Below are 115,343 nucleotides of genomic sequence, written 5' to 3'. Positions count from 1 at the left end.
CCGAACAGAGTGGAATAGACGAACTTCTCGTACTTCGCCGAAGTATGGGTATGCTCGTTAGTCGCGAGATGTCCGGCATTGAACGCTGCGACATGATCTCCGCTTGCGCTTTCCGCCGCTTTCGCGCCGTCCGTACCGCCTCCCCCCTCCGCCCCTTCTCCCGGCCGCCTCACGACCACAAGGCACGGATGGCGCTGCTCGCCGAAAGCCGGAAGCGGCGGGAGCGGAAGCTCCTCCGCCGCCCAGAAGGGGTGATCCTCGGGCAGGGCGAGCGGAAGGAACGTCTTCATCGCCCAATACGGAGAGCCGGGAGAATTGTAGTTCTCCGACATGAGCGGGTTCACGTAGGCGTAGCCGATGCCGAGCGCCCCGTCGGGGCGAAAAATCGGCTGGCGAACCCACCATCGCAGATTGCGCAGCACGATTCCTTTCGCGACCCCCGGCGTCACGGCGTCGTCCCAGGCGTCAGCGTAGGCGAGCGCGCTCCAGAAGGCCGATTGGGCGAACCGATAGGCCAGGCTTCTGCCGTAAGGCAGCGCCGGACCGTCCGCCGAAAACCAGCGCATGAAGTCCCGCGCGAACCGCAAAGCGTCCGCCTTGTACCGTCGGCTGCGCCCGGGATCCTCCGTCTCCATCAGCCTCGCGTACAGCAGTCGGTAGTAGTGGATCGCGAACGGCGTATAGTAATCGCTGTGGCCGCCGACTCCGTCCTCGAACCAGCCTCCATCCAAAGCAAACTCGTCGATGCGCCGCAAATTCCTCTCCATGCCCTCCGCGTCGAAGGGGAGGCTCAGCTTGGAGAAGCCTACGTTGACGAGAATCGGAAAGAACAGCCAGTTGCAGTCGTATACGGGATGCCGGTTGATCGCTCCGAGCCACTCGCGGAGACGGAGCCGCTGCGGCTCGTCCAGCGGCGCCCAGATTCGCCCGGGGATCGCCGCCATCGCAAAGCCGAATACGGCCATCTCCACGAATCGCTGATCGTAATCGCCTGGCTCCCCCCAATACTCCTCGTGCGAAGGATCGGTCCCGTTCGCGATGCCTCGCAGCGCCGCGTCCCACAGCGGATCCTCTCCCCCTCCGGCAAGCAGCGGCGTCAGCCCCCACAGCACCCGGGAGAAGCCCTCCATCTCGGCGATCGATGCCGAATAGCTCGTTCCGCTGTCGCCCAGCCGCAGCCGCGCTCCCCCTTTGCTGTAATAGGGAGCCAGCGGCTTGTACAGGCTTCGAAGCAGATTTCGCATATCCGCCTTCGTACGCAGGCCCGAATCGTCTATCGTCGTCATACCGACTCTCCCCTATTCCCAGAATATCGTTCCGCCGCCGCGCAGCCTCGCCAAGCCCTCGACAAAAAAGAAGTCGCCGTAGATGAGCGGAACGCCGACGTTTTTTCCTTCCGGATAATGGCTCGTTCCCTCGACGACAAGCCCTTCCTCGTCCGGACGATCCCAAGCCCCGTACGACCGGTACAGCGACTCGAGCATGCGAACGGCGGGCTCCCGGTACGTCTGCGCCTCCAGCGGTTCGACCAGGCCCGCCAGCAGCAGCAGCCCGCTGGCGGCAATCGCGGCGGCGGACGAATCCCGATGCCGCTTCTCCTCAGGGGGCAGGCGAAAATCCCAATAAGGCACATCGTCCTCCGGCAGGTTGGACAGGAAGAAATGGGCAACGCGCTTCGAGGCGTTCGCATATTCGGCATGGCCGGTGTGATGATAGGACAGCGCCAGACCGTACAGCGCCCAGGCCGCTCCGCGCGACCAGGCGGACTCCGCAGACCAGCCTTGGCCGCCTCTCGCCCGCAGCCGCTGGCCGGTCTGCGGATCGAACTCGACGATATGATAGACGGAGCCGTCCGGGCGGACGAAATGCTCCAGCACGGTGTTCATATGCGCTTCGGCGATGTGGCGGTACCGCGGATCCCCGCTTTCCCGCGACGCCCAGTACAGCAGAGGGGCGTTCATCGCGCAGTCGATGATGGCCCAGCCCGCATTGTCGTCTCCCTCGAACCACGGGTTCCAGGCGCGGATATAACGTCCGCGCAAGTTAAAGCGAGCCGCGAGATAATTGGCCGCCTTCAGCGCCCGTATTCGCGAATGATCGTCTCCGAGGAGCTTATAGGAAGCCACGCTCGTCAGCGTCCACATGAAGCCGAGATCGTGGTCGAGACGAGCGTACCCGTCCAGCACGGCATCCAATCTCGCTTCGCAGCCGGAGGCAGCCTCCCGCAATCTCTCGTCGCCGCTTTCCTCGTAGAGCAGCCAGAGCAATCCCGGCCAGAAGCCGGCGGTCCACCAATGCGGCTTCTCGAGCGCGTACCGCCCGCCTACGCTCGCATGCGGGAAGCCGTCGCCGATTCTGGCCAGGTTTCGCAGCGTCTTCTCCTTCGTCCTGCTCCACGCCTCTTCCGCCCAAGCGGTTCGACTCGTTTCCGTTTTCGCCATAGGGCTACCCCTCGCTTTCCAATTCAAAAATCAGCTCGATCCGATTCGTCCTTTCCGGCCTCCGCACCTTCCAATCGATCGCAAACCATTCCTTCCCGGCCCCGTCATGGTCCGAGTAGACGCGGCGCTCGGCGGTCGCCTCCAGCCCGTCGCGGTCGTACCGGATCAGCGCCGTCAGCCCGCTGCCGGCAGCCAGCCGGACAACGCCCTCGTTCTTCAGATCGGGGCGGACGAAGGTGACGACCCTCTCCGTCAAGCTGACCGGTTCGCCGTCAAACACGACCTCGTCCGTCAGCGTCAGCCGACAACGGCCGGTCTTGTTCCAGCTGAGCTCGCGAACGAGCGACTTCAGCCCGGGCGCCCGGTACGCCCGGCCGATCTCCAGGCGCAGCCGATCCTCCCGCTCGTCCGCCGACGCCGCGAGCACGATCGCGGCGCGATCGCGCCCCTCCGTCTGCCCGCAGCCGTTCACGATCGGCACCGAATGACCTTGTGAGCCGTTGCAGTCGTATTCGTACCGGCCCTCGCCGAAATACGCCGCCGTATACTCCCCGCTGCCCAGATCCGCCGCGAAGGCCGTCCCGTCGACCGTCCAGATAAACTGTCCGACGTCGTTGTGGTTGTGCGGCTCGGCGTTATGCCCGCCCTTGGCCGCGAAGCCGAAGCACCTTCCCGCTTCCGTCCGGTGCCGGGAGAGCAGCCACTGCGCATTCGGAAAATAGCGCGACGACGGCCGAAGACCGACCTTCTCCGGCCGCGGCGTCCGCCAGATCCAGTCCCGGAAGACCGGCGCCCACCGGTGGCAGTGGTCATCGGCGAAGCCTGCCCCGTAACGCTCGTCGGGCACCTCTATCTCCGGATAGAGCCGCGCCAGATAGCGGGTCAGCCCCACGCGAAACGGAAGCGTCTGCGGGGAATCGGAGAAGCAGGCGACCCGGTTCCCGCACAAATACGCCGCCTGCTGGAACAGCGCGATGCTTCTGATCTTCGGCTTCGAGAGCAGATCGATCCGGCCGCCCGTACGCTTGCGCAGCAGGTCGGCGAACATCACGTAATAGCCGAAGCCGTAGTTCCAGTAGCCTAATCCCTCGGGACAAGCTCCGTCCTCTCCGAAGCCCTCCAGGTAACGGTCCAGCGCCGGCAGCGCTTTGGCCAGCACGGCATTCAGCGTCTTCTCGTCCTTCGTTCGCAGCAAGGCTGCGGCTCCGATCGACCCGGCGCATACGGAAGCCCAGTTATGCCGCGCCGTCTCCCAGTGGTGCGGGCCGTGCCGCAGCAGCGGCTCGATCAGCCGTTCCGACACGGCGCGATCGATCGCCTCCGTCAGCTCCGGCGGAAGCCGATCTCCCAGCAGGCACGCGATCTCGCTCAGCGTAAACCCGGTCTCCGAAGAGAACAGATCAATCGTCTTCGCGGCGTCCGCTCCCATCACGTGAGCGGGCAAACACCAGGTCCGCTCGTCGAGGACGGCGCGGATCGTCTCCAGCAGCTTGTCGCCATAGCGCTGCTCGTCCGGCTCCAGCAGGCTCAGCAGCGCGAAGGCGTTCAGCCGGCGACGCCGCTGGAAATACGCCCGCTCGTATTCGAGACGGGAGCCCGTTCTCGCGAAGATCGCGAACAGCTCCTCCGTCAGCTTCGGGATCGGCTCTCCGCACAGCCGCTCGCCTTCCGCGCGCACCTCCGCCGCCAGTCCGGCGAACTCCGGCGCATTCGCCGCTCTCGCCCAGAACTGGTCCGCGCTCTCGCCCGCCGGATAATACAGCTCCTCCGCGCTCCGTTCGATCCAGTTCACCGCCGTGTCCCTCCTGTTCCGGGCGCTCTATTTCCGGTACTCCATCGGCGTTACGCCCGCGTGTGCCTTGAACGTTTTAATAAAGTAGCTCTGATTGTCGTAGCCCAGCAACTCCGCAATTTCCCCTACCGTACGGGACGTTTGGTCCAGCAGCTCCTTGGCCCGATCCATCTTCATTCGCGTCACGTATTCGATGAACGTCTCGCCCGTCACCTTCTTGAACATCCGGCTGAAGTAGCTGGCGTTCAGATGGAGCATGTCGGCGACCTCCTCCAGTCCGATTCTCCGGTGCAGGTTCAGCGAGACGTACTTGCACGCCTCCCTCACCTCGGGCCGCTTGTTGATCGAAGCCGCCCGCTCCCCTTCCTCCGAAGCCGCCAGCTGTTCCTTCAGCCATTCGCGAAGCTCGCCGATCGAATCGATCGCCGAGATTTCCTTATGCAGCGTGTCCGCGGAATAGCCCGAGCGGACGTACTGCAGCGTGCGCAGCTTCAGCTTCAGGTCCAGCAGCAGCTTCAGCACCCAATCCTTCACCGCAGACGGAGGATACCTCTTGCGGCGAATGCGCTCGATCCAGGCATCCGCCAACCGGCAGGCGTCGGCGTTCCTCCCGTCGATCAGCGCCTCCCGCAGCTCGGAGCTGGCTGCATCGTAATGGACAAACAAGTCCTCCTCGCACAGCTCCTCCTTCCGATGCTTCGCGACGGCGCAGCATTCCAGATAAAACCTCTGGTCCTCGTCCGCGACCAGCTCGTGCAGCTGGCGCTTGAGCGCCTGCGTCGACCCGCACTCCGTTCCGAGCACGAAGGACATGCGGATCTTCAACACGCTCCACATCGCCTGCTGGACGCTCCGGCATTGCTCCGCCGCCCGGTCGTAAACGTTCGTTTTCAGGCTGGGCTTATAGGAGAACAGGAGCAGATGCTTCCTTTCGCTGTAGGCGACGTGAAGCGCCCGCAGCTCCAATTCGTCCAAAACCTCCGCCATCACGTTGGCAATGGCGAAGCGGAGCGTCTGCTCCGAGGCGAAGCGATGCTTGGCGCGCGCATACTCGTCGACGCAGCCGATCGCGGGAATGCACCATTCCTCGCCGACGAACAAGCCGAAGCCGTTCGCTTCCCGTATCCAGTGATCCGCCGACAGAAGCGGCTGGTGAATGAAATTTTTGAACGCCTGTTCCTTCCGCAGCTCCCGCGCATCGTTCGCCAGCGCATGAAGCCGGAGCCGCTCTCCGCTCATCTGCCGGTCTGCGTCCAGATCCTCCTTGAAGCGCCTGAGCATAGGGACGAGATCTTCCGGCTGCAGCGTCTCCTTCAGCATATATTCCTGAACGCTAAGTCTCATCGCCTGCTGGGCGTAAGCGAATTCGTTATGGCAGGACAGGATGACGATCCGCGTCTCCGGCTTCCGCTCCTTCACCTTGGCGCACAGCTCCAGACCGTTCATCTTGGGCATGCCGATATCGGTGATGAGCACGTCGGGCATTTCTTGCTGGGCGTGCTCCCAGGCGACCGCCCCGTTCTCGAACGCGCCGAGGAGCCGGAAGCCCTGGCTTTCCCAATCGATCGATTCCGACAGCAGCTCCAGAACGGGATAATCGTCGTCAACCAGCATCAGGTTATACATGGCCATCCGTCCTCTCGTAAGCGATCGTCACCCGAATCCACGTTCCGACTTGCGCGCGGCTTTCCACCGAGATGGAAAACCGGTCTCCGCACAGCAGCCTCATCCTCTCGACGACATTCGCGAGCCCCATCCCCGAGAAGGCCGCTCCCGCCCCGACTCCTGCAGCCGCCGGCTCCGGCCTGTCGCCCCGGTCGTCCTTCGCCGTATGCAGCTTGCGGTTGAGCGCCTCGACGGCTTCTTCGTCCATGCCGACGCCGTTATCCTCGACCGTCAGATCCAGCGTCCGCTCCTGCATGCGCGCGCGGATCCGAATTCGTCCCGCCTTCTGGTTCAAGCCGTGAATCAGCGCGTTCTCCACGATGGGCTGAAGGAAGAAGCGCGGCACGCGCACGAGCATCGCCTCCGAGGCGATATCGAGCGCCAGGTCGACCTTGTCCTTCTGGCGCAGATTCATCAGCTCGACGTAATGAACGAGCAGCTCCAACTCCTCGTGCAGACTGATCTCTTCGGCGTCGCTGTTGATCGTCATCCGCAGCAGCGTCGACAGCGAGCCGATCATCTTCGCGCTTTCGGCGTCGCCGCCGCGCATCACTTTCATGCGGATCGAATTCAGGACGTTAAACAGGAAGTGGGGATGGATCTGGGCCTGCAGCATCTTCAGCTCCGCCTTGCGCTTGCGCGCCTGGGTATCGGAAATTTCCGAGATCATCTCCTGGATTCGCTCCAGCATCTGATCGAACAGAAAGCCCAGCCGGCCGATCTCGTCCGTCCCTCTGACGCCCGATCTGACGCTCAGATTCCCTCTCTGCACGCTGGAGCTCGTTCTGCCGAGCTGCACAAGCGGCTTCGTGAAGGTTCGGAGCAAGGCGAGAAGGATCAGCAGAAACGCGACGAAGGAGGTGAATTGAACGATGAACACCCGATTGAAAATCGAGCTGATATCGACGATCGCCTCGCGGTAGCGCTGCATGGACACGAGCCGCCAATCGTTAAACGAGAAAGGCTTCTCCGTAATCAGGTAGGAATCGCCGCCGATCTTTCGGATCGAGGTATGCAGACCGCCGGTCGACTCGCCGGCGTCGTCGAACGTCCGTCCGATCTGCGAGATGTCGCCGGCGGATAAAATCCGGTTGTTCTCGTCCAGCAGCATCACCTCCTGATCCGAGCTGAGCCTCTCGAACAGGCGTCTGACCTGCTTCTCCATGACGGTGACGACGACGTATCCGTATATTCGCGAATCGTCAAGCCGCAGCGTCCGCGCGAGCGACAGCTGATACGGGCTTTCCTCCGACATGTAGGCGAACACGGTAGGCGTCGTACCGATCCAGTGGGAGCTCGGCCATTTCAGACCGCCCAGCCTCTCGAACCAGGGCTCTTCGGTCAGCCATTGGGGATTGTAGTCGCTTGTCGAATAATTGGTGAAGGACGTTCCGTCTGTAAGCAGGACGGTAATATAGCTTTTTTCGCTGACGGTCAGACTGTCGAGCTGCTCGAGAATTCTTTTCTGATCCGTGAAATTGGAGTAGGCGTCGCGGCTCCGGGCGTTGCCCGAGACGACGAGCTTGAAATAGCTGGTCATGTCCGCGTTCGTCTGAATATAGTTCGCCATGTTCAGCATGCCGACAAGCAGATTCGATACCGAGCTCTCGACGAGCAGCAAGGAATCCTGGGCGTTGGAGACCGCCTGGCGCTGCACGGCGTCCTGGGTCAAGGAGGTATAGATAAACTGCGTCAGCACTGCGGGAATCAAAATGCAAGCGATTGCAGCAAGCATCAGCTTATGCCGTATGGACTGCAGCCCCAACCATTTGTTCATCCGCAGCATGAAGGCTCCCCCTGTCTGATCGGGCCGTTCGCCGCATGTCCGGCTCCCGGCGCCGGGAAGATCAGGAAGCCGGGGAACGAGGAACGGAACGGCGGAAGCCGCCAAGGCTCCGGCCAAGCTCCGGAGCTCGCTTCTCCGCCGACCTCGCGATCCGAACGTTCTTCGGCGTACGTCCTCTGCAAGCCTAAACGGCCTACGCCGTCCTTAGAATCGGCGGCATGACGTTTAAGTCGGAGGTGATTCAGAGCCGGATACGAACTTCAAACCTTCTGAATCACTAACAAAGGGAGACAGCGACTCGGCTGTCCCCGCAAAACCAGTATATCACGTTATTTTTTGTTCGCTTCGATGATTTGCTGCGTGCGCTCCAGACTGTTGTTCACCGTCGCGTCGATATCCTGCTGTCCAAGAATAAGCTTCTCGTATTCCTCGTTGACCGCTTTGTACACCTCGGCTTGGTAAGAAGCCGCCGGGATCATCTCCGAAGCCTTGGAGATGAGCAGCGTCTGGATCAGGGAGTCTTTGTCTACCAGCTCCGGACTGGTCGTTCCGGCCAGAATCGAATCGATAATCGGCGTCAGCTGATCGTTGGACACCTTGCTCCAGGAAGGCACGTTTTTCGCCTGCACGAGCTGTCCTTCCGTCGTATACCAGCGCACGAACTTGTAGGCCTCCTCCTTGTTCTTGGAGGTGGAGGACACCGCCGTATAGTCGGTCGTCACCGGCGCGTAGCCGATCGGATCTCCGGGGTTGTTTTTCGGGAACGGCGCGACGGCGACGCGGAACGTAAGCGGCACGCTCTCGGTTCCGCCGATCTCCGTATTCATCCAGCTTCCGATCGTGAGCATGCTGGCCGATTGATTAAAGAACTGATTCCGGTAAGCCAGCTTTTGCGAAATAATGTCCGTGTACGGAACGGAGGATTGATCCTCCTTCTCCATCTTCACGCGCAGCTCCAGCGTCGACCGGAAGTTCGGATCGTCCAGATTGGACGAGCCGTCGGCTTTCAGGAAGTCGGAATTGGTCGGCTGGTTCATCATTTTCAGCTTGAGGAACTCCATCCAGCCGCCGCCCTGAGGCCCGTGGAAGTAAGTGCCGTAACGCTTCGAGTTGCCCTCGCCCTTCGTCAGCTGCTTCGCATAGCTCGCGTACTCGTCCCAGGTCCAGTCGGTCGGCACCTCCAGCCCGGCCTCGTCCAGATGATCCTTGTTCAGCAGAACGTACCACGGGTTGAACTTGCCCGGCAGCGCATACACTTTGCCGTTCAGCGTCGTATCGACCTTGTACTCCTCCGACACCTTGTACCCGCCGTCCTGGGCGATGAAGTCGTCCAGAGGCTCCGCCATGCCGAGAGATACGCGCTGCGCATACCCGGCAGGATCGCTGAACATCAGGATGTCGATCTCCTCCTTGGAGGCGAACGCCAGATCGAGCTTCTTCATCGCTTCCTGCGTGTCGCCTTTATCGCTTAAGACGACCGCTTCCACCTTGACGCCGGGGTTCGCTTCCTCATAGGCCTTTAACGTCTGCGACCAGTTGTACGTCGCCTCCGGCCCGAACGTATACAGCCGCAGGCTGACGTTCTTGGCCGGCTCGGTCGACGGCGCGGAAGACGATGCGGAAGGCGATTCGGCGCTCGGGGTTGCGCTCGGACCGGACGCCGATCCTTCGTTCTTGTTTCCGCCGCAGCCCGCGAGCAGCCCTACCAGCATCACTCCGGCAGCCATACCGTAAAGCCACTTCTGTCTCCTCATCGTGACACCCTCCTGTTTTGGATAACGATTGGTTAGCTATTCGGGTCGAACATCCACATTATAATGGCGTCTTCCTCCGTCAAAATGTAACTATATTTACCTATAATGTAATATTTTTGATTAGTTAGCCTTTTACCCCGCCCAGCGCAATCCCCTCGATTACGCTCTTCTGCCCGATGATAAACACGATGAGAAGCGGCACGATCGCCGAGACGGCTCCCGCCATAATGAGCGAATAGAACTCCCCGCTCATGGACGTAAATTTCTGCATCGCGAGCGGTATCGTATACAGGCTGTCCGTGCGCAGGAAAATAAGCGGGTTCTGATAGTCGTTCCACGTCCAGATAAAGCGCAGAATCGCATAGGTGGCCACAGCCGGCTTCACGAGCGGCAGCGCGATCGACCAGAACGTCCGGAAGTGTCCGGCCCCGTCGATTTTCGCCGATTCGATGAACTCCTGGTTCACACCCATGAAAAACTGCCGCAGCATGAACGTTCCCAGCACGCTGAAGCTGCTCAGCACGATCAGGCCGAAATGGCTGTCGAACAGGCCGATGTTGCGGTACAGAATGAACTGCGGGACGAGAATCGCCTGACTGGGAATCATGTAGGTGGCCAGCACGATGACGAACAGCCACTTGCCCGCTTTGAACCTCACCTTGGAAAAGCCGTAAGCCGCCAGGCTGGAGGTCGCGCACGAGATCAGCACTGTAATGACGCTGACCTTAATCGAGTTCAAATAATAAATATAAAAAGGATATCGGCCGAACCACACCTCCTTGTAATTGGCGATCGCATTCCACTGCCTCGGAATCCACTCGATCGGATAGACGAACACGTCCTTCTCCAGCTTGAAGGAGGTCGTCAGCATCCAGAGGAACGGCAGCAGAAACAGCACGCTGAAGGCGAACAGGACGGCGGTCGTCACCGCTTTGCGCCAGTCCAATCGATGCAGGGTTGCCATGATTCTCTCCTTCCGGTCAGTAGTTGACCCATTTTTTCTGTGCGATCCATTGGCCTGCCGTTATCGCGAATACGAACAAGAACAGGATGACGGCGACGGACGACGCGTATCCGATCTTCAGATTGTTGAACGCCTGGTCGTACAAATACCAGACCATCAGGCTCGTCGATCCGATCGGCCCGCCCTGCGTCATGACTGCGATAATGTCGAACACCTTGAAGGAAGAAATAATTCCGGTGACGAGCAGGAAGAACGAGGTCGGAGACAGCAGCGGGAACGTAATCCGAACGAACTTGACCAGGGCGCTGGCCCCGTCGATGTCCGCCGCCTCGTACAGATCCCGAGGAATCGACTGGAGACCGGCGATATAAATAATCAGGTTAAACCCGATCGAGATCCATGTCGTAATCATCATGATGGAGTAGAGCCCGAACTTCGGATCGGCGATCCACTTGGGCGGATTGGAGAACCCGAGCGCCTGCAGCGTCTCGTTGATCGGACCGTACGACGGATGGAACAGCACCTGCCAGACGACGGCGACGGCGACGATGTTGGAAATATACGGCATGAAATAGGCGACCTTGAAAAAGCCTTTGGCGTACACGTACCGGTCGATCAGAACGGCCAACACCATCGAGATCATCATGTAGACGGGAACCGCGAGCAGAAAAATGAAGTTGTTGCGGATTGATCGGACGAAGGCCGGGTCGTCCCAAAGCTTGCGGAAATTATCGAATCCGATCCACGCAATGCCGTCCCACCCCTGAACGAAGTTCCAGTCCGCCAGGCTGAGCACGAGCGTCGCGACGATCGGGAGCAGGACAAGCACGGTCACCCCGACCAGCATCGGGCTGACGAACAGAAATCCGGCCAGCGTCTCTCCGGCGTTAAGGGACAGGCGGCTGCGGCGCACGGGCTTGGCCTCTGCGGGAGTCGCGGCAGATTGAATCATGTTGAACACCTCGGCTTTGGAAATCTGGATAGGGGTTGAACCAATAGCAGGGAAGCCGTTCCATTCCGAAAGGGATGACTTTGCAGGCTTCAGACAGGTTGTTTCGAGTTTGCCGTGACAGACCGCTTCCTGAGCTCATTTTTTACGATTTTTCGTACAAAGCCGCCGCCACCGGCCGCCTCGCGAGCTCACTTGTACGATTTTTTATACAAAACCGCGGCAAAGCGCATTCCCTTTCTTCATTGCACTCCGCCTTACCCCGCTGCTTCTTGGGTTCAACTTAACGTCATCATGCAGTCATTATATAAAAAAAATACCGTCTCGCTTTGACGGTATTTTGATCTCGTACGCGAATTATTTGACTTTTTCCTACTCTCTCTCCGGCAAGCCGCCTGGGGCCGGAACGCGACAAGCGCCCGGCGTTCGGACGAGCCGTCTGTTCGGGCGCTTCTGGCTGGATGGCTATACTAATGCGACCTCCCGGATTTGAACGCTCCTGTCCCTGGCCAGGTCGATAAATTGCTCGCCCGCCTTCACCAGCGGGGACTCCATATTATGAGGATTCAGATAAACGACCTCGGCCGCCCTTCCGTCCGTCAGCACGACTTGCCGGCCGAGCAGCTTCTTCATCAGGTTGTCCAGGAACAGCGACACGATCTGCGGATTCAGCTCGCCGAACTTCCCCTGCCTCATCTGGCTGACGATCTCGTGGAACGGAGTCGCCTTGCGGTAAGGGCGCTCGGAAGACATCGCATGGAAGATGTCGGCCACCGCCACGATCGAGCTGAATAGATCGATTTCGCTCTTGTCTAGACCGTGCGGATAACCCCGACCGTCTTCGCGCTCGTGGTGCTGCAGCGCAACCAGCGCTACCCGGGGACTGACGCCCGGAGCGTCCTTCAGCAGCTCGTAGCCGTACACCGTATGCAGCTTGACCTTCTCGTACTCCTCTTCCGTCAACGGGCCGGGCTTGTTCAGAATCGACTCCGGGACGTTCACCTTGCCGATGTCGTGCAGCGTGGCTGCCAGAGACAGCGTGGACAGCTCCTCCTCGTTCAGGTCCATCCATCTGCCGATTAACGTCGCCAGAATGCCGACGCCGATGTTGTGCTCGTACGTGTAGTCGTCCTTCGCCTTGACGATCTCGAACAGCTCGAACAAATCCGGGTGGTCGGACAACTCGTGCACGGCCGGCAGAACCTCTTCGCGTATGTCCGCCAGAGGAATTTCCCCGGAGGCGGCGACGGAGAGGATCAGTTCCTTCGCCCTCGTCACTGTCTGCCGCAGCTGCTGGCGGTGCGGCGGCGTATCGCCCGCAGGCTCGGAGACTCGTTCCAGCGACAGAGAGAATTCGTCGATCTTGTGATTCAGCAAGAGCTTGACGGATTCATGGTTGAGCACCGTCTGCGCCGGGATAATCGTGACCCCGTAACGATTCACCACGTCCGTTAATACCTTCTGTCCGATTAGATGATCCATGTATACGCTCCCATTTGGCATTTCTTAGGATACATCATATCACAAAGCGCGCCTGAAATAGGAGAAAAAAGAGCGCCAATTATTATATTATGTCGTGAATATGGTAAAATTCTTGTTAATCCAACAAGAAGGAGCTAGCTATGTTTATCCTCATCGGACTGTTGTTCCTGGCCTTGTACGGCATTCTCGTTTTCTATATCGGCTGGAGCGGCTGGAAGTGGATGAAGCCGATGGTCTCCGCCAGATTCAAATGGCTGTATGCCGCCGCGCTCGTCTTCCTGGCCTCCTCGTTCATCCTGGGGCGGTTCGTCGGCAGCGTTCCCGCATTAAGCGTTCTGGGCTCGTACTGGCTGGCGGCCTTCTCCCTGCTGCTGATGCTGCTGCCGATCGTTCATATCGGATTATGGCTGTTCAAGCTTACAAAGCTTCCCTATCATCGCGTACAGAAGTGGGCCGGCTCCGTGACCCTTCTCATTCTCGTATCGCTGCTGTCCTACGGAACCTATAACGCGTACAGCCCGGTCGTCCGCAGCTACGAGATCCGTATCGACAAGCCGGCGGGCGAGCTTCGGGAGCTGAACGTCGTCATGGCGGCGGACATGCATTTCGGCCTGCTGTCCGGGAAAGCGCACGCCAAGCGCATGGTCGAGGAGATCAACGCGCTGAAGCCCGATCTCGTGCTGTATCCGGGCGACATCATCGACGACGATCTGGACGTCTACCTCGACCAAGGCATCGGCGAGATCCTCTCCGGCGTACAGGCGACTTACGGCGTGTACGCTTCGCTTGGCAACCACGACAAGTACAAGGGCCGGATGGAAGAGCTGATCGACGCCCTTGAGCGTAGCGGGATGGACGTACTGTACGACGAGGCTTTGTCGCTGGAAGGCAAGCTGACGCTGATCGGCCGCAAGGACAAAACGGAGAGCGACCGGGCTGCGCTTGAGACGCTAATGGCCGAGGTGCCGCGCGATCGACCGATCGTGCTCATCGATCATCAGCCTTACGGTCTCGATATCGCCGCCGAAAACGGAGTCGACTTGATGGTGTCCGGACATACGCACCGCGGCCAGATCGCCCCGGCCCATCTGATCACGAGAGCCATCTACGAGAACGATTGGGGTCATCTGCAGAAGGGCGAGTTTCATTCCATCGTCACGTCAGGCTACGGCTTCTGGGGACCTCCGATTCGATTGGGCAGCCGCTCGGAAATCGTGCAGATCCACCTTTCTTTCGGAGAGGGGTAACGTTCCGGCTTCTGAAGGAGGGGTCTGCGAAATCAGCCGACCTCGTTCTCCGGAGGAAAGATCCCGTCCAGCGTTAAGCTGAGGCAGGGTACGGTGGGCGAGGTCAGCGTCTCCTCTTCCGTCAGCGCCGCCAAGGCCGCGTATTTCCCGTCGACGAGCACGAACTGCTCCACAAGCCGGTAGACAGGGTCTACCAGCCAATATTCACGCACGCCGAATTTCTCGTATCCGGCTTTCTTGATCGTCTTATCCCGGCGTCCCGTACTGGAGGATAAAACTTCTACGACCAGATCAGGCGCGCCGTAGATGTAGCCGTCCCGGATAATGCCTCGATTCGCATGGGAAATATAGATCAAATCCGGCTGAAAAATGTTGTCCTCGTCGAAATGGACATCGAGTGGCGCGAACAGCACCTCTCCGTCCGCCGCACAGTCTTTGTGGAAAGCAAGATATAACTCTCCAAGCACCCGCTGATGAGCGTAGACCGGGGACGACAGGAAATCGTACCGCACCCCTTCGATAATTTCATACCTCTCGTCGATCAGGTAATTTTCAGGAGTTTCCTTGACCTTCCCTTGCCCGACTTTCTCCTGCTTGTCCTTGGCCTGGCTTCCGTCGTTTCGCTTGTTTGCCAATTCCTTTGACCTCCTTTGAATGCGTTGTTCAAAAACATCAATTGTTGATCAACGATCATCCGGCGTCTTTCAGTTCAGCTCCAGCAGCCTCCGGACCAGTTCGTCCTTAAACAGCTCGCCGACCGGGAACGAGACGCAGGGCAGCTTGTCCGACGCCGAATAAAGTAATCGGAGCTGCAGCTCTGCACGAGAAGGTGCAAGGACGAGCCGATCGCCTGATGAACGGTAGACGGGGCCGGGGACATTAGCTCCAGTTCCCCGTCGAGCACCTCGTAACGCTGTCCGTCGTCCGGCATTTCCGCATAAGCCTCGTACGTCACCGGATGTTCCATCATTCGATCCTTATTCGTTTTTTTCCTGACCATTCAGCCCCGTCCTCTCCGCTTCAATAATAAAAGCACCCCGACAAAGCAACACGTCCCGTGTCCGGCTTTGGCGAGGTGCTTCCTCGTTCCGTTCTCTTATATTACCAATTATGCCATTCCGAATAGAATCATGTCAACGATTGTCGGATTCGTTCCGCACGAGCGCGGCGAAGCGGCGGTATAACCCCATCCGGCGGCGTCGCCCTTGCGGAACGAGATTCCCCCGAATTCGGACAAATGGACGGGCTCCGCCGCCGTACGCATAGCCCGGCGACAGCGGCAGGCCGCGAACGGCACAGGCTCTTCCGTTCGTTTCGCGGCCTGCTTCTTTTATCCCCCGATCATGCGAAAATCGATCGGCTCCGGCGGCGGGAACTTCTCCTTCGCCTCGGCGAGAAGCGCGTCGGACAGCTCCGTCTTCCGCTCCCTCGCCAGCTTCATCGCCTGATACTTGTACCACAGGTCGATGATCAGCGTCTCTCCCTCGCGGATCACCGCGAACTCGGTCTCGAACAGCTCCCGCATATACTCGTCCTTGCCCAGCTCGAGCGCCGCCGCCCCCACGACGATCCGAATCCGATCGCCTCCGGCCAGCTCGGCCGGGAGCGATTCGTACAGCCGCCACGCCCGTTCGAACTCTTCGCGCCGTACGAGCAGCTGCAAATATTCCTCCGCGAAGGCGCGATCCGGAAAACTGTTCGATACGAGGTAGGCTAGCTCGTAGCAGGCCGTCGCCCGCGCCTCGTCCTCTTGGCGCAGAGCCAGGCGGGCCAAGTTCCGGTAAGCCCATGCGGAAGGCTTCAAGCGAATCGACGTCTCCCACGCTTCCTTCGCCTCGTCCTCCCGGCCGCCCTCCAGCAGCATGACTCCGTCATGCAAATAAGCCGTCCAGCTTCGGCTATCCCTGCGGGCCAGACTCGCTTCCAGCAGGCCGCGCCACTCGTCCTGCACCATCCATGACGCCGGCACGTCCTCGATCGCCGTCTCCGGCAGCCGACCCTCTCGCAGCAGAGCCAGCCAGGCATGCTGCGGCTCGCCGAGCGTGCTGTCCGGGAACGCGAAACCTCGCGGAACGGAGCGCCCTTCCCGTTCGGCCCGGCGCAGCCTCTCCAGCGCCCCCCAGCCCGAACCGGCGTGCAGCGGCTCCCCCGCCTCCAGCTCCGCGTGCTCCCGAAGCCGCTCGTGAACGGCGTATACTTGCTCCTCGTCCAGAAGCGCGTCTACCGTTCTCTCCACGACCGACCGCGCCTCGTGCCAATTCGCCGCCTGAGCCGCTTCCGGATTCACGCTGCCTATGCCGATCAGCTGCGTGAAATCCCATACCGTCTTCCCCGGCATCTTCAGGCCGTGCAGCTGCGTCGGGGCGAAGCCGCCCTGCACTTCCACGTAGCCGCCCTCTCCCGGCTTCGCCAGAAAATCGCGCCATCGCCGGCCGCCCGCGTGACGGCCCCAGCAGAACATTTTGCGGTAGCGCAGCCGCGCCGTGGAGCGCTCGTAGAACAGCCGGCCGTCCTCATAGGCGACCGCTTCCCACGGAGAGCGGCATTCCTCCGGCGTCAGAAAGAAGTATTCGCTGGAAAAAGGAAAGTCCATCGGATAGGAGGCGTCTCCGTCCGGCAGCGAGGGCAGGCTCGGCAGCTCCCCGACGCCGTGTCCGTCCAGGTTCGGGGAGATGTAGACCGCCTTCCCCGTCGCCGCGAATACCCGGCAGCGCTCCGTCTCCTCCACCGCGATGTTCGTCCACCAGTACATCGGCACGGTCCGCTCGTTGTCGTTGACGATGCGAACGTAGATTTGCAGCTCCTTCGCGTCCGGCGGCAGATGGCAGTCGATCTGCCAGAAGACGTTCCGGCAGCGCTCGTATTCGTACATTCGCACGAACTCGCTGCCGTCGCGATCCCGCAGCTTGACCGCGTGAACGGGGGAGCAAGTCCCGAACGTATGGCCGATCTGGCCGATGTTCCACTCGGCGCCTCCCGAGAACCAGGCGTTCAAGATCGCCAGATTCGCAGGCTGAAACACCGGATTGCGGTACAGAATGTCCCGGCCCGTCCGGCGATCCTTCAGCGCGTACAGCCTGCCGCCGTAGTCCGGCAGAAAGACCGCCTGCAGCCGCTCGTTCTCCAGCACGATCGTTTTCAGAGCCAGCGAAGTCCGCTTCCGCGTATAACGATCCTGCATCCGGTAGGGCAAATAGCGCTCCCCCGTGTCGTCGCCGAACCCTTCCCGCAGCTCGGGCGTAAAGCTGCCGTCCTCCGTCACCTCCCGATGCGGATTGCGGCTCGCGAACATCGGCAGCGGATTCTCTCCCTCCAGCCGCGCTCCTTCCAGCTCGACCGTCGATAGGTACACCTTCATCCTGATGCTCCTCCCTCATTAAGGGGTCGTCTAGCCTTTAACCGACCCGATCGTAATACCGGCGATGATTCGTTTGGATACGAACAGATAAACGATAAAGCTGGGCAGGAACACGACCATGCACGCCGCGAAAATACCGCCGTAATTTCCTGTGTTGGAGTAGCCGTAGACGATCGACTGGAGCGCCAGCGCAAGCGTTCGCGTTTTTTCGTCGTTGGCGAAGATGAGCGCGTAGAAATACTCGTTCCAGACGCCCAGGAAGTTGAAGATCGTCAGCGTTACGATGCCCGGCTGCGCAACCGGCAATATGACCTTCACGAACGCCTTGACCGGGCCGCAGCCGTCCATCGCCGCCGACTCCTCGAACTCCTTCGGAATCGACGAGAAAAACCCGGTCAGGAAAAACACGCCGAACGGCACGTTCGTGCAGATGTAGATCAGCACCAGCGTCGCGATTGAGCCGGTCAGCTTCATCCCGACGACCAGCGAAAACAGCGGAATCGAGATCAGAATGCCCGGAATCGACATCGCGGACACGAACAGGAGATGGATGAGGCCCGAGCCTCTGAACTTGACCCTTCCCAGAATATACGCGGCGGGAGCGGCGACCAGTACGATGCCCGCGCACGAAGCGGCGGTATAGACGACACTGTTCAAGAAGTACCGTCCCATCTCCTGCTGTTTGAACAAATCGGTGTAATTGGACAGTTGAATGCCGCTTCCGAGCAGCGAATGGGTGAAAATGTCCTTCGTCGTGCTGAGCGACGCCAGAACCACCCAGCCGAACAGCACGACGGAGAACGCCAGCCAAGCCGCCAGCGGCACGTAGGCCGGCAGCAGCCTCAGCCCTTTTCTGCGCAACGGAATCGCCTCCTCGCTTAATATTCCAGCCGGTCTTTAGGAAACAGCCGGCCGATCAGGACGGCGGCGGCGATCGTCGCGACCGTAATGAGAATGCCGACGCCCGCGCCAGCCCCGACATTGAACGACTCCTCCAGGTAGACGCTGCCGCCCTTGCCGAACACCTTCTGGTACATGTAATAGCCGGGAGTCACCGTATGAGGATCGTCGAGCCCGAACGTCGCCGACCAGACGAAGAAGTTAAACGCCGTAATCGTCCACAGCACGAGCGTCGTCCGGAACACGTCGCGCAGCAGCGGCATCGTAATCCGGATAAATTTCGTCCAGACGCTCGCTCCGTCCAGCGTCGCCGCCTCGTAATAGTCGGTCGGAATTCTCCCGATGCCCGCGTTCAGAATGAGCATGAAGTAGCCGATCGAGCCGAAGCTGAAGGCCATGATCATCGAGTAGTAAATATGCTCGTTATCGGTCCATTGGATGTCCGCCAGCGCCGTCAGTCCCAGCTTCCTGAACAGCGTCGTCAGCAGTCCGTAGCTGGAATTGAAGACGTACTGCAGCCAGACGACGGACAGGACGACGGCCGACACCGTGTTCGGCAGGAAAATGAGCGACCGCCAGAACCCTTTTCCTCTTACGTCCGAAGTCAGAATGACCGCGAACAGAAAAGCGAACGTAAAGATAAGCGCGCCCCCGATTGCCCATATGCCCAGTACGTTCTTCACGGAATCCAGGAAGTACGGGCTGCGGGACAGCGTCTCGTAATTGTCCCAGCCGATGAACGTCCACTCCGCCGTCTTGCTGGACAGCGAAGGAATATCGTAAAAGCTCATCGCGAACGTTCGCAGCGTAGGGTACAGGAAAATGACGAGGTAGATCGCGACGGCCGGCAGCAAAAACAAGGCGATGACCGATTTCTTAAGTCTCATGAAGCACCTCCCGTTCGAAACCTGCGCCCGCAGACGGCCGGGGCGGAGGCCGAGCGCTGCCGCGCCCGGCGCCCGCTAGCCGCCCGCCGAATTACCCGCCGTAAAACTTCTTCGCCGCTTCGCTCATTTTGGCGACGTATTCGTCCGGGCTCAGCTTGCCCGTGACCAGCTCCATGAACACGGGGAGAACCGTGCCCGTGGAGAAATCTCCGCCGTTGTCGATGCCGTTGCCCCAAGGCATGTTGACCTTGGCGTTGGCGAACGCAGTCGCGGCTTCCGCCAGCGGAGCCGGCCACTCGGTATCGAGGGTCGCCGGAATGGCCAGCGCCTGATCCGACATCGCCTGCTGCGCCTTTTTGCCGACCAGATACTTGACCAGCTCGAAAGCCGCCGGAACGTTCTGGCTATTTTTGTTCAGCAGCAAGCCCTGCGCGCCGAAGGTCAGCCCCTCCAGCCCGCCTTGGCCGTTGCCGTTAGGCACGACCGGGAACTGGAACGCCCCCCAGCGGAAATCCGGTCCGGCCGTGGCGGACACCTCGTTCGGCAGCCAGGTGCCGTTCAAGTACATGGCGGCATTGCCGAGGGCCAGATCCTGCTGTCCGGCGGGATACTTGTTGCCGGCGATTTTCTTGGAGAGGTAGCCCTTCTCCCGCAGCAGCTGCATATCTTCGGCGAATTGCTTCACGATCGGGTCCTTCCACATCTCTCCGGTTTTGTCCTTCACTAGGCCGTCCGTCCAGTCGCTGCCCATCGCGCTGCCGAAGTAGCCGCCGATGAACAGGTCGCGATAGGCGTCGTCGAACGTGATCGGCTCGACGCCCGCCTGCTTGAGCGCCTCGCACGCCGCCAGAAACTCCTCCCAGCTCGTCGGGACGGCCGTAATGCCGGCTTTCTCGAACAGCGCCTTGTTGTAGAAAAACAGCACCGCGTACGGCTGCTGCGGAATGGCGTAATAGCCTTCCTCCAGCCCGGCCTCCGGCGACAGCGACTTCACCCACTCGATCAGCGAAGGAATAAGCGAGTCCTTGACCGACTTGCCGTCGCTTCCGATGGCCGGCTGCTCCAGCAGATCGTCCAGCTTCAGCACGTGATCCTTCAGATTGGCCAGCGCCGCGCCGGGATCCTGCTCGAAAATGTCGATCTGCTGGCCGCTCTCCAGCGCGGGCTTGATCAGCTTGTTGATGTCCCGGCCGTTGAACTTCAGCTCGACCTCGACCCCGGGATGGTTCGCCTTGAATTCCGCGACCGCCTCCTCGATCACCTTCGCCTGCGGCTCCGTATTGCTCCACATCGACCAGAATACGACTTTGCCTTTCAGCTCCGAAGCGGACGGACTCTCCTCCGCCGGAGCGGATTCCGAGGCCGAAGCGGACGGAGGCGCGCTGGACGACGCCGCTGGCGCGTCCGAATTCCCGCAGCCTGCCAGCATTGCGATCGCCAAAATAAACGAAAGCCATGAGAATAGTCCGGTCTTCCCGATCTTGTGCACGTTCGATTCCCCCTGTAGAAATAGTTAATAGCGCTTACAATTGCGATTATAGGGCGAACGGACCGGCCAAAGTATAGCCCGGACTTAGATTAAAATGGACGACGGTTAGCCAACGTCTCGGCAAAGTATGTCTTCTCGTTAGATAAACATGGACTCCAGTTAGAAGTCGGCTTGGCCTTCGTCTCTATAGGAAGCAGAAATGATATAATCGGGGTACATGGAGCGGAAAGGGTGACCTCGTGGGCGTATTGAAAAAGCTGAAGATCAAGACGCAAATTATGATAGCGGTTGCATGCGTGCTGGCCGTCATGCTTCTGATCATCTACTCGCTGTACGAGCAGACCTCGCGAATCGTCATCCGCAACGACAGCCAATACACGGAGGACCTCGTCCGCAAGTTTAAGCTCGGCATGTCCCAAAAGGTCGACGAGGTCGGACAGATCATGCTGAATCTCGGCTTTGACCCGTTCCTCCAGCAGTATTTGACGCAGGTCAATCCGAGCCTGCTGTACGAGATGAGCAAGGAGCTGGACCGCAAGATCATCTCCCTGAAGGCGGGGCGGCAAGGCATAGAGGACATCGTCCTGATCGGCTCGCTCGGCACGAAGTACAGTCTGAACGGCGGCATCGAGTACGTGCGCGGGCTGGAGCCGGAAATCTTGGGCAGCGACGGCGTCTACGTGAGCGGACTGCAGCAGTTCAGCTATAGCGGCACGCTCCAGAACGCCGTCGTATTCGCCCAAAATATTTACGCCGACGGCACGACCGGCTCCGCGCAGAAGCGAATCGGCTATATCGCGGTCATCGCCAATGTGGAGACGATGTTTTTCGACACCGATCCGCCGCGGTCCGAGCCGGGAGCGGGCTTCTATCTGATCGACCGATACGGCCGAACCTTCCCGGAGACGCACGATTCCGACATTGCCCGCAACGTCGCGGCGCTAAGCGGCATGTCCGGGGAGCAGCCCGCGATCAGAGACTCCATCGGCGGCATCCGGGGAACGGTCCAGCTTCATCCGCTCCCCGACATCCGCTCCTCCCTTCTCAGCTTCATTCCGGAGGAGACGCTTCTGGCGGAGCTGAATAAAGTGCGCACGCAGAGCGTTCTCATCGTCCTGTTCGCGCTCGCTCTGATGGCTCTTCCCTTCGCGATGATTATCAACAACATCGTCCATCCGATCCAGGTGCTGGTCAAGTTCATTAACAGCACGAAATCGGGAGGAGCGATCCGCGAGACGAAGAACGATCTGAGGCTGGAAGGCAATCTGGAGATGAAGGTTGTGGCCGAGAAGCTGAACGGGATGCTGGACGAACTGAACAGCCTCGCCCGCAAGCTCGTCGAGACGAAGACCCATCTGCTGGAGGCCGAGATCGAGAAGGAGAAGGCGGCGTCCGCTTATTTGCGCAGTCAGATCAATCCCCATTTTCTGTACAATACGCTGGAATCGATCAAGGGCGTGGCGCTGGAGCTCGGAGCGGACCGCGTCGTCGAGATGGCCAAGGCGCTCGGCAAGCTGTTCCATTACAGCATCAAGGGGCCGGGCTGGGTGACGCTCGACCGGGAGCTGAACGCCGTTCAATCTTACGTCTTCCTGCAGTCGATCCGATTCGAGGACCGCTTCGAGGTGAACTACGAGTTTACCGAGGAGGCCTTGAAAGCGCCGGTGATGAAAATGATACTGCAGCCGCTCGTCGAAAACGCCATCTTCCACGGGCTGGAGCCGAAGACGACGCCCGGCCGGCTGCTCATCTCCGGCCGAGTGGACGACGGCGTCCTCGTCCTTGGCGTCGTCGACGACGGCGTCGGCGTAGAGGACGAGAAGCTGACGGAAATCCGGCGGAGATTGGCGGAGCGCCCGTCGACTCTCGGCCGCGAAGGACCGGAGCCGGCCGCTCCGGCGGAAGGGCTTGGCGTCCTGAACGTGCACAACCGGCTCCGGCTGGCCTATGGAGAAGACGGCAGACTCATCTTCGACAGCGAAGCCGGGCGGGGAACCCGGATCTTCCTGCACATTCCTTTGCACGCAGCGCAACCGGGAGGAGATACGGATGTATAAAGCGCTTCTCGTCGACGACGAAAATCTGGTGCTCAAAAGCCTCGAAGCCGGAATCGATTGGCGCAAATCGGGCTTTGCCGTCGCCGGCAAGGCGAACAACGGAGCCAAGGCGCTTCAGCTGGTCCGGGAGCTGAAGCCCCACATCGTGTTCACGGACATTCGCATGCCGGGGCTGTCCGGGCTGGAGCTGATTAAACGAATCAAGGAGACGGACGCCGACGTCCAGATCGTCGTTATCAGCGGCTACGCCGAGTTCGCCTACGTGCAGAAGTCGCTGAGCTACGGCGTGCTGGGCTACTGCCTGAAGCCGTTCGACGACCATGAGATCGACAGCCTGCTCCGAACGGCGGCCAAGGCGATCGAGGACATTCGGCTGAAGCGCGAGAACGAGCTGCTGGAGCTGATCGAGGAGCCGGACGGAGAGCAAGCCGACGCCGCGTTCGACCGGATTCTGCGGGCCAACGGCCTCGACGGGGACCGGCTGTACGCGCTGGTTTCGCTCGGCAGAGGCCGACTCAGCTTCCAGGAGGGCGTGAGCGCCGTCTCGATCCATCTGGGCGGCTTGCGGACCGGTTACTTCGTGCAGTGCGCGGAAGCGGAGCGGCTCCGCAGCTTGATCCGGGGGCCGATGCCGCCGGACATTCTGGGCGTCGGGGCGGCGCCCGCGGGACGCGAGCTGCGCAGCGCCATGAAAGGGCTGGACGAGGCGGCCGGGAACGCTTGGGACTTCTTCGTCCGCGGGCGGGACGCGATCCATCTCCGCGAGGAGGCGCCCGGCGAGACGGAGGCCGGCCGCTTGGTCCGGCAGCTCGAGCGGAGCGCGGCGAACAAGGATACCGCCGCGATGCGGCAGATGCTCGCTGCGATGGCGCTGCCCGGGAACAAGCGCGGCATGACCATCGTACACGCGCTGATCGTCTACAACCTCGTTTCGTTTCACGCCTCCTCCGATCTGTCGGCCGCGCCCGAGGAGGACTACATTTTCAGCAGGGATCAGCTTTATCACTTGTACCGCAGCTTCGACGCGATGATCGACAGTCTGCTGGAGGAGCTTCGGGAGCCGGGTCCTGGGTCCGGCGGAGGAGCGGAGCGAAAGACGGCACACGCCAACCTGAAGGAAATCGTGAAGCATATTAACGAGAACTATCGGAAGGACATTTCCATTCAGAGCATCGCGAGAAGCTTCTACATGAATCCCAACTACTTGAGCCAGCTGTTCAAACGGGAGCTTAACGTGACGTTTACCGAATATTTAACCCGGACGCGTCTGCGGCAGGCCCGGCTGCTGCTGGAGACGACCGGCCTTTCGATCGGGGAGATCGCGGAGAGCGTCGGGTTTCGGGACTACTTCTACTTCATCCGGATTTTCAAGAAGCGGGAGAAAATAACGCCCCGGCAGTATCGCCTGCAAGCCGGAGCGAACCGGGAGGAGAAAGCATGAACCGTCCGTGCCGCGCCGCCGCTTGGCTGCTCGCCGCCCTGCTTGCCGCCGTCCCGTTCGCCGGATGCGCCGCCCCGTCTTCCGGAGGCAAGCCCCCCTCCGCGCGCTCCGAGCCGATGGAGATTTCCGTCGCCTTCTGGGATCTCGCCGAGAACATGATGCAGGACGATCCGGCCCTCCGGCTGCTGGAGCAAAGGCTGAACATCTCGATCAAGCCGATCCCGATCAAAATCGAAAACTACATGCAGCAGATCCAGATGTGGGCTTCGACCGGCCAGCTGCCGGACGTCTTCTCCGTCGACGCGGTGAACTCCCAGTATTACAGAAGCTGGCGGGATCGCGGCGTCATCAAGCCGATTCCGGACGATCTGTCGGCTTATCCCCATCTGCAGCAGTATTTGAGCCTGCCGGGGGTCGACGGCCTGAAGGACGACGGCAGGCTGTATTTTATTCCGCGCCAGACGTACGACAGCACCGACTACAACGTTCTGGACCGCATCGTCGTCTACCGCTGGGACCTTGCCCGGCAAGCCGGCATCGACAAGGAGCCCGAGACGTGGGAGGAGTTCCGGACGATGCTCAAGGCGATCGTCGACCGCGATCCCGAGAACAAAAACGTTCAAGGGTTGACCGCAATCGGCAACCTGCTGATCGGCGGCCTGTTCTGGCTGTACAGCTCGCCCGCCGCCACCAGCGACGGCAGCGGCAGCGACTTCAAGTGGATCAAGGAAGACGGCCGCTACATTCCCGCCGTATTCTCCAAGCATTCCATCGAATCGCTCAAGCTGCTGCGGGAATTTTACGATTCCGGCCTGATCGATCCCGACCTGCCGGTCACCCGGGGCGAGATGGCCCGCGACAAGTTCGCCGAAGGCAAGGCGGCCGCGCTGATTCTGGCCGGCGGAGCGCAAAACCTCGACGTAAGCATCTACAAGGAAAGATGGCTGAAGCTTCATCCCGAAGACACGGACACGGACTTCTACAATAAGGTCAAGCTGCTCAAGCCGCTCCCCGCGATAGACGGCAACCGATACCACGCCGTGTTTAAGACTTTCTGGTCGGAAAGCTACGTTTCCGCGAAGGTGGACGACCGGAAGATGGCTCGTATTCTCGAACTGTTCGACTACATGAACTCGGACGAGTTTAAGGAGATGAGGCGCTTCGGCCTGGAAAACGTGGATTACGTCAAGGAGAACGGCCGCATTAAGCCGCTCGATCCGTCAGCCAGCGTCATGACGAAATACAAAGCGTTCTCGACGTTCGCCAGCTTGCTCGACTGGGACGGCATGTACAAGCTGGACCCGGACTATGTCGGCATCTCCCCCGAGGCCAAGGAGGCGCAGCGGGAGCTGATCGATTATTCGATGCGCATGACCCGCAAGCAGATTTACGAGCCGAGGCTGACGCAGCTCTCCACCCCGACGAAAGACGGCTTTACGATCTTCGACAGCGACGATATGATTCGCGTCATGATCAGCGACCTGCCCGTCGAGGCCGCGTGGCAGACGATTATCGACGGGTATAAAGAAAAAGGCCTCGACCGGATGGTCGAGGAGGTGAATGTCCGAGCCCGCGAGCTCGGCATTGAATAAGCTATTTCGCGTACCGGTGGCTGCCGATCGTCTCGACGGTCTCCAGGCCGGACCAGAAAGGGCCCTTGGTCACCCGGGGATTGTAGAAATAAACGGCGTCCTTCACGTTGTTCTTGCCGTTCAGCGCGTCCTTGGCGGCGCGCAGAACGGTCGCGTTCGGCTTGCTCTTGTCGAGCAGCCCGTTGTGCGCGGGAGGAAACTGCTTGCCCGAGTAGATGACGTCCCGAATCGTATTCGGGAAGCGCGGATCCGCCACGCGGTTAAGCACGACGTTCGCCACGGCCAGATGCGCCTCGTACGTCTCGTACCCGACTTCGACCTGGACGAGCTTGGCCAGCAAACGGTAATCCTCTTCGGTATAGGGCTTCGCCTCGTTCTCGAAAACTGAAGGAACGACGACCTGCAGCTTCGTTCCGACCTCTACCTCGTCGGCCTGTTCGAGCCCGTTGCGCTTCAGCAGCGCGGCTCTGCTGACGCCGTGCTCCTCGGCAATCTCCTTCAAGCCGTAATCCTCCGCCACGACCGCGGGCTCGACCGATTCGATCTCGGCGAGCAGCGCGTCCGGATCCCATTGGATCTTCGCATGCAGCAGCTCGGCGACGTAACGGACCGGAATATAGATTCTTCCGTCCGCCACGTACGGCGCGACTTCCATCACATAGCGCGAATCGTTGAAATAGACGACGGGCACTCCGTTGGCCAGCACGATCTTGTCTTTGTAGGCGGTATGGATGGTCACCGCTTCATTCTCCTGGTCCCATTCGGCTTTCGCGTTCAGAAGACCGGTCAGGCTTGCGATCGGCAGGAATAGCCGTCCTCCGAGCAGCTGAGCCGGTTCGGTCAGTTGGACCGCCTTTCCGTTGACCTTGATCTTGATCTCGTCCTCTCCCGCCGCCGATGCCGTCGGCCACCCGACGCCAAGCACCAGCAGCGCGGCGAGCGCCGCGAACAGAATCTCTCGAACGGTTTTGCTTCTTTCGAGCATGAGAACCTCCCGAAGGTACAATGTGTATCGCCTGCGTGATCCTGCTACTGCAAAAATATATCACAATGCGAAGGTCTGCAGGATTAACGTTTTCACACAAATGGAAAAATACAGCGGTCCGGCCCGCCTGAATCTCATTAAAAAGGAGCCGCTGGCTCGCGCCCGGCCCCTCTGTCGGATGGCGATCATGACGACCGATAACGATCTTTAGCCCTTGGAGCGTACGAGAAGATAAAGGAAATACGGAGCGCCGATCACGGCGACGACGATGCCGGCCGGAACTTCCGACGGCTGAAAAATCCATCTGCCCAGCGTGTCCGCGACCAGGACGAGCAGGGAGCCGGTCAAGACGGTCGTCGGCAGCAAAATCTGGTACCGCTGCCCGACGAGACGCTTGGCCAGATGAGGCGCGATCAGGCCGACGAAGCCGATGCTTCCGCTGACCGCCACGCACGAGCCCGCAAGGCCGACGGCCGCGCCCAGCAGCAAAAGCTGCTCCCGGCTGACGGCGGCGCCGAGGTTGGTCGCCAGCGAATCTCCCAGAGCCAGCACGTTGACGGTCTGCGACTTCAGATAGACGTAGGGCAGCAGGAGGCATATGAACGGCAGCAGAGCCATTACGAATTTCCAGTCCTTGCCCCATATGCTGCCCGCCATCCAGGTCGCCACGAACTGATACTGCTCCGGACTGATTCGCAGCGTGACGACGATCGTCAAAGCCGAAATTCCCGAATTCAACGCGATTCCGTTCAGAATCAGCCGGTTGGACGACAGTCCTTTATGCCTGCGATAGGACATCGCGAAGACGAGCAGCGCCGCAACGCCACCTCCCGCCCACGCGAGCACGGGCAGCGCGAATGCCGAAGCCGCCGTAATCGTCGGAAAAAAAGCTACGTACATCAAAATCATGAATCCGGCTCCCGAGTTAATCCCGATAATGCCGGCGTCCGCCAGCGCATTGCGCGAGATCGACTGCAGAATGCAGCCGGACAGCGCCAGTCCGGCTCCGATCAGAATGGAGATGACGATACGAGGCAGCCGAAAATCGAAAAGAATCAAGTTTTGTTGTTCCGTTCCCTGACCGAACAGCGTGCGCAGCAGATCGGCGGGAGACAAGCGGATATAGCCGGTATTCATGCTCAGGATAAAGGCTCCGACGATCCCAGCGGACAATATCGTCAGCACGACGGCGTTTCGTCTGCGCTTGGCGATCTCTTCTGGTGACTTTAATCTGACGTATTCGCCCATCTTTACAGCGTCCTCCTTTCCTTATTGGCGAGATAAAGGAAGAAGGGGACGCCGATGAGGGCAATCAATGCGCCGATAGGCGTTTCGAACCCCGGTCGAACCGTTCTGGCGGCCAAGTCCGCAAGCACGACAAGCAGCGCTCCGAGCACCGCCGAAGTCGGAATGATCCAGCGGTAATCGACGCCGACGAGCTTGCGCGCGAAGTGCGGAACGAGCAGGCCGACGAACGAGACCGCCCCAACCGCCGACACGGCCGAGCCTGCGAGCACGATGACGATTACCGTTCCCATCAGCTTGGTGAATCCCGAGCGCAGGCCCAGCCCCTTGGCCACATCCTCGCCGAGGCTGAGCAGCGTGATCGATCTCGACAATGCAATCGCTCCGGCGATCGCCACGGCAATCCACGGAAACATAATCTTCAGGTGGAACCATCTCGTTCCGGCCACGCCCCCGGCATACCAGAACGCCAGATCCTGTCCGATGCGAAAATGCAGCGCGATCCCCTCGCTCAGCGCAGTCAGCAGGGCGGACAGAGCGGCGCCCGCCAGTACGAGACGAACCGGCGTGAGCCCCCCCTTCGCAATCGAGCCCAGGGCAAAGACGAACATCGCGCTCAGCGCGGCGCCGATGAAACAGATCAGAACCAGGTACGAGTAAGACAGACCCGGAAAAAAAGCGAAACAGATCGCCAAAGCGAATCCCGCTCCGGCATTCAGCCCCAGCAACCCGGAATCGGCCAACGGATTGCGCATCATGCCTTGCAGAATCGCGCCCGCTACCGCAAAGCTGCTCCCGACGAGCACGCAGCCCAATACCCTGGGCAGTCGAAGCTCCTGAATGACCTGGTGATCGGTCAAATCGGGATTGAACCGGAAGACCGCGAGCCACACCTCTTGGAACTGAATATCTCTTGCGCCGAACGTCACCGACACTCCGATTCCGAAGATGAGCGCGACAATGCCGCCCAGAATGATCAGCACGGCCACACTCGGGCGGGAATGAATGCGTTTGAACGCTTCGGACGCCTTCGCCGCCTCGGCGGACGTCAACGCCCCGGGCTCCGAGGAGAACGGTCCGGAGTTACGGGTTTCTCGATTTCTTGCTGCCACAGTTCCTCTTCCCCAGTCTAGTAGATTTGCATGCGGTCCACATCCGAATCACCGTCGTTAATAATGATAAAGATTATCATTATCATAACTGGCTGTCAATGTTTCCCGCTTAAACTTCGTTCGGGGAAGACCGGCGGGCCCAAATATGATTTAATAGGACTATAGTTCGAAACAACAAGGAGGAACATACCCGATGGAAATCAGCTCTTTTTTGCTGCCGAAGGATAAAGTCGCTTACTTGACGACCGCGCAGTCCATGAAGGAGGCGCTGGAGCTGCTGGAGACCTCCCAGTATTCCGCCGTGCCCGTTATCGACGAGAACGGAAAATATATCGGCACGTTATCCGAAGGGGATCTGCTCTGGAAGCTGAAATGCACGCCGGAGCTGAACTTCGACAATATGGCCGACATTCCCGTCTCCGGAATCAAGAAGCGCATCTACAACGAGTGCGTCGCGATCAGCGCGCATATGGAAGACATGCTGACTCTGGCTGCGGATCAAAACTTCGTTCCGGTCGTCGACGACGACCGCGTCTTCCTCGGCATTATCAGACGCAAGGACATCATAGAGTACTACACGCGAAACATTACGGATTAACCGCGGAATCGGCCTCGTCCGCCGCCGGCCAATCGCGCACCCGCCTTAAATACGCCGTCACGCCCTCGTCCTCCTCCCGGGAATACTCGCAGTTCAGACGTCTCGCCACCTCGTGGGCGGTTCTTCGGAACAGCTCCGTCATTTCGAACAAGGCCGCCCATACGCTTTCGACATCGCCGCGCGGATAGGTCGCCAGCAGCTGCCGCCAATCGCGCTCCGACAAGTATGGCTCCAAATATTTCCCGCACTTGCCGATGCTCACCGAAAAGCCGGTGTCGAAGCCGACCCGCCATTCGATCATCTTCAGCAGCATCGGTCTCATGATCGAATGCAGATGCTCCTGGGCAAACAGGATTTCCTTCCTCCACAGGCCTTTGGCCACGTAGGTGGAGACCATCCAGAACTCGTTGCAGCAATCCGCGTAGAACTCCGCCGACGGGCGCTTCACCCAGTGATCCTCGTCGGTGGAGGGCGGAACGTCGGGAAAGACGCCGTCCTTGTCGAGCAGGACCTGTATCAGCCTGTCCTCCCTGCGGTATGCCTCAGCCTCGTCCAGCGGAATCAAGGTCAGATCCGCTTTGTTGCCGTCCTTGAAAAGCATCAAATAGGAAAACCGCCGGCCCAGCTCGGACGGGAACATGGCCATGTCCTCCGGAGTCTGCAGCAGGAGGCGTTCTCCGAACCGGTCGATCCAGGACGGATTGCCGATAAAAAAATCCATATCCGTAACATGGTAGCTGATATCGTAATCCTGGAAAACGTCCCGGGGAGCGTTCGGATTCGTGCGCGAGCCTTCCAGCGTGACGGCGCGGATCCGTTCGCATCCTCTGGCGTAATCCAAAAACAATTCCATCATTTCGCGTTCGCTTCTCATGATCCCGCGCTCCCTCTCCTAAGCTCCCTCAACCGGGCTCCCGACAACTCGTCCTCTCGGATTACCCTCTTTCACCGATCCTGCCGCTCCGACGATTTTCCGTTAAGCCCGTTATTCTGCTCCTATTCTAACAAATTGCAATACCGGATGCGAAGAAAATGGGTTCAACGATCCTCTTCCGCAGGAGGAACGCCCTCTCGAGCCTGCAGCGCCGGATCCTCGCACAGCATGAGGAGCGCCAAGCCCTGGCCCCAGAAAGCGGGAACGATCGGAACCTTTTTGTAGGCTTCGAGATCGGGCTTCACGTCGGTGCCGTGGGAGACTTGCTCCAGCTCGCCCCGCTCGTTGACAAGGGGCCGGACGGCGGCTTCCGCTCTCTTCGCGCAAGACAGCAGCGCTTCCGGCAGAAAGCCGGAGCGGACGCCCCGTCTCAGGCCGTAGGCGATGCCCGCCGTCGCCGAAGCTTCTCCATAGGCTTCCGGATCGTCGAGCAGCGTGCCGAACAGGCCGTCTCCGCGCTGTGCCCGGGCCAGCGCCTCGCCCAGCTCGACAGCCTGGCCGATCGCCTGATCGCGCCCGCCGAAAGACTCCGGCAGAATTTCCAGCATTTCCACCGCGCTGACGAGAATCCAGGCGTTCGCCCGTCCCCACAGCGCGCCCGACATCCAGTCGCGCCGTTCGCAGTTCCAGGCGTGGCGATACAGCCCGGTCCGGCCGTCCCGCAGCGCATTTAGATGAACGTTCAACTGAAGAGCCGCTTCCCTTGCATACGCGTCGGTCCCGTCTAGCGCCCCCATCTTGGCAAGCAGGATGCAGGACATGAACAGCGTATCCGCCCAAATCTGCTCCCGGAAGCCCGGACCTTGCTCGTTCACCGTATGCTCGAAGGCGCCTTCGCGCGTCCGAGGCGCCTCCTTCAGCAGCCAGTCGCAGCCCGCTCGGCACGCCTCCCCGTAACGCTCGATCCCCGTCTCTCGATAAAGCTCAAACACCGCCAGCAGGGGAGCGATTCCGTTGATCGTTCGGCGGAGCTCCGCCTGGGGAAGATACTCGTCCACCCATGCCCGCGCGAAATCGCCGTAATAGCGGTTCCCCGTGCGCATCCACGCCCGGCAGACGCCGTATAGCCCGACTCCCGCCGGCCAATCCCATTCCGTCCGGTTAAGCGCGATGTTCCCGTCGTACGGAACGTCGCTGATTCTCCGAACAAGCCGATCGATTAGCGCTGCGGAGTCCTCCGCATTCGCACGGCTTTTTCCGATATTCGTCATGGCGCACCCCTGTCCTTTCCGTTCAGCCGAATGATCCGGCCCGTTGTCTTCATTCCCCCGGCCATCGACAGTCTCCATCCCGACGGGCCCTCGTCGGCGAATTCGAACGTCCAGCCGCTCTCTCCATGGTCGATGCGGCCCTTCAGAGCCTTCTCCCCCTCCTCCTGGATCGAGACCCGAGGCGACGGCCAATCGATCTCGTCCGCCGAGATGTAGAAGACGTTAAGCGGCCTTAGTCCGCAATGAAAAGCGAACTCGGTCGTTCGGAATTGCCCTGTCGCCGTATCCGCGTCCGTATCCGTACGAATCTCCGGACGCTCCGTCGACAGCGGGACAATCGTCAGCCGGCATTCCCCGACGACCGCATTCACTCCGGACATCTCCGCTGCCGAAGACGCCGCATGCTCCCCCGCCGCATGGAACCGTATGACCTGGGGCAAATCCGTATCGCATACGTCCGCGAGCAGGTAAGACGTCGGCGACAGTCGCACGATCGTCCGGGCATGCTCCAACGGCCTTTTCATCGGATAGGCCAATCGGTTCGCCTGAACGAAGAACATGTGGACCGGATCGTAAGCTGTCGCGTACGGAAACTCCGCCGAGCCGTCCCATTCGGAGATCCACCCCCGGTTGAAGCGGAAAAAATAATTCATCGGCTCGATATCGCGCAGCGTCCATCGGCTCTGGCCCCGGTGTCCGAGCTTCTTCTCCGGGTCGCCCTGGACGCGGCTGAATGCGGAATCGACGATCAGCGCATGCCCGCGGGCGTATAGCTGGATGCTTCCCTCATCGTTATGGTGATGTCCCCACGCGCTGCCGCTGCGCAGTACGAGCAAGCTGTCCCGCCCCCGCTCATCCCGGGAGCGGAACATGAAGCCAAGTCCCCGAACGTACTCGTCTTCCCAGGGCGGGACTCTCTCCGGCACCGCCAGCTCCCTCGTTCCGTTCATCTCGCGATAGGCCCAGGCGAGCCGGCCCGCCAATTCCGGATCATGGGGAGCGACGGCAAGCGCGTATTCCGCGTACTGTTCGCGATACAGAGCAACCTCGTCGAAATGGTCCCCGAGCGCAGCCATCGTCCGGGCGCCGCCGTTCTCGGCATAACGGGGCGTGAATTGGCGCAGCGCCGAGCCGAGCAGCTCGCGGAACTCGGCATCGGCGAATTCGTCGCCGGCGCCGTCCTCTCTCCTGCGGAGCAGGAGCGGCAGCAGCGTATACAGAACGTGGTGGTAGTACGTATGGCTCTCCTCCCACACGCCGCTGTCCGGGTACATGTGGAACTCTTTCTGCCGCCGCCACATTGCGGCGAATTTATCCCTCCACGCCAGAGCCGACGGATGGTTCGGGAAAATCTGCGCGGCCGTCGCGAAAACGTTAATAATGTCCGTGTAGAAATTCTGGTTCGCCATGCCGGCCATCGTCGGCTCCACCGCACTCTCGTCTCCGATCGGAAGCATCGTCGACAAGCCCGGATAGTAGTGGTCGGAGGCGTACAAATAGGCCAAAAAAAGCAGCCTGGCTCGGCATCGCTCCCGCTCTTCGGGAGTCATGCCGCCTTCCGCGGCCGCGCGCTCGAACAGAAACAGACAGGGCGCGATCATTCTGCCGTCGACGCAGTTGACGTGGGAGGCGCCCGCTCCGTTCCAGAAGCCCTCCGTCATGTCGCGCGCATACTCGGACATGCGGCGGATCCGGTCTCGCCCGAAGCTTCCGGAGAACCGGGCGAGGAAGTGCGGCTCGAGCACGCCGTTCGGGTATGCGAACCGGGACCCGATGGTCCCGGCGGCCGGTCCGTCCTCGTTCGACCCGCTGCCCGCCGGCTGCCCCGCGCTTCCGGAAGCCCTGCCGGTTTCGCCCGAAGCCGCTTTCGGCGCCACCGCCTCATCTGCTGCCTCCGCCGCCGTCTTCTCCGAAAGCTCCATGGCCATGATCGTCTCCAGCGAGACGACGCCGTGGCGCGTCTGCAGCCTGCGAAGGCCCCCCTCCGTCACGAATTGCCGATCCGCGACGACGAGGGCGCTCCGGCGTTGGCCGCGCACGATCCAGCTTTCCACGTTGACGTGCGGGACGTTCACGCTTTCTCCCCGGGCGGCGATGCGCTCGGGATGACCGGTCCAATCCGCCTTCGCGTCCCAGGGCGTCTCCTTGCGCGTGCGCGGATCGTCCCGCTCCCACCTTCGGAGCCACAGCTCGACATGGTTCAGCCGGTTGCCCCGCCAATCGCCGCCGTTCAGCGCAACGAAGCCGACCGTCTCCTCCCCTTGGGCAAACCCGACGGCATAACCGTCGGACAGGTCGTGCAGCTGCGAATACTGGTTCCACGAAGCGAGTCTCGCCAGCCGGCGATCGAACCGGTTATGCAGCGGCACAGCCGTGCATGCGGCAGTCGAATCGAGCAGCCAGGCCTCGACGGGCAGATCCTCTCCGGAGAAATCCCATATCAGTTGAGCTCCCGGCTCGGTATCGAACGATTCCTCCAGCCGAACGTGCCGCTGGCCGGCGTCCATCGTCAGCACCGCCTCGTACCAGCCGCCGTTCCAATCCGCCCGGTACGCGTAGACGACGCGAAGCGGACCGCTTTCCAGGACCGTGCCTTCCCACCGCTCGGCCGGCCGCCGCGTATCGAGGTAGCTGCGTCCTCTCCACGAGCCTCCGGGCGCCCGCATCCGGCAGACCGGCCCCGGCGGACCGATCCCCGCATCCGCGCCCTCCGCCGCTCCGTCCGCTTTCCGCGTACCCAACGGCACCTCCAGCTCCATCCGGCCGTTCGACAGCCAAGCCCGGCAGCCGTCCGTTCGGACGGAATTGCGCCATCCGGGTGAAGGAGCGATTCCCTCCGGCGCCGGAGTCAGAACCAGCCGCTCGTAAGGCGCCGCTTCCAGCTCCAGATAGATGCCCGAGCCGTCCTTCGCCGCCTGGTAGAACACCGGCTGACCGCCTGCGCTCCCGTCCTTCGCCGCGACCAGCCAGCCGGTCTCCGGCAGGCCGGCGGACGCGACGGGGATCGTTACAATCTGTCTCTCATGGGCGAAGCCCAGCTCTTCCTTCCACTCGATCCGCAGCGGATCGACGTTTATCCTGATCATAATTCGCTTGCCTCCGTCATTCCGAAGCGGACCCCGCTAGCCCGCCGGAAGCCGGACGACGACCCGCGTTCCGACCCCTTCCTCGGATTCGAAATATAGGCCGTATTCGGCTCCGTGCTTCAGTTGGATCCGTTCGTTCACGTTTTTGATCCCGTACGAGCCGGTCAGTTCCCGCGAGTGTCCCGTACGGAAAGCCGCATTAATTTCGTTCAGCCTGGCGGGCGGGATGCCAATTCCGTCGTCGACGACGATGAGCCGGATGCCCGCTCCGTCCCGCTCCCCCAGCACAGTGACCGTTCCTTGGCCGTCCTTCGGGAAAATGCCGTGATGCAGCGAGTTCTCGACGAGCGGCTGAAGGATAAGCTTCAGGCACGGCTCCTCGGCGATAGCCGGATCCACGTCGAACGCGTACTTGAACTTGTCTCCGTACCTCATCCGCACGATGGACAAGTAATTCTCCGCGTGGGCCACCTCGTCGCGGATTTTCACGATATCCATGCCGCGCGACAGGCTCAGGCGGTAGTACCGGCCGAGCCGCGAAATAATGCGGGTCACTCCGTCGTAATCGCGGCTCTCCGCCAGCCAGATGACCGATTCCAGCGTATTGTAGAGAAAGTGCGGATTGATGTTCGCCTGCAGCGCCCGCATCTCCGCGTCTCGTTCCTTGCGGTGGCTGATCTTGAGCTGATTCATCAGCTCGTTGATCCGCGTCACCATCTTATTGAAGGTCAGGCTGAGCAGACCGATCTCGTCCTTGCTGCGGATATCCATCTGCACGTCGAAGTTGCCGCCCTTAACCTGCTGCATCTTGCCGGTTAATCCGCGAATCGGCTTCGTGATCGAATAGGCCAGCAGCCAGGCGGCCAGAATCGAGACGAGCAGCAGCCCCAGGACGACAAGCCTGACGCCGCTGACGATATCGTTTCTGTCCTTCAGCAGCTCCCGGATCGGAGCGATTCCCACCGTTGTCCATTCGACGTCCTCCAGCCGCTGGAAGACGTACAGGCTCGGCTCGCCCCGATAATCCGCCTGGAAGCTGCCGCTGAAGGCCCGGATCGCGGAAGAGAACAGCCCTTCATCCGCTCTTCCTCCGACTGCCGTTCGATCGGTGCCCGTGATGACATGGCCGGACTCGTCCAGCACGTAAAATTCGGTGCCCGAAGGCGTGTGAATATTGTCGAACAGCTCGTACAGGCTGCTTTCCTTCACATTGATAATGAGAGTGGACGAATAGTTGACGCCAAGATCGTACAGATCCCGAACCAGCTTCAGCACTTTGCCGTCGGCATAGCTTCGGCTGTCGTAGTCGATCGGGTGAGTCGGAATCCAGACGATGCCCCGCGTGAAATACTCTTCCGCATAGCCGTAATAATGCTCGATGTAGTCCGTCACGCCCGAGCTGTAATAGTCGAAATCGGCGGAAGGGAAGAACCGCTTGTCGCGGCCGTTCACGAGAAATACGGACAGAATGCCGGGATCGGACAGCGCGTACTTGTTAATGACGGGCTCGACCTCCTTGTTGAAGGCCGGATCGTTCCCCCGCCGCTGGTCCGAAAGCTCCGGCAGCGACAGAAGAGTCGGATCGTTAAAGATAAGCTGGGACGTATTGACGTACATGCCGATCCGCTGCTCGATCAGCTTGTTCGTCTGCTCCAGAATGTTGCCCAGCTCCTGCTCCGCCTTGTCTTCCATCGTGTCGGAGAAAATGCGGAGCGTCACGATCAGCGATACGCTCAGCGTCAGCGCCATGACGACCGACGTCGTGATGAAAATCCGGAAATACAAGCTCGAGCCCCGCAGGGCGGACCATGCTTTCGCCAGTCTTCTCCTCATCGGCCGCCTACCTCAAGTCGCGGTATTCCGTCGGATTGAGGCCGGTATGCTTCTTGAACAGCGTGCTGAAGTAGAACGGGTCCCGGAACCCCGCTCCGTAGGCGATCTCGGATACGCGCAGAGTCGTCTCGCGCAGCGCCCGCTTCGCCTGGTCGAGCCGCACCTTCGTCACGTAGTCCGTAAACGTGCTGCCGGTCTCCTGCTTGAACAGCTTGCTGAAGTAGGTCGGGTTCATGCCCAGCCTCTCGCTCAGCCCGTTAAACGACAGATCCTCCCGCGAGTAATTCGCCTGGATGTACTCGACAGCCTCCTCGATGACCCGCCTTTTCCTGTCGCCCCGCTTATCGAGAATGTAGCGCGACAGGTCGACGAACATCGTCTCCAGTTCCTGCTTCAGCTCGTCGATCGTCTTGGCCGCGAGAATGACGGCGTACGGATTGTATTCCTTCCCGTAGATCTCCTTCAGGCGCGACCCGGATACGATCAGTTGGGTCAGAGAGGCGGCCACGAATTCGGTCACGTGCGACTTGACGTCGGAATGGCCGGCCCCCTGCAAATTCCGCAGCGCCTCGAACAGCCTCTCCAGCTCCTCGCGCGCCTGTTCCTCCCGGCCTGCCCGGATCGCCGCGACCAGCCGGCCGGCGTGCTCGCCCGAAATGCCTTCCCAGGCTCCCTGGCTCTGAAAATGGATCAGGTCGTACGGTACGACGCTGTCCTTGCCGACGAGGAAGCGGTAGTCCATCGCCTCCAGCGCTTCCCGGTACGAGGACGCCACCTCGGCCAGATCTTCCTTCAGCCCGCCGAGACAGACGGATACGGTCAGCCCGAAGATCGACCTCGCCTTCTCCCGGATGGCTTCCGCGAAAGCGTACAGCTCGTTCGAGTGCTGCAGTCCCGAGAGCACGGCGATCGTCTCCCCGCCTCTGCCTTGGAACGCGACTCCAGTCCCGGATTCCTTCAGCTCGCCGGCGACCTCCTCCAGCAGCAGCAGAGACAGCAGATCGGTCCGGCTTCCGCCGCCGTCCGCCAGCGGAATGCCCTGCTCCGCTCCGTCGATCGCCGTTACGGTGACCGCGTACCGCGCCGGTCCCGGCTCAAGATCGACCGATTGCAGCCTGCCCGGAATCTCGCCAGCCGACAGCCTCCCGGAGATCCAGTCGTTCAAATAGCGGTCCCGCAGCAGCGGCAGGCTGCTCCGAAGCCTTTCCATCGTCACGCTCATTTGGCGCTCGGCCCGGCGCATCGACTCGACCTCTTCCTTCGCCTGAACGACCGCCTCCTCCAGCTCCGGGCGGGTGAACGGCTTCAACAAATATTTCATGACGGACAGCTCGAGCGCCTGCTGAGCGAATTCGAATTCCTCGTATCCCGACAGGATGATGATCTTGATGTTCGGATAGCGCTTTCGCGCCTCCCGGCTCAGCTCGATTCCGTCCATTCTGGGCATGCGAATGTCGGTGACGAGAATATCGATCGGCTCCCGCTCCAGCACGCGGAGCGCGGCCAGCCCGTTCTCCTCGACGCCCGCAATCTCGATGCCGTATCCGCCCCAATCGATATGGCTGCGAATTCCGTCTCGAATCAGCGCTTCGTCGTCGGCGACCAGCAGCTTCATGTCATCCTTCCTCCTCTACGGTCGTGTACAGAGGGGGTTCAATACGTCCGATTGGAATCAGCGGCGCTGATAGTCGGACCTGTTGAACTCGCACTTCTACTACTTTTCGCTAGAGGACAAGACGAAATCCTGCATCAGATACTTCTGGCTGACGAAATATAATAGAACCGGAACGATGGCCATGACGAACGCGGCGCACATGACGTAAGACCACTGCACGTAGTAGACGTGAGAGAAAATCGTTATGGCGACGGATATCGTTCTCTGCAGCGGATCGTTGCCGACGTACATGAGCGGACCGAAGAAATCGGACCAATGGCCGTTCACCTGCTGAATCAGAATGAGAATCAGCGGCGCTTTAATATTCGGCAGCACCATTTTCCATAGGATCATCAGGTTCCCGGCCCCGTCGATCTTCGCGGATTCGAACAGGCTGACGCTTAAGGTCAGCATGAACTGGCGCAGGAGGAACACCGTCGCCGGACCCGAGCCGAGCGCCGGAATGAGCAGCGGCCAATACGTGCCGGTCCAGCCCCAGTTCGCGAACATGACGTAGTTGGGAATGAACATGACCGTCGTTGGAATCATCATCGTCGCCAGCAGGAAGAAGAACAGCTTATCCCGAAGCGGAATACGGTAATACGAGAAGCCGTACGCGACAAGGACGGACGACACGAGGAAGAACAGCGTTCCGAACACCGTGTAGTAGACCGTGTTGCCGAGCGCGGGCAGAAATTGAAAGTCCTCCTGGGTCAGCGCGTCCCAATAATTTTTCCAAAGAAACTGCTGGAACCATTTTCCGGCAAGCGTAAAGGTATCGCTTTGCAGGGATGCGCTGATCATCCACAGGAACGGAACGATGAACAAACAGGAAAATAAAATCGTGACGGCGTACAGCAGCATTCGGACGGCGACCCGTTTCGGGTTATCCCGTCTTCCTCGGAGCGCCGAAACCGAAAGGCCGATGTCGGATTGGGCCATACTCTTAACGCCCCTTCATGTTTTCATAGTATACCCAGGCTTTAGACGAACGGAGGATCAACGAGGCGAATACGGCGATGATGGCGAACAGCACCCAGGAAATGGCCGCCGCGTAGCCGAATTGATAGTCCACGAAAGCCGATTTGTACAGCTTCAGAAAAATAAAATACGTCGCGCCGTTCGGACCGCCCCAAGTCGGAAGATCGTTCGTGTTGCTCGTCAGCACGTAGGCCTGCTCGAACGCCTGCAGATTGGCGATCAGGCTTGTGACGACGTTAAACAGAATAATCGGAGAGATCATCGGCAGCGTGATTCTCGTAAACTTGGTCCACGCGCCGGCCCCGTCGATCGTCGCCGATTCGTACAGAATGGTCGGAACGCCCTGAAGCGCCCCAAGATATAAAATAATGCCGGTGCCCGCCGAGAAGCAGTTCATGATGACAAACGCGGGAAGCACCGTCGACGGATTTTCCAGCCAGTGGGACGGCTCCGCTCCGAACAGGCCGGTCAGCTTGTTGAGAATGCCGCTCTCGGCGAAGACGAGCCGCCAGAGCACCGCGCTTGCTACCCCGGGAATGACCGCTGGCAGATAGAACAGCGTGCGCCAGAGCGAAAGACCCTTCAGCTTCTGATTCAGCAGCACGGAGAAGAACAGCGCCGTCAAGAAGGTCGCCGGAACGTTAAGCAGCACGAACCTGAACGTCACGACGATGGAAGAGAGCGTCTCCGGGTCGTTCAGGAACAAATCCCGATAATTCCGTAGCCCGATCCATTCCGGCGGGGACAGCACATCGTATTTCGTCATCGAATAGTAGATCGACATAAAAAAGGGACGGATAAAAAACATGGAGCATCCGACGATCCACGGCAGGATGAACAAAATGCCGGTGACCGCTTCCCTTTGCGACATCTTCCATTTCATAGGAACGCCTTCCTTCGCTTTCGATAGATCCCGGGGCGTCCGCCTGACGGGACGGCCCCGGGGAGGGCCGGCGGACGCGCCGCCCGCCGGCTCTCGATCCTTACTGCTGATCGGCGTCGTATTTCGCCCACGCTTCGGCCGTATCCTTCACCTGCTGCTCGTAGAGCGGACCGATAATGTCGCCGAACTGAATCTTCCCCTTGCGAATGTCCGGTATCATGGCGTTGAGCTGATCGATCGGCTTCTGTCCCGCCGGATACTGCTTCTGGTATTCCGTCGGAACCGTCTGGGAAGGCTGCTTGCCCTCCTCGATCAGGTGCTCGCCCAGTTGCATCAGAATTTTGGCCGTCTGCTCCCCGACCTGATCCTTCAACAGATTAAAGCCGTTCGTACCGGAGAACTTCGGAAGGTTGCCGCCGGAGAAAATGTTGTAGTTCTCGCTTTCGAATTCCGGCGAATGATAATATTTGACGAACTCCCACGCCGCTTTCGGATACTTCGTATTGGCGAAGATGCGCGGTCCGGCCGCAGAGAAGCCGTGCACCCTGAAAGCGTCCTTCATGCCGGCCTTGTGCGGGTACATCGTGAACGAGTACTCGATCGGCTGCTTGCCGGCCTTCTCCCGCTCGGGATTGGCGTTGTCCTTGAAATAGCCGAACGCCCACGAGCCCATCCGCCGCATGACGACCTTCTCGTTCTCAATGTTGATGCCGGCCGCCTTCGTGTCCATGTCCGCCGAAGGCGCCACCTGATGCTTCAGCGTCAGATCGTTCATGAATTGAATCGCTTCTATTGCCTCCGGAGACGCGTAATTCAGATTGTCGGCCATGACTCTTCCGTTCTCGATCAGCGTGTTGTACACGCCGACCGTCGCCGCCCAATCGGTGCGGCCCCAGCCCCAGTTGTCGTCGGTGCCGTAGATGTCGACTTTGCCGTCGCCGTCCGTGTCCACCGTCGCTTTTTTCAGCACTTCCACGTACCGGTCCCACGTCCACGTCTCGTACAGCGGATCGTCGAACGATTTTGGCAGCATCTCCTCGATGCCCAGCTCCTTGGCCAGATTAACGTTGTACCACAAGCCGTATACGGCGCTGCCGCTCGGCAGGTAGTAGATGTTGCCGTTGTAAGGGAGATGCTCGAAAATGTCCTGGTTCAGCCACGGCCATTGCTTGACTCCGTCGCGCTCGATCAGCTCGTTGAGCGGCATCAGCACGCCTTTGTCGTAGAACGGGATGTAGTCGAGATCCAGGGCGGTCAGGTCCGCCGTCTGCTTCGCGGTCACCTTGGAGAGCATGAATTGCCTCAGCTCCGCATCCTTGAGGGCGATTTCCTCAATCTCCACCTTGACGCCGAACTTCTGCTCGAACCCGGCAGCCGCCTGCTCCAGCGCGGACTTGGAGCCCCAGATTTTCAGCACGGCGCCCTCCTCGACCTTCGCCTCGTCCGTCGAAGGCTCCGCGCCTGCCGACGGGCTCGACGCGCCCGCCCCGGACGGCGTCGCGGACGAAGGCGCGGCTTCATCCTTGCCGGAGCATCCCGCCAGGATGACGGTTAAGGCGACGATAGCCGACAGCAGCGCGGTAAACATGGATTTCGTTCTGTTCGAATTCGCGTTTGGCATAGACACTTGAGATCCTCCTTGAGTTAACCTGTAGGGTTGATGAGCTTGCTTTGAGCCTTACGTCAATATCAGTCGGGCCCCCCGTCCCCGATCGGAAAAAACGGAGGATGCGGGATCGCCGAGGAGAAGGCCATATTTCCGTGAAACGGTTCTCCGATCGACGAATCCGCCGGATCGCCGGGGAATAACGGCGTCTGCCAGACGAGGAGAGAGACGATCGCGCTCTCCGGACGTTCGTGGGATTGCGGATCCGCGCTCTCCTGCGGACCGCCCTTGCTCCTGTCCCGGAGCATCAGCCGGATCGTATACGACTCGCCTCGAACGACGGCCGTTCCCTGCACGAAGGCGCTGTCGCCCGAGACAGTCATCCAGTCGATGGCTTGCAGCTCCAGATCGTTGCCCGATCCGTTCGTTTTCAATCGCATTCGTCCGAGCGCGGAGCCGTCAGGTCCGACGCTCAGATCGGCGCGGATGTGCAGCTTCGATTGGCCGCCGCCATTGTCTCCGCCCGGCCATTGGAACGTTCCGGGCAAGTTCGTGTGACCGTTGACCTGAATTCGGGCGGAAGCGTCGACGACCGCGAGCGTCGCTGTAGTCGCCGCGACCCGGTACCGCGAATTCGGCAGAAGCTCCGTCTCCACTTCGTACAGCCCCGCTTCCAAAGTCGTCGGCGACGGGAACGAGCCGGCGGCATCCGTAGAATAGACGGCTTGCGAGACGGATATGCGCGAACCGTCGGCCTCTAGCCGGTACAGCCGCTGCAGGACGGGCAGTCCGTTCAGGTCCCCCGCTTCTCCGTCGTCCTGTTGGACGACTTGGGCGGACAGGTTTACGAACGAGCCCTGCAGAGCGACCGTCGGTCCCGTATAACGGATCTCCGCTTCCTCCTTCGCGATCGTCAGCGCGTTCTCGTCCTCGGACGGCTTGAAGGCTCCGTCTCCCGCGAACGCCGCTCGAATCGGAACCGCCGAGGACGGCTGAGCTTCCTCCGTTTCCAGCAGCGCTTGATAGACCAGCCGCGCAGTCCCCGACGCATCCGTCGCCGCGGCGCCGAACTCCGCGCCGGAGGCGGCGCCGAAGACGATCGTCCGGCCTTCGAGCGGGGAACCGCCCGCATCGGTCAGCACGGCCGTTAACGTCGTCGAGTCGCTATACGTCCCCACGGCCGGTTCGAGCTGCAGCACCGAATCCGCCGCGTTCGGGACCTCGCCGTTCTTGAAGCCCCAGCGCGGCACGAGGCTGCCTCCGCGATCAATGGCTCCTGTACCCCAGAACGGCGCGAACGTATAAGCGCCGGATTGAACTTGCCCGGCTTCCTTCGTCCACTGCGAAGCGCCTTTCCCTCTCGTTCCCGCGTCGTTGATCGAGAAAGAGAATTTCCCTTCGTGCGTCTGTCCGGCGCCTAACGAGGAAAGCTGCCCCCCCAGCTCCGGAACGGCGTCCCAGGCGACGGCGATTTCGTACGTCGTCCTGCGGGCTGCATCGTCCCGAACAACCTTCATCCTGCCTTCGGTTCCTCCCGCCTCCGAGACGTCCATCGGGCCGATCGGCGGCGTGAAATTCGCGTTCGTCGGATAGTACGTCTGCATGTTCGTTCCGGGCGCCGTGTGGCGATGCAGCTCGGGTACTCCGTTCTGCGCGAGCGTACCGACGAACAGGTAATCCATGTAGGAGCCCAACGCTTTGTCGTAATGCGGATCGCCCCGCAGCAGATCGTCCGGATTGTTCTCGATCGCGTCGAACGCGAGCTGCACGCTGTCCGCGTTAAAGGCGAATCCGTACGGATCCTCCGCAAACGGCTTCGGCGAGGACTGATTCTCGTCCGGCACTTGCGCCTGGAAGTAGAAGTAGTCGTCATCCCAAGCGGTCTTGACCGTGTAGACGACATTCTCGAACGAGCCCGGATCGTTCAGGATTTCGTCCGCCTTGCTCGGATCGAGCAGCAGCTCCAAGTAATCCCGGCTGCCGTTGCTGATCATCGTCACGGGCAGCACGTCGTCCCAGTCGCTCAGGTCGCCGTCCACCGCGATCGTCTTTTTCGGCGCATAGGCCGCCTGGATCGTCTGTTTGCCTTGCTGCGTACGGGCGACGTTCCCCAATTCGTCGTACATGTCGAAGCTGTACTCGACCAAATACCGGTTGATGTCGCTCACTGCCGTCTGCGAGGCGGGGAAGGACAGAATCGTTTTCTGGCCGGGCTGCAGCGGACCGACTTGGACGGAATTCGTCTGCAGGGTCCAGCCTTCCGGAGCGACGAGACGGAGCAGCCCGCTAATCGCATTCGAGGAGGCATTCTCGACCTGCACGTCGATCTTCGTCCCGCTCGGTTGAACGGGCCCGGTCAGACTGAGCGGACTTATGATCAGCGGCTTCTCGAAATCGAAGAGGGCGTTCGTCAGCATCGCCTTCAGCGCTTGCGGCGCAAGGTCCGATTCGATGTACAAGGTCTCCCACGGCTTCAGTTCGACCGTAACCGTCTCGCTGCCGCCGGCCACCAGCTTGCCGAGATAGTCGTACACTTTGACGTTCTGCGCTCCTCGCAGCGTGACCGTGCCGGAATAACCGCGTTCCGAGTAGAGCGCCGCCGTCGCCTTGCCGTCCTTCCGCTCGAACAGGAAGCCCCATGCCGACTTGGATTGCGGATACAGCTCTTCAACGAGCTCGCTGTCCTCCAGGAAATGGGTCATGGCGGAGTAGGCCATAACCGCCGGCTTCGGCGCTTTTCCGTCGTAAATGTTCAGCGTGTCCCCCGAGAAGTCTTTGTCGTAGGACAGCGCGAACCAGAACATGCGGATGGGCGTATCGCCGGCCGCCAGCTTATTCAGCAAATAAGTAGGAGCGACCGTCCGGGCCACGCCGTATTTCTGCTCCGCCTGCGGCAGGTCCGGGAAGTGCAGCGTTTCCGCAGTGCCGAGCTCCGTCTGCCACATTCCGCCTTGGCCCCCGCCCAAGGACCAGCTATCGTCCATCGCTTTCTGCAGCTTGATGTAGGCCAGCAAGGAAGGATCCGGGAGCCCGTAAGGATGGTTCGTCGAACCGTCGATATACCCCGTGTTCGCCGATCCTCTCGCATACACGATGTCGCGCTGGTAGGAAGTCGATCCGCCGCCGATGAGCATGACGTCCGGGTAGTGCGGCTTCACCCGCTCCCAGATCATCTTGGCCATATCGCGGTAATCCTGGGCGTCGCCCGTCTTCCACGTCCATCCGTGAACCCATGGCTCGTTCCACAGCTCCCAATATTTCACCAAATCTTGCATAGGCGCGATGGAGTTGTACACCATCTCGACGTGGGCGGCCATGTCCAGAGGGCGATTCTGATGGCGCGACAGCGCTTCCCCGTTCGGGCCGGGCGCGACGTTCCACGGCATATTGTAGTTGATCGCCCCGAGCGAGCTGACGCCGTACGATTGCCAATCGAGCACTTCCTGCCGCGCTTTCGCGATCTCCTCCGCTCCCCAGAATACGCCAGGAGAAGGATTCACGATCGGCGGATCTACAGCCTTGACGCCCCGCCGCCATTTTACGCCGATTTTTTGGGCGATCTGCTGCATGATGGCTTGATCGGCTTCCGTGCGCAGGCCGAGCCCGAACATCGAATCCTCCTTCACGCCCTCGTGCGGCGGCCGAACGGCGCCGAATGCCAGACGGGTCGGTTCTCCGGCAGAAGACGCCCCTTCTTCCGACACCTCCAGCTGAAGAACGTAGTAGTCGGCTTCGGTCAGCGCCGTTGTCGGGATCGTCATCGTCCGGAGCTCGAACGCGTCCGCTTCGAAGGGGATCTCCTCCTCCCATACCGTCGTCCGCTCCCTCGCCAGAATCGAGGCCTTCACAGTGCCGGAGGTCGCGATCGGCCGCCTGTTCTTAAGCTCGACCGCGACGGCCGGAACCGGGGGCGCATTCGGATCCAGCACGTACAAGCCCGTCGGCTCGGTCAGCGCGGCGCTTCGAATGACCGTTTGCTCCGGTTGAATGCGCCGGACGTTCACCTGATCGAACGTTGCCGTCGCCAGCTGAGAGTTGTTCCGGCTCGACACCGCCAGACCGACGTACACGGTTCCGGACATTGGCAGCTCCTGCTGTCCGACCAGCTTCCATTCGACTCCGTCGGCCGAGGAATAGCCGCTGATCATCCGATCCTCTCGCACGAGCTTCATCCAATACGGAGCGGCGACCTTGGCGCCGTTCGTATTGACGCTATCCCCGCCCGTCCCGGCCCGGCGCTGGAACACCAGACCGCTGGTCGGCGTAACGGCCATCAAGGCGTGCTTGGAGGATTTCGTTAAGCTTTCGCGAACCATGACCCCGGCCTTCGCCGAGCTGTGGGCGGCCGCGAAGCCGGACACTCTCGCGACGATCTCGCCGTCTCCCGCCCACGGCCGATAGACGTAATGGAACGAATCGTCCCTGCCCCAGATGTCCGCTCCCGAAGCCTGAACCGTGATCGCTCCGGTACCTTCGTCGTACGCGGCGCTTCCCGCAACGCCGACCGAACCGATATCGAGATTGCCGAACGGCGCAGGCAAATTCCCGGCGGATGGCTCCGTCGTTGCCGTGACGGCAGCGCTCGCGGCCGATTCGTTGCCCGCCCCGTCCCGCGCCGTCACCTCGAACGAGTAGGCCGAATTCGGCGACAATCCGATGGCCCGGTAGGTGTTCGTACTTCCGTTAACCGCCCCGGCAAAGACTCCGTCGCGATAAATGTTGTAGCCGGTCACTCCGACATTGTCCGTCGAAGGGGACCACGCCAGGCTGACGGTCGTATCCGTCTGAGCGGCAACGATCAATCCGGCGGGAGACGAAGGCGCTTCGTCGTCGGAAACGGGCGGCGGCACAATCTCGTAGATCGCCAGATCGTCGACGGCATACGCCTCGTCCGTCCCGTTCGTATCCGCGCGGACGGAAAACCGGAACTCGATGTACGTGATTTTCCTTTCTCCGCCATTCGGGACGACGTTGAAACGGAAGCCGGGCAAATCCTCGTCGTCGATTTTCTCGAGCGTTTCGCTTCCGTCCGGCTCGTCGTTCCGGTAAGCGTTGGTGCCGACAATGACGGCTTCATCGGTTGGAAACCTGGGGATCAGCGCATTGTCGTAATTGCCGAATTGAATGCCCGCTTTAATATCCTTGGCGACGGGCTTGTCGCTCGCCGCGCGGCGCTCGAGCTTGAATTCGTAGACGAATTCGACGGGCGCCGTTCCGACGGGCAACGAATAAACTTCGTTGATTCGATCGAACAACGCTCCGCTTGCGATTCTCGCCGTAAACAAGCTCGCAGCATTGGAGCCGAGCGAAGCGTCTCTTAGCTCCATGGCCGGATTGCCGGCGATCTCCACGATCGACAGCGTGCCTCCGGTAGCGGTGTTCGAAACCGCGAACGGGCTGTATCCGCTTTCAAATCCGGTGTTGAAATCTCCTGCAAGCAGGTTGCCCGACCTCGACTCGCCTTCGGCCGCGTTTGCTTCGGAAGCGACGAAACCATTGGAGAAGAACAGAACGGCCGCCAGCGCGACGACCAGCAATCGCTTACATTTGTCCATGTCTTATTCCCCCCTCTTCGAAATAAATTCTTGATTCTCCGATTTCAAATGCCGAACCTTGCGCCGGTAGCTACCTGATCTTACTGTACCAAGGGCGGTCCCGTACCGGAATAGACTCTGTTGCGATTTCCTTGAATTTCATGACGTCAGCTTGACGTCAAGGGACACCGATGCCGATCGGCGGCCGGCCGCGGCTCCCGTCGACCCGCAGCAAAAAAGCCGATCGAGGTCAAGACCGCCGCGGTCTCATCCTCAATCGGCTTTCTTCGCCGAGTGTGTCGCCCATGCCGGGCGCACCCACGAAAAAACGGGCAGGATACCCGAAAGGGATCTTGCCCGCTTGGGCTTGGCAGAGACGACACTCCGTCAGGCAGGCGCTCCTTTATTCCAATTCAAGGGTCATAAACGCGCTGTAAGGATCCTCGACGTAGTCCGCGAACGGCTCGCAGTAGCGGAAGCCGAAGCTTTCATACAAGGTTCTCGCCGGTAAGAACAAATCCATCGATCCCGTCTCCAGGCTTAGCCGGCGGTAGCCCCGCCTCCTGGCTTCGTCCACGATATGCTGCAGCATGCGCCTGGCGACGCCCTTCCTCAGATGGGCCGACGCCGTGCGCATCGATTTGACCTCTCCGTGCCGCTCGTCCAGTTCCTTCAGCGCGCCGCAGCCCATCAGCTCACCCTGGTCCCATACGCTCCAGAAAGCGACGTCCGGCCGTTTCAGCCCGGTCAGATCCAAGGCATGCACGCTTTCGGGAGGAGCCCCCTCCGCCATCGAAGCCAAATGCTGCCGAATAAGCTCCCGCACCTCATCGCCCGTCAAATCGTCCGGTTTGATTTCCACGCTTACCACTCCTACACACCAAGTCGACTCCATTTTTGATATCGAATTCCCGACGCCACCGTCTACGAAAAAATGCGCCAAGAAGCCGAAACACGGCACCGCGCAATCCCGGTTATCCATCGAATACCGGACTAAGCTCTCCGCTGCTAATGACGCAAAGCTCATGCCATGCTCGGGTGCATGCCACATACCCGGAGGAATCCAGTAATATTTCAATTCGGCGCATCCCCTCTTATTCCTTTTGATCGCTCTCGCAGGGCATGGAAAAAAGAGCAGCCCATCGCGATGGATGGAACTGCTCCTGTTCTGCGAAAGCAATCAATTCGAGCCTGCCGACGGGAAGCGAAAGCGGTACGAACCGGAGCCGACCGTCAGCCGGACTCCCTCTCCCGTCTCCGCGAGCGACCGAACGCCTTCGACCGCCTGCAGCGGGGTCCCGCTCTCCGTGACGTTCGCCAGCCGCGCGCCCGGCAGCAAAATGTCCGCGCCGGCATTGGCCGGAACGTCGACCTCGACGAGAACGTCGCCGCCCTCCGCGCGCCACCCGGAAGCCGCTCTCCCGTAGGCGGATTCGAGGCTTGCGCGGGCGAACGTCAGCTCTCCGTTCGCGCACCCGGGGCGAATTTTCGCCAGCTTATAGGCGGGCGCGCTGTCGTCCAGATCCAGCAGGGCGTCCGGGGGGCTGCCGACGGGTCTGATCTTAAAGGAAACATAGCCGACCCGGTGGTCGCCGAAGTCGGCGATCACCGATTGCCCTTTGCCCAGCTCCCGGCTTGCCAGCGCATCGATTCCGGCCTCTCTCTCGACTCGCCATCCGTGCGTCGCCGAATCGTCGGCCTCGACTTTCACGAGCTGCTCCGGTTCGACTTCTTCGGTGAACAGGACGGGTTTCAGTCGCTCCGCCGTCCGAATCAGCCGTTCATCGCGCACGATCGCCGCATGGGCGGATTGAAATTTGGCTTGCTTTGTCATCCTCTTCGTACCTCCAGTGTAACGGTTTTCTCCACCCTACCTCTTTTTATTCTCCGGTAACATGCCCGATTGCCCGGTATTTTTATCCGATCATCAGATAAGCCGGATTGAGCGCAAAAAAAGAACCGCTCCTGGAAGCGGCTCTGAAGGAACACTGCGCCATTCGCGCGGCGTATCTGCGTCGTATTCTTTTCTATAAGCAACCGGTCGCCCCACTGCGGCAAGTATCCCCTCCACGAAAAAACCGATCAAGGACCGACCAAGCAAAAAGCCTTCGGCTCCTCTAGACGCAGAATCGCGTTTTTGCCGGAGGGGATTCAGATCAGGATAGCGAATTTTACCCTTTCTGAATCACGAACAAAATCACCTTCACCGCCTCGGCTCTGGTGACGGAGTCGTGAGGCGCGAAAAGATCGCCGGGCTTGCCGGTCATCGCCCCCGTTTGTTGCAGAGCCGCCGCATAGCCTCTCGCCCAATCCGGGATTTGCCCGTCATCCGCAAACCCGGTTAACCGGGCGTCTGCCGGAAGCTGAAGCGCCCGGGCCACAATAGCGGCGAATTCCGCTCTCGTCAAGGAAGCGTTGGGCCGCAAGCGGCCGTCCGCATAGCCGGTAATCCAGCCTCGCTCTGCCGCCGCCGCAATAGAGGCTCGCGCCCACTCGCCGACCGATGCCTGATCCGCGAACGCCGCTCGGCTGCCCCCGGTTCCTTCGCCGCTCTCTTCAGCCAGCGCTTGAACGAGCAGATGAATGAGCTCGGCGCGGCTGACTGCGCGGTTCGGCTGGAAGCTGCCGTCCTCGTACCCTTGAATCCATCCTTGCCCGTAGGCCCGTTCGATCTCCGGCTTCGCCCAATGGCTGTCGATATCGGTAAAACGCGCCGCCGCGGCTTCCTCCACCGCGAGCACCGTATAATATCCCCACCGATCCGTCTCGGCGGTTACCTCTCCGTTCGCCAGCTGCGAGCCGGCCACCCGCTCCCACCCGCCTCCGGCCGGATCTCTGAAGAAGATCGCCGCCGTCTGTCCGTCCTTCAATCGCTGGACGTCCGCCCGGATTCGAAGGACGATCGGCCGGACCAGCGGCGCCGCATCGGCATTCGCCAGCTCATAGACGGGCGCAAGGCTGGCGTTCCCGGCAGCCGATAGAAGCTCGCCCGCTTCCGCCTCGGGAACTTCCGCGAGCTTCAAGGTCCAGGCCGAGGCTTGCGCCCCCTCGGGGACGACCGCCTGGAACCGGTCTCCCAGCTTCACGGTTCCTCCCTCATTGGCAGAAAACCTCCGCTCTACGGATGGCTCATCGTTCTCGGCTCCCCCGGAAACCGGACCCGGATTCGGGTTGGAGCCCGGGCTGGAACCCGGATTAGAACCGGGATTGGGATTCGGGTTCGGAGGAGTCGGCGGCGCCGGCTCGCCAAGCGACTTCGCCAAAGCCCGATAAGCCGGCTTGGGCCTGTAGTTCTCGTCGAAGATGAGACCGTTGCCGTACTGGCCGTACGCATGATGCGGCTGCAGCGAGGAATAGCGGTCGGTAAAGCCCCACATCGATAACGCGCCGAACCGGATCCCGTTTACGTGAAATGTTTTCGCCATATCCGCAATGGAGCCGTAATATTCGCCCTGCTCCCGAAGCGTCTCCTCGTTGACGGCTTTATGGATGTTCATGTCCAGCTCGGATATGCGAACCTCGACGCCCAAATTCGCGAACTTGGCCGCCGTCGCCCGGAACTCCTCCGCGCTGACCGGATCCCACTCGTCCGTCAAATCCTCGTGCATCTGGAAGCCGACCCCGTGAACCGGCACGCCGCGCTGCTTCAGGCTTCGAACCCGTTCGTAGACCGCTTGGCTCTTGACGTTGTCTTCCTCGATCCAGTATTCGTTGATGTACAGCTTGGCGGCCGGATTGGCGGCGTGCGCGGCTCGCAGCGCAATCTCGATATATTCCTCGCCAAGCTTCTCGTACCAGATCGAAGGCCGGATGGACGGATCGGTATTCAGACCGGCCAGCGGCTCGTTAATAATGTCCCAGCTTAAAATTTGCGGATAGCGGCCGACGACGGTCGCAATATGCTCCTCCAGTATCGTTCTCAGCTCGCTGCTGCTGAAGTTGCCCTCGGTCACCCATCTCGGCACCGCCTCGCTCCATGCCATCGTATGGCCGTGAACCTTCATGTCGTTCCGTTCGGCATACTCCATCAAGGCGTCCATCTCGGCGAAGGCGTACTGATCCCGCTGCGGATGAATGAATTGAAACTTCATGTCATTCTCCGGCGTGATCATGTTGAACTCTCGTCCCAGAATCTCCGCGTATTGCGGATCTCCGACCAGCGCGTTAACGGACACCGCCGTGCCGATCGACAGATGCGGGTAGTTGCGCTCGGCCAGCCTGCGCAGCGACCCTTCCTCGCTTGCGGACTTCACGAACCGCTGATCCCTCACCTCGACGGAGGAGGCCGCGTTTAGCGGCTTCACGTAGATCGCCTGGATGAGGAACGACTGGCCGACGGCGGCATCGGCGCCGAAATACGCTTTGCCGGCGTCGAACACGCCCGGATCGTCCAGCTCGCCCGCTTTGACGTTGTTCAGGTAAAATTCCAGCTTGCCGTTCGTTCTCGCGAGGGAGACTCTGATCTCCCCGGTTCCGGCATCGTCGAAGCTGGCTGTTGCCGGACGGGAAGAAGCGCCGTCATACACGCTGACGTTCAGCTTGCCGTTGTCGAGCGCCATGCTGACGTACTTCCCCTCTTCCCGCCATTCGTCCTGAATGACCGGCAGAGAACCGTACAGCTGCACGGACGCCCGCGACTGCCGCGAAGCCAGCATCGAATAGTCGACCCGGAAATCTCCCTCAACGATGAGCTGCGGTCCGCGAAGGTGAATCGGCGGATTGGCGACGACCGGCTGCGACGGTGAATCGCCCAGCGGAATGATGCCGCGGCCCATGCCGCGGATAACGACCTGATCGCCGGATACGACAGCGCCCGAGAACCCCTCCCAATTGTGACCCTTCAGCACGTTGTAGCCTTCGGTCGAGGCCGAGACCTCCGCCGGGTCCGAACGGTTGCCCGCCAGATCCACCGCCCTGATCTCGATCCGGTAGGACGTATTCGGCGCCAGCCCCCTCAGATCGGCTCTGGTGCCGGAGACGAAGACGACCGATTGCCCGTAGGTGATTTCGTAGCCCTTCACCGCGATGTTGTCGCTTGAAGCGGTCCAGGACAGAGAGACGGAATCTCCCGTCACCTCCTCGACTTGCGGCGTTCCCGGCGCGGTCGGCTTCTCGGTATCGCTTCCTTCGTAAATCTCGACCCGGTCGACGATCGTCTGATTCGCGGCCGAGGATCCGGGGTTGCTGAACGCGATCCCGGCCACAACTTGATCCGCCATCTCGACCTCCCGTTCGCCGACAAGCGTCCAGTCGACGCCGTTGTCCGATCGATAGCCGATCAACAGATGGCCTGCGCGAACGATCTTGACCCACATCGGCAGATCCGCGTCCGTCGTGGCGTCCGCCGTGCTGCCGCCTGTCCGGTCGCGGTATTGGAAGCTTGCCACATTCGGCGTCATCATCATATCCGCGTGTTTGGCGTCTGCCGCCAGCGTCTCTCGAACCATAACGCCGGATTTCGCCCACTCGCTCGTCTGAGACAGGCTTCGGACTCTGGCGGCGATGTAGCCGTCCCCCTCCAGAGGCTGATAGACGTAATGAAGAGAATCGTTCTCCCCCCAGATGTCCGTCTCCGTGCTCTGTAAAGCAAAAGCTTCCGACGCCGCATCGTAGCGCGAGCTGCTCGACGCGCCTCCGCCGATATGAGCCGTCTGCCATGGCGGCGGCACTTCGCCGGACGGCTCCGGCTCTCCGGGCCCGGGTCCGCCTTCTCCTTCGAGCAGCTGCACCTGGCGGAATACGGCTTGATTGTCGGCTGACCCTCCCGGGTTGCTGACGGCCAGGCCGATATAGACCTGCTCGTTCATCGGGATCGTCATGCTGCCCACCGCCCGCCATTCCGTTCCGTCGTCCGAGATGAAGCCCGTGAACATGTCTCCGCTGCGGGTCAGCTTGACCCAGATCGGCGTCTCGGCGGCAGCGGTCCGATCGGCCATATCTCCGCGCGTATGCTCCCGATACTGGAAGGTGGCCCCGTTCCCAGGCGTTATCATCATATCGGCATGCTTCGAATCGCGGTCCAGCGATTCCCGGATCATCACTCCCGCTTTCGCCCATTCGCTCATTTGTTCCATCGCTTCCACCCGGACGGTCATCGAAGCGTCCCCCTCGAGAGGGCGGTAGACGTAATTCAGCATGTCCATATTGCCCCAGATGTCGGAAGAATGACTGCTGAGCGTGTATTGTCCCGAAGCCTCGTCGTACCGGGCCGATCCCGGCTTCAACCCGATGTTCCTGCCCTTCCAGCCGTCTGGCAGCGCCGCTTCATAATCCCGCTCGACCGGCGGCTCCCAGTCCGGTGTCGGCCACTGCCTGCGTTCGCTAATTTTGGCGAGCTCCTCCTCGGGCCAAGTATGGTAAGCGAAGAAGGAAAGTCGCTTGACGTTCGGGTAGTTCTCGCGAATTCCCCGGTAAACCTGCTGATACTCGTCGTCGGTCCAATCGTTGTCCAAGGTAGCCACGATCGCCGTATTTTCCCCGCTCACCCGATCCGCCGTATCCTTTAATATGCCGTACTCGTCGCTGTACACCCAATCCGCCGGGAAGCCCCAGTCGTCGAAATACGCCATCGGCGCGATAAAGTCGATGGAAGCTTTGAATTTCTCCGCATCCTGGCCTACTTCAGCGAATTCGGGCGGCAAAATGTAGACGCCCAGCTGCACATCCGGCTTCGACGAGCGAAGAATATCGCCGCGGATGTCCGCCACATATTGTCCAATCTGCTCCGCTCTCCATTCGTTCCACTCTTCCCTCCGGTCGGAGGCCGTATCGAAATCGATGCTCAGCGGCGAATAGCCGAATTCCGCCTCGAATTTCCCAATCGTATAATCGCTGACGTCCATGTTGTAGTCGTCGAAGCGGATCCAGTCCAGCACGACGCCGTCTACGTCATAGTTCTCGATCACTTCCCGGATAATGGACCGCTCGTACTGCTGCGCTTCATGATGGATCGGATTAATGAAATATTCGGAGCCGCCCGAGCCGGTGAACGGAATCCGCTCTCCGTCCACCCAAGCCTGCATCTGCCAGTCCGGATGAGCCATGAAGGCCGCCTGGTCGTGGAACTGCGGAATCCAGGCGTGCACCTTGATCCCCTCGCGGTGAGCGGCATCGACGACATGTCTCAGTGCGTCGAAGCTTTCGTACCCGGGAGCGATCGGGGCAATCGAGCTTGGGTAGAATACTTGGCCCGAAGGCACCTCGTCGTCCTCGTCCTGCTTGACGTTGAGACTGATAACGGTTACATGATATTGCTTCGCCAGCTCTACGAAGGCATGAACGTCCGCCTCGGTTTTGAACTGGTTAACGGTTCTCACGATCAGCTCCGTCTCGAACGGCGGGTTTCCGGCCTCCTCGGCTTGGGCGGCGTTCCCGCCGCCCAAGCCGAGCGATGTGACGATGAGGCTGATCGCAAGAAGGGAAGACAGCTTTGATCTTACATCCGCCCACATAGGAGATCCCTCCGATTATTCATGACCTCGGTTAATCTTCTCGACGTTAGCCTGCCATCTCTCGGTTCTGAATTCAAGCAGCCTGGCGAGCCCCGCTCTCTCGGAATCATTCTTGGCCTGCTCCATCACAGCTTTCACTTCGTCGTCCGTCTTGGCGTGAACCATCTTCGCAAAAGCGACCGTGTAGATGTCGTAAACGTTCTGCGAGATGACGCCGATCTCGGAGTCCGGCAGCGGCTCGGTATTGACGAATTCCGTAATATCCTTGGCCGTCGCCCAGGTTACCGTGGACTGCGCGATCGTCTCCCACGATCGCTGCGACTCCGACAGCGCCGCCTCGAGGTTCATTTTGGCCGTATCGATGAAGGTGGTGTTCCCCGCCCAGTTGAAGTCCTCGAATTTCCTCATCTTCTCCGTGCGCTCGCTGACATCGACCGTCTTGTAGGTCTCGTTCGGGATCGGCGAGCCGTCTTCGGCCTCTTCGTCCCAGTACAGCCCCCGCGGTCCGAAGAACAGCACCTTCTGCCCTTCCGTCCCGGTGATCCAGTCATAGTAAGCGAAGATCGCTTCCGGATCCTTCGCCTCGGTCGTAATGACGTTGACGTTCCAGCCCAAGCTCTCGAAGCCGCTTACAAACACCTTATCCTTGCTCAACCCGGCCTTGCGAATCGGCCAGATCACCTCATAGCCGGCATCCGGATCGGAAGCGGTCAGCGCGCGGTGACCTTCTGCTCCGTAGGTCGTAATGTTCGATTCGATCATCACCGCGACGCGGCCCGTATTGACTTTCTCCTTCACCGCGTCCTGCGTCTGCTGCAGGGCGTCCTGCGTGATCAGCCGTTCTCTGAACAGCTTGCTCACATAGAGCATCAGCTCCTCGAAAGCGCTGTCCTCGTAGATGGACACCAGCCGGTTGCCGTCCGGATAACCCATCAGGCTGATCCATTTGCTGGTGGCATCCTCCTTGAACCCGCCGTACATCACTTCCAGACCTGCCCCCTTCTCTCCCACCTCCAGAGGCACGACGTTCGGATATTTCTCTCTCACCTGTATCAGATAAGCGTAGAGGTCGTCGAAGGTTTCCAGCGCCGGCCGCCCCAGCTCGTTGTAGATCTCTTTATTGACCATCCAGCCGCCGTTGCCGAACGTTCCCGAAGTGTACCAGTTCGGAATTTGATAGATTTTGCCGTCTTCCGAACGAAGCAGATTCAGGGTGGACTCCTTCACGTATTTTTTGAAATTCGGATACTTCTCGTAGTAGTCGTCGAGCGCCACCAGCTTGCCGGCCTTCGCCAGACGCTCTACCGTCGCTCCGCGATCCGTGAATATGACATCCGGCAAATCGTTGCCGACAATCATCGTGTTAAGCTTCTCCTCGGCGGCGCCTCCCGACTGCACGGGCTCGACCGTTACCTTGAGGTTCTCCTGAATCCACCGCGTCGCTTCGTTATCCCCCCACGGCGCCGTCGTCAGCCAATCATAGTGGCCGTAGAACGAGAATGTTACCGGCTTGACGCCAATCTCTTCGTTCGAGCTGCTCGGACCGGAGCTCGGGCTCGCGCTCGGGACGGGGCTGCTCGTCTCTTTCTGCCCCTCGTTGCCGGAACACGCCGCCATAATCGCAACGCTTGCCAGGCCCATGCACACCAGCGAAATCCACTTTCGTCTCCTGTTCATTTCTTCCCCTGCCTTCTTTTTTTTATCATTGAAACTACTCCTTCATCGACCCGATCAATACGCCCTTGACGAAATACTTCTGCAGGAACGGATAGGTCAAAATAATCGGAATAGTCGCAACCATCATCGTAGCCATCGTGAGCGATTTCGTCGTCACCGTGCGATTGCGGTTCATATGCTCCTGGGCGATCGCGTTGGCCGAGGACATCTCGGTCATAATGTTGGAGTTCATAATCTGCCTTAGCAGCGTCTGGATCGGCAGCAGCTCATCCTTCGACACGTAGATCGCTCCGGTAAACCAATCGTTCCAATGCCCGACGGCGGTAAACAGCGCTATCGTCGCCAGCACCGGACCGGATACCGGCACGACGATGCGGAAAAAGATGCCGTAATTGCTGCAGCCGTCAATCTTCGCCGACTCCTCGAGGCCTTCCGGAAGCGCGGAAAAGAACGTGCGAATCACGATCATATGGTAAACGCTGATCAGGCCCGGAATAATATAGACCCACAGCGTATTGAGCATGCCGAGCGAGCGAATGAGCATAAACGTCGGAATCAGACCGCCGCTGAAGAACATCGTGACGATAAAGAAAACCATGTATGGCTTGCGGAACAGCAGCGTTTTTTTCGACATGCCGTAGGCGAGCAGAGCGGTCAGGAGCAACGACAGAACCGTGCCGCTCCCCGTTCTGATTACGGAAATCCAGAAGGAGTTCAACAGCCTTTGGTCACCGAACACGATGGCGTAGTTCTCCAGCGTGAAGGCTCTCGGCCATAGCGTCACGCCGCCGAGCGAAGTATCGCTGCCCAGGTTGAACGAGATCACGAGCGAGTTCCAAAAAGGGTACAGCATCACGATCCCGAGCGCCGTCAGCGCCGCATAGATCAACCGCTGCATGATTTTGTCGCCGAGACTAAGCCGCATGTTCATCCCCCCGTCTATGGCGTCCGTCTCTTACCACAAGCTGACTCCCGTCCTTCGCGCCAAGCGGTTGGCCGCGAGAAGCAAGCCGACGCTGATCACCGCCTTGAACAGCCCGACGGCCGTCGCATAGGAGAAGCGGGAGTTCAAGATGCCGACGCGATACACGTAAGTGTCGATCACGTCGGAATAGTCTCGCAGAATCGGATTGGTAGCGAGCAGCAAAATATCCTCGAAGCCTGCGCTCAGAATGTTGCCGATGGCCAGAATCATGAAGATCATAATGACGGGCGCAATCGCGGGCAGCGTGACCAGATAGATCTGCTTAAACCGGCTCGCCCCGTCGATGGATGCCGCTTCGTACAGGGTCGGATCTACGCCGGCGATGGCGGCCAAGTAGACAATGCTCGCAAACCCGACGTCCTTCCACACGTTCACGCTCACGAGAATCGTCCAGAAATATTCGGGCACGGCCAGGAAGTTAATCGGATGCTCGATGAGATCGAGCCGCTGAAGCAGCAAATTGACGGTGCCGTTGTCGACCGACAGGAGCGAGAACACGAAGCCCGATACGATGACCCAGGATAAAAAATAAGGCAAATAGCTGATCGTTTGAATGACGCGCTTGAAGGCCATATGGCGGACTTCGTTCAGCATCAGCGCCAGCACGATCGGAGCCGGGAAGGAGATGACGAGCTTAAAGAGACTGATCGCAATCGTATTGCGCATGACGTTGCCGAACTCCGGAGCCTGGAAGAACATCCGGAAGTTCGCCAGGCCGACCCATTCGCTTCTCCATATGCCCGCGAAAATATCGTATTGCTGGAAAGCCATCAGCACGCCGTACATCGGAATGTAGCTGAAGACGAAAACGAAAAGAACGCCCGGCAGGACCATCGACTGCAAATCCCACTGCTTTCGAAACTGCTCCAGCTTGCTCGGCTTGGCTGCCTTCATCGGCATTCGCCTTCCCATGCTCTCTTCACCTGGACCATTCCTTTACTGAATGTTTTGAATATTCGGAATAATATTGGGATGGATGTGCGAAAGACGGGTCGTCAGCTCCCGGGTGATCCGCAGTCCGCCTCGTTCCATAGCCCATAGGAGCGCTCCGACGACCGGCTCCCTGTTCAAGACCTTCAAGGTGCAGCCCGGGGCCGCCTCCTTGGCCTTTCGCTCGATGGCCGAGCGAATGATGCCGGCCTGGTCGCCCTTCGTCAGCAGGCTGCCGGCAAGCACGATCTCAAACGCGTCTTGGCCCATGTCCAGCTGACGAACGGTCGCGGCTGCGGCGAGCCCCAGCTCCTCCCCCTGCTTGACCAGCAGCCGGATCGCCGTCGCGTCCCCCTCCTCGGCCGCAGGGAACAGCAGCTCCGCCACGCCAATCGGCGGTTGTCTGGAATGGTCCAGATAATCCTCTCGGAGCTCCGCCACGCTGGCGTAGTCCAGCAGCCCGATCAGCTTCTCCGACAAGACCGTCGCTTCCTCCCGGCCTTCGAACGCCCGAATGACGCTGCGGAACACTTCGACGCTAAGGTCGTAACCGCCGCCGAAGTCGCCGAACAAGTAGCCGAATCCGCCGCACTGGAACGTCTTCCCCGCCTGGTTCGTGCCCGAGCAATTGACGCCCGATCCGCAAATCAGCACAATCCCGTATGCATTTTCTGTTCCAGCGCGAAGCGCAATCGTCGTATCGCAGGAAATTTCCGTTCGGGGAAGCTTCAGCCCGGCGATCATCGGCCGGAGGACGAGGTAATCGCTTTCCCGGTCCGCCCCCGCGAGGCCGAACCACGCGAACTCGATCTGCTCCTCCGTCAATCCCGCCGTTCTAAGCGCGCCCGACACCGCTTCCTTCAGACTGGTCTCCGCCTGCCGCCTGTCTGACTGGTGATTGCCGTTCCCTCCTCTGCCGATTCCGGCTATGCGGCCGTTCTCGTCCGCAATGACCGCCAAGGTTTTGCTTCCGCCTGCGTCGACGCCCAAATAGTATTTCATCCGCTTGCTCACTCCCGAACCTCCATTAACTTTGCTTCAAATAAGCAGTAGATTCTCGTACCAAAAGCTTGGGACTGAGCTTCGTCACCGTAGGCGCTTCCATCTGTCCGTTAATCTGCCTAAGCAGCAAGTCGACGCCGATGCCGGCCATCTGGGCCTCCGGCTGCCGAACCGTCGTTAGCCTCGGATAGAACTCCCCCGCCAGCTGCTGATCGTCGAAGCCGACGACCGACAGATCTTGCGGAACGCGGACGCCCTCCTCGCGCAGCGCGTGAACGACGCCAAGCGCGATAAAGTCGTCCCCCGCGAAGATAGCCGTAGGCAGCGCATCCTCCCGGATCCATTTCTTGGCCACCTCGTAGCCGCTGCTTACCGTAAACCCGCTGTACTCGATGGCAAAGGGCGTCAAACCGGCATCGGCCAGCGCCTTCATATATCCTCTTTTTCGCTCGGCTGCGCTCAGGAAGATCGTCGGACCGCCGATATGCGCGATTCTCGTATGGCCAAGATCGAGCAAATGCTTCGTCGCGTCGTATCCCCCCTGGAAGTTATCCACCACTACGCTGGACACGTCGTCGTGCTCATATTGGTTATCCAGCAGGATAAACGGAATTTTTTTCTTTTTCAGCTCGGCGACATACTGCTCCTCCTCGATGGGCGACAGCAGGATGATGCCGTCCACGCGGTCTCGCTGAAACAGAAAGTTGTTGATATCGCCTTCGCCTTCGTTCTCCGAGATCGACAGCGCCAGGAAATACCCCTGGTCCGCCAGCTTGCGGTTGGCCACTTTAATTACGCGATCGTAGAAGGAATCGTTCAAATTCGTAATCGACATCCCGATGATGCCGGTTTTGCCGCGAACCAAACTTTGCGCCGCCGAGTTGGGCTGATAATTCAGCTCCTCCATCGCCTTCAGCACCTTTTGCCTGTTGGCTTCGCGGACGGTTGGCGAGTTATTGATGACCCGCGATACGGTCACGACGGACAAGCCCGACCTTTTCGCTACATCATGAATGTTCATCTGCTGTCTTTCTCCTTTGAGTTTAAACGTTATAACTTTATGGCGATACCGGCGCCCGTTCCGAGAGCCGGGAACGGACACCGCCTTCTATTCTACTAGGAAGCGCCTCCTTTGTCAGGCGCTAATTCGTCAGCTGCACCTGCTGGAACACCGCCTGGTTGGCGTTCGAATTCCCCGGATTGCTTAAAGCGAGACCGACATACACGGCGCTGTCCATCGCGATCGTTCTTCTGCCGACCTCCGTCCAGGTCGTTCCGTTAGCCGACACATAACCGATAAACTGATGGCCCGACCGTTCGAGCTTCACCCATCTCGGCACGCTCGCGGAGGCGATCGAATCGGTCGTGCTTCCGCCGCCGGTCTGGCGGTACTGGAACGTCGCCCCGTTGTCTGGCGTCATCATCATATCCGCATGCTTCGAGGAAGGGTTTAACGTCTCCCGGATCATGACGCCCGCTTTAGCCCAGCCGTTCATATTGCTCATGGCGTTTACCCGAGCGACGATCGCGCCGTCTCCGGTCATCGGCCGATAAATATAATTCAGCTTATCCTGCGTCCCCCATATGTCGGACGCTCTGCTCGTCAGCGTGAAGCTTCCGCTGCTGTACGAGGCCGTCCCGGCGGACAGGCCGAGGTTTCTCGCCCGCCACCCCTCCGGCAGAGCGGCTTCGTATTCTCCGTTATTCGGCCACGTTCTTCTCGCCTGAATTCGGCTGAGCGCCGTGTCGCTCCAGGCCCCGTAGGAGAAGAAGGAGAGATGGGAGACATTCGGGAAGCGATCTCTGATGCCGCCGTACACTTCTTCGTACTCCGCGTTCGTCCAATCGTCGTCCAAGGCCGGCACGATTGCGACGGCCGGACCCGCAAGCGCGGCCGTATCCGCCAGAATGCCGTTCGGGCCGTAAACCCAATCCGCATCGAAGCCCCAGTCGTCGAAGTAAGCCATCGGAGCGACGAAGTCTATCGCCTGATGAAACTTCGATACGTCCTGGCCTACTTCCGTAAATTCCGGCGGCAAGATATAGACGCCCAGCTCCAGCCCCGGTTTGATCGCATCGATATCGTCCCGCACGTCCTGTACGTATTGCCCGATCCTGTCCGTCCGCCATTCGTTCCATTCCTGCCGGCGAGGGGAGTTCACGTTGAAGTTGATCGACAACGGAGAATATCCGTACAGGCTTTCATACAAATTCACCGTATAATTGCTGACGTCCATGTTGTAATCGTCGAACCGCAGCCAATCCAGCACGACCCCGTCCACGTCGTATTGGCTGACAACCTCGGAAATAATCGACCGCTGATAAGCTTGAACGCCGGGGTGAATCGGATTGACGAAGTACTCGTCGCCCCCGGACCCTGTGAACGGCTGGGCCGTGCCGCCGACAAGCGCATACATCTGCCACGAGGGATTAAGGTTAAACGCCGCCTGATCGTGAAACTGCGGGATCCACGCCCTCACCCGGATGTTATGGGCATGCGCTGCCGCGATGACGTGCTGGAGAGCGTCGAACGTCTCGTAGCCGGGAGCGATCGGAGCGATGTCGCTGTCGTAAAAAACGTAGCCCGACGGCACCTCGTCGTCCTCGTCCTGTTTGACATTCAGATTAATAACGTCGACGTTGTATTGTACCGCTTTGTTGATGAACGCCGTCACATCAGCCGCATCTCGGAACTGATTAACCGTCCGCACAATAATCTCCGTCCCGAAGGGCGCATTCGCCTGAGCAGCCGGCGCGTAGACAGGCACCATCAGACCGGCCAACAGCGCAAGCAGCGCAATCTTCAAGCCCTTCCGTTTCCATACGTTCGTCAAATTCGTTCACCTCTCCCAAAAGTTTAAAGGTTTTAACTTTAGAAGTAAAAAATGTCGAACTTCCTCGTATGTATGTCGTGTAAACGCGATAAAATCAGCCCTCTTCCACTTGGATTTTTTTGTTCCTTTTCTCCAAGCGGATGCATTCCGTTCGAAAGTTTTAAGGTTTTAACTTCAGTTCGATCTTACCACCGTCAAATCTATCCGTCAATTCTTTCTTTGTCCTTGCGCTTTTTCACGGTCTTCGCCGTCGGGTAACCGACTAAGGCCATATAGTCGTCTGCCATCATTTCCTCGTTCAAGCCCTGCCCGCAATAACCGGGTAATTGTTCTTGGCGGCATGCTCACGCATCCTGACCTCGATGGCGCCGTCTTCCTTCGAGCGGACGGCGACGTCGAAAGTGAACGGCGACTCCACGAAACGCATCGTCAGCTGGATCGTCTCCGGATCGCTCCATACGACGCTTGCGGCAATCTTCTGCTCCGCGTCGCCGAGCAGGGAACAGGCGCTTTCCCGCCAGACGCCCCGGCCGGCCGCCATGCGCTGCACTCCCCTCGGATTCACCATCGTGACAAGAACCTGATCGTCGCCGAATGAGAAAGCCAACGATTCCAATTGAGCCGAATTGGCGTCCAGCCGATAGACAACTCCGTTCATGCTCCGTTCGGCAGCCGGGTTGAACGCTTCCGCCGCCGGCGGATCGTATCGCAGCGCACGAAGCCGCTCCGTCAGCGACTGCGACGCCCGGACGTCCTTCTCGACCGGCTCCGGCCCCATCGCCGGCAGCAGGTTGTCCCAGATCGCCTGCATGATGCCGCCCATATTGCCCGTGCCTGAAGTCACCGCGATGACGGCGGCCTGTTCGGGCAGCACGATGCAAAATTGCCCAAATGCGCCGTCGCCGCGGTAAGCGCCATGACGACATCGCCAAAACTGATACCCGTAGCCCTGATGCCAGTCGTTATCCGCTTCGCTTCCGTTGTCGATGTGTTTGGAGGTCGCTTCCTCTGCCCACCCTTCAGGAAGTATTCTTTTCCCGTCCCATATCCCGTTCTGCAAATAAAGCTGGCCGAACTTCGCGATATCCTCCACGGCGACGCTCAATCCCCACCCGCCCACGGCGATGCCGCGCGGACACTGCTCCCACGTCGCGTTCGCAATGCCAAGCGGCTCGAACAATCGCGGCTCCAAATATTCCAAAAGCGGAACGCCGCCGGTTACCCGATGCAAAATGACGGCCAGAAGATACGTAGCGCCGGAGTTGTAGACGAAACGAGTTCCCGGCGGATGCACGACCGGCTTGCTCAAGATCTCCTTCGCCCAATTGCCGTCGTATTGACCGCTGAGAGGGAAGGTATCCTGCTCGTGCCCGGTGCTCATCGTCAGCAGGTCGCGGATGCGCATTTCCTCCAGCAGCGGCGACGGTTCGCCCGGCGGCAGATCCTCGGGAAAATAGCGGACCACGCGATCGTCCAGGGACAGCAGCCCTTCCGAGGCCGCGAAGCCTATGGCCGTCGAAGTGAAGCTTTTGCTGAGCGAGAACAGCATGTGTCGATCCTCAATCCGATAGGGATGCCACGTCCCCTCGGCCACGACATGTCCGTTCCGGACGATCATGAAACTGTGCGTTTCGATAGATTTGCCGGAGAGATCGTCCAGAAACCCCGTAATCGCTTCGGATCGTATGCCTTGCGCTTCGGCTGAGCTTCGCGGCAGCTTGAATTTCGCCTGCTCCATTGTCCGTTTCCTCCGTTCATGGATGAGGATTGAGGCTTGCGATCGCTTAGTTGCCCGTTAAAGTTGTTCTATTAAATAAAACTATATCATTGCAGCAGAGATTCGGGTAGACCAAAAGCAGAGCCTCGCTCACAGTAAAGACAAAGGCCGTACGTGGACGACGTACGAGGGCAATCCGGTGCTTGCCGACGCCGAGACTACTGATTTCCGGGGATCCGAAGGTATTTTGGCACGGTGCTTCCCACCTATGCGGGCCTGGGCGTAAGGTTGCTTGCCGAGAGCAAAGAGAATGGCCTAGCAACCGAGAAGGGCTTGAACCCGGCCTGGCCTCGCCTGTCAAACTATCATGGCTCGATTGCCGAGCGATGACCAGGAATTCACCTGATCATCGCTCGGCTTTACGCAATCAATTATTGCCCGTTATGAGCTTGTTGCGCTCTCTGAAAATTTCATTGTGGGAAGACACGTAAGCCATACCCGGCGCTTCCGGTTCAAGAAAGTGCTTGGCGCTGTTAATTGCCAGAATCGCGTCGTTGAATGCCCCGGCAATAAGCCTCACCTTGCCGGGGTGAGCGGCGCAATCCCCGGCCGCGAAAATGCCCGGGACGTTCGTCCTGGTCGCTTCGCTCACAGCGAGCAGCCCCTCGCTTGTTTCCAACCCCCAAGCAGCAAGCGCTCCGAGATTGCTGCTGAAGCCATGGCTGACAATGACGGCGTCGACGTCGAGCGTCTCCCGTTCTCCGCTGTCTGCATGCGCAATCGTGACCCGCTGGATCCTGTCGTCGCGGCCATGCAGCGTAGCGATGCTGTACGGCGTTCGAACCTCGGCCGTCTTGCGCATTAAAGCCACATTCCGCTCCATTGCGCGAAAATCCTCCTTACGATGGACAACCGTTACCCGATTCGCTATATCGGCAAGCTCGATTGCCCAATCGACCGCAGAATTTCCGCCTCCCGATAGGAGCACATGCTTGCCGCTAAACTGTCGTATAGGGTTGGCGGTATAATGAAGGTTGGTTAACTCGTAGCGCTCCGCCCCTTCGACGTCAAGCTTTTGCAGCTCCGCAATGCCTCTGCCCACGGCAATAATAACGGTGCGGGTATCGTGCAGCTCCCCCGTATTTGTGCGCAGCGCGAATGTTCCGTCCGGTTGCCGCTCAAAACCTTCCACCCTTTGATGAAAGACAAGCGTGGGCTCGAAGGTAACGGCCTGCTGCGCGAGCCATTCGATCAGCTTCTCGCAGCGGATGGGCGGTATGCCGCCTACGTCCCAGATCATTTTCTCCGAATAGGTGTGCAGAAACCCGCCCAGTTGTCCGCTGCCTTCAATCAGCTTAACTTTCATATCGCGCATGCCGCCATAGAATGCCGCGTACATCCCCGCCGGTCCGCCTCCGACGATGGTGACATCGTAAAGTTCTTTTTCCTGCATCCTCATCCTTGTTCGCATAAGCCGGCTACTGAAGCTTTTGCTCGAAAGCACTCACGATAGCATCGATGGCAAAGCTATCGGCAAGCGGAGACATGCCCACATTAAACCACTCCTTGCCCCCGACCCTGTAAATCCGATCTTTCTGGACGGCCTTCAAGCCTTTCCACAAGGAAGTATCGATCATTCCGGAAAACTGCTTCTGCACTTCATCGTTGGCTTCATCGTCCAGCTGTACGATCAAATGGTCGGCATTGTATTCCGGCATCATTTCGAGCGAAATGGAGAGCGCGGTTTCGGATTGCGGGAAATTGTCAACGGGTCTCAGTCCCAGCTGTTTGTGAACTAGGCTTCCTCTATCTATGTTTTCGCCATGAACGATGATTTCCTTCGCCATCACTCGTATGTAGAGAACCGTTTCTTCTCCAACAAGGTTATCCAGCTTCTTCGCGGCTTCGACTTCCTTGGCCTTCAAGTCCGCAATGACTTGCTCGGCTTGCTCTTCCTTGCCAAGCACCGCCGCGATGTCCCGTAATTCGTCGCGCCAGTTGTCGCGCTGCGGCAGCAGCACGGTTGGGGCAATTTGCGAAAGCTGATCGTAATCCTTCTCGGACCACCATACGGGCGCAAGGATCAAATCCGGCTCGGCGGCCAATATCGCTTCAAAATCAGGCGTTCTGGCAATGCCCATTTTTATCGTATCCTTGAACGGCTGCTCCAAATAAGAAGGGAAATCGGCATGATAGTTTTGCACGGCTATCGGCACCACCCCCAGGGCATACAAAAATTCCGGATACACGACCGACAGTCCGATCACCTTCTCCGGGTTCGCCGGAATGCTGATGTTCCCCTTAACGCTCTCTACAACACGCTGTTGTTCCGAAAGCCCGGCTTGCGAATGGATCGAAGTATGGACAGGCGTGCCGTCGGCGGAGTTGCCGGCTTCATTGGCGGAACCGCCGCATGCCGCAATAACCGTCAAAGCTATGCAAATCACTGCTGCTGTCAACCATTTGCGTTTCATTCGTTTAATACTCCCCCTGCAATCGATATTAATTATCATTCTCACTTAGGAGTATAATAGAATCCTTGACCATAAAATATTGACAATCTGGACTTTATTCTATGTACGATCTCGCCAGAGCTTCGATGCTTCATCAAGAAGAAGCTCATGGGTAAAAGCGGTATATTCAATTAGAGGGTTTGCCGGAAGCAAGTCCACGCATCCCTTCTTAACCGCGCGCATAAGCCGCCATTGTTGACGCCGTATCAACGACTTCCATCCGGCCTGCGACTGCGCATCCTCGTCCACAATAAGGAGAAGACGGTCGGCTTCGAGCTCGGATAGCTCCTCGAGGGAGACGGTTTCCCGGCCCCAGAGCTGCTCCGCGCCGACGGGGGACGGAATGCGCAGATCCTCATGGAAAACGGCGGCGATGGTCCGCAGTCCCAGCACGAGCAGATCTTCTCCGCGTACCCTCACGATAAGGAGCTTGTCCTTCTTGACCGAATCCGCGATCTGTTCCCTGACCAATTCAGCTTTCCGCTCGTAACGATCCAGCCACGCCTCCGCTACTTCGGTTCGGCCCAGAAACTCCGCCACAAACCTCAGCTGCGTCCGCCAATTACGGCCTTGCGACGGGATCTCGCAGACAGGGGCGATCTCGCCGAGCCGGGCATGATCTTCGCCGGATGCGGGAACATCCGCCGTCACGATATAATCGGGCTTCGCAAGTCGCAGTTGTTCCAACCTCGCCGGTATTTCGTCGCTAAGCGGAATCACCTTGTCCGTTTCATATTTTCTTCTGTAATAGTCGGTCCACGGATGGCTGCCGGGAGCCGCGCAAGGTACAATTTGCAGGGCGAGCAGCATTCCTATTGCGAGAGAGTTATAGGCAACGATTTTCTGCCTGCTGTTGCGAATGAATGCCGCCGGAGGAATGCCGGAAACCTGCTTGAATTTGCGTCGGAAATAGAGGTCGTCCTGATAGCCGACGTGACGGGCAATATCCTTAAGCCGATACTGGCGGTCGGTTCTCATCAGCATCCGCGCTTGCTTTATCCGATGAAAGGCCAAATAATCGATCGCGCTGCACCCGTATCTTTTCTTGAACAGCCGCATGAAGTGCCGAGGACTGACGCGCGCAACGTTAGCCAGCTCTTCAATCGTTATTTTTCGCATGTAATGAAGCTCAATATAGTCCTTCACATATTCCAGGGAAGCCTCGTATTCGTTCCCCTGCAAACCCGGATCGTTCTGCATAATCGTATACAACAGTTCAAGAAAACGGATTTGACCGCCGAAACGCCGCAAGCCGTTCTCGCTCTGCCAATGCTCGCATATCGCTTCGCACAACACGCCGACGGAAATCGGAGACGCCGGGAGATTTTCTCTAGGGGAAGGAAACCGGCTGTTCCGCTTCACGATTCGCATACCGTCCTCCTCAGACGTTCCCTCCCTCTCGAACACATCAAAGCTCATGCAGTACAAGCCTCGTTCATCCAGAGAATGTACAGCAGCCTCTATGAGCTGTCCGGGAAAACCGACGTATACGGAGCCTGAACGAAGCTCGACGAATCTTCCGTCTATCGTGAGCCAGCCTTGGCCGCTGGGCATGAACAGCAGCATATGCGACTCCAGAAACTGCATGCGCAGAGACCACTCTCCGCTGCCGCTTCCCAAACGGTCGATGTCCCTAAGTCTAAAGCTCATATTCTCAAGCACAGAGTATGGAATGGCCTCGATAGGCTCTTGTATGTCGGACAAGCAGACTCCCCCTTGTAATACAACACTCTCGGTCCTTATCTTATACTATAAGCACATGAGCGTCCGCTGAACAGAATCCAGGCAAGCTATCGAGCTATGATAGTTTGACAGGCTGCCGTTTTTTGATGGCAGCCTGTCGTCATGGGAAACTCGCAAACCGAATCCGCCGTCCGTTCACTATTCGGATTCGAAGAGCCGCTCTCCGCGATGCAGCCGCCAAGCAATGCGAGCCGTATGCGGCAGCTCTCTCGCCGTCGGAGCATGGGCGGCCAGATAGCGGGCGCATGCAATCAGCATCGTATCCGCCGCTTGATCGGCTAAAGCCTCGGTTCCTTTCAAGGAGCGCCAATGGTCGTATTCCGCGACAGCGGCCTCGTACATTTGGAAAGAATGGAATTCGGCGTCTTCGCGCAGCAAGCTGTGGCCGAGCGCATTGAGCAGCGGTCCATGATCGCGGCCCGAATCCAAGTAAGCGGCAACCCACCCCGCCGCCTCCTCCACCTGCTGCCGCCGGTCCAGCAGAGACAGGAAGTCATCGGTCGACGCTTCAGCCATGCCTTCCCGATATTCGTCCTTCCTCGGCTTTGGAGCCCGCGGCACGTTCAAGAAGCGGTCATGATAAATCGCGATCGCCCCGTAGAACAGCGCACGATACAGCAGGGGCTCCTTCGAGCGCAGCAGCCTTTCGTGCACGGCATGAGCGTAAGTGAACGTATGGAGCACGGCCAGCCAATCCCCAAAATCGTTCTGGGTGTGGAAGCGCGCAATGCGCTCCGCAGCCGCCAGAGCTATCAGTCTGGCCAGCCGGGCAGGAGCAACGCCTCCCTGCAGCGCTTCGGAAATATGTTGGATCGTTGCAAGCGGCTGATCGCCGAGCAGCTTCTCGACGAAAGCGCCTTCATCAAACGACGCGCCTGAATCTGCTGCTAGGTCGGACAAATCCCCGTGCCGCAGCCGCTCGAATGCCTGCTTCAGCGGCGCGACCAGATCAACCGGGGATTGCCAATGATGCTGCTCTTCGCTGCGCGACGGGTTTCTCATCAAGGGAGTAAGCGAGGCGAGAATGGCTTCGGCGGCGTCCGGCCCAAGCGCATCCAGCGCTTCGAACGCTTTATTATGGAAATCGAACGTATGCCCTCCGTCCAGATAGAAATGGTCCGTGACGGCAATAAGCAGCATGTCCGCAATATCAACCGGCGACATGCCGGCGGCGACCGCGGTCAGCAGCACTTTCTCCGCGCCTTGCGAATCGCGTACTTCCACGCAGCTGCGATACCAATCGGCAAGGCGCTTGGGTGAAGCGTCCGCGGACGGCAGCGGACCGAGCAGCCAACGGGGAGAGCGGCCCGCCCCTGCCCGGGCAACGTGCACCAGGCCGTGATATAGGGCGAGGATACGACCTTGCTTATCGAGCTTCGGAAGAACGTTGCGCATAGCGGTCAAGATCGTTAAGCCGCTGCCCCAGCCGCTGCTTTGCGATGTCCCGAACAGAATGCCGATTCGCACAATTTCGTCCTCGGACACGCCAACTTCGATCAGGCCGACGACCGCCTTGGCGATAACAATGCCGATGTTTTGCTCCAAACCTTCACGCAATCGCTGTTTCAACCTTTCAACACTCATGGATTGCCGAGAGGCCGCGTTGACCCATACTTCTCCGTTCACGATCTTGACATCGTGAGCCAGCGCGTCGTCCGCCCATGGATCGAGCGTACCGCCGCTGCAGATGTCGAAGCGCGCATGATGCCAGTGGCAGGTCAATATTCCGTCGCAGAGACTTCCCAGATGGAGTGGAAAACCGAGATGCGGGCAGCGATTGTCTACTGCCGCCGCTCCGTCCTCATGGGCAAATACGGCGATTCCCCCCTTGATGACTTTGGCGCCGTCAGACTTCAGTTGATCCAGCGTTCCGGCAGAAATCCATTCCTCTGTTCGCATTGCTTTTCCTCCCTTTTTGAATTGTTTTTTCTTTGTACTCATTCTAATCTAATGTTTGATGCGAAACAATGCATTTAAGCAATTTGGCGGGACGGCACGAAGAAGCTAGGCTGAGGCTCTTCGCTTACCGAATTCGACATGATTTCCCCTGTAAACCGCCAATTCATAATGAGATTGAAAAAGGCAGCCAGAGATATTTCTGGTTGCCATGCTGGTTAGTGTAGCTTCAAAACTACTGTACAGAAAATAAAGTATTAGACTAAACACCGATTAAACTCATACGTTTTAAAGATTTAATGTTCCAATGTAGTGATCATACGTATCAACTGATTCATCGTCTAGAAAATTAACGTTGTAGTTTGGATTGGAAACATAAATATGAACCTTTTTAGTCAAGCATTCAAATGTAATATCCCAAGCAGAATTTTGAGTAATTGTATTATAGTCGCTATAGTAATTAATATGGCCTGACGGTGCTTCACCGATAATAATAATTTTAGGATCAAGCTTGTTGAGAATATCACTAGGGATTTTCCCACTGTCTCTCCCATGATGGGGAGCAAACAATATATCTACTTTGGGCCAATCAACCTCATCCTTAATTTTTTCCATAAAGTCAGTTTCCAAATCTCCCATCCACAGAACTTTTACTCCTTCTTGCAATGAATACTTCATAATAATAGATATATTATTCGGACTTTCACCATTCTTAGCTTTCTTAAGTTGCTCTTTAAAATGTTCATTATTGGTATCTGGCCACAAAATAAAAAGACCAGAACTTCCTCGTTTTTCATCTGATTGATTCATCCATTTTCGGCTGCATCCTTTATATATATGGTAGGCTTTAGATGAATCCCTTATCTCACAGTATTTATTGAAATCTGTTGAGCCATTCTCTTTCGTCGCTTCATTTTTCACACAGTAAAAATTAGCAACTGTTAATTTCTCATCAAAATATTCTAGCCCTCTTATATGATCCTCATCTGGATGTGTAGAGACAAATCTTGATATCCCTTTATCTCTTAATTGCCGATATATTTCATCGGTGATTTCTTCCTTATTATCTTCCGATAAATAGCAGTCAATCACCGTGAAATTATCAGAATTATGATTAATATAAAACATATCTCCGTTACCTACCGAAAAGGACTTAATGACGCTCATAATCTTTTCTCCCCTTGTAATTTTTCACTTTAACAAAGTACTTCCGATATTTGATCAATAAATTTTCGATCCGGATTTAGATGCAATTCTTTGTGTAATGTTCCCCATAGTTTTTGGTGTTTACCTGCCTGCATAATCTTTAGCGCTGTATCTTGATCAATCCCTTGTAGTTGAGGAACAAGTGACCACTGAGTTCCATTGATAATTGATGGCACCCATCGTTTAAGTGCAGCATCCACTTTCGCCATCCCATTCCAAATAAGCAATTGTATCTCAATATCATGAAATGCATTTAAATCTGTTCTTATCTCCCCAATCGCTATTTCCAAGTCCCTTTGTAAAATTGGATAGACGGGCATGTCCTCAATTTTTGTAGGGGACTCAAACTGTGGAATTTCTTTGCTTGAATAAGTTGTAATCAACTTCGCTGATTCAATTAGTACACTTTGTTTCGACTTGATTAATGCATCAAAAATCAACCTTCTACGGAGTTTTCCGTTTTGGTCCATAGCAATATCCACTGGTCGTTTTATTTCTTCCATAATTGCAGGATTTCTGTGTCTCCAATTGCGAGTTATTCCTGAAGCATCAGAAATAATAAAAGAGCTGCCTTTTGTTAATACCGACTCTGAACCAAGATTATCGTATACGCCACCATCCGTAAGGAGTATTTCTCCCGGTGGTGAGGGATTATTGTGATCTACTAGTTTCCCTTCAACATATTTATAACGAAAACTTCGATTATTCGTATTAAATGACATAGGCTTGAATAGAGGAGGGAAGCAAGCCGAAGCTGCAACACCTAAAGATACTCTGTCTTGCTTAGTGGGTTGAGTGTGACCAATTGAAGAATCCCCAATTTCATTTTGTGAGTACTTCCATGAAAAAGCTGAATTAAGGGATGTTGCGTAGCAAACCCATTCTGGACGCCTTGTGATCTCATTAAAAGCTATTCTATTGAATAGCTCCTTATCAAGAAGATCTGCAAATTTCATTGGATCCTTGCGCAAAGGCACTAGTCTGTAAATGTTATTTCTTGGTGACTTTTGGATAAAACGTATTATGGGCTTAATTACTCGCTGATCAAAATCCACTGTTGATTTAAAGGTTCCCTTGGACAATTCCATCATAACCATACCAGCAGCAATTGAGCCACCTGATACGGAGTTTATTCTTTCGATTTGATCGAATACGTCCAAGAATAACAAACGTCGAATAACTCCTAAATGAAACAATGTAGCTCTAAACCCACCGCCAGATAAACAAAGTGTGTATGCCAACTACAATCACATCCCTTGTAGCATGTATGCTCCTACTAAAAAAGATAAGCGTAGTACAGATCAATTCATCTTTCTGTTCTACGCTCATGTTGTTTAGTATTTAAACTCTTCTGTTTCTCCCTGAGCCATTAACTCCGCCTGCTGAAGCACCAAATCGATTGCCATTTTTTCAAGATCAGGCGGATACCCGTATTTCTTCAGCAGTCTTTTAACCGTAATCCGCATCTGAGCCCTGACATTCTCCCGAAGAGTCCAGTCCACCTTGATATTGTTCTTGATAGCCTGGGTCAACTCGTGAGCGATCTGCTTGAGAGCCAGATCCCCCATAAGCTCCTTCGCCGATTCATTAGAAGCCAACGCGTCGTAGAAGGCTACCTCCTCCTTGATAAGCCCGAGGTCTTCGCCGCGCTTGACGGCAGCGTTCACCTCTTTGGCCATCTGGATCAGCTCTTCAATGACCTGAGTTGTCTCAATAGTCCGATTATTGTATTTACGAATCGCTTCCTCGAGCATTTCAGAGAATTTCTTCGACTGAACGATGCTCGTACGGGATACAGCCTTCACTTTGCCTTGAAGGAGCCTTCTTAGCAATTCGAAGGCGAGGTTCTTCTGCTTCAGTCCCCGGACATGCTCCAGGAATTCATTCGATAAAATCGCGATGTTCGGCTTCTGCAAGCCAACTGCTTCCAGAATATCGACGACTTCATCGGATATGACCGACTTTGAGATCAACTGGTTCAGCTCCGCATCTAGCTCGTTTGTCGTTTTCTTCTTGTTCTCAGTCGTGATGATTTTGACGATGCCGGATTTTACGGCCTTATAAAAGCTGATTTCCAGGTTGACCGATTCCGCAGCTTCTGTCGTAGCGCACAACGCATAGGCCTTGGCCAATTCTGTAGTCCAATTGGCGAAATTCCGTTTGCCTTGGTCGCCAAGTCCAAGCACATAGTCTACTGTCTCGACGATTGCCTGCATCCGCTCTGAAGCTTTCTCCGATGTAAATTTTGAAAAGTCGTGCCCCTGCAACTGTTCACGAATGAGTTGAATCCGCTCCAGCATGACATCAACAGCCTGATCCGTGTCGATCCCCGCAGTCTTGCGATCATTTTCAGTGTATTCCTTTAGTGCCGACTTCAACATATCTGCAATACCGATGTAGTCCACGATCAGCCCGCCCGGCTTGTCGCGGAATACGCGGTTGACGCGAGCGATAGCCTGCATCAGGTTGTGACCTTTCATCGGTTTATCGATGTACATCGTGCTCATGCTTGGTACGTCAAATCCGGTCAACCACATATCGCGAACAATGACGATCTCCAACGGATCGTTCAAATCCTTCATTCGTTTAGCCATGTGCTCCCGGCGCCGCTTCGTTCCGATATAAGGTTGCCATTCAGCCGGGTCGCTTGAGCTTCCGGTCATGACGATTTTGATTTTGCCTTCGTTGTCGTCATCACTGTGCCAGTCCGGACGAAGAGCAATAATCTCTTTGTAGAGATCGATGGCAATACGTCTCGACATAACGACGATCATCGCTTTGCCGAACATCGCACCTCTGCGTTGCTCATAATGTTCAACCATATCTTTAGCGATCTGCTTGATGCGCTTCTCCGAACCAGCAAGTGCTTCTAGCCGCGCCCATCGGGACTTCAGCTTCTCTTGTTGAGTGTACTCTTGATATTCTGTTATTTCCTCGTACTCTTCATCGATAACCGGACGCTCCTTATCCGATAGCTCCAGCCTTGCAATACGGCTCTCATAGTAAATCTTGACGGTTGTACCATCTTCCACAGCCCGGGTCATGTCGTAGATGTCGATATAATCACCGAAAACAGCGGGGGTATTCTTATCCGTCAATTCAACCGGAGTTCCGGTGTATCCGATGTAAGAAGCGTTCGGCAATGCATCCCGCATATATTTCGCATAACCGTACTTGATACTTGCTTCCTCATCCGATGCGACTATCTCTGCTTGAAAACCGTATTGACTGCGGTGCGCTTCGTCCGCCATCACAATGACATTGCGGCGATCCGTGAGCACAGGGTACTTGGATTCGCCTTCTTCAGGCGCGAACTTATGAACCGTCGTGAAAATAATTCCGCCTGATTCCACCGAAAGCAGCTGTTTTAAGTGAGTTCGGTCTTCGGCGTGTTGCGGGGTTTGACGGAGCAAATCTTTCGACTTGCTGAAGGTCGCATATAACTGATCGTCGAGATCGTTACGATCCGTTACGACAACAATCGTTGGGTTATCGAGTGTCAATACCAGTTTGCCGGCGTAAAAGACCATAGAAAGACTCTTGCCCGAGCCTTGCGTATGCCAGATGACACCGATCTTGCGGTCGCCATCCTCCAGTGTCGCTCTTTCCGTAGCGGCAATCGCCTTATTCGTGGCATGGTACTGGTGGTAACCGGCCAATATTTTGAATAGATTTTCACCATCCGTCTGAAACAGTACAAAATGCTTAATGATGTCCTGCAGACGACTCTTCTCGAAAATGCCCTTGATTAACACTTCGAGCTGCGGCAGGGAGGAGGAAGCCACATCCGCACCATCAATGGTGCGCCACATCATGAACCGCTCCTCGTCTGCCGTCAGCGTGCCTACTCTGGCATTAACTCCGTCACTGATGACCATGAAGGAGTTGTACGTGAAAAGGGACGGAATCGCCTTTTTATAGGTCTGCATCTGATTGTAAGCATCACTGATTCCCACTTCTTCATTGGAGGCGCTCTTCAACTCCAGAACCGCAATCGGAATGCCATTGACGAACACCACGACATCCGGGCGCTTATCCACTTGGTTCTCAATGACCGTAAACTGATTCACAGCTAGAAAATCGTTATTGTCCACGCGGTCCGGATGCGTGTCGAATATCCAAACCTTCTCGGTCGGGTAATCGCCATGGCCATTCCGATACTGAACATCAATGCCGTCCGTGATCATTTTCTGGAACGCTTTGTTGTTGATCATCAAGCTCGGGCTTCGAGGCACTTCAATAATCCGAATCGCTTCCTCAATGGCCTCTCGCGGCAGATGCTTGTTGATACGAATAAGCGCTTCACGTAGGCGTTCTTTCAGAATGACGTCCTGATAGAACAGTCTTTCCGGATATTCTCCTTCAGGTGAAATTTCCGGACCGTAGGCTTTGTTGTAGTTCAGTTCTTCGAACCATTCCAGAGCAGCTTGTTCCAAGTCGCTCTCGGTATAGGATGTGGTGTACAGGGCCATGGTTGCACCTCCTTAGTTTAGGTAGTGGAGTATTGTGCTTTGCTTTCGGCTGCTAGTGAAGATTCTACAGAAAACTTATAATTTTTCTCAAGAGGCACTCTAAGTTCGCCCGACATGAGTTTCGGCAGCAATGTGTCTCGAGTATCTGCCAACTTCTTATTCTGTAAGCGGAATTCAGATACCTGCTTATATATAGCTTCTACAGTTCTACTAAATAGTCTAATGAGTGACCTATTGCCTGTGGCAATTTTATAATTAAGGGTTGCTTTCGGTTTTGCTCGTTGTCGGCTGTTAGTGGATCCCGTTGTGTTGCTAATTAGAAACTGATTAAACGACTCTGAGTTAAATATTAAATAACAGAATCCAAAACTGTCTTGATCTTTGGGCAAATAGTTCATAAATTCAGTAGAACAAACTGCATTTTCAGTTATACAATAGGGTAACCATATTCTTTTAGTCTCGGGATTTAACTTTGAAACTAAAATTGAGTTTCTGTGCACTTTATATTTATTGCTCTTAATTTCAGAACCCAATTCAAATACAGGCATTTTACCTTCATCATAAGCAGGGATACTATAATGCTCATATACATCATCAGCCGACAGGTAAGGCTTTACCCCTTCTGTACTTAAATAGCAAAATTCCTCCAATAGCGAAATACTCCACCCCTTCGGTATCAACCCCAGTTCACTTTCTTCAAACTCTCCGCCGCTGGACTTATACGGTTCATCGTTTTCATTCGGGAACTCAAAATCTACAAACCAACGTTTGAAAAGGACTTGCGCCATTTCTTCAAGGTTTTTGGTGATTGCGTTGTTTAGTTCAATCTTTTCATCTATTACTTGTAGAACAGATGCTATCCTTCTTTGTTCTTCTATTGAGGGTATTGGAAGTGGCACCCTTTTAAGTATCTCTTGGTTTAAGGATGACATTGTCGTTCCTTGAGCATTGCTTAGAATCCAGTTAATATAAAATTTTGTCCCCAAAAAGTATGATACAAAGATTGGATCAATCTTTGGTGACGTAAAGCGAATCCGTATACAGTCACTCCCTTGTATCCAACCCTCTTCTTTGACCGTTACTAATGCCCTTCTATCCACTGCACCTTTTCGTCCAAAGATAATGTCTCCCTGAAGCAGCTTATACCTAGATAATCTTTCAGTATCTGCATCATTAATCAATGGCGAATTCCCATGAATTATTTTATTAATCCCAATGTCTTTAACTGCAATTACCGGAGTCCCATTAATCGCATAAGAACTAGCCTGAAGCATTGTACCAAACGGTCCTGTTTGAATGTCTGCTTCTTTAGCAGACACAAGATCTCCGATTGTTCTTAACTCCCAGGACTCATCTAGAACATTAAAACTCAAACCCAATCCCCCCAAGCCGCTTGCGAATCTCTTCTTCCAGATGCCGCGATTTAGCGAATTGTTCCGCCAACTCAGATGTCAGCCGAGCCATCTTATCCTCGAACGGCTCGCTGTCTTCTTCGACATCTTCGATACCGACATATCGGCCAGGCGTCAAGATATATTCATGCTCCTGCACTTCCGCAAGCTTAGCAGCTTTGCAGAAGCCTTTCACATCCTCATATGTCCCAGCTTCAGCCTGCCCGCGCCAAGCATGGTATGTATCTGCTATCTTCTTGATATCTTCTGAAGTCAGTTCACGATGAGTACGATCGACCATTTGACCCATTTTGCGGGCATCAACGAACAGGATTTCTCCGCAACGGTCGCGCAGTCCTCTTGGTTCCTTGTTCTTCGCCATAAACCAGAGGCAGACTGGAATTTGCGTCGAATAGAACAACTGCCCGGGGAGCGTAACAATGCAATCCACCAAATCCGCATTGACCAGCTTGCTCCGAATTTCGAGTTCCGCTGTCGTGCTTGTAGACATCGAGCCATTCGCCAAGACGAAGCCTGCTACGCCACTTGGGGCCAGCTTATTCACCATGTGTTGAATCCATGCGTAGTTAGCATTGCCTGCAGGCGGAATACCATAAGACCAACGGGCGTCTTCCGTTAACCGATCGCCTCCCCAATCGCTAATGTTGAATGGGGGATTAGCCAGTATGTAATCGGCCTTCAAGTTTTTATGAAGATCATTATGGAAGGTATCCGCATGATGTTCGCCCAAGTTACTGTCGATACCGCGGATCGCCAAGTTCATTTTACATAGTTTCCAGGTCGTCGGGTTAGATTCTTGGCCATATACTGCGATATCACCAAGCTTACCTTGATGCTCTTCGACGAACTTCTCGCTCTGGACGAACATACCGCCTGAACCACAACATGGGTCATAGACGCGTCCCTTAAATGGTTCAATCATTTCAACGAGCAAGCGGACAACACTGTTCGGTGTATAGAATTCGCCACCGTTCTTACCCTCAGCACTGGCAAACTTGCTAAGGAAGTATTCATATACCCTACCAAGAACATCCTTAGAGCGGCTATCTTCATCGCCTACCTTGAATGAGAACAAGTCGATAACTTCACCAAGACGCGTTTTATCTAAGGCAGGTCTAGCATAATCCTTTGGCAAGACACCTTTCAGCGATACGTTCTCTTTCTCGATGTCGATCATCGCTTGGTCAATGATTTGACCGATCTCCGGCTTCTTTGCATTGTTCTTAATGTGGTTCCAACGAGCATCCTTCGGTACCCAGAATATGTTGGAGGCCACATATTCATCCCGATCTTCAGGATCCGCATAGGGCTCATTCTTCAGTGTTTCATATTTCTCTTCAAAAGCATCCGATACGTATTTAAGGAAAAGCAGGCCTAATACGACGTGCTTATACTCCGCAGCATCCATGCTTCCGCGCAGTTTGTCGGCCATGCTCCATAATTTTTCCTCAAAACCCAAGTTCGCTGTTGCCATTAGCAAGCTCCTCTTTAAATATTCTTTGATATACTTCTTGTTTCGCTTGTTCCCATCTTGCGTGGGCTTCTAGAATAATAGCTTTGTATCGTTTCTTCTCGGCCAAATAATGAGTAACTAACTGATGTTGCCTCTCTTCTGGTAGCGTAGGAATTTCGATTTCTCCAACATCTGAAGGATTCAAGTTCATGACCGTTGTTCCCCGCTGGAAGCTTTGAATAAAGGCCATCCCTGTCGGGCTCTCTAAAAAAACCTTTACAAATTGAGCCAATACACTCGACTTAAACCGAAGTACGATAATGTTGGCGGAGGCAATCACCATTTCTTCACTGGCGGGGAAGATGGCGAGTTTAATCACGGTTCCTCTGCATGTCATGACAAGATCACCGGGAAGCAATTCATAACGCTTCACCTTACGCTCTTCTTCATCGATAGTCTCCAGCCCTTCTAACTTAACCTCGCCATCCTCCAAATTAGAAATATTCAACACTCTAATCTTGCCTGTCTTCAATTCTTGCTTCGAGATTGCTTTCCCGCGGAATATATCCGCCATGTTGCGAAGCTTTTCCTTCGGCATGGCTGCCTGTTGGAACGAGCGCAACTTCTCCTGATCTTCGTCGATCAGCAGATCGATCCTCCAATTGTCCCATAGCTGGAACTGATCCGGATGAATCATCACTTCCCGGTCAATCTCCAGATTGTGCTTCCGTATAATTAATCTTCCTATCCGAACCTCTCGTGGACTTTCCTTACCGAATTCCACCTGATATGTCCTAACCGAGGTATACGGCCTAAACAAGCCATCTGGAAGTGTATAAATTGATTGAACTGGTGCTTCCATGTTCATCTCTTGTCTCCAGCTTGCGATTGCTCCCCCTTGGAACATCATGCGTGACGGGAAAGTCACGCTTAGTCTGCCTCTCTCCTGCAGTACTGGCAGCAGGAAACTGACAGCTGCCCCCTCCGATTCTCGAATAGAAATTTCATCATCATCCTGAAGCTTTAGACCAAAGTTTGGAATGGACAGAATCGCGTCGAATCTCTCTTCCATTTGCAACGGTTGGTAGATACTCCCTTGAATTACGGTAATCCGAGGATTCAGTTCAAAGTATATTTTCAGTAAACGGCAGAGCATATAGTTTTCCGACAACAACGTGACGTGAAGACCACGCATGTAACATTTCGTCTCGTATAGACCTTGAAGAAACTTCTCCGTCTCTGTTATGAGAATGGAGCTAAACTGGCTTTGGGTGCACATTTCAATAAAGCGTTCCATGATTCCGGGATGTGCCATAAGCGTCCCGGTTATTCGATCCTGCTGCAGCGTGCGTAATGCATACTCCAGCAGGTCTAGTTCTTTGCCCGCATGGTACAGTCGGCGGAATAGATCCCGATCCCCAGGGAAATGCCCCAGCTCCCGTTCACCGACTTGCTCTTTCATCCATTGGAATAGCTCCTCTGCGCTCGCCTCCTGTTCCCATTCGATAGTTTTATGCCGCTCAATCGACTGGCGGGTGCGATTCACTCGAATCGCCTCCCGCAAAAGCTGATCCCTTGAATGAATCTCATGAAGCAAGCATAAATTCCAAAACGATTCAATCACTCAATCACCTTCTTTCTTACATGGCGTATTCAATGAAAGATAAGTTTAGGACCTAGAATTTCCGGTTTTGGCCAAAACCTCATCCGGAATTATTCCTAAAAAATAATTTTCAATGTATTCCCAGAATCGATCGTTATCCACTTCATTTTCGAATAAGTGGGTTAACATCGCCACCGATAGGTAATGCCTTTCTTTTACATTCTCCAAAATATAGTTTATATATCTCGCTGGGTTTTGTATGCTGCGTTCGATTTGCATACGGGAGTTGATACGAAGGAATATTTCGGGATTATCCCCGCCATTCACGCGATAGATCAAATTGCCCAGAGCTTCTAGTATACCAAGAAGAATAAATGTTTTCTCTACTTTCTCGGGGTTTACCTTCGGCAAGAACATTGTAACGTGACTTGGTTCGGTATTGATTTGCTGTCCTTGGTTGAGGATTTGTCTCCATTCAATCTTGATCCAATCCAGAAATCCCGCATACCCACTGTTCTGGATGGAGTATTTCTCCTTCGATTCGCTATACTTCATAAATCGCTGATAGAAGTTGGAATGCTTCTGCATAATCCGATCATAATGGTCCGCACTATGAATCAGAATTGAGGCCAGATTTTCACAAAAATATTTATCGCCCTTTATTTTCTTCTTCAGCTCTGCCGCAAATTCTGATATGGAGAAGTAGCTTCTTTCCTTGGCATATGCGCCGAATATATCCGCGATTTGCTCTAATTGATGGTTCAGCTCATTCGTGAACTGATCACGGTGTACTGATTTAAGCACAAGTTCTAGCTGTAAGACGGGCAGAAGATTAACTAAAAAAGGAAGTCCTAGATCCTCATCTTTCGAATGAAATTTATATTTGAATTGAGGAAATGATAAGCTCTGAAACCGCGATTCCCACAAGTTCTTCATATCACAGGTGTAGATATTGCCATACGCCGTCTTTTGTCCTTCAGCAACCTTTTTAAAGTATCTACCGTATCGCTCCAGAATTTGCTGCTCTTGATCTTTCTGTATCATAAAGTACTCTTTTGCAAATACACTTCTCGGACGAGCAATAATAGGCGAGTACCCCATTTTGGCTTTAAAATCCTTCTCGATAATCAATAAAGCTGTCTTCAGCTTATTATCGACTTCATCACTAGCCTCGGCGCCTTGCTGGAATATATATCGAAATTCCTCCGCATTGACAAGAAGATGACGCACATTGCTGCTGTGCTTATTTTCGTTAATAAGTTGAACAACCTTTGCCATCACTTGAACTAGTTGCTGTTTACGAATTGTCGAGATTCCATGCAGTCGATTAACATGAACGAAGTCCTTGGGCAAGAAATCAAAATAAGCGTATCCCCGCTCCAGTGCCCTTGCAGCACGTCCAATCTCCTGAACATAGTCACATACATTCCCAGTTGGGGCGAAGTGGTACACATTCACAATGTCGGGTAGATCGATACCCATTCCGAACGCTTTGGTTGCAAGCATGACTAGCGATTCACCCTCCTTGAACCGTTTGTAGTTTCCGTTTTTGAGATCTTTAGAGAGAGGACCGTAATAAGACGAAAGATGTTGACGCAATCGCTCGCTCGCAAAGATCTTGGTGAATTCATGAAACTGATTAATTAATCCGACTGTGGGGAAATAAACAAGCGTTTTTTCGTCTTTGGCGAGGTATTGTTCTAACCTGAATACAAGCACCTTAAATTTATCCTCCAGATATTCCTTAAACCTTTCCTTCGACTGACTGGATTTCTTAATGCGAACCTCCAGATCATCTCGCTTCACATATCCAAAGTAGCTAATGGGATTAATGAGATTCAGGCTGTCTCTTGTTTCCGCGTACATATCCTCTACTCCGCCATAAATTGCAGTTGCAGTAAAGGTAGCAATGGGGAACTGCATTTCCTTCTTGCGTAGGCGCTGGAGGTAACTCCCCAAATACCAGTAGTCCGAGCGAAATGCTTTCCCCCATGTTGTGACGATATGTGCCTCGTCGATCACGAACAGACCTATCTCTCGGTCTCCGATTAATTGCGCAATATCGGAGCGACTAAGTAGCGTCTCTGGCGAAATATAGAGAATGGAAATTTCTCTTGTCCGAATCCGTTCAATGATGCCCATCTTCTCAACCGGCGTAATTTCAGAATTAATCGTTGCGGACATGTGCACATTGCGTTCCATCAGACCTTGTACCTGATCCGTCATCAAACCAATTAACGGAGAGATAACGATGGTCATTAGTCCATATTTTTCAGCAAGGTAAATAGCGGGTACTTGAAACATAACCGATTTGCCTGCACCGGTTGGAGAGGTCACGAAGATGTCGCGATAGTTCTCTCCCTGATGCGCTAATGTAGCCTGCTGCACGATGCTGTCAATGACCTGACTTTGAGGAATAAAGACCGTTTCCTTCTTAAATTCAGGATCATGAATATCTTTGTACATTCGTAAGTTGCGGAAACTCGTATAATTCCAGTACTTCTCGAGTACGCGCAAATATTCTGTCTCATATAGCTGAGGTACAAGTGATGTCGTCTTGGTAGTAAGTACGAACGAAATATGAGGAAGTAGGCTTTGTAGAAGCTGAATTCGCTCGCGATAACGATGAATTGATACACTTAGATCTCCCGTGTAAGAGATCTGAACTTCTTGTTGCTCAGTTGCTGTATTCGATAACACTCGTGCTATTAGTCCAACCAGTACATCTTCTTCTTCTACAAGCTCAAGTTCTGCTGTGGCGTCATTTGCCAACTTGCGCTCTTGAAGCTCGAGGTCGGGAATTGAATAGTAATCAATCGCCGGTTCGGAATCAGCGTATACAATAAACCAGTTATTATCGATTTTCTTTAACGTTCCATAATATTTCTGAAAGATTTCAAAGTCCGGATCCTGCTCAGGCTCTTCTGTGGAATTCTCATCCTCGAAATAAGTGATAAATAACCTCTCCGCGGCAGGTATACTATATAAACAAGGAAAGGTGCGGTGATAAACATTGTTTTCATAGATCATAATATTGAAGTAAAGGGACAGTACTTCTGTTCCTATGACTTGATATTCCTCATAGGTGCACCAAGCAGCCTGATTGATTTGGTGAATCGATTGGAACATCTCCGGCAGAATCGATGCTTTGGCTTGATCGAGCTCATAAATTGAAATTGTAACTGAATACGGAATCAGCTTGCGCAAAGGCATCGTTTCGAAAAATGAAGCTGGAAACCCTTTGAATACAAAAAGCACCTTTTGGTTCGAATCCTGCATCATTCGCAAGAGATCTTGTTCGATTCTTTTATAATTGTTCATCCTGTCAACCTCCCATTGGTTCTGGCCAGTAGTAGTCATCGCGGTTTGCCCTTTTTCTCATTTTATTTGCTAATTTCTTCAATGCCTTGGCTTCAATCTGTCTGATTCTCTCGCGCGTTACTCCGAACTGTTCCCCTACTTTCTCGAGTGTTTTCGGTTTGCAATCACCAAAACCGAACCGTTCCAGAATAACCTCTTGTTCTCGTGGTTTGAGATGAGTGCGTATCAATTCATGAAGCAGCTTCTTCAAGTCGTGCTGCTCTGCCAAAAGTGCAGGATTAAAATAGATTTTACTGTACTCGCCCAATAACCGATGCGTCTCCAGACTTATAAATTGACTTAGTTCCGACTCTTGACCATCCTCCGAAATATTCTGTTCGGTGGACGTCATCCCTAACACCTGATGCTCAACGATCTTAGCTCGCTCGTATTGGGCTGCAGAAATGCCAAGTTTCATAATTATCGTCTGTTGGTCAGGGATGTTATTCTCCACTTCGTAAGCTTGTTCTTCCCGCCGGATCTTCTGAATGAGTTCAAACATATGTACCGGCACTCGAATCATTGTTCCCGTATCGACGATAGCCCGTATTATACGTTGCCGTATCCACCAAACAGCGTAAGTCGAGAATTGAACATCCTTGGTCACATCAAACTTTCTAATAGCGTCCATTAGCCCTATCGTACCTTCTGATACTAGGTCATCATAGGAATGTTGGTGATTGGCATATCTTAAATACTTCGAGGCCAACTTATGAACAAGTTTCATGTTATCGACAACTAGCTGTTCGAACTCTAGATCGTTACGAGTCTCATGGTACCCTTTCAGTAGGATAGTATTTTTCGAGTAAACACTCTGACTGGATGAGTTATCCATTACCTTCGGGTCAGAGACCGGCTTCCATTCCATATTTAAAATGTCATCAATACTCGGTTCTTCGTTTGCTTCCTTGGACTGCTCATTGTGCAGGATATTCTGGAAACCCATAATCTCAAGAAACATCTCGACGTCTTCGTTCTCTAGTTGCTCATCAGATAAGGATTGCAGAAGAGCCTTCGCCTCGGCAAAAGGAATTGTCTGCTTATCAGGAAAAGTACGTTCAAACACTTGCTGTACCTCGCGAATACTTTTGCCCATTTGAAGTCCTCCTTCATTACCAAAAACATCCCATACTAATATTACCATAATTATATTTGATATTTCAATATCCAATTATGAATTTAATATTATTAAAGGGCAAGATTGAAAAAATCAGAGGAAATATTTGAGGAGGGCCTGATGAGGCAAGAGATTTACGGCGTTAAAGATTTTTCGTTTGACTAGATCGCTCTCCTCCTGTTCTAAAGAAAAAGCCGAGCGAAAATCAGGAGTGATTCCTGAAAATCGTTCGACTTAGTAACTTTAATTGATGAGTGGCAGACTTAAAGGACGGACTGCTCTACCGGTGCCGCACTTCACTCCACCGTAACACTCTTAGCCAAGTTCCGCGGCTTATCCACGTCATGCCCCAGCGCGAGGGATGCGTAGTAGGACAGCAGCTGCAGCGGAACGACCGACAGAGCCGGAGTGAGCAGCGGAAGCGTGCGCGGGATCGCGAAGAGGCGATCGACCGACTTGGCGGCCTCCTGTTCCTGGCCTTCGTTGACGATGCCGAGGACGTGGGCGCCGCGGGCTTTTGTTTCTTTAATGTTGCTAAGCATTTTCTCGTACAGTTCCTCCTGCGTGAGCAGCGCGATAACCGGCGTGCCTTCCTCGATCAGCGCCAGCGTCCCGTGCTTAAGCTCGCCCGCCGCGTAAGCCTCGGAATGAATGTACGATATTTCCTTCAGCTTCAACGAGCCTTCCATCGCCACCGCGTAGTCGACGCCGCGTCCGATGAAGAACAGACTGCTGTGGTGCGAGATCGACTCCGCCACTTCCTTGATCGTCTCGGCCTGGGCGAGAATGCTCTCGACCTGCTCCGGCAAAGACTGCATTGCGGCAAGCACGCGAGCGATCGCAGCTTCGTCCTGCGCGCCGACCGTCTGCGCCCAGTGCAGTCCGAACAGGAAGAAGGCGATCAGCTGCGACGAATACGCTTTGGTGGAGGCTACCGCAATCTCAGGCCCCGCCAAGGTGATGATCACATCGTCGGCTTCGCGCGCGACCGAGCTGCCCACGACGTTCGTAATCGCCAGCACCCGGGCGCCGCACCGCTGCGCTTCGCGCAGAGCTGCCAGCGTATCGGCCGTCTCGCCGGATTGGCTGACGACGATGACGAGCGTGTCGGGCGTAATGATCGGCGAGCGGTAGCGGTACTCCGACGCGACATCCGTCTCGACCGGCACGCGTACGAGCGATTCGATGACGTTCTTGCCGACGAGCCCGGCATGCAGCGCCGTCCCGCAAGCGACGATATGCACGCGGCGAATGCCCTTCAGCTGCTCTGCCGTCATGTTCAGCTCGGGCAGCTCCACGGAACGCCCGTCGTCGCTGATTCGGCCCAGCATCGTATCGCGGTAGGCCTTCGGCTGCTCGTGGATTTCCTTCAGCATAAAGTGGTCGAAGCCGGCTTTCTCCGCCGTCATCAGATCCCAATCCACATGAAAAATTTCCTTCGAGATAAAGTTCCCCTCGATCGTCAGCAGCTCCACCGCGTCGCGCGTCAACACGGCCATCTCGCCGTCGTTCAGAATGTAAATGTCGCGCGTATGCTCCAGAATCGCCGGAATATCCGAGGCGATATACTTCTCTCCGTCCCCGACGCCGATAATGAGCGGACTGGCGTAGCGCACCGCAACCAGTCGGTCCGGCTCGTACTCGGTCAAGACGCCCAGGGCGAATGCGCCCCGCATTTTCTTCACCGCGCGCTGAACGGCTCTCACGATATCCCCGTCGTACTCGACGGCGATCAGGTGCGAGATCACCTCCGTATCCGTCTCCGACAGAAAACGATGCCCCGCCTGTACCAGCTCTTCTTTAAGCTCCAAATAATTTTCGATGATGCCGTTATGCACGACGGAAAACTTCAACGTATTGTCCGTATGCGGGTGGGAGTTGACGTCGGACGGCTTGCCGTGAGTCGCCCAGCGCGTATGCCCGATCCCGACCGTTCCGCGCAGCGGATCTCCGCTCAGCCGGCTCTCCAGGTTGGCCAGTCGGCCCACCGTTTTCGTGACCTCCAATCCTTGCTCCGTCTGCACGGCGATGCCGGCAGAGTCGTATCCCCGGTATTCCAGCTTCTTAAGCCCTTCGATCAGTATGGGCTGAGACTCCCGATATCCAATATATCCTACGATTCCGCACATATTTATATAAGCCTCCGTTTATAGGTTCTCGACACTTTCCGAGTACCCGCAACCGGGCCGAACGAGCGGCACATGCCGTATTCCTGACAAAAACGCCTTCAACGTCCCCGAGTTTGAGAACCGCGTTTTGTCGGAGACGAATCGGACGAGAGAACGGTCGCCTGGATTAAGCGAGCCAAGCAAAAACGCGTTCGGCGTCCTCTAGACGCAGAATTGCGTTTTTGTCGGAGGGGATTCAGAGAAGGATAGCGTATTTTATACTTTCTGAATCACCAAGCATAAACGGCTTACGCCGTCCTTAGGATCGGCGGGATCACGTTTATGTCGGAGGGGATTCAGAGAAGGATAACGAATTTTATACTTTCTGAATCACTTAAATAAAGGAGTCCTGCTCTCCATCCTCTCGCATGATACCCCTCAAGCGGCCGGTTCGCAGGCCGCCGGACAGGTCTGAATCGTTCCGCCTTCGGGGCGGCAACGACATAAGCATCGTGCCGGAATTTTGTTCGCCCGGTTGCCCTGAGCGTTTTGAGTTCCGGCTGTCGGCTCCGATGATGAGCCGGGAGGTCCCCGCCGAACGTTTCGAACACCTCCACCTCGTCAACTTGCTTCCGTATGGCTCTCCGCCGAAGTTTTCCGCTCGGATCAGCTTTCCCGCCCCTGATCTTTGCCCTTCCGCGTTTCGTCATCTTTCCACAAGTTCTGGCGCTTTTTGTTGCCTATTTTTCTCTACCCTGCCCTTCCATTCCGGAATCTATTCCTATATCTTATTCGTTTTGCAAGCAGGATGCAACTTGGGCGTCATGATTTCCCCGGAAATGAGCTTATTCTACATGGCAATCGCGAAGAGAGGAGCGACAAGAGTCCTCCCGGGCGCGCATAAAAAGAGAGCGTCCCCCCGTTCGGAAGAAACGCCCTCTATAGGTCGAAGCAGAAGGCTGCCGCCTTCATCGGCGCAGCCGCTCGCTTCTACACCAATTCTGCCTTCACGACCTCGACGATCGAAGCGACGTGGCGCTCGATCTCCTCCCGCTCCGGCCCTTCGGCCATGACGCGGATGAGCGCCTCCGTGCCGGAAGGACGCACGAGCACGCGCCCGTTGTCTCCCAGCGCCTCTTCCGCCGCCGAGACGGCCGCCGCGATCGCCTGGTTGCCCGGGTAGCGGGATTTATCCGCCACGCGCACGTTTACGAGCACCTGCGGGTACTTGCGCATCATCCGCTTCAGCTCGCTAAGCTTGCGGCCGGACGCGACGATCGTATCGAGCAGTTGCAGCCCGGTCAAAATTCCGTCGCCCGTTGTGCTGTGATCGAGGAAGATGACGTGGCCCGACTGCTCGCCTCCCAGATTGTATCCGCCGTTCACCATCTCTTCCATGACATACCGGTCGCCAACCGCCGTCTTGGCCGTGCGAAGGCCGAGCTGATCGGCCGCCTTGAAGAACCCGATGTTCGCCATCACTGTCGTGACGATCGTATCCTTCGCCAGCTTGCCGGCGCGCCTCATCGCGTCTCCGCAGATGCACAGAATATAATCGCCGTCGGTCTCTTCTCCGTTCTCGTCGATTGCGATCAGCCGGTCCGCGTCCCCGTCGAACGCCAGTCCCAGGTCGGCCCCGTGTTCCTTGACCTTCGCCGCCAGCATCTCCGGGTGCGTGGAGCCGACGCCTTCGTTAATATTCAATCCGTTCGGCTCCGCGCCGTAGGCGATCACTTCTGCGCCGAGCGCCCGGAAGACATCCGGAGCCAGCTCGTAGGCCGCGCCGTGAGCGCAATCCAGCACCAGCTTCACGCCCTCGAACGTATGGCCGACCGTCGATCTCAAGTAATCGAGATACAAGCGCTTGGCCTGGCCGTCGGTCGTCACCGAGCCGATGTCTCCGCCGATCGGCCGAGGCAGCTCGTCTTCCTTCGCATCCATCAGCCGTTCAATCTCCGCCTCTGTCTCGTCAAGAAGCTTAAATCCGTCTCCGCCGAAAAATTTGATCCCGTTGTCCGCTACCGGATTGTGGGAGGCGGAGATCATAACGCCCGCATCCGCTCCCATCGTCCGGGTCAAGTAGGCTACCGCAGGCGTGCTGACTACGCCGAGGCGAACGACGTCCGCACCGATGGACAGCAGCCCCGCCGTCAGCGCGCTTTCCAGCATTTGACCCGAGATGCGCGTATCCATCCCGATCAGCACTTTAGGGCGTTTGACCTTGCCCGCCAGCACGACGCCTCCGCAGCGCCCGATCCGATAAGCCAGCTCCGGCGTAAGCTCCTGATTGGCGACCCCGCGCACGCCGTCCGTACCAAAATATTTCCCCATCTCTCAATACCTGCTCCTTCTGTCCTGATGTTGCCCGGGCCTCGCGTCTCTCCTCTATACCGGAGGCTCCTGCGTCTCGCTACTTTCCGGCGGAGGAGGGCTTTCGTTTTCCTCCGGCGCTCCTTCCTCCTCCTCCTGGTCTTCCCCGTCGGCGGAAGTCTCCTGCGCCGCCTCGTCGATAATCTCGACCGTAATGCTGCTCGTTCCGCCGATCTGCTCCATGAATCTTTCCAGACTGACGACAAGGGGCAGCGTGTACACCCCGGGTCCTCTTCCGCTAAGATCGACGATCGCGTCCACGTCTCCGGGCTTCAGCCGGTCCAGCGTCTGCGGAGCGCCTTGAATCGTAATGTCAGCCTTGCCGGTAGCCGGCTCGATAATATGGGCGATCAGCCCTTCTCCCAAGCCGATCAGCTCGATCGGAAGCCCTTCGAGCTTCCGCGTCGTGGAGAGCAGCACCTCGATCTGGATATCGATCGCCTCCGGCGAAATCTCGATCAGAGGCGGCTCCACTTTAAGCGGCACCGTAATTTTCCCCGAGTTTCTCACGTCGTCGAGCGGAATCTCCACCTCGATAAATTCGATCAGGTCCAGGGCGTCCTGAGGGCCGTACACCGTCACCTGCTCGACGTCCGGCTTGAACGAAGCGATGCCCAGCCCCGAAGGCATGCGCCCGACCGTCTTGAACTGCAGCGGCACCGTTTTGAACGGATTCGTAATCGGCACCTCGACCTCGAGCACCGCCGGATCGATCACCGCGCCTTCGATCGGCTTGCCCTGCTTGTCGTACACCTCGAGCTTGACGCTCTTGTTCTTGATTGTCTCCTTCTCGCCGTCAATCTCGATCGTCGCTCCTACGCTTTCCGCTTCGGCCATCTGGCTCTTCGGAAGCGTGACGTGCACCCGGTTGCCCGGCTTCACGATCGGCGTTCCGACCTTGTAGCCTGTCGCAGGGCTGCCCTTGGTCTGAATGGCGACTTCGAACTCCTTCGTCTGCAGCGCCTCGATGCTGACCACGACCGTCGAAGGCGAGAGAAATACGGAGGTAATGCCTTTAGGCAAATTTTCTTCTAGTGGCAGTGTATGCTGACCTTCGCCCACTGTTCTAAGATCGACCCGAATCCGGTAATCCTTCGTCTGGGCGACTCTAAGATCGCTTTTCGTCCCTCGGACCGTCAGATTGACCTTGAGCGGCTCCATGCCGTTCAGAACAAAGTTTCTTTCGTCCAGTCCGTACGGCTGAATGGTCACGCCCTCGATCACTTTCGTATCGTACAGCGACGCCACATTGTTCGGCGACGATTCGTCCGGATCGAAGTGGACGACGGCCCACATCAGAATGCCGAGGGCCAGCGCGACGAACTTGGCGATCGTAGGATGGTTTAACCATTTATCCACGGTTGCCACCCTCTTTCCGCTTCCAGAACGCCCAATCCGTGCTCTTCGATTTGAACTGCGGACGAAGCTCCTCGAACAGCTTGGAGATCAGCGACTCTTCCTTAATGTCCCGCACGATCTGCCCGTTGATGGCAAGCGACACCTGTCCCGTCTCCTCCGAGACCGTCACGGAGATCGCGTCGCACACCTCGGTAATGCCGATAGCCGCCCGGTGGCGGGTTCCCAGCTCCTTGCTGATGAACGGGTTCTCCGACAAAGGCAGATAGCAGCCTGCAGCCATGATCAGCCCGTTCCGTATGATGACGGCTCCGTCGTGCAGCGGCGTATTCGGAACGAATACGTTGCTGAGCAGCTCGGAGCTAAGCTTGGATTCCATCTTGATGCCCGATTCGATGTAATCGTTCAGACCGGTATTCCTCTCGAATACGATGAGGGCCCCGATTTTGCGGCGCGCCAAATAATTAACGGACTTAACGACCTCGTTCACCCGATGGCTGACGTCCTGCTCCTCCGGCGAAGAGCGATGGAATAGCTTGTTTCTCCCGATCTGCTCCAGCGCTCTTCTCAGCTCCGGCTGGAAGATGATCAGCACCGTCACGACCCCGAAGGTAAACATTTGGTTCATCAGCCACTTGAGCGTATATAGGTTCAACAGGTTGCTCACGGCCCAGACGAGCACCAGCAGGAAGATCCCCTGGAGCAGCTGAACGGCTCGCGTTCCCCGCACCATCATCAGCACTTTGTAAATAATGTAACTCACGATCAGCACATCGATGATGTCCTTGATCGAATTTTGCAATGTCAGCCCGGCAAAATAGTCCAAGACGCGACCCCCCGTCCCGGCGCTGGATTAGTTGCGACGATTGATGTCGAAATTGCGCATAACCTCGAACCCTAATTATCTTCTCTACTATTGCCCAGAAATCCTGTCATTTACACAAAAAAAAACTCCCCGACATCGGAGAGGCTCCTATTGCCCGGTTTGAGGTCGTTCGAGGCATTCTGTCGGATGCCGTCGAATCTGTCTTATTGGCCATAAGCGAGCGTGCCGAAGAAGGAGCTCACCTTGTACCAGAACCAGTCGACCGCCCGGTCGATCGTCTTGATCTCGCCCGCGATATGCGCGGTGGACGCCAGCGGCGTCAAATGGCCGTCGATCACGGTCAGATCGCCGTCCAAATCGCCCAGCACCTGCACGTCTCCGTTCACGACCGTCAAATTGCCGGATACTCTCTGCCCTTCGGGTACGATTACTTTTTTCCCTTCGATGACGACATGCTCCAGATCGGGTCCCGAGATCGAAAGCTCCTGGCCTTGATTCCACATCGACGCAAAGCTGGACAGCATAACGACCAGGAAGATGGCCGCTGCGGATACAGCCGGGTGGCGACGGACCCAGGAGGTCCACGCCGCAGGGCGTCTTGAACCGGGCAGAGCTTTCATAATGCGGTCTCCGAGGTCTTCCGGAGCCTTCTCTATAGGCTGAGCCTTGACAAGCGCATCCGTGCGCTCCAACGCTTCATAACGGGAACGGCACATGGGGCATTCACGCAGATGCTGCTGCAACTGAAGGATATCCTCGCGCGCCAGCTCTCCGTCCAAATAATCATGCATGCACATGACGGCGACGTTGCATTTCATATCAGCCATCCCTTTCCTCGGCGGGTTCCCCTCACCCGCGATCGATGCTTCTATACTGTACGTTCGGTTACGCCGCACGGTTTCACCTATTTTGAAAAGGCGGTTCCCAATAAACGATTTGGATCGCAGCGACTGCTGAAGACGAAGCGAACGCGGCGCGGCGGCCGATCACAGCTTATGCTCCAATTTTTTACGCAAAAACTCGCGCCCCCGGTGAACCCTCGTCTTCACCGTGGTGACCGGCATGTCGAGAACATCCGAAATTTCCTGAAGAGACAAGTCCTGAAGATAACGCAAAATCATCACCGATTTATATTTGATCGGCAATGTGGCGATCGACTCCTGGATGAGCCTCTGCGTCTCCGATAGCAGAAGCTCGCTCTCCGGGGTCCTGTCGTCGCTCGGAAGCATCGCATAGCCGTCCAGCCCTTCGTGATCTGCGGATTCCGCATCCAGCGAATAGACGGCCCTTCTCTTCCGCAATCGGTCGATGCACAAATTCGTAGCGATCCGGTAAATCCAGGTCGAGAATTTCTGGTTTTCGTCGTACCGCTCCAAATTTTTGTACACCCGGAGGAACGTTTCCTGCACGACATCCTCCGCCTCTTGACGATTCCCCGTCATTCGGAAGGCCAGGTGGAACAGCTTGTCCTTATACATGTCAACGATCTCCGCGAAGGCCCGCTGATCCCCTTTCAGGGTCAGACGGGCCAATCGCGTCTCAACTGGCTTCAATGTTGCCACTCACCTTCTTTTCGTCCGCAGCCTTCCGGGACGTTGCGCCGCCATAATGCCTGCGAGAATGAGTCGGATCCCCCTAGCTTCTGCCCCTGCCGCCGCGGCAGCGGGCAGCTCCTTCGTGGCGAAGGCTCAGCCGGCCCTCCGCCGAAGCGAGGATTTCCAAGTGAACTTCTGCGCCGTTCGCAAATCCTGTCTAGCAGAATCGTAATCCACACAACCCGAAAAAGCAAGACGATTCCCGGAGAAGTGTCAAATGCCGCTTATCTTCCGTCCAAGAACCTCGAAAGGGCCCGCAGGGTACATCCCCGGGCCCTTCTTCCGATTATGAAATCAGCCCGTATTGCGGAGCCCTGCGGCTATGCCGTTAATCGTAAGCAGCACTTCGCGCAGCAGCTCCGCGTCGTCCGCATTCTGCGCGCGCAGGCTTCTCAGCTCGGTCAGAAGCTGGACCTGCAAGTAGCTGAGCGGATCGACGTACGGATTGCGCAGCCGGATCGATTCCTGAATGACCGGAACGTTGTCGAGAATATCCTCTTGCCCCGTAATGGCCAGAAGCATCTCCTTCGTCTTGGCGTACTCTTCCTCGATTTGCGTGAAGATCCGGCTTTTGATCTCGGCGTTCTCGATCATCCCCGCATACTGGCGGGCGATCATCAGATCGGCCTTGCCGAGCGCCATCTGCAGATTGTCGATGAGCGACGAGAAGAACGAGTATTCGCGGTACATCTTCCGCAGCGTCTCCAGCCGGGCGGGATCGCCGTTCACGAATTTCGAGAAGGCCGTTCCCGCGGCGTACCAGGCCGGCAGCAGATAGCGGCTCTGCGTCCAGGCGAACACCCACGGAATCGCGCGCAGATCCTCGAAGCGGTCGCTGCCTTTGCGCTTGGACGGACGGGAGCCGATATTCAGCTCCCCGACTTCCGGAAGCGGCGTAGACTCCTTGAAGAAGGTCATGAAATCCGGATCCCGGAAAATCAAGTCCTGATACTTCGTCTGGGCGTCGACGGATATGTCGCGCATGATCTCTTCCCATTCCGACTCGGTCGAACGCTCCTGCTCCGGATTGCGGGACAGGTGCGCCGCCGTGATCAGAGCGCCCGTAGCCTGCTCCAGGCTGCGGTAGGCGATACCCTTCATCGAGTAGCGGGAGGACAGCACCTCGCCTTGCTCGGTGATCTTGATGCCTCCGCCGATCGTGTGGGGAGGCTGGGCCAGAATGCTGCGGTTCAGCGGCATGCCGCCGCGGCCCAGTGCGCCGCCGCGGCCGTGGAAAAACTTCAGGCGGACGTTATGCGACTTGCCCATCCGGGTAAGCTCGTTCAGCGCGACCCTCAGCTCCCAGTTCGCCGTCACCATGCCGCCGTCTTTGTTGCTGTCCGAATAGCCCAGCATGATCTCGTGCAGGTCGCCCATCGCGGCTACGCTCTGGCGGTACGCCGGCAGCTTGAACAGCGTGTCCATAATTTGCGGGGCGGCATGCAGGTCGTCGATCGTCTCGAACAGCGGCGCCGCCTGCAGCGTACAGAAGACGCGACCGTTCTCGTCGCGGCCGAAAAGTCCCGCTTCCTTCGCGAACACCATCACTTCCAGAATGTCGCTGGCGGCTTCCGACATGCTGATCAGATAGCTCGTGATGCAGCCCGTGCCGAATTCCTGCTGCGCCTTGTAGATCGTCTTGTACACGTCCACACATTCCTGGCTGGACTCGCTGAGCTCGACGCCGTCCTGCAGCAGCGGCTTGTCGCCGCTAAGCAGACCGTGAAGCAGATCAATCTTCTCCTGCTCCGCCAGCTCCGCATAAGCGCTTGTCACCCCTGCCTTCGCCAGCAGCTCCGCCATCGCGCTCTCGTGCTCCTTGCTGTGCTGGCGAACGTCCAGCGCGGCCAGATGGAATCCGAACAGCTCGACTTGGCGGATCAGCTTCTTCAGATGCGTGTTCGCCACGTAATCCGCATAGTGGTGGCGAAGGCTCCGGTCGATAATTTCGATGTCCGCCTTGAACTGTTCGACCGAATCGTAGCGCTGCTTGGTACCCTCGAACTGCTCTTCCCTCATATTCTTCAGCTTCTGCAGCATATATCTCAGCTTGACGCGATAAGGCTCCTTGTCGTTCGTCCACGGCTCGACTGTCCGCAGCTCCACGTTCTCGGCGTCATCCTTGATCGAAGCCAGCAGCTCATCAGACACGTTCACGATCGTCGTGCTGAAGCTGAGATGGCGGCTCAGCTCGCGAAGGCTGTTTTCGTACTTGTGGATCGCCAGATTGCGCTGCATTTTCAGTGTCTGCCAGGTGACGTCCGCCGTAACCGACGGATTGCCGTCCCGATCGCCGCCGATCCACGATCCGAAGCGCAAATATGTCGGAACGTGCCATTCCTCTTCGGGATAATACTTGGTCAGGCAGCGCTCCAGCTCCTCGTAGACGTCAGGCAGCACCTCGAAGAGCGTCTCGTGAAAGTAATACATCCCGTTGCGCACTTCGTCCAGCACGGTCGGCTTGCGGTCCCGCAGTTCGTCCGTCTGCCATAAGGTCAGCACCTCGTTCAGCAGCTTCTCGCGCAGCTTCTCCCGCTCGCGGTAAGTAAGCGTGGGATTGTCCAGCTCCATCACTTCTTCCGCGATCCTCTTGTGAATGTCCAGCACATCTCTGCGGGTCGCTTCCGTCGGATGGGCCGTCATGACCAGCTCCAGCGAAATGCCGTCCAGCATCTGGCGCACCTCGTCCACCGGCAGGCTTTTCTCCTTCAGCCCCTGAACGACGCTCTCGATCGAGCCCGGCTGAACCGACTCGCCAGCCGAACGCTCGTAGTCGCGTTTGCGCCGAATCCGGTGATTCTGCTCCGCGATGTTCACGAGTTGGAAGTAGATCGCGAACGCGCGAATGACCTGGTGGCGGATTCCCGGCTCCAGGCCTCTGACGGTCTGAATAAATCCTTCGTACAGTTCCGGCAAATACTCCGCGCGCAGCGCTTTGCTCATTTCCCGTATTTTTTCGACATGTTCCAGCAGCTCCCGACCGCCCTGATGCACGAGCACTTCTCCCAGAATGTTGCCTAGAAAGCGCACGTCTCTACGCAGCAGATGATTGGAAGGAGAACGTTGACTTACAGTCGTTTCCGTCATCTCACTCACCCCAAACCTTGCTTCTCGAAATTAGAATGTCAAACCGTCTGTTAGGACGGGAATTGCCGACGCTCCGAGCGATCCGTTGGATAACAAGCTTAGGCCCAGCTTATTGTTCACCGATCGTTCACCAAAAGCTCTAACCTTTATCATACTACAATGATCGTGGAAAATCTCCTTTTAATTCATCATTTCCGATATTACCCTCGCCTCCAAAGCCTGGTCGCAGGCGCCGGAACGCCGATTCTCCCTTGCGCTCCGGCCTGCCCGCAGCGCAAGAAAAGCAAAAGACCCCCTAAGAATAGAGGGCCAAGCGAGCGTCCATATGTACGATTGCATTGTAGTGAAAATGGTCGGGACGACACGATTTGAACATGCGACCTCTTGGACCCGAACCAAGCGCTCTACCAAGCTGAGCTACGTCCCGACGTGGTATGAAGTTGAAGCCATTGCTCCTCTTATTATGGATCAGATGCGCCCATTAATCAACAGCGACATGAGTCAAAAAAAAGCCCGAAGGCTCTGCGTCTCACTTGTTCGTAATGGAGCAAATTCATAATGGAGCGGGTGATGGGAATCGAACCCACGCTATCAGCTTGGAAGGCTGAAGTTCTACCATTGAACTACACCCGCGCGGCAATGATGATGAATGGTCGGGACGACACGATTTGAACATGCGACCCCCTGGTCCCAAACCAGGTGCTCTACCAAGCTGAGCTACGTCCCGACAAGATGGGTAAAACTGGCGCGCCCTGAGAGATTCGAACTCCCGGCCTTTTGATTCGTAGTCAAATGCTCTATCCAGCTGAGCTAAGGGCGCATATGGAGCGGAAAACGGGATTCGAACCCGCGACCTTCTCGTTGGCAACGAGATGCTCTACCACTGAGCTATTTCCGCGTATTCCCGGCTTCCGGCTGATCATCCGTTCAGTCCGTAGCGCTTGAGGCGACAAGAAATAATATAGCAAATACCCGGCTCAATTGCAAGCCTTTTTGTAAACTTTTTTATTTTTTCTGAGACCGGCTATTCCGCCCGCTTGAATTCCGATCCCGACGAAAAACCGTTCGCAGGCTCGCAGGCCTGCGAAACGGCTCTCGGGTTCTAGACATGGCGGCAGCTTATAGGAGGTCGGGCTTTCCCGGCAGCCGCCCGCTCATGCCTGTTACGATGCCGGTCGGCAGCGCGGCGGCATGAGGGAAATAAGCCGATCGCTTAAAATCCGATGCCCGCTCCTCCGTCGACGCGCAGGTCGATCCCCGTGACGAAACCGGCCGCCGGAGAGCTCAGATAGACGACCGCATGGCCGATATCCTCGGGGCTTCCGAAGCGTCCCGCGGGCGTGCGGGACAAAATTTTCCGCGCCCGCTCGGGATCGCCTTCGAACGCCTTGCGCGTCATCTCGCTCTCGATCCAGCCCGGAACGATCGTATTCACTCGGATCCCGTGCGGTGACAGCTCGCTCGCCAGCGCTCGCGCCATTCCGCCGACCGCTGTCTTCGCCGCGGAATAGGCGACGACCCGAGGAATGCCCATGATCGCCGCCATGGAGCCGACGAACAGGATCGAGCCGGATCCGCGCGGCACCATGCGCTTCGCAGTCTCCCTGGCGAGAGCGAACCCGCCCTGCACATGCGTGCTCAGCACTTTGGCGAAGCTCTCGTCGTCCGTCTCCTCGACGCTTCTCTTCAGGTGATTCCCGGCATTGTTGACGAGAATGCCGATCGGCCCGAACCGTTCCTCCACCTCCCGGACGAGCTCCGAAATCGTCTCCCGCCGATCGACGTCGTGCACGACGAAGGCCGAATCCGGACCCAGCCCGGCGCAGGCGCTCCGCAGCGTCTCCTCTCTTCTGCCCGTCAGCACGACCTTGCCGCCGGCGTTTACGATCGAGCGGGCGATGCCGAGCCCAAGACCCGTTCCGCCGCCCGTAACGAGCGCCAGCGTTCCGCCAAGCTCAAACGGATTTCCCATCTCTCTTCGCCTCCTAAGCCTCGATGACCCGATAGGATACGCACAACCGCTTAATAAGCTCCCAATCCAGCTCCGCTCCGATGCCCGGCGCATCCGGCACCGTGATCATGCCCTGCGAGTCGATCGGCAGCCTGCCCTTCATCGGAAGCTGGAAGCGATCCTCCGGCACGAAGTACTCGAAGTATTCGCAATTGCGAATCGCGCACGACACGTGCAGATTGACGATATCCATATAATTCATCGTCGTCGTGTGGATCTCGCACCGGAGGCCGAACGCCTCCGCGAGATGGGCGATCTTCAGCGTTCCGGTAATTCCGTGCTTCCAGGACACGTCCGCCCGGACGATGTCTGCGGCATCTGCGGCGATCGATTGCGCGACGCCCCAATGACAGCCCCGGGTCGTCTCGGTCGCGGCGACCGGAATGTCCAGCGCGGCGCACAGCTGTCTGTATTTGTTTACCTCGAAATCCCGGAACGGCTCCTCGAACCACAAATAGTTCAGCTTCTCCAGATGCCGCCCGACCTTGATCGCCTCGTCCAGACTGTATTCCGCCACCGGGTCCGTCATGAGCACGTGACCCTCCCCCAGCGCGTCCCGCAAAGCCTGATGAATGCTCATGTCCAGCCTCCACGGGCCGGGAGGATGCGCTTTATAGGCGCCAATCCCGAGCGACTTGTAATGCAGCGCCTCGTTCACGTACTCCTCGACCGTCTCGTGGAACAGTCCGCTCGCATACACCGGGAGCCGAGTCCGGCAGGCGCCCATATATTTGTAGAGTGGAAGACCTGCCGCCTTGGCCGCGATATCCCACAGCGCGACGTCGACCGGCCCGGGCAAATAAACGGGGAAAAATCCGAGGTGCCGGTCGACGTTCCACAGCTCGTGCCAGATCGCCTCGCGGTCGTGGGGATCCCTTCCCATCACGATCGGGACGATATTGTCCTGCAGATACGCTTCCGTCACCGCGCCCGACCGCGCGGCGAGCGCCGTCGCGATTCCCTCGATCCCGGTGTCCGTCGTCAGCTTGACGACGATGACGTCCCAAGGCATCCGGCTGTTGCCTTGCCTCTTGGCGTCGAACAAGCTTTCGTTTCTCTGCACCCACCACGTCTCGAACTTGACGATTCTCATGAAGTCCTCCTGTATGTCGTGTGTTCATAAAAGTCCGGTGAACAGCCTCTATAAGATCCCGTACTTTTGAAAAGCCTCCGTGCTGGACATCCCGTTCTCGACCTCTCTGCGCACGATCTTCTCCCCGCGCACCTTATGCAGCGCTTCGGCGATGACTTCCCGCTCCAGCTCCCTGGGAATAACGAGAACGCCGTCCAAATCCGCGAAGATCAGATCCCCGGGATTGATCCACACTTCCCCCACCTCGATCGGGCACCGATAGTTGACGACCTGCGTGCGGACGGAGGAATCCTGCGCGAACCGGCCTCGGGAGAACACCGGCCAGCTCTGCTCCAGCACCATCGGCGTATCGCGGTGGAAGCCGTTGACGATCGCGCCGACCGCGCCTCTTTTCTTGGCGGTGGCCGTCAGCAGCTCCCCCCAGTACGCGCAGCGCATCTGCCCTCCGGAAGCGATGTACACCTCTCCGGGCTGCAGTTGGTCCAGCGCCTCTGTCAGGAGGCCGAACGGTTTCTCCTGCTCTCCGTACACGTCGATCATCAGGACGGGCATCGCCCGGCCCGCGATGATCATCTCCTCCTTCATCGGCTGAATCGGCTGCGGCAGAAACTGATGATACCGCCCCTTCGCGTCCAAAATATCCCCTACCACCGGCGTATAAAGCTCGGCCTTCATCAAATTGAACAGTTCCTCGTCGGTATTCCACGTTTGCATAACGGCGCCAGCCCCCTTGTTCATTTATTTGCTGCCTCCGGCAAATGCGTCCCGCAGCTTCGCCGGATCGAGCAAGTGCCGTTGAAGCTCCTCCTGGTCGAACACGATGCCGTGTCCGGGAAGCTCGGAAGGTACGCCCATGCCGCCCTGCACCTCGATCGGCTTCTCCAGCAGGCCCAGCTCGGTGAGCGAGCCCCCTACGACATTTTCCAGCATGTAGCTGTTCTGCACGCCGCACAGCAGGTGGAGCGATAGCTCCATCATAAAGTGCGGGGCGACCGGCTTGCCGAACGCGCCGGCAAGATGGGCGATCTTCAGCCACTCCGTTATGCCGCCCACGAAAGCGACGTCGGCCTGCACGATATCGACCGCGTCGGCCCGCAAATATTCAAGAAACTGCTGCCGGCTGTACAAGCTCTCCCCGAGCGCGACCGGCGTGCGGATCGCCTGCTTCAATTGGCGGTGGCCCTGCACGTCCTGAACCAGCGTCGGTTCTTCGATCCAGCCGAGATTCAGCTTGTCGAGACGGGCGCCTTTCTGAATCGCCTCGGCCGCGCTCCACTTCTGATTCAGATCGACGAGCACGGCGCCCCCGGGCCCGAGCAGCTCCTGAACTTTGGCGATCCTTTCGATATCCTCCTCCAGCTCGGGCTTGCCGATCTTGATCTTGACCGTGCGGTAGCCCTGCCGGACATACTCCTTCACCCTGTCCGCCAATTGCTCCACTGTTCCGTCGCTCCGCAGATCGATCTCGCTGATATAGGCCGGGATCCGGTCACGCGCTCCGCCGAGCAGCTTATAGAGCGGCTGCCCGTGGATTTTGCCGATCAAGTCCCAGACCGCCACGTCGATCGCCGCGATCGCCATCGAATTCACCCCGAGGCCGAGCCGCCGGGACTGTCTCTGCAGCTTGTACCAGATTCGCTCGTAATCGAGCGGGTTCATGCCGATCACCAAGTTGGCCAAATAGTCGTCGATCAGCGTTCGGATCGCCGTGCCGCCGATATCGACCGTATAGCTCAGACCGGTGCCGGTCATCCCGTTGTCCGCCTGTACCTCCGCCACGACGAACTCCAGCCCGTCCACCTTGTTCGTGGCATCCTCCCAAGGCACGCTGGGGGGCAAACGATATACATTAGACCGAATATTCGAAATTTTCAATACATTCATCCTCCTATCCCAAGTGAAGCCTACCGCCCTATCGGCCAACGCCGGTCCGACCTCCTTAAAGCTCGATTACCGCTTTGATCACGCCGCTGCCCGGGTTCAACCACTCGCCGAACGCCTCGATCGCCTTCTCGAAGGGAGCGCGATGCGTAATAAAGCCGTCGGCGTCGATCCGCCCCTCCCGCATGCAGGCGATCACCCGCTCGAACTCTGCGAGAGTCGCCGCCCGGCTGCCCAGCAGCGTCAGCTCCTTCTTGTGAAAAGCGGGATCGTGAAACGAGATATCCGCCTGCACCAAGCTCACGAACACGATTTTGCCGCCGTGGGCAGCGTATTCGAACGTCTTCATCATCGATTGCGGACTTCCCGTAGCGTCGAACACCGTCGTCGGGCCGTCTCCCCCGGTAATATCGGCCAAAGCCGCCGCGGCGTCGCCGGCCGCCTCGACGATCTCGTCGGCGCCCGCCCATTGCCGGCAGAAGCGCAGCCGCTCCGCGTTCGTGTCCATCGCGATCACCTTGGCGCCGGCCAGCTTCGCGAACTTCATCGCCGCAAGGCCGATCGGCCCCGCTCCGACGACGAGCGCCGTCTCTCCCGGCCTGATCTCGCCCCTGTTCACGGCATGAAGGCCGATACCCATCGGCTCGACGATCACCGTCTGGTTCAGGCTCAAGCCCTCGGTCTTGACGACGTATTCCGCCGGCACCGATAAATATTCGCGCATCGCTCCGTCCTCATGCACGCCCAGAACTCGCAGATCGGAGCAGGCGTTCGGCCGTCCGGCGCGGCAGGCGATGCAAGCCCGACAGGCGATATAGGGCATGATCGTCACGCGATCGCCAACCTTAAGTCCGCCCGCCTCCTCCGAAGCGCCGTCGGTTTCCGCGACTTCTCCGGCGATTTCATGGCCTAATATTCTCGGATAAGCGAAGTAGGGCTGCCTCCCGCGGAAAGCGTGATAATCCGTGCCGCATACGCCTACCGCCGACACTTTGACCAGTACCTCGCCCGGCTTGCGCAGCGGACGCTCCGTGCGCCGCATCTCGAAAACGCCAGGCTCTTTGCACACGATATTTCTCATGAATGGACTCCTCATATCCGGATAGTTCGACGCCGTCCTTACAGCCGCAACAGATGCTCTCTCTCTACATCTGGGAATTGCGGTATTCCTGCGGCGTCGTGCCGTAATATTTTCTGAACAGCTTGATGAAATAATGGGGATTGTGGTAGCCGATTTCCTCCGAAATCTCGTAAATTTTCTTCGTGCTCGTCTTCAGCAGCATGACCGACTTCTCCAGCTTCAGCTTCGTGATGTAATCGCTGATGTTCTCTCCCGTCTCCAGCTTGTACAGGCGGGATAGGTAGGACGGATGCATCCGCAGATGATCGGCGATCGATTGCACGGAGATGTCGTGGGACAGGTGGGACAGCACATACTTCTGGGCCTCCTTCACCGTCGCCAGTCTGGCCGTGTTGTTCTCGTTTCTGGCCTGCTGCCGGAACTTGCCGAACACGCTCCGCGTCCACTCGCTCAGATGGGCGACCGTCTTGCACGGGAGCAGCTCCTTGACAGGCGAATAGTCGCTGCCGATCAGATCGAGCATCTTCCTTCCGCTCGTATGCGCCAAGTTCGAGAATGCGGCGTACAAGGCGAAGAAAGCCTCCATCAGATGCTCGGGCGACTCCGCCCAGCGCTCCTCGAGCTCGTTCAATATCGCCTCCAGACGCTTCTCGATCGCCGTCCAGTCTCCCGCTTCCATCAGATGCAGCAGCGCCGGCGGCTCGTTCAAGCGCTGCAGCGTGCTGATGTCCGCCAGCTCTCCGCTCCCCGCGACGTACAGCGGCATATCCTGCCCGTTGCCGAATCTCTTGCGGAACAGCAGCAGCAGATTGTGATACATCTTGAGCAGATCGGCGGGAAAAGCGCCCCCGTGCCCGAGCAGCACGGAGACTTCCCTTTTCAAATAATGCCGGACGTTCATCTGGAATTGGTTCGTCCAGCGGTTCAACCGCTCCTCCAGGTCCCCCGGGCTGTCCGCCTCGTCCCGCTTCGGGATGAGCACGACGGCCAAATAATCGTACACGTCCTTGCAGCACCAGACCCGATAGCCTTCCTCGAACGTTTCCTCCGCCATATTGAAGATGGCGTATTCCATCAAGGACATTTCGAACGGATCGTAGTCGGAAAATTGCTCCTTGTAGCGAATCAGCATCATCGCAATGCCGTCGTCCATGCGGATCGGCACCTCAAGTATCCGGAGCTTCTCCTCCAGCTTCCCGGACGGGATCCGCTTGCCCTGCAGCAAATCGTGCAGCAGCTCGCCGCGCAGCCGGGGCAGATGCTCCCGCATCGCGTCCATCGCGCGCTGGACGACGCTGTGCGTCTCCCTTTCCAGGCGGATCACCTCGACGACCTGGCCGACGCGCTCGGTCAGCTCCTCGTCCCGGATCGGCTTCAGAATATAATCGCTGATATTGTTCTGGATGGCCGTTCGGGCGTAATCGAAATCGGCATGGGCCGTCAACAGCATGCATTTCGTATGCTTCCATTGCCGGGACACCAGCCTCGACAGCTCAAGACCGTCGGTGCCCGGCATACGCACGTCGGTAATGACGATGTCGATCGCGTGCATGTTGAGAATGTCCAGCGCCTCGGAAGCGGAATACGCTTTATGAACCTCTTCGATCCCCAGAGACTTCCACGGAATCGTATATGCGAGCGTATCCACCACGCTCATCTCGTCGTCGACGAGCAGCAGCTGCAGCATGTCAATCCCCCTCTTCCGTCTCCCGCTCCGGAGCGCTCGGCCAATGAACGACGACCCGAAGTCCCCCCAGCGGCGACAGCTCGATGATCAGACCCGAATGCGCGTCGTACTGGTAGGACAATCTCTGGTGCACGTTCCACAGGCCGCAGCCGTTTTCCTGATCGAGCGGGCCGGCGGCTCGCTTCCGAAGGCTTCTTACCGTTTCCTCCGTCACGCCTTGGCCGTTGTCGTCGATCGTTACGCGATACTCGCCGTCCCGCTCCTCTCCCGAGATCCGGATGATGCCGTATCTCTCGCTTTTCTCGATGCCGTGCACGATGGCGTTCTCGACGATCGGCTGGATCATCAGCCGCGGAATTTTCAGCTCCTTCATCGCATCGGGTACGTCGATCTCGTAGTGAAAGCGCTGAATGCGCAAATTCTGGATCGTCAAATAGTTTTCGATCAGCGCCAGCTCCTCCCGAAGCGTCGTCATCGTATGCTCCAGCTTCGTAATGTACCGGAAGTAGTCGGCCAGATTCATGATCATGTCCGTCGCCGCCTGCTTGTCGTCAACGGCGATCATGTTTTTCGCGAAAAACAGACAATTCGACAGAAAATGAGGGCTGATCTGCGATTGCAGATGCTTCAGCTTCGCTTCGCGAAAGCGGATATTTTCCACGTACACCTTCTCCAGCAGCCGCTGGATCTCTTCCGTCATTTCGTTAAACTTGGCGAACAGAAACTCGAATTCGTTTCTCGGCCGATAGCTGAGACGGTGGGAATAGGAGCCGGTTTGGATTTTCTGCACGCCTCGGACGAGCAGCATGATCGGCTTCTGCACCTGCCTGTATAGCACGAGCGTAGCGATCAGCCCGAACAGCAGGATGAGCGCGAGCGCCCCGTAAAATAAATTCCGGCTTTTGACGATCGGCTGCAGCACCTGCTTCAGCGGCAAATAATCGATCGCGTACCAGCCGAGGCTTCTGGACCTCACATAGCTGACCAGATAATGGTCTTCGCCGATATCGATCGTCCGGTATCCCGCTTCGTCCAGCTCCTGCTCGTCCAGATACGCGGAAATTTCCAGCGTAGCGGTCTGGGCCGGGCCCGGCTCCCCGATCGGCTCGTCGCCTTTTCTATAGAAGAAGGAGCTTCCGCTTCTCGCTTCGTTCTTGTATTCGCTCAGCATGCGGATCATATTGCTTTCGGCAAACCGCACCTCGACGACGGCGTCCGCCTCCAGCAGACTCCGGTTGACGAGCAGCGGGCTGAACTGCACCTTCGAAAAATAGCCTTCCTCTCCCATACTCCCGGCGGGCCGGTACGTCCAGGATTTGGCCGTCTGCGCGCGCAAATAATCGTCGTCGTAAGAGCTGAAGTAATCGTTCGAGATCGATTGCTTCGTTCTCGGCAAATAGACGATGAGCGTGTTTTTCCAGCTGCTCGTCACGCTGAGCAGACCCAGCTTCTGAACGACATCCTCCTGCGCCTGCACTTGCTCGTAGGAATCCAGCAGCCTGTCGGCCTCGCCCAGCTTCCTCACGCTCGGATCCTTGCTCACGATGATGGACATGATCGACAACTGATCGATAATCGTGTCGACCTGGTTCGTGAAGAAGGAGAGCCTGTTCAAATTTTTCTCCTGCAGCTCCTGCCGGATCGTGTTGACCGATACGGAATTCGAATAGCTGTAGATGAGAACGAGCGGCAAAATGAGCAGCGCGATCAAGACGACCATCTTGCTGAACGTATTCCACCGGTGATGCATGGTCCCAGCCCCTTGTCGTTAGCCCTTCACCGCCCCCGCGGACAAGCCGCTGACGACGTATTTCTGCGCCAGCATGGCGATGACGATGACCGGAAGCGTAATGATGCACGCCGCCGCCATCAAGCCGCCCCAATCGATAGAGGTGCCGCCGAGGAAATTGTAGATCGCGATCGGCAGCGTCTTCGTCTTCTCGCCGGCCAGAATGAAGGAGAACATAAAGTTGTTCCAGGAGAAAATGAACGCGAGCAGCGCCGACGTGATGATGCCGGGAAGCGACACCGGAAGCACCATCTGGTAGAACGTGCGGATTTTGGAGCTGCCGTCGATCCAGGAGGACTCCTCCACTTCTCTCGGGAACGATTCGAAGAACGGAATCATAATCCACATGATGAACGGAAGTCCGAGCACCATATGGCTCATGATCAGTCCCGGAAACGTATCGATAAAACCGATCTCATTGTACAGCACGTACCACGGTACCAAATAGCTGATCCCCGGCAAAATTTTCGCCACGAGAATCGTAATCGACGTCACCTGCATTTTGAATTTGGCGATCGCGTAAGCCGCCGGGAGACCGAGCGCAAGCGCGCAAAGCGTAGATGCGGCTCCGACGGCAAAGCTGTTCCCGATATATTTCATATAGTCGTAATCCTGGAACACGGACACGTAATTTTTGAAGGTCGGCGTGAACCGGAACAGATTGTCCGGGTTCAGAATCTGGATTTGCGACTTCAGCGAAGCCGTCAGCATCCACAGCAGCGGGAACATCAGGCCGAGCAGCACCAGCACATTCAACGAGGCAAGCCCCGCCCGCCTGGTCCAGGGTATTCTCATTGCAAGCCTCCCGCCTTCCTGCGCAGAGCGTTCAACAAGAGCACCAGCGCGATGAGCATGATGAAAAATACGATCAGAAGCGCCGAAGCGTAGCCGAATTTGAAGCTGGAGAACGCCGTGTCGAAGATCATCAGGTTAAGCGTCTGCGAAGCGAAATTCGGCCCTCCCTGCGTCGTCGCGTAGATCGTATCGAACGTTTTGACCAGGTCGATAACCCTTAGGGTAACCGCCGTGATGAGCGTCGGCAGCAGCAGCGGCAGCGTAATGCGCGTAAACTTCTGCCAGGCGCTCGCCCCGTCCACGCTGGCCGACTCGTACGGGTCCGACGGAATCGTGGCCAGTCCGGCGATCGCGATCAGGGCGATCATCGGCGTCCACTGCCAGACGTCGACGATAATGAGCGACGGGATGACCTGCGTGACGGAGCCGAGCCATTCCTGCGTTTCGAAGCCCAGCCTTTTCAGCAATTGGTTGGCCATGCCGATCGACGGCTCGTAGATGAGCAGCCAGACCAATCCGACGGATACCGGCGTGGCGACCATCGGCAGCATCATCATCGTTTTGGCGGCCCGCGCCCCGAACATCTTTTTCGAGAACAGCACGGCGATCGCGACGCCCAGCACCGTCTCCAGCACGATGCTGATCGAGGAATGATAGAAAGTGATCCATAACGAATGCCAGAACGGCTTGCTGGTCAGCAGCGCCGCATAATTATCGAGTCCCACCCACTTGGGCGGCTGCACTGCCGACATGCTCCATTCGTACAAGCTTAGCCTTGCCGTATAGAATATCGGAAAAGCGACCATAAGCGCAATAAAAAGCAGCGCCGGCGTAACGAATACCCACTTAAGATGACGATCCAGCCAGTTGACGACCGCAACCACGATATTCCCTCCTTCTTGTCAGGATGCGGGGCGGGCCCGTCGTTGAACCGCAGGTCCGCCCCCGCTATCCGCGCTGTCTCTATTGGGAATTATCCTTGTCGATAATCGCCTGAAGCTCCTGGTTGGCCAGATCGGCGGCCGCCTGGATATCTTCGCCCAGAATCGCCTTCACGACAATGGCTCCGACGACGTCGCGCGACTCCGTCACGCTCATTACCTGGGGCACGAAATGATCCACCCCGATGCTCATCGTCTCCTGGATGGCGGCCGCGAGATCCGGCGGGAATTTCTCCGTTCCTTCCGCCGAGGCCCATACGGAATCCCGCGCGCCCGGCACGCCGCTTTGTTGAATCATCAGCGCGTTCTCCTTGTTGGTCGCCCACTCCATGAACGCCCACGCGGCATCCTTGCCCTTGGACTGCGGATTCATCGCCAGCGACCACGACGCCGTGCTGTAAGGCTTCGCTCCCGCGCTGCCGGCCGGGAAGACGCCGAAGCCGACCTTATCGGCGACGAGCGATTTTTCCGGATCGGTCGCGTTCTTGAACAATGCGGCCGAGTCGACGTAGAATGCGGCTTTGCCCTGCGCGAACAGGCCGATCGCCTGCGCCCAGTTCATGTTCAGCACGCCTTGCGGACCGTAGTTTTTCACCAGATCGGCGTACAGCTTGAAGCCTCTGACCGCTTCGGGCGTATTGACCGTCGCCTTGTCCCCTACCATGAAATCTCCGCCCTCGGAGAAGACGAACGAAGAGACGGCCGTTACGAGCGCATTGCGCTGTCCCCGGGCGACAAATCCGTAGAAGTCGTCCTTCGGCTTGTGCAGCTTCTTCATCGCTTCCTCGAATTCGGCCATCGTCTTCGGAACGGCGATATTATTTTCCTCCAAAATATCTTTCCGGTAATATAAGACGAATTGGTCCGTCCACAGCGGAATGGACATCAGCTTGCCGTCGATGGTGCTGGCTTCGATCGTCGCTTTGGAGAAATCCTCGAAGTCGTAATCTGCGTTGCGGGTCACGTAATCGTCCAGCGGAGCCGTCCAGCCGTTTTTGGCGTACAGGATTTTATCCATATACGGACGGTACGTGAAGACGTCCGGCGTCTCGGCCCCGGTAGTGAACTGAACCGCCAGCTTCTGCTGAAGCTGCTCCTCGGCGAACACCTGCAAGTCGACTTTCATGCCGGTCTCCTTCTCGAACTGCGCAATTTCCGGCTTCAAGGCGTCCGTCCAAGGATGGTTGACGGCGAACACGGTAATTTTCTGGCCCGCGAACGGCTGATTCTCTCCTCCGGGCGAAGCCTGGTTCTCCTCTTTGCCGCCGCCTCCGCAAGCGGTCGCCGTCAGCGCCGTGGCGAGCGTCAGTGCCAGAACCGAGAACTTTTTGAGCGTCATGTTGTTGCCCCTCTCTTAGCTTAAAATTCCCCACGCCCCCATTGTATACACGACCCGTCCCCGAACCCATAGCAAGATTTCAAGATTCATGCATCCATATTTTAAAATGCGGCAAGCCCTGGCAAAAAAGCTTTCAGCGTCCCTCTAGACGCAGAATCGCGGCATCCTTAGGACGATGAACGCGTTTTTGTCGGAGACGCTCCAGATAAGGAGAGCGGATTTTCACTCTTTCTGATCGTGCGCAAAAGGCTGCTCCGCAAGGCCGGGGGCCTGCAAAGCAGCCTTTTCAGCAATCGCTTCGTGATCTCGCGTCGTCCGGCCGGACACGCGGAAATTAGTCGATGTTTTTTATCGTCCGCTCTGTCGGTGCGCTTTCGTTCCTCAGCCCCTCGTTGAGATCGTGGCCGGTCGGGCTCTGGAAAATACGAAGTCCAAACGAAGGAGCCGCGGCGAAAATATGATCGAAAATGTCGGATTGCACCGACTCGTAGACGCCCCAGTTCGTATCGTTGACGAACGCGTAGATTTCCAGAGGCAGCCCGGTTTCGGTCGGCGCCAGCTGCCGGACGATCAGCGTCATCCCTTGATGAATTCTCGGGTGCTGCTTTAAGTAATTTTCGACATAGCTGCGAAATACGCCGATATTCGTCAGCTGCCGCCCGTTCACCTCCATCGTCTTGTCGATCCGGTTGCGGGCGTTATACTCCGAGATCTCTTGCTCCTTGGCCGCCAGGTACTCGGTTAGGTAATGAACTTTGCGCAGCTGCTCGAGCAGCTCTGCCGTGCAGAATCGAATGCTTCCGATGTCGATGAAGACCGATCGCTTAATGCGCCGCCCGCCCGCTTGCTGCATGCCCCGCCAGTTGCGGAACGAATCGGAGATCAGAGCGTAGCTCGGAATCGTCGTGATCGTCTTGTCGAAATTCAGAACCTTTACCGTATTGAGCGAAATATCGATGACGTCGCCGTCCGCGCTATATTTCGGCATTTCGATCCAGTCCCCGACGCGAACCATATCGTTGGCCGACAGCTGTACCCCGGCCACGAGCCCAAGTATCGAATCCTTGAAAATAAGCATCAGCACGGCCGACAAGGCGCCCAGGCCGCTCAGCAGAAGCAGGGGGCTTTTGCCGATCAGGCTGGAGACGATAATGATCGCGCCGATAATGAAAACGAAAATTTTGACGACTTGAATGTAGCCTCGAATCGGCTTGACCTTGGAGACTTCATAGGTATTGTAAATATCGTTGCATGCGTTAAGGAATGCGTCGATCACCGTCATGCTGATGAGAATGATGGAGATAGCGGCCCCGTTCTCGATCAGCGTCCGATAAATCGGAAAGATCGGCGCCGAATAATAGACAATGATGGCCGGGACGATATGGGACAGCCTGTGAAGCACCTTGCGCTCCAAAAACGCATTATCCCAGGTGAACCGGTTTTTCATAATAAACGAAGCCAAAATTTTCAATACGATCTTCTTGGTGACGAAGTTCGCCAGAAAGCAGAGTCCGATCAGCAGCATAAGGACGATCGCATTCGCGAGGTATACTGCAATCGGGGACGAGACTCCCTCGTCGATCAGCAGCTGTTTAATAAAATCCATGCCCTTCTCCTTCTGTTGTCTATTCTTAGCGTTCTTAGCTCCATTATAGCACCCCCGGCAAGCAAGAAAAAATGCGGAGTGCCCTGGCGAAGCCCGCCGAGGCTTTATAATCCTGCCATCCATGATGTCAGTATTCGTGTATTATGATGTTATCCGGATGACCTGCAAGTGGTCATTCACAAAAGGTGGCGATGGCATGAGATTGAATCGATTGCTCGGAATGACGCTGGAGCTGATGGCCAAACGAAGGGTGACGGCCGCGGAGCTGGCTGCCAAGTTCGAAGTATCGGTGCGCACCGTCTACAGGGACGTCGAGCTCATCGGACAGGCGGGCATTCCGGTCGCGTCGTATACCGGAGCGGACGGCGGGTTCGAGCTGACGAACGGATTTTTCCTGACTCGTCAGCACTTCTCCGTCGACGATCTGTCGGTTATCTACGCGCTGCTGAAAGCTGTGCAGAGCGCGATGGGAGGCGCCGCTGCGCCCGCGATGCGGAAGCTGGTCAGCCTGCATCCGGCTTTGGCGAACGACGAGAGCAACCGCTCCGTTATTCTCGACATGAGCACATCGGAGCGCGATCGGGACGTCGTCCATCAGCTGTACCAGGCCATTCGGCAGTCCCGAATCGTCGAGCTCGCGTATACGGGGGCGTCCGGCGCTTGTACCGATCGCAGCGTAGAGCCCCTTAATCTGCTCTGGGAGAAAGGCGTCTGGTACCTGGAGGCCTATTGCCGAATGCGTCGGGCGAAGCGGTATTTCCGCATCTCGCGAATCCGCCGCCTCCGAGTGACCGAGGCGACATTCTCCCTGCGGAGTCTTCCGGAGGAGCAGGAGCAGGAATATCCCGGCATTCAGGCCTATCTTCGCTTCGACCCGTCGGTATCCGAGCGGGTGTTCGAGCAATTTCCCGGCGAGTGTTCCTATCAGGGCGACAGCGTCGACGTTCGCACGACGTTCTACGCCGAAGAGTATGCGCTGTCGGTCGTCGCCAGTTACGGAACGAAGGTCGACATCGTATCTCCGGAGGAACTCCGGGAAGCGGTTATCGCTCATCTCGAAGCTATGCGCCGCCATCATTTATCAAAAATGAGGAGAGATGGAACATGACGATTTTGGTCACCGGAGCAACGGGAACGGTCGGACGGCACGTGACGGAGATGCTGGCCAAGCGGGAGAAGCGTGTACGAGCGCTGTCCCGCGAGCCGGAGCAGGCCCGATGGAAGCTCCCCGAGAGCGTGGAGATCGTCGCCGGAAACTTAATGCGTGCGGAGACGCTGCAGGACGCTCTGCAAGGCGTAGAGGCGATGTTTCTGATCGTGTCCAGCGACGAGCCCGGGGCCAACCTTGAGACCCCGCCGGAGGTCGTCTCGTTGGCGGAGGAGGCCGGCGTGCGACGCGTCGTCGTGCTGGTCGGCTACGAGGAAGGTCGAACCGAGGCGGCGCTGAAGACAAGCGGCATGCAGTGGACGCTCGTGAAGCCGGCGGAATTCATGGCCAACGCTTTGTCGGACTGGCAGGAGTCGATCCGTCGGGAGGGCGTCGTTCGCGAGTTCTACGGAGCCGCTCTGAGCGCCAAAGTTCACGAAGGAGACATCGCGGCCGTCGCCGTCGCGGCACTGCTGGAGGACGGCCATCACGGCCGCAGCTATTCGCTGACAGGTCCGGAAGCGATCACGCGGAGACAATCGGTAGAGGCGATCGCTGCCGCGATCGGAAAGCCGATCCTGTTTATCGAGAGGAGCGAGGAGGAGGCCCGGCAGCATTGGCGAAACGAGGGGTATGACGAGGAAAGCTTGGACTTTTTCGTGCAGATGGCAAAGCAGCCCCCTGAAGCGGGCTATACCGTGCTTCCGACGGTTGAACAGGTGCTCGGAAGACCGGCTCGCACATTCGCCGAATGGGCAGCCGAGCATAAGCGACATTTTCTGTAATCGGAAGGAGAACGACAAATGACTATCGTCATCGAAGCGGAGCAGCTGCGCAAAGCCTTCCGCTCGCACGAGGCCGTGCGAGGCGTGGATCTGTCGATCCGGCAAGGAGAGTTATTCGCTCTCCTCGGCCCGAACGGAGCCGGCAAAACGACGACGATTCACATGCTGACGACGCTTCTCCGCCCGGATTCCGGCTGGGCGCGAGTCTGCGGCCGCGACGTCGTGAAAGAGCCTGCAGATGTTCGCAGTCGGATTAGCGTCACGGGCCAGTACGTTGCGCTGGACGAAGCGCTGACGGGGAGGCAGAACCTGACGCTGTTCGCCGGACTTTGCGGCCATCCGCAGCGGCAGGCCCGTGCGCTCGCGGAAGAATTGGTCGCGTCGTTCGGATTGGCTGAAGCCGGAGAACGAACGGTCGGCACGTATTCCGGCGGCATGAGGCGCCGCCTGGATCTGGCTGCCGGCATTCTCTCCCGGCCCAAGGTGCTGTTTCTGGACGAGCCGACCACCGGCTTGGATCCGCGAAGCAGACACGAGCTGTGGGATGCCGTACGCCGTCTCGTCAAGCAAGGAACGACAGTGCTGCTGACGACGCAGTACTTGGAAGAGGCCGATCAGTTGGCCGATCGAATCGGCTTTATCGCCGATGGCCGGATCGCTGCCGTCGGAACCCCGAAGCAGTTGAAGGCTTCTATCGGAGGTCAGACGCTGACGATTCGTTTGGCTCCGGGGGCCGATCCGGCTCGCCTCCTCCGCCAGATCGACTCCGAGCACGGCTTGACCGGCCAGATCGCCGGAGACGGCAAAATCATGAAAGTGGCCGTGCAGGAAATCGCCTTGGCCCATTCGGTGCTGGCGACCTTGCTTCGTCATTCTGTGGCGGGAATCAGGGACTTCTCCTTAAGCGATCCCAGTCTCGACGACGTATTCTTCGCGCTGAGCGGGTCTAGCCCTGGCGCTGTCGGCAAGGAGGCGACGTCATGAGCCTCGTTACGGACGTCCGAACCCGTCACTCTTCACGGAATCGGGGCCCTGTAGCCGCAACCTTGCTGTTTGCTCGTCGAACCTTCTATCACATGAGAAACAACGGCTTCGGAATGGCAATGGAGACGATTCTATCCCCGATCATAATGCTTCTGATCTTCGCCTTCCTGTTCGGGGGAGCGATCTCCGGTTCCGTACAGTCGTATATTTCTTACCTGCTGCCCGGCATGCTTATTCTGACGGTCGTGCCGCTGACGGTCTACACGGGAACCACTCTGTGCACGGATATCGCGAAGGGCGTATACTCTCGGTTTCGCACGATTCCGTTCTGGCAGCCTGCCGCCGTCCTTGGATCCGTGACCGCCGAAGGCTTACGCTATTCGGCAGCCCTGATCTCCGTGCTCGCCGCAGGAATGGCGCTTGGCTTTCGGCCGGAGGGCGGGACGGCAGGCGCTGTGCAGGCTCTACTGTACGCTCTCTTCTTCGCATACTGCGTCAGTTGGGTGTTCGCGCTGATCGGCAATGTGGCCAAACGGCCGGAGACGGTATCCGGAACGAGCATGATGGCGATGTATCCGCTCCTCTTTGCCAGCAACGTCCTCGTCGACACTTCGTCGATGCCCGGCTGGCTGGGAACGACCATCGACTGGAACCCGGTCAGCATCGCCGTTCGCCTGGTAAGAGGGCTGCTGCACGGAACGGCGACTGCCGCCGATCTCGCTGCGGGCATCGGCCTGCCGCTCCTTCTTGCCGCCCTATTCGCCCCGATGACGATGAGCGTTTATCAGGCTCAGGCTCGCACCAAGTCGAAGTAGCGGAAGTCTTGTTGAAGCCCCAGCAGGCCGGGAACTTTCGAGTTCCCGGCCTGCTTCGCTTGCTCCGGCCTGACGGAGAGCCGGAGAAAATTAAAAAACCTTCGCTTCCGGGAAGGAAACGAAGGTCATCGCTTGTAAGTATGGTGCGCGTAGAGGGACTTGAACCCCCACGGTCTCCCGCCAGATCCTAAGTCTGGTGCGTCTGCCAATTCCGCCATACGCGCGCACTAGCCGTGTTCTGACCGATGTCGAAAATGGTGAGCCATGAAGGACTCGAACCTTCGACACCCTGATTAAAAGTCAGGTGCTCTACCAACTGAGCTAATGGCTCGAAAATGGCTGGGGATCTAGGATTCGAACCTAGGAATGACGGAGTCAAAGTCCGTTGCCTTACCGCTTGGCTAATCCCCAACGGAAGGAAATCAATGGTGGAGGCTGAGGGGATCGAACCCCCGACCCTCTGCTTGTAAGGCAGATGCTCTCCCAGCTGAGCTAAGCCTCCACGATGTGCTTAAGTAAGAAAGAAATTGGTGACCCCTAGGGGATTCGAACCCCTGTTACCTCCGTGAAAGGGAGGTGTCTTAACCACTTGACCAAGGGGCCATGACAGAGTAGGGAACTGGAGCTCTCAACCGGGATCGAACCGGTGACCTCATCCTTACCATGGATGCACTCTACCTACTGAGCTATGAGAGCGTGACCTAACTATACACAGCGATAGAGAACAAATACTCCGGCCTGGCGACGTCCTACTCTCCCAGGACCCTGCGGTCCAAGTACCATCGGCGCTGGAGGGCTTAACGGTCGTGTTCGGGATGGGTACGCGTGGAACCCCTCCGCCGTCATCACCAGACCAGATCATCTGTATCACAAGGCTTGCGCCTTGAAAACCGGATGCGAACCAAACGTTGTCGTCGACGCGGCCAAGAAGCCGGTCTCTGCGCGAAGAAGAAGGTGAATTGCCTTGCTAGGCCATCCGCTTAGGATAAGCCCTCGACCGATTAGTACTCGTCAGCTCCACACGTTGCCGCGCTTCCACCCCGAGCCTATCAACCTGGTGTTCTTCCAGGGGTCTTACGAATCTGGGAAATCTCATCTTGAGGCAGGCTTCGCGCTTAGATGCTTTCAGCGCTTATCCCTTCCGCACTTGGCTACCCAGCGGTGCTCCTGGCGGAACAACTGGTACACCAGCGGTGCGTCCATCCCGGTC

At 57.3% G+C, this 115,343-nt stretch carries 77 protein-coding genes, 11 tRNA genes and 2 rRNA genes (1 of these 90 running past the window's edge); 9 read left to right on the top strand and 81 right to left on the bottom strand.

All coding sequences use genetic code 11. The features are described 5' to 3' along the window. The 10 genes from ACFO3S_RS09355 to ACFO3S_RS09310 all read right to left on the bottom strand — a co-directional run. Window positions 1-1,286: the 5' portion of a DUF2264 domain-containing protein gene (locus ACFO3S_RS09355; RefSeq protein WP_378094687.1), read on the bottom strand. 610 nt of this gene lie to the left of the window's left edge; 1,286 of the gene's 1,896 nt are visible here — the first part of the coding sequence; the start codon lies at window positions 1,284-1,286; its stop codon lies beyond the left edge, outside the window. A gap of 12 nt (window positions 1,287-1,298) precedes the next feature. Then, complete coding sequence (locus ACFO3S_RS09350; protein ID WP_378094685.1) at window positions 1,299-2,441, bottom strand: glycoside hydrolase family 88 protein; 1,143 nt, start codon at window positions 2,439-2,441, stop codon at window positions 1,299-1,301. Between the two features lie 4 nt (window positions 2,442-2,445). After that, a complete protein-coding gene (locus ACFO3S_RS09345; RefSeq protein WP_378094683.1) occupies window positions 2,446-4,233 on the bottom strand; it encodes a hypothetical protein in 1,788 nt (595 codons plus the stop codon). A 27-nt stretch (window positions 4,234-4,260) separates the two neighbouring features. Then, entirely contained in the window at window positions 4,261-5,865 is a 1,605-nt protein-coding gene (locus ACFO3S_RS09340) for a helix-turn-helix domain-containing protein (RefSeq protein ID WP_378094681.1), read from the bottom strand. Further along, window positions 5,852-7,684, bottom strand: coding sequence for a sensor histidine kinase (locus ACFO3S_RS09335; RefSeq protein ID WP_378094679.1), 1,833 nt, complete (start codon window positions 7,682-7,684; stop codon window positions 5,852-5,854). Before ACFO3S_RS09335 ends, ACFO3S_RS09340 begins: the two co-directional genes overlap by 14 nt. Further along, entirely contained in the window at window positions 7,672-7,866 is a 195-nt protein-coding gene (locus tag ACFO3S_RS09330; RefSeq protein ID WP_378094677.1) for a hypothetical protein, read from the bottom strand. Before ACFO3S_RS09330 ends, ACFO3S_RS09335 begins: the two co-directional genes overlap by 13 nt. Before the next feature lie 147 nt (window positions 7,867-8,013). Beyond that, window positions 8,014-9,438: an ABC transporter substrate-binding protein gene (locus tag ACFO3S_RS09325; protein ID WP_378094675.1), complete on the bottom strand. Its 1,425-nt coding sequence runs from the start codon at window positions 9,436-9,438 to the stop codon at window positions 8,014-8,016. A gap of 124 nt (window positions 9,439-9,562) precedes the next feature. After that, a complete protein-coding gene (locus ACFO3S_RS09320; protein WP_378094671.1) occupies window positions 9,563-10,402 on the bottom strand; it encodes a carbohydrate ABC transporter permease in 840 nt (279 codons plus the stop codon). Between the two features lie 16 nt (window positions 10,403-10,418). Beyond that, window positions 10,419-11,354 (bottom strand): carbohydrate ABC transporter permease, encoded by a 936-nt coding sequence (locus tag ACFO3S_RS09315; protein WP_378094669.1) that lies wholly within the window; start codon window positions 11,352-11,354, stop codon window positions 10,419-10,421. A 462-nt stretch (window positions 11,355-11,816) separates the two neighbouring features. Beyond that, complete coding sequence (locus ACFO3S_RS09310) at window positions 11,817-12,833, bottom strand: HD-GYP domain-containing protein (protein WP_378094667.1); 1,017 nt, start codon at window positions 12,831-12,833, stop codon at window positions 11,817-11,819. A 140-nt stretch (window positions 12,834-12,973) separates the two neighbouring features. Between ACFO3S_RS09310 and ACFO3S_RS09305 the strand changes: the two genes are divergently transcribed. After that, on the top strand, window positions 12,974-14,080 hold the full coding sequence (locus ACFO3S_RS09305; RefSeq protein ID WP_378094665.1) for a metallophosphoesterase: 1,107 nt from the start codon (window positions 12,974-12,976) through the stop codon (window positions 14,078-14,080). A gap of 32 nt (window positions 14,081-14,112) precedes the next feature. Here the strand turns inward: ACFO3S_RS09305 and ACFO3S_RS09300 are convergent, their stop codons facing one another. From ACFO3S_RS09300 to ACFO3S_RS09275, 6 genes are all read right to left on the bottom strand, one after another. Continuing rightward, complete coding sequence (locus ACFO3S_RS09300; RefSeq protein ID WP_378094663.1) at window positions 14,113-14,715, bottom strand: Uma2 family endonuclease; 603 nt, start codon at window positions 14,713-14,715, stop codon at window positions 14,113-14,115. Window positions 14,716-14,789: 74 nt separating this feature from the next. Continuing rightward, entirely contained in the window at window positions 14,790-15,080 is a 291-nt protein-coding gene (locus tag ACFO3S_RS09295; RefSeq protein ID WP_378094661.1) for a hypothetical protein, read from the bottom strand. Window positions 15,081-15,410: 330 nt separating this feature from the next. Then, window positions 15,411-17,438: a DUF5107 domain-containing protein gene (locus ACFO3S_RS09290; protein ID WP_378094659.1), complete on the bottom strand. Its 2,028-nt coding sequence runs from the start codon at window positions 17,436-17,438 to the stop codon at window positions 15,411-15,413. Window positions 17,439-17,468: 30 nt separating this feature from the next. Next, window positions 17,469-18,299 carry a carbohydrate ABC transporter permease gene (locus ACFO3S_RS09285; RefSeq protein ID WP_378094657.1) on the bottom strand — a complete coding sequence of 277 codons (831 nt, stop codon included), beginning with the start codon at window positions 18,297-18,299 and terminating at the stop codon, window positions 17,469-17,471. Between the two features lie 17 nt (window positions 18,300-18,316). Beyond that, window positions 18,317-19,225 (bottom strand): carbohydrate ABC transporter permease, encoded by a 909-nt coding sequence (locus ACFO3S_RS09280; RefSeq protein ID WP_378094655.1) that lies wholly within the window; start codon window positions 19,223-19,225, stop codon window positions 18,317-18,319. A 91-nt stretch (window positions 19,226-19,316) separates the two neighbouring features. Further along, entirely contained in the window at window positions 19,317-20,714 is a 1,398-nt protein-coding gene (locus ACFO3S_RS09275) for an ABC transporter substrate-binding protein (protein WP_378094653.1), read from the bottom strand. Window positions 20,715-20,953: 239 nt separating this feature from the next. Between ACFO3S_RS09275 and ACFO3S_RS09270 the strand changes: the two genes are divergently transcribed. From ACFO3S_RS09270 to ACFO3S_RS09260, 3 genes are read left to right on the top strand one after another with little or no spacing between them, the layout of a single operon-like run. Then, window positions 20,954-22,771, top strand: a complete 1,818-nt coding sequence (locus ACFO3S_RS09270; protein WP_378094651.1) for a sensor histidine kinase — start codon at window positions 20,954-20,956, stop codon at window positions 22,769-22,771. Continuing rightward, window positions 22,764-24,212 carry a response regulator transcription factor gene (locus ACFO3S_RS09265; protein WP_378094649.1) on the top strand — a complete coding sequence of 483 codons (1,449 nt, stop codon included), beginning with the start codon at window positions 22,764-22,766 and terminating at the stop codon, window positions 24,210-24,212. Before ACFO3S_RS09270 ends, ACFO3S_RS09265 begins: the two co-directional genes overlap by 8 nt. Beyond that, window positions 24,209-25,804: an extracellular solute-binding protein gene (locus tag ACFO3S_RS09260; RefSeq protein WP_378094647.1), complete on the top strand. Its 1,596-nt coding sequence runs from the start codon at window positions 24,209-24,211 to the stop codon at window positions 25,802-25,804. The genes ACFO3S_RS09265 and ACFO3S_RS09260 overlap by 4 nt, the downstream gene beginning before the upstream one ends. Window position 25,805: 1 nt before the next feature. Here ACFO3S_RS09260 and ACFO3S_RS09255 read toward each other — a convergent pair whose 3' ends face one another. From ACFO3S_RS09255 to ACFO3S_RS09245, 3 genes are all read right to left on the bottom strand, one after another. Beyond that, window positions 25,806-26,789: a cell wall hydrolase gene (locus tag ACFO3S_RS09255; protein WP_378094645.1), complete on the bottom strand. Its 984-nt coding sequence runs from the start codon at window positions 26,787-26,789 to the stop codon at window positions 25,806-25,808. A gap of 207 nt (window positions 26,790-26,996) precedes the next feature. Continuing rightward, window positions 26,997-28,037 (bottom strand): FecCD family ABC transporter permease, encoded by a 1,041-nt coding sequence (locus ACFO3S_RS09250; RefSeq protein ID WP_378094643.1) that lies wholly within the window; start codon window positions 28,035-28,037, stop codon window positions 26,997-26,999. Between the two features lie 2 nt (window positions 28,038-28,039). After that, window positions 28,040-29,086, bottom strand: a complete 1,047-nt coding sequence (locus ACFO3S_RS09245; protein ID WP_378095030.1) for a FecCD family ABC transporter permease — start codon at window positions 29,084-29,086, stop codon at window positions 28,040-28,042. Window positions 29,087-29,339: 253 nt separating this feature from the next. Between ACFO3S_RS09245 and ACFO3S_RS09240 the strand changes: the two genes are divergently transcribed. After that, window positions 29,340-29,744 (top strand): CBS domain-containing protein, encoded by a 405-nt coding sequence (locus ACFO3S_RS09240; RefSeq protein ID WP_378094641.1) that lies wholly within the window; start codon window positions 29,340-29,342, stop codon window positions 29,742-29,744. On the opposite strand, the gene ACFO3S_RS09235 is transcribed toward ACFO3S_RS09240, so the two are convergent. The 54 genes from ACFO3S_RS09235 to ACFO3S_RS08965 form a co-directional block, all read right to left on the bottom strand. Then, on the bottom strand, window positions 29,734-30,618 hold the full coding sequence (locus tag ACFO3S_RS09235) for an aminoglycoside 6-adenylyltransferase (RefSeq protein ID WP_378094639.1): 885 nt from the start codon (window positions 30,616-30,618) through the stop codon (window positions 29,734-29,736). The two genes, ACFO3S_RS09240 and ACFO3S_RS09235, sit on opposite strands and share 11 nt — an antisense overlap. 164 nt (window positions 30,619-30,782) lie before the next feature. Next, window positions 30,783-31,889: a glycoside hydrolase family 88/105 protein gene (locus ACFO3S_RS09230; RefSeq protein WP_378094637.1), complete on the bottom strand. Its 1,107-nt coding sequence runs from the start codon at window positions 31,887-31,889 to the stop codon at window positions 30,783-30,785. Further along, complete coding sequence (locus ACFO3S_RS09225; protein WP_378094635.1) at window positions 31,886-34,975, bottom strand: hypothetical protein; 3,090 nt, start codon at window positions 34,973-34,975, stop codon at window positions 31,886-31,888. Before ACFO3S_RS09225 ends, ACFO3S_RS09230 begins: the two co-directional genes overlap by 4 nt. Window positions 34,976-35,011: 36 nt before the next feature. Beyond that, on the bottom strand, window positions 35,012-36,808 hold the full coding sequence (locus ACFO3S_RS09220; protein ID WP_378094634.1) for a sensor histidine kinase: 1,797 nt from the start codon (window positions 36,806-36,808) through the stop codon (window positions 35,012-35,014). A gap of 7 nt (window positions 36,809-36,815) precedes the next feature. Continuing rightward, window positions 36,816-38,423: a response regulator gene (locus ACFO3S_RS09215; RefSeq protein WP_378094632.1), complete on the bottom strand. Its 1,608-nt coding sequence runs from the start codon at window positions 38,421-38,423 to the stop codon at window positions 36,816-36,818. A gap of 99 nt (window positions 38,424-38,522) precedes the next feature. Then, window positions 38,523-39,404 carry a carbohydrate ABC transporter permease gene (locus ACFO3S_RS09210; RefSeq protein ID WP_378094630.1) on the bottom strand — a complete coding sequence of 294 codons (882 nt, stop codon included), beginning with the start codon at window positions 39,402-39,404 and terminating at the stop codon, window positions 38,523-38,525. Window positions 39,405-39,408: 4 nt separating this feature from the next. Beyond that, a complete protein-coding gene (locus tag ACFO3S_RS09205) occupies window positions 39,409-40,326 on the bottom strand; it encodes a carbohydrate ABC transporter permease (RefSeq protein WP_378094628.1) in 918 nt (305 codons plus the stop codon). A gap of 100 nt (window positions 40,327-40,426) precedes the next feature. Continuing rightward, entirely contained in the window at window positions 40,427-41,947 is a 1,521-nt protein-coding gene (locus ACFO3S_RS09200) for an ABC transporter substrate-binding protein (RefSeq protein WP_378095028.1), read from the bottom strand. Between the two features lie 68 nt (window positions 41,948-42,015). Next, window positions 42,016-47,487, bottom strand: coding sequence for a fibronectin type III domain-containing protein (locus ACFO3S_RS09195; protein ID WP_378094626.1), 5,472 nt, complete (start codon window positions 47,485-47,487; stop codon window positions 42,016-42,018). A 382-nt stretch (window positions 47,488-47,869) separates the two neighbouring features. Beyond that, entirely contained in the window at window positions 47,870-48,328 is a 459-nt protein-coding gene (locus ACFO3S_RS09190; RefSeq protein WP_378094624.1) for a GNAT family N-acetyltransferase, read from the bottom strand. Between the two features lie 318 nt (window positions 48,329-48,646). Beyond that, window positions 48,647-49,300 (bottom strand): alpha-L-rhamnosidase C-terminal domain-containing protein, encoded by a 654-nt coding sequence (locus tag ACFO3S_RS09185; RefSeq protein ID WP_378094622.1) that lies wholly within the window; start codon window positions 49,298-49,300, stop codon window positions 48,647-48,649. A gap of 337 nt (window positions 49,301-49,637) precedes the next feature. After that, window positions 49,638-54,917 (bottom strand): endo-1,4-beta-xylanase, encoded by a 5,280-nt coding sequence (locus ACFO3S_RS09180; protein ID WP_378094620.1) that lies wholly within the window; start codon window positions 54,915-54,917, stop codon window positions 49,638-49,640. 15 nt (window positions 54,918-54,932) lie between these two features. Further along, a complete protein-coding gene (locus ACFO3S_RS09175) occupies window positions 54,933-56,594 on the bottom strand; it encodes an extracellular solute-binding protein (RefSeq protein ID WP_378094618.1) in 1,662 nt (553 codons plus the stop codon). A 34-nt stretch (window positions 56,595-56,628) separates the two neighbouring features. Further along, the gene (locus ACFO3S_RS09170; protein WP_378094616.1) at window positions 56,629-57,519 is read right to left on the bottom strand and encodes a carbohydrate ABC transporter permease; all 891 of its coding nucleotides are present in this window, start codon (window positions 57,517-57,519) and stop codon (window positions 56,629-56,631) included. Between the two features lie 30 nt (window positions 57,520-57,549). Then, on the bottom strand, window positions 57,550-58,491 hold the full coding sequence (locus ACFO3S_RS09165; protein WP_378094614.1) for an ABC transporter permease: 942 nt from the start codon (window positions 58,489-58,491) through the stop codon (window positions 57,550-57,552). A 24-nt stretch (window positions 58,492-58,515) separates the two neighbouring features. Continuing rightward, window positions 58,516-59,523, bottom strand: a complete 1,008-nt coding sequence (locus ACFO3S_RS09160; protein ID WP_378094612.1) for an N-acetylglucosamine kinase — start codon at window positions 59,521-59,523, stop codon at window positions 58,516-58,518. A 13-nt stretch (window positions 59,524-59,536) separates the two neighbouring features. Further along, entirely contained in the window at window positions 59,537-60,532 is a 996-nt protein-coding gene (locus ACFO3S_RS09155) for a LacI family DNA-binding transcriptional regulator (RefSeq protein ID WP_378094610.1), read from the bottom strand. Between the two features lie 121 nt (window positions 60,533-60,653). Continuing rightward, entirely contained in the window at window positions 60,654-62,345 is a 1,692-nt protein-coding gene (locus ACFO3S_RS09150) for a family 10 glycosylhydrolase (protein ID WP_378094608.1), read from the bottom strand. A 298-nt stretch (window positions 62,346-62,643) separates the two neighbouring features. Beyond that, complete coding sequence (locus ACFO3S_RS09145) at window positions 62,644-64,083, bottom strand: serine hydrolase domain-containing protein (protein WP_378094606.1); 1,440 nt, start codon at window positions 64,081-64,083, stop codon at window positions 62,644-62,646. Window positions 64,084-64,489: 406 nt separating this feature from the next. Then, window positions 64,490-65,515 (bottom strand): NAD(P)/FAD-dependent oxidoreductase, encoded by a 1,026-nt coding sequence (locus ACFO3S_RS09135; RefSeq protein ID WP_378094604.1) that lies wholly within the window; start codon window positions 65,513-65,515, stop codon window positions 64,490-64,492. Between the two features lie 25 nt (window positions 65,516-65,540). Continuing rightward, on the bottom strand, window positions 65,541-66,536 hold the full coding sequence (locus ACFO3S_RS09130) for an ABC transporter substrate-binding protein (RefSeq protein WP_378094602.1): 996 nt from the start codon (window positions 66,534-66,536) through the stop codon (window positions 65,541-65,543). Between the two features lie 99 nt (window positions 66,537-66,635). Continuing rightward, the gene (locus tag ACFO3S_RS09125) at window positions 66,636-68,279 is read right to left on the bottom strand and encodes an ABC transporter substrate-binding protein (protein ID WP_378094600.1); all 1,644 of its coding nucleotides are present in this window, start codon (window positions 68,277-68,279) and stop codon (window positions 66,636-66,638) included. A 177-nt stretch (window positions 68,280-68,456) separates the two neighbouring features. After that, window positions 68,457-70,217 carry a Rieske (2Fe-2S) protein gene (locus tag ACFO3S_RS09120; RefSeq protein WP_378094598.1) on the bottom strand — a complete coding sequence of 587 codons (1,761 nt, stop codon included), beginning with the start codon at window positions 70,215-70,217 and terminating at the stop codon, window positions 68,457-68,459. Window positions 70,218-70,502: 285 nt separating this feature from the next. After that, window positions 70,503-71,381 carry an MBL fold metallo-hydrolase gene (locus tag ACFO3S_RS09115; RefSeq protein WP_378094596.1) on the bottom strand — a complete coding sequence of 293 codons (879 nt, stop codon included), beginning with the start codon at window positions 71,379-71,381 and terminating at the stop codon, window positions 70,503-70,505. Window positions 71,382-71,410: 29 nt separating this feature from the next. Beyond that, complete coding sequence (locus ACFO3S_RS09110; protein WP_378094594.1) at window positions 71,411-72,661, bottom strand: patatin-like phospholipase family protein; 1,251 nt, start codon at window positions 72,659-72,661, stop codon at window positions 71,411-71,413. 93 nt (window positions 72,662-72,754) lie between these two features. Continuing rightward, a complete protein-coding gene (locus ACFO3S_RS09105) occupies window positions 72,755-75,892 on the bottom strand; it encodes a type I restriction endonuclease subunit R (protein WP_378094592.1) in 3,138 nt (1,045 codons plus the stop codon). A 17-nt stretch (window positions 75,893-75,909) separates the two neighbouring features. Then, window positions 75,910-77,265, bottom strand: coding sequence for a restriction endonuclease subunit S (locus tag ACFO3S_RS09100; protein WP_378094590.1), 1,356 nt, complete (start codon window positions 77,263-77,265; stop codon window positions 75,910-75,912). Continuing rightward, window positions 77,255-78,778 (bottom strand): class I SAM-dependent DNA methyltransferase, encoded by a 1,524-nt coding sequence (locus ACFO3S_RS09095; RefSeq protein ID WP_378094588.1) that lies wholly within the window; start codon window positions 78,776-78,778, stop codon window positions 77,255-77,257. The genes ACFO3S_RS09100 and ACFO3S_RS09095 overlap by 11 nt, the downstream gene beginning before the upstream one ends. Then, window positions 78,753-80,303: a restriction endonuclease subunit S gene (locus tag ACFO3S_RS09090; RefSeq protein ID WP_378094586.1), complete on the bottom strand. Its 1,551-nt coding sequence runs from the start codon at window positions 80,301-80,303 to the stop codon at window positions 78,753-78,755. Before ACFO3S_RS09090 ends, ACFO3S_RS09095 begins: the two co-directional genes overlap by 26 nt. A 123-nt stretch (window positions 80,304-80,426) precedes the next feature. After that, on the bottom strand, window positions 80,427-83,681 hold the full coding sequence (locus ACFO3S_RS09085; protein ID WP_378094584.1) for a DEAD/DEAH box helicase: 3,255 nt from the start codon (window positions 83,679-83,681) through the stop codon (window positions 80,427-80,429). A 4-nt stretch (window positions 83,682-83,685) separates the two neighbouring features. Then, window positions 83,686-84,816, bottom strand: a complete 1,131-nt coding sequence (locus ACFO3S_RS09080; protein WP_378094582.1) for a sigma-70 family RNA polymerase sigma factor — start codon at window positions 84,814-84,816, stop codon at window positions 83,686-83,688. A gap of 317 nt (window positions 84,817-85,133) precedes the next feature. Beyond that, a complete protein-coding gene (glmS, locus tag ACFO3S_RS09075) occupies window positions 85,134-86,966 on the bottom strand; it encodes a glutamine--fructose-6-phosphate transaminase (isomerizing) (protein ID WP_378094580.1) in 1,833 nt (610 codons plus the stop codon). Window positions 86,967-87,935: 969 nt separating this feature from the next. Continuing rightward, window positions 87,936-89,276, bottom strand: a complete 1,341-nt coding sequence (gene glmM / locus ACFO3S_RS09070; RefSeq protein ID WP_378094578.1) for a phosphoglucosamine mutase — start codon at window positions 89,274-89,276, stop codon at window positions 87,936-87,938. Between the two features lie 54 nt (window positions 89,277-89,330). Beyond that, window positions 89,331-90,674 carry a CdaR family protein gene (locus tag ACFO3S_RS09065; RefSeq protein WP_378094577.1) on the bottom strand — a complete coding sequence of 448 codons (1,344 nt, stop codon included), beginning with the start codon at window positions 90,672-90,674 and terminating at the stop codon, window positions 89,331-89,333. Beyond that, the gene (cdaA, locus tag ACFO3S_RS09060; protein ID WP_378094575.1) at window positions 90,667-91,497 is read right to left on the bottom strand and encodes a diadenylate cyclase CdaA; all 831 of its coding nucleotides are present in this window, start codon (window positions 91,495-91,497) and stop codon (window positions 90,667-90,669) included. The genes ACFO3S_RS09065 and cdaA overlap by 8 nt, the downstream gene beginning before the upstream one ends. Before the next feature lie 203 nt (window positions 91,498-91,700). Beyond that, on the bottom strand, window positions 91,701-92,315 hold the full coding sequence (locus ACFO3S_RS09055; RefSeq protein ID WP_378094573.1) for a zf-HC2 domain-containing protein: 615 nt from the start codon (window positions 92,313-92,315) through the stop codon (window positions 91,701-91,703). A 168-nt stretch (window positions 92,316-92,483) separates the two neighbouring features. Next, on the bottom strand, window positions 92,484-93,050 hold the full coding sequence (sigW, locus tag ACFO3S_RS09050) for an RNA polymerase sigma factor SigW (RefSeq protein WP_378094571.1): 567 nt from the start codon (window positions 93,048-93,050) through the stop codon (window positions 92,484-92,486). A gap of 336 nt (window positions 93,051-93,386) precedes the next feature. After that, on the bottom strand, window positions 93,387-96,179 hold the full coding sequence (gene ppc / locus ACFO3S_RS09045) for a phosphoenolpyruvate carboxylase (RefSeq protein WP_378094569.1): 2,793 nt from the start codon (window positions 96,177-96,179) through the stop codon (window positions 93,387-93,389). Window positions 96,180-96,529: 350 nt separating this feature from the next. Further along, window positions 96,530-96,606 (bottom strand) — tRNA-Pro (locus tag ACFO3S_RS09040). 132 nt (window positions 96,607-96,738) lie between these two features. Then, window positions 96,739-96,812: transfer RNA gene (locus ACFO3S_RS09035), tRNA-Gly, on the bottom strand. A gap of 17 nt (window positions 96,813-96,829) precedes the next feature. Further along, window positions 96,830-96,906, bottom strand: a tRNA-Pro gene (locus ACFO3S_RS09030). Window positions 96,907-96,922: 16 nt separating this feature from the next. Next, window positions 96,923-96,999, bottom strand: a tRNA-Arg gene (locus ACFO3S_RS09025). A 3-nt stretch (window positions 97,000-97,002) separates the two neighbouring features. Beyond that, window positions 97,003-97,077 (bottom strand) — tRNA-Gly (locus ACFO3S_RS09020). Window positions 97,078-97,392: 315 nt separating this feature from the next. Beyond that, window positions 97,393-98,151 (bottom strand): SDR family NAD(P)-dependent oxidoreductase, encoded by a 759-nt coding sequence (locus ACFO3S_RS09015; RefSeq protein ID WP_378094567.1) that lies wholly within the window; start codon window positions 98,149-98,151, stop codon window positions 97,393-97,395. 13 nt (window positions 98,152-98,164) lie between these two features. Further along, window positions 98,165-99,283 carry an enolase C-terminal domain-like protein gene (locus tag ACFO3S_RS09010; RefSeq protein ID WP_378094565.1) on the bottom strand — a complete coding sequence of 373 codons (1,119 nt, stop codon included), beginning with the start codon at window positions 99,281-99,283 and terminating at the stop codon, window positions 98,165-98,167. 48 nt (window positions 99,284-99,331) lie between these two features. Next, window positions 99,332-100,021 carry an RraA family protein gene (locus ACFO3S_RS09005; protein ID WP_378094563.1) on the bottom strand — a complete coding sequence of 230 codons (690 nt, stop codon included), beginning with the start codon at window positions 100,019-100,021 and terminating at the stop codon, window positions 99,332-99,334. After that, window positions 100,022-101,158, bottom strand: coding sequence for a mandelate racemase/muconate lactonizing enzyme family protein (locus ACFO3S_RS09000; protein ID WP_378094561.1), 1,137 nt, complete (start codon window positions 101,156-101,158; stop codon window positions 100,022-100,024). A 64-nt stretch (window positions 101,159-101,222) separates the two neighbouring features. After that, window positions 101,223-102,245 carry a zinc-binding alcohol dehydrogenase family protein gene (locus ACFO3S_RS08995; RefSeq protein ID WP_378094559.1) on the bottom strand — a complete coding sequence of 341 codons (1,023 nt, stop codon included), beginning with the start codon at window positions 102,243-102,245 and terminating at the stop codon, window positions 101,223-101,225. Between the two features lie 64 nt (window positions 102,246-102,309). Next, window positions 102,310-103,932, bottom strand: coding sequence for a response regulator transcription factor (locus ACFO3S_RS08990; protein WP_378094557.1), 1,623 nt, complete (start codon window positions 103,930-103,932; stop codon window positions 102,310-102,312). A 1-nt stretch (window position 103,933) separates the two neighbouring features. Then, window positions 103,934-105,682, bottom strand: a complete 1,749-nt coding sequence (locus ACFO3S_RS08985; protein ID WP_378094555.1) for a sensor histidine kinase — start codon at window positions 105,680-105,682, stop codon at window positions 103,934-103,936. A gap of 18 nt (window positions 105,683-105,700) precedes the next feature. After that, window positions 105,701-106,516 carry a carbohydrate ABC transporter permease gene (locus ACFO3S_RS08980; protein ID WP_378094553.1) on the bottom strand — a complete coding sequence of 272 codons (816 nt, stop codon included), beginning with the start codon at window positions 106,514-106,516 and terminating at the stop codon, window positions 105,701-105,703. After that, complete coding sequence (locus ACFO3S_RS08975; protein ID WP_378094551.1) at window positions 106,513-107,400, bottom strand: carbohydrate ABC transporter permease; 888 nt, start codon at window positions 107,398-107,400, stop codon at window positions 106,513-106,515. The genes ACFO3S_RS08980 and ACFO3S_RS08975 overlap by 4 nt, the downstream gene beginning before the upstream one ends. Window positions 107,401-107,479: 79 nt before the next feature. Continuing rightward, complete coding sequence (locus ACFO3S_RS08970) at window positions 107,480-108,796, bottom strand: ABC transporter substrate-binding protein (RefSeq protein WP_378094549.1); 1,317 nt, start codon at window positions 108,794-108,796, stop codon at window positions 107,480-107,482. 334 nt (window positions 108,797-109,130) lie between these two features. Then, entirely contained in the window at window positions 109,131-110,402 is a 1,272-nt protein-coding gene (locus ACFO3S_RS08965) for a mechanosensitive ion channel family protein (protein ID WP_378094547.1), read from the bottom strand. A 196-nt stretch (window positions 110,403-110,598) separates the two neighbouring features. On the opposite strand from ACFO3S_RS08965, the gene ACFO3S_RS08960 reads away from it, so the two are divergent. Genes ACFO3S_RS08960 through ACFO3S_RS08945 form a run of 4 tightly spaced genes read left to right on the top strand, consistent with a single transcriptional unit; the run spans window position 110,599 to window position 114,133 of the window. Then, complete coding sequence (locus ACFO3S_RS08960) at window positions 110,599-111,510, top strand: helix-turn-helix transcriptional regulator (protein WP_378094545.1); 912 nt, start codon at window positions 110,599-110,601, stop codon at window positions 111,508-111,510. Continuing rightward, entirely contained in the window at window positions 111,507-112,334 is an 828-nt protein-coding gene (locus ACFO3S_RS08955) for an NAD(P)H-binding protein (protein ID WP_378094543.1), read from the top strand. The genes ACFO3S_RS08960 and ACFO3S_RS08955 overlap by 4 nt, the downstream gene beginning before the upstream one ends. An 18-nt stretch (window positions 112,335-112,352) precedes the next feature. Next, entirely contained in the window at window positions 112,353-113,318 is a 966-nt protein-coding gene (locus ACFO3S_RS08950) for an ATP-binding cassette domain-containing protein (RefSeq protein ID WP_378094541.1), read from the top strand. Next, window positions 113,315-114,133, top strand: a complete 819-nt coding sequence (locus ACFO3S_RS08945; protein WP_378094539.1) for an ABC transporter permease — start codon at window positions 113,315-113,317, stop codon at window positions 114,131-114,133. Before ACFO3S_RS08950 ends, ACFO3S_RS08945 begins: the two co-directional genes overlap by 4 nt. Window positions 114,134-114,274: 141 nt before the next feature. Here the strand turns inward: ACFO3S_RS08945 and ACFO3S_RS08940 are convergent. The 8 genes from ACFO3S_RS08940 to ACFO3S_RS08905 form a co-directional block, all read right to left on the bottom strand. Beyond that, window positions 114,275-114,357, bottom strand: a tRNA-Leu gene (locus ACFO3S_RS08940). 31 nt (window positions 114,358-114,388) lie between these two features. Next, a tRNA-Lys gene (locus ACFO3S_RS08935) sits at window positions 114,389-114,464 on the bottom strand. A 5-nt stretch (window positions 114,465-114,469) separates the two neighbouring features. Next, window positions 114,470-114,544, bottom strand: a tRNA-Gln gene (locus tag ACFO3S_RS08930). Window positions 114,545-114,559: 15 nt separating this feature from the next. Beyond that, window positions 114,560-114,635: transfer RNA gene (locus ACFO3S_RS08925), tRNA-Val, on the bottom strand. A gap of 26 nt (window positions 114,636-114,661) precedes the next feature. Then, window positions 114,662-114,736: transfer RNA gene (locus tag ACFO3S_RS08920), tRNA-Glu, on the bottom strand. Window positions 114,737-114,753: 17 nt separating this feature from the next. After that, window positions 114,754-114,829 (bottom strand) — tRNA-Thr (locus ACFO3S_RS08915). A 40-nt stretch (window positions 114,830-114,869) separates the two neighbouring features. Then, a 5S ribosomal RNA gene (gene rrf / locus ACFO3S_RS08910) occupies window positions 114,870-114,986 on the bottom strand. A gap of 128 nt (window positions 114,987-115,114) precedes the next feature. Further along, window positions 115,115-115,343, bottom strand: a 23S ribosomal RNA gene (locus ACFO3S_RS08905); the annotation flags it as partial.

It is taken from the genome of Cohnella hongkongensis, from assembly GCF_042654645.1.
In the GTDB taxonomy this organism is placed as follows: Bacteria; Bacillota; Bacilli; order Paenibacillales; family Paenibacillaceae; genus Cohnella; species Cohnella hongkongensis.
Note: the sequence above shows the minus strand (reverse complement) of the source record. Positions and strands in the feature narration are given on the sequence as shown.

Bases quoted from the DNA above. Each gene is read 5' to 3' on its own strand.
- ACFO3S_RS09145 (WP_378094606.1), bottom strand. From the start codon at position 64,083: ATGGAGCAGGCGAAATTCAAGCTGCCGCGAAGCTCAGCCGAAGCGCAA.
- ACFO3S_RS09085 (WP_378094584.1), bottom strand. From the start codon at position 83,681: ATGAACAATTATAAAAGAATCGAACAAGATCTCTTGCGAATGATGCAG.
- ACFO3S_RS09080 (WP_378094582.1), bottom strand. From the start codon at position 84,816: ATGGGCAAAAGTATTCGCGAGGTACAGCAAGTGTTTGAACGTACTTTT.
- ACFO3S_RS09135 (WP_378094604.1), bottom strand. From the start codon at position 65,515: ATGCAGGAAAAAGAACTTTACGATGTCACCATCGTCGGAGGCGGACCG.
- ACFO3S_RS09305 (WP_378094665.1), top strand. From the start codon at position 12,974: ATGTTTATCCTCATCGGACTGTTGTTCCTGGCCTTGTACGGCATTCTC.
- ACFO3S_RS08945 (WP_378094539.1), top strand. From the start codon at position 113,315: ATGAGCCTCGTTACGGACGTCCGAACCCGTCACTCTTCACGGAATCGG.
- ACFO3S_RS09005 (WP_378094563.1), bottom strand. From the start codon at position 100,021: ATGAACAAGGGGGCTGGCGCCGTTATGCAAACGTGGAATACCGACGAG.
- ACFO3S_RS09335 (WP_378094679.1), bottom strand. From the start codon at position 7,684: ATGCTGCGGATGAACAAATGGTTGGGGCTGCAGTCCATACGGCATAAG.
- ACFO3S_RS09350 (WP_378094685.1), bottom strand. From the start codon at position 2,441: ATGGCGAAAACGGAAACGAGTCGAACCGCTTGGGCGGAAGAGGCGTGG.
- ACFO3S_RS09115 (WP_378094596.1), bottom strand. From the start codon at position 71,381: ATGAGCGTCATTAAGTCCTTTTCGGTAGGTAACGGAGATATGTTTTAT.
- ACFO3S_RS09095 (WP_378094588.1), bottom strand. From the start codon at position 78,778: ATGGCAACAGCGAACTTGGGTTTTGAGGAAAAATTATGGAGCATGGCC.
- ACFO3S_RS09015 (WP_378094567.1), bottom strand. From the start codon at position 98,151: ATGGGAAATCCGTTTGAGCTTGGCGGAACGCTGGCGCTCGTTACGGGC.
- ACFO3S_RS09200 (WP_378095028.1), bottom strand. From the start codon at position 41,947: ATGCCAAACGCGAATTCGAACAGAACGAAATCCATGTTTACCGCGCTG.
- ACFO3S_RS09055 (WP_378094573.1), bottom strand. From the start codon at position 92,315: ATGAAATGCAACGTCGCCGTCATGTGCATGCATGATTATTTGGACGGA.
- ACFO3S_RS09260 (WP_378094647.1), top strand. From the start codon at position 24,209: ATGAACCGTCCGTGCCGCGCCGCCGCTTGGCTGCTCGCCGCCCTGCTT.
- ACFO3S_RS09295 (WP_378094661.1), bottom strand. From the start codon at position 15,080: ATGGTCAGGAAAAAAACGAATAAGGATCGAATGATGGAACATCCGGTG.
- ACFO3S_RS09290 (WP_378094659.1), bottom strand. From the start codon at position 17,438: ATGAAGGTGTACCTATCGACGGTCGAGCTGGAAGGAGCGCGGCTGGAG.
- ACFO3S_RS09340 (WP_378094681.1), bottom strand. From the start codon at position 5,865: ATGGCCATGTATAACCTGATGCTGGTTGACGACGATTATCCCGTTCTG.
- ACFO3S_RS09280 (WP_378094655.1), bottom strand. From the start codon at position 19,225: ATGAGACTTAAGAAATCGGTCATCGCCTTGTTTTTGCTGCCGGCCGTC.
- ACFO3S_RS09010 (WP_378094565.1), bottom strand. From the start codon at position 99,283: ATGAGAATCGTCAAGTTCGAGACGTGGTGGGTGCAGAGAAACGAAAGC.
- ACFO3S_RS09310 (WP_378094667.1), bottom strand. From the start codon at position 12,833: ATGGATCATCTAATCGGACAGAAGGTATTAACGGACGTGGTGAATCGT.
- ACFO3S_RS09325 (WP_378094675.1), bottom strand. From the start codon at position 9,438: ATGAGGAGACAGAAGTGGCTTTACGGTATGGCTGCCGGAGTGATGCTG.
- ACFO3S_RS09120 (WP_378094598.1), bottom strand. From the start codon at position 70,217: ATGCGAACAGAGGAATGGATTTCTGCCGGAACGCTGGATCAACTGAAG.
- ACFO3S_RS09265 (WP_378094649.1), top strand. From the start codon at position 22,764: ATGTATAAAGCGCTTCTCGTCGACGACGAAAATCTGGTGCTCAAAAGC.
- ACFO3S_RS09195 (WP_378094626.1), bottom strand. From the start codon at position 47,487: ATGGACAAATGTAAGCGATTGCTGGTCGTCGCGCTGGCGGCCGTTCTG.
- ACFO3S_RS09205 (WP_378094628.1), bottom strand. From the start codon at position 40,326: ATGAAATGGAAGATGTCGCAAAGGGAAGCGGTCACCGGCATTTTGTTC.
- ACFO3S_RS08995 (WP_378094559.1), bottom strand. From the start codon at position 102,245: ATGAGAAATATCGTGTGCAAAGAGCCTGGCGTTTTCGAGATGCGGCGC.
- glmM (WP_378094578.1), bottom strand. From the start codon at position 89,276: ATGGGGAAATATTTTGGTACGGACGGCGTGCGCGGGGTCGCCAATCAG.
- ACFO3S_RS09155 (WP_378094610.1), bottom strand. From the start codon at position 60,532: ATGAACATTCATGATGTAGCGAAAAGGTCGGGCTTGTCCGTCGTGACC.
- ACFO3S_RS09320 (WP_378094671.1), bottom strand. From the start codon at position 10,402: ATGGCAACCCTGCATCGATTGGACTGGCGCAAAGCGGTGACGACCGCC.
- ACFO3S_RS09210 (WP_378094630.1), bottom strand. From the start codon at position 39,404: ATGGCCCAATCCGACATCGGCCTTTCGGTTTCGGCGCTCCGAGGAAGA.
- ACFO3S_RS09170 (WP_378094616.1), bottom strand. From the start codon at position 57,519: ATGCGGCTTAGTCTCGGCGACAAAATCATGCAGCGGTTGATCTATGCG.
- ACFO3S_RS09250 (WP_378094643.1), bottom strand. From the start codon at position 28,037: ATGGGCGAATACGTCAGATTAAAGTCACCAGAAGAGATCGCCAAGCGC.
- ACFO3S_RS08980 (WP_378094553.1), bottom strand. From the start codon at position 106,516: ATGAGAATACCCTGGACCAGGCGGGCGGGGCTTGCCTCGTTGAATGTG.
- ACFO3S_RS08955 (WP_378094543.1), top strand. From the start codon at position 111,507: ATGACGATTTTGGTCACCGGAGCAACGGGAACGGTCGGACGGCACGTG.
- ACFO3S_RS09230 (WP_378094637.1), bottom strand. From the start codon at position 31,889: ATGACGAATATCGGAAAAAGCCGTGCGAATGCGGAGGACTCCGCAGCG.
- ACFO3S_RS09130 (WP_378094602.1), bottom strand. From the start codon at position 66,536: ATGAAACGCAAATGGTTGACAGCAGCAGTGATTTGCATAGCTTTGACG.
- ppc (WP_378094569.1), bottom strand. From the start codon at position 96,179: ATGACGGAAACGACTGTAAGTCAACGTTCTCCTTCCAATCATCTGCTG.
- ACFO3S_RS09180 (WP_378094620.1), bottom strand. From the start codon at position 54,917: ATGTGGGCGGATGTAAGATCAAAGCTGTCTTCCCTTCTTGCGATCAGC.
- ACFO3S_RS08990 (WP_378094557.1), bottom strand. From the start codon at position 103,932: ATGCTGCAGCTGCTGCTCGTCGACGACGAGATGAGCGTGGTGGATACG.
- ACFO3S_RS09225 (WP_378094635.1), bottom strand. From the start codon at position 34,975: ATGATCAGGATAAACGTCGATCCGCTGCGGATCGAGTGGAAGGAAGAG.
- ACFO3S_RS09105 (WP_378094592.1), bottom strand. From the start codon at position 75,892: ATGGCCCTGTACACCACATCCTATACCGAGAGCGACTTGGAACAAGCT.
- ACFO3S_RS09165 (WP_378094614.1), bottom strand. From the start codon at position 58,491: ATGGGAAGGCGAATGCCGATGAAGGCAGCCAAGCCGAGCAAGCTGGAG.
- ACFO3S_RS09175 (WP_378094618.1), bottom strand. From the start codon at position 56,594: ATGAACAGGAGACGAAAGTGGATTTCGCTGGTGTGCATGGGCCTGGCA.
- ACFO3S_RS08960 (WP_378094545.1), top strand. From the start codon at position 110,599: ATGAGATTGAATCGATTGCTCGGAATGACGCTGGAGCTGATGGCCAAA.
- ACFO3S_RS09220 (WP_378094634.1), bottom strand. From the start codon at position 36,808: ATGAGGAGAAGACTGGCGAAAGCATGGTCCGCCCTGCGGGGCTCGAGC.
- ACFO3S_RS08950 (WP_378094541.1), top strand. From the start codon at position 112,353: ATGACTATCGTCATCGAAGCGGAGCAGCTGCGCAAAGCCTTCCGCTCG.
- glmS (WP_378094580.1), bottom strand. From the start codon at position 86,966: ATGTGCGGAATCGTAGGATATATTGGATATCGGGAGTCTCAGCCCATA.
- ACFO3S_RS09240 (WP_378094641.1), top strand. From the start codon at position 29,340: ATGGAAATCAGCTCTTTTTTGCTGCCGAAGGATAAAGTCGCTTACTTG.
- ACFO3S_RS09235 (WP_378094639.1), bottom strand. From the start codon at position 30,618: ATGAGAAGCGAACGCGAAATGATGGAATTGTTTTTGGATTACGCCAGA.
- ACFO3S_RS08965 (WP_378094547.1), bottom strand. From the start codon at position 110,402: ATGGATTTTATTAAACAGCTGCTGATCGACGAGGGAGTCTCGTCCCCG.
- ACFO3S_RS09315 (WP_378094669.1), bottom strand. From the start codon at position 11,354: ATGATTCAATCTGCCGCGACTCCCGCAGAGGCCAAGCCCGTGCGCCGC.
- ACFO3S_RS09215 (WP_378094632.1), bottom strand. From the start codon at position 38,423: ATGAAGCTGCTGGTCGCCGACGACGAAGCGCTGATTCGAGACGGAATT.
- ACFO3S_RS09255 (WP_378094645.1), bottom strand. From the start codon at position 26,789: ATGCTCGAAAGAAGCAAAACCGTTCGAGAGATTCTGTTCGCGGCGCTC.
- ACFO3S_RS08985 (WP_378094555.1), bottom strand. From the start codon at position 105,682: ATGCATCACCGGTGGAATACGTTCAGCAAGATGGTCGTCTTGATCGCG.
- ACFO3S_RS08970 (WP_378094549.1), bottom strand. From the start codon at position 108,796: ATGACGCTCAAAAAGTTCTCGGTTCTGGCACTGACGCTCGCCACGGCG.
- ACFO3S_RS09185 (WP_378094622.1), bottom strand. From the start codon at position 49,300: ATGACAAAGCAAGCCAAATTTCAATCCGCCCATGCGGCGATCGTGCGC.